Origin of the sequence: Providencia sp. PROV156 (genome assembly GCF_028480905.1) — a bacterium.
Classification (GTDB): domain Bacteria; phylum Pseudomonadota; class Gammaproteobacteria; order Enterobacterales; family Enterobacteriaceae; genus Providencia; species Providencia hangzhouensis.
Genome location: NZ_JAMPPE010000002.1, coordinates 57672 through 173014 on the forward strand (window position 1 = coordinate 57672; position 115343 = coordinate 173014).

General features: G+C 40.8%; 98 protein-coding genes (2 of these 98 cut by a window edge). 56 read left to right on the top strand and 42 right to left on the bottom strand.

Features of this window, described 5'->3' with window-relative positions:
* On the bottom strand, positions 1-469 hold the beginning of the coding sequence (locus PSF31_RS01510) for an IucA/IucC family protein (protein ID WP_232062927.1). The gene continues 1196 nt to the left of window position 1, outside the view; 469 of the gene's 1665 nt are visible here — the first part of the coding sequence; it begins with the start codon at positions 467-469; the stop codon falls past the left edge of the window.
* 790 nt (positions 470-1259) lie between these two features.
* Between PSF31_RS01510 and PSF31_RS01515 the strand changes: the two genes are divergently transcribed.
* A complete protein-coding gene (locus PSF31_RS01515; protein ID WP_164560857.1) occupies positions 1260-2426 on the top strand; it encodes a hypothetical protein in 1167 nt (388 codons plus the stop codon).
* 267 nt (positions 2427-2693) lie between these two features.
* On the opposite strand, the gene PSF31_RS01520 is transcribed toward PSF31_RS01515, so the two are convergent.
* Together PSF31_RS01520 and PSF31_RS01525 are read right to left on the bottom strand one after the other, a co-directional pair.
* Positions 2694-3245, bottom strand: a complete 552-nt coding sequence (locus PSF31_RS01520) for a hypothetical protein (RefSeq protein WP_096863662.1) — start codon at positions 3243-3245, stop codon at positions 2694-2696.
* A gap of 80 nt (positions 3246-3325) precedes the next feature.
* The gene (locus tag PSF31_RS01525; protein WP_096863661.1) at positions 3326-3865 is read right to left on the bottom strand and encodes a TetR/AcrR family transcriptional regulator; all 540 of its coding nucleotides are present in this window, start codon (positions 3863-3865) and stop codon (positions 3326-3328) included.
* A 95-nt stretch (positions 3866-3960) separates the two neighbouring features.
* Here PSF31_RS01525 and PSF31_RS01530 point away from each other — a divergent pair, with 95 nt between their 5' ends.
* Positions 3961-5457, top strand: a complete 1497-nt coding sequence (locus PSF31_RS01530; protein ID WP_096863660.1) for an MFS transporter — start codon at positions 3961-3963, stop codon at positions 5455-5457.
* Positions 5458-5505: 48 nt separating this feature from the next.
* Here PSF31_RS01530 and PSF31_RS01535 read toward each other — a convergent pair whose 3' ends face one another.
* Complete coding sequence (locus PSF31_RS01535; RefSeq protein WP_096863659.1) at positions 5506-6915, bottom strand: MFS transporter; 1410 nt, start codon at positions 6913-6915, stop codon at positions 5506-5508.
* 74 nt (positions 6916-6989) lie between these two features.
* Here PSF31_RS01535 and PSF31_RS01540 point away from each other — a divergent pair, with 74 nt between their 5' ends.
* Complete coding sequence (locus PSF31_RS01540; protein ID WP_096863658.1) at positions 6990-7652, top strand: helix-turn-helix transcriptional regulator; 663 nt, start codon at positions 6990-6992, stop codon at positions 7650-7652.
* 37 nt (positions 7653-7689) lie between these two features.
* Here PSF31_RS01540 and PSF31_RS01545 read toward each other — a convergent pair whose 3' ends face one another.
* The 6 genes from PSF31_RS01545 to nagK all read right to left on the bottom strand — a co-directional run bounded on the left by PSF31_RS01545 (position 7690) and on the right by nagK (position 20179).
* On the bottom strand, positions 7690-10203 hold the full coding sequence (locus PSF31_RS01545; RefSeq protein ID WP_272683174.1) for a penicillin G acylase: 2514 nt from the start codon (positions 10201-10203) through the stop codon (positions 7690-7692).
* A 166-nt stretch (positions 10204-10369) separates the two neighbouring features.
* Positions 10370-10945, bottom strand: coding sequence for a rhomboid family intramembrane serine protease (locus tag PSF31_RS01550; RefSeq protein WP_096863656.1), 576 nt, complete (start codon positions 10943-10945; stop codon positions 10370-10372).
* Entirely contained in the window at positions 10945-15882 is a 4938-nt protein-coding gene (locus tag PSF31_RS01555) for a DNA repair ATPase (RefSeq protein WP_096863655.1), read from the bottom strand. Before PSF31_RS01555 ends, PSF31_RS01550 begins: the two co-directional genes overlap by 1 nt.
* 80 nt (positions 15883-15962) lie before the next feature.
* Positions 15963-18164 carry a flotillin family protein gene (locus tag PSF31_RS01560; protein ID WP_004906264.1) on the bottom strand — a complete coding sequence of 734 codons (2202 nt, stop codon included), beginning with the start codon at positions 18162-18164 and terminating at the stop codon, positions 15963-15965.
* Positions 18165-18239: 75 nt separating this feature from the next.
* Complete coding sequence (locus PSF31_RS01565) at positions 18240-18878, bottom strand: OB-fold-containig protein (RefSeq protein WP_094961988.1); 639 nt, start codon at positions 18876-18878, stop codon at positions 18240-18242.
* A 389-nt stretch (positions 18879-19267) separates the two neighbouring features.
* On the bottom strand, positions 19268-20179 hold the full coding sequence (gene nagK, locus PSF31_RS01570) for an N-acetylglucosamine kinase (RefSeq protein WP_096863654.1): 912 nt from the start codon (positions 20177-20179) through the stop codon (positions 19268-19270).
* Between the two features lie 251 nt (positions 20180-20430).
* Here nagK and PSF31_RS01575 point away from each other — a divergent pair, with 251 nt between their 5' ends.
* The 3 genes from PSF31_RS01575 (at position 20431) to asd (ending at position 22276) form a co-directional block, all read left to right on the top strand.
* Positions 20431-20691, top strand: a complete 261-nt coding sequence (locus tag PSF31_RS01575; protein ID WP_004906261.1) for a type B 50S ribosomal protein L31 — start codon at positions 20431-20433, stop codon at positions 20689-20691.
* Between the two features lie 2 nt (positions 20692-20693).
* On the top strand, positions 20694-20834 hold the full coding sequence (gene ykgO, locus PSF31_RS01580; RefSeq protein WP_004906260.1) for a type B 50S ribosomal protein L36: 141 nt from the start codon (positions 20694-20696) through the stop codon (positions 20832-20834).
* A 335-nt stretch (positions 20835-21169) separates the two neighbouring features.
* Positions 21170-22276, top strand: a complete 1107-nt coding sequence (gene asd / locus PSF31_RS01585; RefSeq protein WP_004906258.1) for an aspartate-semialdehyde dehydrogenase — start codon at positions 21170-21172, stop codon at positions 22274-22276.
* A 70-nt stretch (positions 22277-22346) separates the two neighbouring features.
* Here asd and PSF31_RS01590 read toward each other — a convergent pair whose 3' ends face one another.
* From PSF31_RS01590 to dnaA, 7 genes are all read right to left on the bottom strand, one after another.
* Complete coding sequence (locus tag PSF31_RS01590) at positions 22347-22694, bottom strand: DUF1622 domain-containing protein (RefSeq protein ID WP_094961986.1); 348 nt, start codon at positions 22692-22694, stop codon at positions 22347-22349.
* A gap of 69 nt (positions 22695-22763) precedes the next feature.
* Entirely contained in the window at positions 22764-24347 is a 1584-nt protein-coding gene (locus PSF31_RS01595; protein WP_110592765.1) for a phosphoethanolamine transferase, read from the bottom strand.
* A gap of 210 nt (positions 24348-24557) precedes the next feature.
* Positions 24558-27455, bottom strand: coding sequence for an autotransporter domain-containing protein (locus PSF31_RS01600; protein ID WP_164560856.1), 2898 nt, complete (start codon positions 27453-27455; stop codon positions 24558-24560).
* Positions 27456-27753: 298 nt separating this feature from the next.
* Positions 27754-30168, bottom strand: a complete 2415-nt coding sequence (gyrB, locus tag PSF31_RS01605; protein WP_096863653.1) for a DNA topoisomerase (ATP-hydrolyzing) subunit B — start codon at positions 30166-30168, stop codon at positions 27754-27756.
* Between the two features lie 18 nt (positions 30169-30186).
* The gene (recF, locus tag PSF31_RS01610; protein ID WP_096863652.1) at positions 30187-31281 is read right to left on the bottom strand and encodes a DNA replication/repair protein RecF; all 1095 of its coding nucleotides are present in this window, start codon (positions 31279-31281) and stop codon (positions 30187-30189) included.
* Between the two features lie 9 nt (positions 31282-31290).
* Entirely contained in the window at positions 31291-32391 is a 1101-nt protein-coding gene (dnaN, locus tag PSF31_RS01615; protein WP_004906243.1) for a DNA polymerase III subunit beta, read from the bottom strand.
* 5 nt (positions 32392-32396) lie between these two features.
* Positions 32397-33788 (bottom strand): chromosomal replication initiator protein DnaA, encoded by a 1392-nt coding sequence (gene dnaA, locus PSF31_RS01620; RefSeq protein WP_004906241.1) that lies wholly within the window; start codon positions 33786-33788, stop codon positions 32397-32399.
* A gap of 785 nt (positions 33789-34573) precedes the next feature.
* On the opposite strand from dnaA, the gene rpmH reads away from it, so the two are divergent.
* The 7 genes from rpmH (at position 34574) to PSF31_RS01655 (ending at position 40339) form a co-directional block, all read left to right on the top strand.
* Positions 34574-34717 carry a 50S ribosomal protein L34 gene (rpmH, locus tag PSF31_RS01625; RefSeq protein WP_004906236.1) on the top strand — a complete coding sequence of 48 codons (144 nt, stop codon included), beginning with the start codon at positions 34574-34576 and terminating at the stop codon, positions 34715-34717.
* Between the two features lie 21 nt (positions 34718-34738).
* Positions 34739-35098 carry a ribonuclease P protein component gene (gene rnpA, locus PSF31_RS01630; protein WP_004906229.1) on the top strand — a complete coding sequence of 120 codons (360 nt, stop codon included), beginning with the start codon at positions 34739-34741 and terminating at the stop codon, positions 35096-35098.
* A complete protein-coding gene (gene yidD / locus PSF31_RS01635) occupies positions 35062-35322 on the top strand; it encodes a membrane protein insertion efficiency factor YidD (protein ID WP_036959180.1) in 261 nt (86 codons plus the stop codon). The genes rnpA and yidD overlap by 37 nt, the downstream gene beginning before the upstream one ends.
* 2 nt (positions 35323-35324) lie before the next feature.
* Complete coding sequence (yidC, locus tag PSF31_RS01640) at positions 35325-36974, top strand: membrane protein insertase YidC (protein ID WP_094961982.1); 1650 nt, start codon at positions 35325-35327, stop codon at positions 36972-36974.
* A gap of 101 nt (positions 36975-37075) precedes the next feature.
* Positions 37076-38440 carry a tRNA uridine-5-carboxymethylaminomethyl(34) synthesis GTPase MnmE gene (gene mnmE / locus PSF31_RS01645; RefSeq protein ID WP_096863651.1) on the top strand — a complete coding sequence of 455 codons (1365 nt, stop codon included), beginning with the start codon at positions 37076-37078 and terminating at the stop codon, positions 38438-38440.
* A gap of 322 nt (positions 38441-38762) precedes the next feature.
* Positions 38763-39020, top strand: a complete 258-nt coding sequence (locus PSF31_RS01650) for a helix-turn-helix domain-containing protein (protein WP_036959176.1) — start codon at positions 38763-38765, stop codon at positions 39018-39020.
* Positions 39020-40339 carry a type II toxin-antitoxin system HipA family toxin gene (locus tag PSF31_RS01655; RefSeq protein WP_164561278.1) on the top strand — a complete coding sequence of 440 codons (1320 nt, stop codon included), beginning with the start codon at positions 39020-39022 and terminating at the stop codon, positions 40337-40339. The genes PSF31_RS01650 and PSF31_RS01655 overlap by 1 nt, the downstream gene beginning before the upstream one ends.
* Before the next feature lie 10 nt (positions 40340-40349).
* Here PSF31_RS01655 and fdhD read toward each other — a convergent pair whose 3' ends face one another.
* Positions 40350-41180: a formate dehydrogenase accessory sulfurtransferase FdhD gene (gene fdhD / locus PSF31_RS01660; protein ID WP_036959175.1), complete on the bottom strand. Its 831-nt coding sequence runs from the start codon at positions 41178-41180 to the stop codon at positions 40350-40352.
* Positions 41181-41354: 174 nt separating this feature from the next.
* Between fdhD and fdnG the strand changes: the two genes are divergently transcribed.
* From fdnG to PSF31_RS01700, 8 genes are all read left to right on the top strand, one after another.
* On the top strand, positions 41355-44402 hold the full coding sequence (gene fdnG, locus PSF31_RS01665) for a formate dehydrogenase-N subunit alpha (protein WP_096863650.1): 3048 nt from the start codon (positions 41355-41357) through the stop codon (positions 44400-44402).
* Between the two features lie 11 nt (positions 44403-44413).
* Positions 44414-45358, top strand: coding sequence for a formate dehydrogenase subunit beta (fdxH, locus tag PSF31_RS01670; RefSeq protein ID WP_004906826.1), 945 nt, complete (start codon positions 44414-44416; stop codon positions 45356-45358).
* Positions 45355-46011: a formate dehydrogenase cytochrome b556 subunit gene (gene fdoI / locus PSF31_RS01675; RefSeq protein WP_094961977.1), complete on the top strand. Its 657-nt coding sequence runs from the start codon at positions 45355-45357 to the stop codon at positions 46009-46011. Before fdxH ends, fdoI begins: the two co-directional genes overlap by 4 nt.
* A 656-nt stretch (positions 46012-46667) precedes the next feature.
* On the top strand, positions 46668-47918 hold the full coding sequence (frc, locus tag PSF31_RS01680) for a formyl-CoA transferase (RefSeq protein WP_004906213.1): 1251 nt from the start codon (positions 46668-46670) through the stop codon (positions 47916-47918).
* A 64-nt stretch (positions 47919-47982) separates the two neighbouring features.
* Entirely contained in the window at positions 47983-49686 is a 1704-nt protein-coding gene (oxc, locus tag PSF31_RS01685) for an oxalyl-CoA decarboxylase (protein ID WP_096863649.1), read from the top strand.
* Positions 49687-49791: 105 nt separating this feature from the next.
* Positions 49792-50736 (top strand): transporter YfdV, encoded by a 945-nt coding sequence (yfdV, locus tag PSF31_RS01690; protein ID WP_004906833.1) that lies wholly within the window; start codon positions 49792-49794, stop codon positions 50734-50736.
* A 75-nt stretch (positions 50737-50811) separates the two neighbouring features.
* Positions 50812-52068, top strand: coding sequence for a formyl-CoA transferase (gene frc, locus PSF31_RS01695; protein ID WP_004906207.1), 1257 nt, complete (start codon positions 50812-50814; stop codon positions 52066-52068).
* Positions 52069-52270: 202 nt separating this feature from the next.
* Positions 52271-54004 (top strand): nitrilase-related carbon-nitrogen hydrolase, encoded by a 1734-nt coding sequence (locus tag PSF31_RS01700; RefSeq protein ID WP_096863647.1) that lies wholly within the window; start codon positions 52271-52273, stop codon positions 54002-54004.
* Between the two features lie 61 nt (positions 54005-54065).
* On the opposite strand, the gene PSF31_RS01705 is transcribed toward PSF31_RS01700, so the two are convergent.
* The 4 genes from PSF31_RS01705 to manD form a co-directional block, all read right to left on the bottom strand.
* Entirely contained in the window at positions 54066-55553 is a 1488-nt protein-coding gene (locus tag PSF31_RS01705; RefSeq protein ID WP_096863646.1) for a mannitol dehydrogenase family protein, read from the bottom strand.
* The gene (locus PSF31_RS01710; protein WP_004906200.1) at positions 55534-56943 is read right to left on the bottom strand and encodes an MFS transporter; all 1410 of its coding nucleotides are present in this window, start codon (positions 56941-56943) and stop codon (positions 55534-55536) included. The genes PSF31_RS01705 and PSF31_RS01710 overlap by 20 nt, the downstream gene beginning before the upstream one ends.
* A gap of 63 nt (positions 56944-57006) precedes the next feature.
* Positions 57007-58029, bottom strand: coding sequence for a Zn-dependent oxidoreductase (locus PSF31_RS01715; RefSeq protein WP_094961972.1), 1023 nt, complete (start codon positions 58027-58029; stop codon positions 57007-57009).
* A gap of 24 nt (positions 58030-58053) precedes the next feature.
* Positions 58054-59268, bottom strand: a complete 1215-nt coding sequence (gene manD / locus PSF31_RS01720; protein WP_004906197.1) for a D-mannonate dehydratase ManD — start codon at positions 59266-59268, stop codon at positions 58054-58056.
* A 282-nt stretch (positions 59269-59550) separates the two neighbouring features.
* Here manD and PSF31_RS01725 point away from each other — a divergent pair, with 282 nt between their 5' ends.
* The 9 genes from PSF31_RS01725 (at position 59551) to PSF31_RS01765 (ending at position 71384) form a co-directional block, all read left to right on the top strand.
* Entirely contained in the window at positions 59551-60297 is a 747-nt protein-coding gene (locus tag PSF31_RS01725; protein ID WP_004906196.1) for an FCD domain-containing protein, read from the top strand.
* 17 nt (positions 60298-60314) lie between these two features.
* Complete coding sequence (uxuA, locus tag PSF31_RS01730) at positions 60315-61508, top strand: mannonate dehydratase (protein ID WP_096863645.1); 1194 nt, start codon at positions 60315-60317, stop codon at positions 61506-61508.
* Between the two features lie 597 nt (positions 61509-62105).
* Positions 62106-63041, top strand: a complete 936-nt coding sequence (gene fdhE / locus PSF31_RS01735; RefSeq protein WP_096863644.1) for a formate dehydrogenase accessory protein FdhE — start codon at positions 62106-62108, stop codon at positions 63039-63041.
* 22 nt (positions 63042-63063) lie between these two features.
* On the top strand, positions 63064-64455 hold the full coding sequence (selA, locus tag PSF31_RS01740) for an L-seryl-tRNA(Sec) selenium transferase (protein ID WP_096863643.1): 1392 nt from the start codon (positions 63064-63066) through the stop codon (positions 64453-64455).
* On the top strand, positions 64452-66320 hold the full coding sequence (gene selB, locus PSF31_RS01745; RefSeq protein ID WP_004906184.1) for a selenocysteine-specific translation elongation factor: 1869 nt from the start codon (positions 64452-64454) through the stop codon (positions 66318-66320). Before selA ends, selB begins: the two co-directional genes overlap by 4 nt.
* Before the next feature lie 69 nt (positions 66321-66389).
* On the top strand, positions 66390-68051 hold the full coding sequence (locus PSF31_RS01750) for an LTA synthase family protein (RefSeq protein WP_096863642.1): 1662 nt from the start codon (positions 66390-66392) through the stop codon (positions 68049-68051).
* A 226-nt stretch (positions 68052-68277) separates the two neighbouring features.
* Complete coding sequence (locus PSF31_RS01755) at positions 68278-69279, top strand: NAD-dependent epimerase (protein ID WP_096863687.1); 1002 nt, start codon at positions 68278-68280, stop codon at positions 69277-69279.
* Between the two features lie 44 nt (positions 69280-69323).
* Positions 69324-70490 carry a nucleotide sugar dehydrogenase gene (locus PSF31_RS01760; protein WP_096863641.1) on the top strand — a complete coding sequence of 389 codons (1167 nt, stop codon included), beginning with the start codon at positions 69324-69326 and terminating at the stop codon, positions 70488-70490.
* A gap of 189 nt (positions 70491-70679) precedes the next feature.
* Positions 70680-71384, top strand: coding sequence for a lipopolysaccharide core heptose(II) kinase RfaY (locus PSF31_RS01765; RefSeq protein WP_004906179.1), 705 nt, complete (start codon positions 70680-70682; stop codon positions 71382-71384).
* A 67-nt stretch (positions 71385-71451) separates the two neighbouring features.
* On the opposite strand, the gene thiM is transcribed toward PSF31_RS01765, so the two are convergent.
* Positions 71452-72222 carry a hydroxyethylthiazole kinase gene (gene thiM, locus PSF31_RS01770; RefSeq protein WP_004906177.1) on the bottom strand — a complete coding sequence of 257 codons (771 nt, stop codon included), beginning with the start codon at positions 72220-72222 and terminating at the stop codon, positions 71452-71454.
* 77 nt (positions 72223-72299) lie between these two features.
* The gene (locus PSF31_RS01775; RefSeq protein ID WP_096863640.1) at positions 72300-73502 is read right to left on the bottom strand and encodes an ROK family protein; all 1203 of its coding nucleotides are present in this window, start codon (positions 73500-73502) and stop codon (positions 72300-72302) included.
* A 189-nt stretch (positions 73503-73691) separates the two neighbouring features.
* On the opposite strand from PSF31_RS01775, the gene PSF31_RS01780 reads away from it, so the two are divergent.
* From PSF31_RS01780 to PSF31_RS01790, 3 genes are all read left to right on the top strand, one after another.
* Complete coding sequence (locus tag PSF31_RS01780; RefSeq protein WP_094962905.1) at positions 73692-74510, top strand: purine-nucleoside phosphorylase; 819 nt, start codon at positions 73692-73694, stop codon at positions 74508-74510.
* 66 nt (positions 74511-74576) lie between these two features.
* Entirely contained in the window at positions 74577-75494 is a 918-nt protein-coding gene (locus PSF31_RS01785; protein WP_096863639.1) for a DMT family transporter, read from the top strand.
* A complete protein-coding gene (locus PSF31_RS01790; RefSeq protein WP_004906171.1) occupies positions 75491-76747 on the top strand; it encodes a nucleoside permease in 1257 nt (418 codons plus the stop codon). Before PSF31_RS01785 ends, PSF31_RS01790 begins: the two co-directional genes overlap by 4 nt.
* A 77-nt stretch (positions 76748-76824) precedes the next feature.
* On the opposite strand, the gene PSF31_RS01795 is transcribed toward PSF31_RS01790, so the two are convergent.
* From PSF31_RS01795 to PSF31_RS01815, 5 genes are all read right to left on the bottom strand, one after another.
* Positions 76825-77448: a GntR family transcriptional regulator gene (locus tag PSF31_RS01795; protein ID WP_004906170.1), complete on the bottom strand. Its 624-nt coding sequence runs from the start codon at positions 77446-77448 to the stop codon at positions 76825-76827.
* 161 nt (positions 77449-77609) lie between these two features.
* Entirely contained in the window at positions 77610-78401 is a 792-nt protein-coding gene (locus PSF31_RS01800; RefSeq protein ID WP_096863638.1) for a carbon-nitrogen hydrolase family protein, read from the bottom strand.
* Positions 78402-78410: 9 nt separating this feature from the next.
* Positions 78411-79058 carry an RraA family protein gene (locus tag PSF31_RS01805; protein WP_096863637.1) on the bottom strand — a complete coding sequence of 216 codons (648 nt, stop codon included), beginning with the start codon at positions 79056-79058 and terminating at the stop codon, positions 78411-78413.
* 48 nt (positions 79059-79106) lie between these two features.
* Positions 79107-80417, bottom strand: a complete 1311-nt coding sequence (locus tag PSF31_RS01810; RefSeq protein WP_004906166.1) for an MFS transporter — start codon at positions 80415-80417, stop codon at positions 79107-79109.
* Positions 80418-80914: 497 nt separating this feature from the next.
* Complete coding sequence (locus tag PSF31_RS01815; protein WP_036959080.1) at positions 80915-81778, bottom strand: YicC/YloC family endoribonuclease; 864 nt, start codon at positions 81776-81778, stop codon at positions 80915-80917.
* 123 nt (positions 81779-81901) lie between these two features.
* On the opposite strand from PSF31_RS01815, the gene rph reads away from it, so the two are divergent.
* Complete coding sequence (gene rph / locus PSF31_RS01820) at positions 81902-82615, top strand: ribonuclease PH (protein WP_004265108.1); 714 nt, start codon at positions 81902-81904, stop codon at positions 82613-82615.
* Between the two features lie 111 nt (positions 82616-82726).
* Positions 82727-83371 carry an orotate phosphoribosyltransferase gene (gene pyrE, locus PSF31_RS01825; RefSeq protein WP_096863636.1) on the top strand — a complete coding sequence of 215 codons (645 nt, stop codon included), beginning with the start codon at positions 82727-82729 and terminating at the stop codon, positions 83369-83371.
* Positions 83372-83420: 49 nt separating this feature from the next.
* Here the strand turns inward: pyrE and slmA are convergent, their stop codons facing one another.
* From slmA to coaBC, 3 genes are all read right to left on the bottom strand, one after another.
* Complete coding sequence (gene slmA / locus PSF31_RS01830) at positions 83421-84020, bottom strand: nucleoid occlusion factor SlmA (RefSeq protein WP_004265112.1); 600 nt, start codon at positions 84018-84020, stop codon at positions 83421-83423.
* Positions 84021-84237: 217 nt separating this feature from the next.
* Positions 84238-84693 carry a dUTP diphosphatase gene (gene dut, locus PSF31_RS01835; RefSeq protein WP_096863635.1) on the bottom strand — a complete coding sequence of 152 codons (456 nt, stop codon included), beginning with the start codon at positions 84691-84693 and terminating at the stop codon, positions 84238-84240.
* Entirely contained in the window at positions 84680-85891 is a 1212-nt protein-coding gene (gene coaBC / locus PSF31_RS01840; protein ID WP_004265117.1) for a bifunctional phosphopantothenoylcysteine decarboxylase/phosphopantothenate--cysteine ligase CoaBC, read from the bottom strand. The genes dut and coaBC overlap by 14 nt, the downstream gene beginning before the upstream one ends.
* Before the next feature lie 183 nt (positions 85892-86074).
* Here coaBC and radC point away from each other — a divergent pair, with 183 nt between their 5' ends.
* From radC to mutM, 11 genes are all read left to right on the top strand, one after another.
* Entirely contained in the window at positions 86075-86740 is a 666-nt protein-coding gene (gene radC, locus PSF31_RS01845; RefSeq protein WP_094962934.1) for a RadC family protein, read from the top strand.
* Positions 86741-87014: 274 nt separating this feature from the next.
* Positions 87015-87251, top strand: coding sequence for a 50S ribosomal protein L28 (rpmB, locus tag PSF31_RS01850; RefSeq protein WP_004265123.1), 237 nt, complete (start codon positions 87015-87017; stop codon positions 87249-87251).
* An 11-nt stretch (positions 87252-87262) separates the two neighbouring features.
* The gene (rpmG, locus tag PSF31_RS01855) at positions 87263-87430 is read left to right on the top strand and encodes a 50S ribosomal protein L33 (RefSeq protein WP_004265124.1); all 168 of its coding nucleotides are present in this window, start codon (positions 87263-87265) and stop codon (positions 87428-87430) included.
* Between the two features lie 198 nt (positions 87431-87628).
* Entirely contained in the window at positions 87629-88693 is a 1065-nt protein-coding gene (rfaQ, locus tag PSF31_RS01860; protein WP_096863634.1) for a lipopolysaccharide core heptosyltransferase RfaQ, read from the top strand.
* A gap of 1 nt (position 88694) precedes the next feature.
* A complete protein-coding gene (locus tag PSF31_RS01865) occupies positions 88695-89816 on the top strand; it encodes a glycosyltransferase family 4 protein (RefSeq protein WP_096863633.1) in 1122 nt (373 codons plus the stop codon).
* A complete protein-coding gene (rfaP, locus tag PSF31_RS01870) occupies positions 89813-90610 on the top strand; it encodes a lipopolysaccharide core heptose(I) kinase RfaP (RefSeq protein ID WP_004265130.1) in 798 nt (265 codons plus the stop codon). Before PSF31_RS01865 ends, rfaP begins: the two co-directional genes overlap by 4 nt.
* 24 nt (positions 90611-90634) lie before the next feature.
* Positions 90635-91645: a lipopolysaccharide 3-alpha-galactosyltransferase gene (gene waaO, locus PSF31_RS01875; RefSeq protein WP_096863632.1), complete on the top strand. Its 1011-nt coding sequence runs from the start codon at positions 90635-90637 to the stop codon at positions 91643-91645.
* Between the two features lie 18 nt (positions 91646-91663).
* Positions 91664-92902, top strand: coding sequence for an O-antigen ligase RfaL (gene rfaL, locus PSF31_RS01880; protein ID WP_096863631.1), 1239 nt, complete (start codon positions 91664-91666; stop codon positions 92900-92902).
* On the top strand, positions 92895-93911 hold the full coding sequence (locus PSF31_RS01885; protein WP_164561277.1) for a glycosyltransferase family 8 protein: 1017 nt from the start codon (positions 92895-92897) through the stop codon (positions 93909-93911). The genes rfaL and PSF31_RS01885 overlap by 8 nt, the downstream gene beginning before the upstream one ends.
* A gap of 1 nt (position 93912) precedes the next feature.
* Positions 93913-95058 (top strand): glycosyltransferase, encoded by a 1146-nt coding sequence (locus tag PSF31_RS01890; RefSeq protein WP_232062926.1) that lies wholly within the window; start codon positions 93913-93915, stop codon positions 95056-95058.
* A gap of 21 nt (positions 95059-95079) precedes the next feature.
* Positions 95080-95889: a bifunctional DNA-formamidopyrimidine glycosylase/DNA-(apurinic or apyrimidinic site) lyase gene (mutM, locus tag PSF31_RS01895; RefSeq protein WP_004265140.1), complete on the top strand. Its 810-nt coding sequence runs from the start codon at positions 95080-95082 to the stop codon at positions 95887-95889.
* A gap of 10 nt (positions 95890-95899) precedes the next feature.
* Here the strand turns inward: mutM and coaD are convergent, their stop codons facing one another.
* Entirely contained in the window at positions 95900-96385 is a 486-nt protein-coding gene (gene coaD / locus PSF31_RS01900; RefSeq protein WP_036959128.1) for a pantetheine-phosphate adenylyltransferase, read from the bottom strand.
* Positions 96386-96576: 191 nt separating this feature from the next.
* Here coaD and waaA point away from each other — a divergent pair, with 191 nt between their 5' ends.
* A complete protein-coding gene (waaA, locus tag PSF31_RS01905) occupies positions 96577-97857 on the top strand; it encodes a lipid IV(A) 3-deoxy-D-manno-octulosonic acid transferase (protein ID WP_096863630.1) in 1281 nt (426 codons plus the stop codon).
* Positions 97858-98056: 199 nt separating this feature from the next.
* Complete coding sequence (locus PSF31_RS01910) at positions 98057-99517, top strand: glycosyltransferase family 39 protein (protein ID WP_096863629.1); 1461 nt, start codon at positions 98057-98059, stop codon at positions 99515-99517.
* A 48-nt stretch (positions 99518-99565) separates the two neighbouring features.
* Here the strand turns inward: PSF31_RS01910 and yibB are convergent, their stop codons facing one another.
* From yibB to rfaD, 4 genes are all read right to left on the bottom strand, one after another.
* Complete coding sequence (yibB, locus tag PSF31_RS01915; protein WP_096863628.1) at positions 99566-100426, bottom strand: protein YibB; 861 nt, start codon at positions 100424-100426, stop codon at positions 99566-99568.
* Between the two features lie 85 nt (positions 100427-100511).
* Complete coding sequence (rfaC, locus tag PSF31_RS01920; protein ID WP_096863627.1) at positions 100512-101474, bottom strand: lipopolysaccharide heptosyltransferase RfaC; 963 nt, start codon at positions 101472-101474, stop codon at positions 100512-100514.
* Positions 101474-102520, bottom strand: coding sequence for an ADP-heptose--LPS heptosyltransferase RfaF (rfaF, locus tag PSF31_RS01925; RefSeq protein WP_096863626.1), 1047 nt, complete (start codon positions 102518-102520; stop codon positions 101474-101476). The genes rfaC and rfaF overlap by 1 nt, the downstream gene beginning before the upstream one ends.
* 23 nt (positions 102521-102543) lie before the next feature.
* Complete coding sequence (gene rfaD / locus PSF31_RS01930; protein WP_004265152.1) at positions 102544-103482, bottom strand: ADP-glyceromanno-heptose 6-epimerase; 939 nt, start codon at positions 103480-103482, stop codon at positions 102544-102546.
* Positions 103483-103711: 229 nt separating this feature from the next.
* Here rfaD and PSF31_RS01935 point away from each other — a divergent pair, with 229 nt between their 5' ends.
* A complete protein-coding gene (locus tag PSF31_RS01935; RefSeq protein WP_094962924.1) occupies positions 103712-104908 on the top strand; it encodes a glycine C-acetyltransferase in 1197 nt (398 codons plus the stop codon).
* Between the two features lie 10 nt (positions 104909-104918).
* Positions 104919-105944, top strand: a complete 1026-nt coding sequence (gene tdh, locus PSF31_RS01940) for an L-threonine 3-dehydrogenase (RefSeq protein WP_096863625.1) — start codon at positions 104919-104921, stop codon at positions 105942-105944.
* 61 nt (positions 105945-106005) lie between these two features.
* Here tdh and PSF31_RS01945 read toward each other — a convergent pair whose 3' ends face one another.
* Both PSF31_RS01945 and envC read right to left on the bottom strand, forming a co-directional pair.
* A complete protein-coding gene (locus PSF31_RS01945; protein ID WP_096863624.1) occupies positions 106006-107070 on the bottom strand; it encodes a divergent polysaccharide deacetylase family protein in 1065 nt (354 codons plus the stop codon).
* 66 nt (positions 107071-107136) lie between these two features.
* Positions 107137-108426, bottom strand: a complete 1290-nt coding sequence (gene envC, locus PSF31_RS01950; RefSeq protein ID WP_096863623.1) for a murein hydrolase activator EnvC — start codon at positions 108424-108426, stop codon at positions 107137-107139.
* Between the two features lie 433 nt (positions 108427-108859).
* Here envC and PSF31_RS01955 point away from each other — a divergent pair, with 433 nt between their 5' ends.
* From PSF31_RS01955 to PSF31_RS01980, 6 genes are all read left to right on the top strand, one after another.
* Positions 108860-109297 (top strand): rhodanese-like domain-containing protein, encoded by a 438-nt coding sequence (locus PSF31_RS01955; protein ID WP_004265159.1) that lies wholly within the window; start codon positions 108860-108862, stop codon positions 109295-109297.
* 240 nt (positions 109298-109537) lie between these two features.
* Complete coding sequence (gene secB, locus PSF31_RS01960) at positions 109538-110014, top strand: protein-export chaperone SecB (protein ID WP_004906947.1); 477 nt, start codon at positions 109538-109540, stop codon at positions 110012-110014.
* Positions 110014-111042 (top strand): NAD(P)H-dependent glycerol-3-phosphate dehydrogenase, encoded by a 1029-nt coding sequence (gpsA, locus tag PSF31_RS01965; protein ID WP_004265161.1) that lies wholly within the window; start codon positions 110014-110016, stop codon positions 111040-111042. The genes secB and gpsA overlap by 1 nt, the downstream gene beginning before the upstream one ends.
* Before the next feature lie 23 nt (positions 111043-111065).
* Positions 111066-111887 carry a serine O-acetyltransferase gene (cysE, locus tag PSF31_RS01970; protein WP_096863622.1) on the top strand — a complete coding sequence of 274 codons (822 nt, stop codon included), beginning with the start codon at positions 111066-111068 and terminating at the stop codon, positions 111885-111887.
* Between the two features lie 151 nt (positions 111888-112038).
* Positions 112039-112284, top strand: a complete 246-nt coding sequence (locus tag PSF31_RS01975) for an AbrB/MazE/SpoVT family DNA-binding domain-containing protein (RefSeq protein ID WP_004906951.1) — start codon at positions 112039-112041, stop codon at positions 112282-112284.
* Entirely contained in the window at positions 112281-112643 is a 363-nt protein-coding gene (locus PSF31_RS01980; RefSeq protein ID WP_096863621.1) for a type II toxin-antitoxin system PemK/MazF family toxin, read from the top strand. Before PSF31_RS01975 ends, PSF31_RS01980 begins: the two co-directional genes overlap by 4 nt.
* A 29-nt stretch (positions 112644-112672) precedes the next feature.
* Here the strand turns inward: PSF31_RS01980 and trmL are convergent, their stop codons facing one another.
* From trmL to PSF31_RS01995, 3 genes are all read right to left on the bottom strand, one after another.
* The gene (trmL, locus tag PSF31_RS01985) at positions 112673-113176 is read right to left on the bottom strand and encodes a tRNA (uridine(34)/cytosine(34)/5-carboxymethylaminomethyluridine(34)-2'-O)-methyltransferase TrmL (protein WP_096863620.1); all 504 of its coding nucleotides are present in this window, start codon (positions 113174-113176) and stop codon (positions 112673-112675) included.
* A 159-nt stretch (positions 113177-113335) separates the two neighbouring features.
* On the bottom strand, positions 113336-114361 hold the full coding sequence (gene galE, locus PSF31_RS01990) for a UDP-glucose 4-epimerase GalE (protein WP_096863619.1): 1026 nt from the start codon (positions 114359-114361) through the stop codon (positions 113336-113338).
* Positions 114362-114378: 17 nt separating this feature from the next.
* Positions 114379-115343, bottom strand: partial view of a polysaccharide biosynthesis tyrosine autokinase gene (locus PSF31_RS01995; RefSeq protein WP_096863618.1) — the 3' portion only. 1114 nt of this gene lie beyond the right edge of the window; 965 of the gene's 2079 nt are visible here — the last part of the coding sequence; the start codon falls outside the window, past its right edge; its stop codon occupies positions 114379-114381.

Below are 115343 nucleotides of genomic sequence, written 5' to 3' on the forward strand. Positions count from 1 at the left end.
AGGCCATATCTTGGCGTAGCGCCATAACTGTCAAATTTACCGTTGCATTAAACTCAGGAGATAAAGCTGCAACATCTTCTAAGCTCATGTTTGGCCTACTTTTCCATGTAGGATAATAGGGATGGCCTTCCAATGAGCCCCATTGATCAAGAAATAAAGCCGCATCACGTATACCATATTGTCCGGTAACCCAATCAGTCAGATAGTTGGTATTGTATTTTGCCATTTGAGTGTTAATCAGTACTGACCATTCGGTACGATAATTGCGAGCGTTAATATCATTATTAATACTGTTTTCAATATCTGATTTTAATTTATTAATATTGTTATTATTAAAGGTTATATTTAATTCACCCTCTAATTTTTCTAGAAGATAATATATTGTTTGAATAATTTCTTTTTTATTGTTGTTGTTAATTAAATAAATACCACCATAATTAAAGAATGTATCTACCGGATATATTTCCATGTTCTTAAAAAGAATCTTATAAGGGGTTTTCTTAAATTTATAAATATACCCACAATGGTCTATATCCCAATAAACTTGCTTTTTATCAATAAGATTCTCAGCAAATAAACAATGAATTAAACGTCTAAGTGCATTATTATTAGAGTGTTTTTCATTAATGTTAAAAGCTACTTTCTTTATAGGGTTACTTATCATGATCAGCCTCTTAAGCTACGAAAATGAATCAATTAACGGCATCTGTAATCTATATTCACTAAAGGGAGGATATAGATAAGAATATTTGAAAGATGATTTTAATAACGTTAGCATCACATAAAAGAATAGTAAATGATAATTATTCTTTTTTTTATTCTCAATTGTAAATGAGAGAAATAAATATGTTATTCAAATAATTAATAAGAAAGGTGAAATCTAGAAGATGTAACATGTCACGGAATGCTTCTTGCCATTTGTTATCATCAATATCTATTGACTTAAAGTAGCGGAGCATCCTTGTATACTGTAGTAGCCTTGGGCTTATTTATAGGTTTTTTTGCTTTTTTCAACTTGGTCAACAACCTGAAATTTAAAGGCAAGGGAATAATCGTGTTGACTGTGTTTTAGTGAGCAGTTTCTAACATTCTCCAATTGTGGATTGGGAAAGTGTTAACCTTATTTAGAATTGGTCAATTGATTAATAAAATGTTCATTATTTAATCATAATAAGCCTTTTTATTTTTTTTGTCATAATATAATTTCTATTTTTTGTTTTTTTTAATATAACATAATAAAAAAATAAGGAAATAAACATATGGAAAATATATTTATCGATGTTATTGATAAGGAATATGAATTTTTATGTCAATTATATTGGCAGGTTGAGGGAAATGGTCGATTTTCATATTCAATGATTAAGATAGAAGAAAAAACACAATTAAAATCTAAGGAAATAAAAACTATTGTTGCTAAAAGCTGTAAAGCCTATAGTTTAAAACTAAAATGTGTTTCATGTGGTGAAATAGAATGTCTACGAGATAGAAGCCACTTTTCACATTTAAACGGTCTTGAACATGTTTGTATTGATTGTATTCGTATAGAGAATGAAAAAGAAAGGCAGGAAAAAATTGAATACATTAATGACTTATTATTTTGTAAAAAAGAAAATGCATTAAGTATTAATGATCTTTCTTTTGAAAATAGTGTTTTTTTACTTTCACTTATACGGTATTGTGCGGATGAAAACTTAATGTATTTAGATAGCCTTAACAATCTGAAACATGAGAAATTAACACCGAGTTATAATTTTGATTTATTAATTATAGAACAGCTTTATGCTTCTGGTGTGATAGCAATAAGTACAGTTACTAATTTAAAATATTTAAGTGTTAGTGGTGATTATGTTTATTTTAATGATGAGTTTATGTGCTGGGAAGTTATTGTTAAAGAAACAGATAACTTATCATCGATTATTGATTTACTGGAGAGGAAATTATCTGATTTATATTACTTACAAGAAAATAAAAAATCACTAATTGAACTATGTAAAAAAAATAATCTATTTGAGTGTTTTTTTTATTTAAGCCATGAAATGAATGAATATAATTTCACATCTTTTCAAATTGGTGAAAAAACCACGAAAAACATCACCTGTTTATTAGAAAACTTATCTGTAGGGCAAGTTTTCTATATTATATCTAAAACAGTTACCGATGCTTTTATATATCACCAAAAAAAATCGACTAAAATCAACAAAGGGCAAGCTGCGAACTCTGTTGTTGATGCAATGAAGCGAATGCATGAAAGGTATATAGCTAATGGATGGTCAGTCTATTCAAAATATCGGCCTCGTCATTGCTCTCAATCAGTACTTTGTCAGGTTTTATTTGTATTTATCTTGCAAACAGATGATGGTGGTATTCATAAATCGTTAAAGCAAATTATAACTGACGATGATAAGGGGATTTTCTTGAATCATTAACACATAATTTTATGTCTTAATGATTCAATCACCTAATCTTGCTGCATAGGAACGTAAAACACATTTTTCATACTAGATAATTTTAAAATAATATCAGCACCAAGAATGATAAAATTAAGTATTATTATTTGTTTATAAATTCACCTTAATTATTATATTTAGTGTTTGTTATTTAAATTCAATATATAAATATATTGGGAAAATAAATTCGTAATATACTGATGATAAGAATAACCCGACAATCTGTTTTTGCCGGGTTATTCTTTATTAAAATGAAAATTTACTTTTTTCATTGTATCTTTCTATTAATATGTCTTTCCCATTTTTTAACGTGATTTTGTGAGTAAATCGATCATCATTTGTTGTTAGTTCTTTGTTTTTATTGGCTATTTTGATTGTGTGATTATTTATTTTATATATGGAACCATCAGGTTCATTTTTTAATAAACTAAACATATTGATAAAAATTGCATTGTCATTATTTATTCTGTTTTTATTATGATTGTGTATTAGCTCTATTTTTTTTGAGTCTGGTGAACTGTAAATAAAGTAAAGATTTTTTTTCGTTAAATCATTTCCAAATGCGTAATTATCGTATTCTGATAATTCTTTTTTTATGTAACTTTGTGGTTTATTCGTTTGTGTTTTTTTAAAACTGTCTGTTTTTCTATCTAACTCTTCAAATTTCTTCTTTAATGAAGCTACACAGTCAGTGTTAATGGGCTTTTCTTTTATATTATAGACAAATGGTTTCTTATTATTAATAAAATTATTGTTTTTATTTGTCTCTATAAGTAATTTTAATTCATTTACTTTCATTTTAAATTATCTCCATTTTATTTCTTATTTTTAGTTTATTGGAGTGGGGTTATTATCGATATCAAAAAAAGAGACTAAGTCTACCCTTTTAATAAATTTTCTAAATCACTAAATATAGATTGCCATTCATTATCATCAATTTCCATAAATCCCATATAGCGCAGCATAAAAGCGCCTTCAGTGGCTAGAAAAACAATTCTGGCCTGTTTACCTTTTTCTGTTGAGGTGTCTAACTTAGCAAGCCGTTCACGGTACCAAATACGCGTACTTTCCAGATATTCAGGGGTTTGTAATAAGGATGCCATTAAGGAAGCGCCTTTTGCCATCGAGACTTTGTCGTGCTGGTGGGTCGCTTGCATATGCGCAAAAATTTTCCCTTCAGGGGAGTTATCTTGTTCAATTGTTTGATTGAAAATTTCATCATAGGACTGGCCCCAACGCTCAAACATTGCATCGATTAAGGCATCTTTATTGCCAAAACAATATTGAACCCCACCTTTAGATATCCCCATCGCTTTGGCGACTGCGTCGATAGTGAGCGCTGTAGCGCCTTGCTGTAGAACAATGTCTTCAGCAGTATCAAGTAATTTTTCTCTATCGATTGTTCGTTGACGTCCCATTTAGAAAAACCTCTTTTCAATACGTACGTATGGATTTATATTGTAGCACGATCAGCACAGAAATCATGATCAAATAAACTCATTGAGAGAATTTTATGTTAACCGATTATAAGCGCTGGATAGTGCTTCTATTAGTTTCAAGTGTACTGTTTCTTATCGTTATTGATGTCACTGTACTGTATACCGCATTACCTAAATTAACCCATGATTTAGGCGCTACGTCATCTGAAAAACTGTGGATAATGAATGCGTACCCACTGGTTGTCGCTGGGTTATTACCTGCAGCGGGGATGCTAAGTGATAAAGTCGGTCACAAACAAATGTTTTTGTTGGGGCTGCCGTTATTTGGTTTAGCCTCGTTGTGTGCTGCATTTTCACCAACAGCAACAAGTTTGATTTTGTCTCGTGGCTTTTTGGCTGTAGGTGCCGCAGTAAGTATGCCTGCCACCCTTGCGATTGTAAGGCATGTTTTTTTAGACCCGAAAGAAAGGGCGTTAGCAATTGGAATATGGTCGGCAGTTGCTTCAGGTGGGGCGGCAATAGGCCCTTTGATCGGCGGTATCTTACTTAACCACTTTTGGTGGGGCTCTGTTTTTTTAATTAATGTACCCGTCGTTTTATTGGTTATTCCGTTCGCTTGTTATTTAATCCCCAAATGTGGTGGTAACAGCGATAAAAAAATCGATATTTTAGGTTCCATTCTAGTGCTAATTGGTTTAATTGGCGTTATTTATGCGTTGAAAGAGCTCGGTAAACCTTATACCGACTGGCCGGCGGTATTGGTTTCAGGTGTTATTGGGGTTTTCTTTTTGGTGGTATTTAGAAACCGACAAGTGAAATCAACATCACCAATGATTGATTTTACGCTATTAAAGCACCCTAAATTCAATGCAGGGTTGATGATGGCGATTTTATCCATTGTGGTTATTGTTGGTGTCGAATTATTACTAAGTCAACGTTTACAACTGGTATTGGGCTATACCCCATTTCAAGCTGCGTTGTACATCATCCCAATACCCTTAGCGTCAGTATTTGCAGCACCTTTAGCCGGTATGTTCTTACATAAGTTGGGTGAGATTAAACTTACCATTTTAGGGTTTAGTTGTACGCTAATTGGTGTTGTGGGATTGGCTGTCGTTTATCAAACATCAACGGGTATCTTACTGCTTTCATTTCTTTTTCTTATTGGTTTTGGTCTTGGTGCGATATTCACGACAGCATCAACGACAGTGATGTTAAACGCCCCTGATGAAAAAGCGGGTATGGCAGCATCAATTGAAGAAATTGCTTATGAAATTGGCAGTGTCTTAGGTGTCACCTTTATGGGGGGGCTAATGAGTGCTATCTATACGTTAAAACTCTCATTACCTGAAGACATGACTGTCAGCGATAAAGTTTATGATAGTATTGATGAGGCCTTATTAGTTTCTGAATCACTACCAGAAAATACTGCATCAGCATTGATAAATCAGGCAAATATTGCCTTTGACCATGCTTTCTTAGGGGTGATGGTAGCAACTATTTTTGTTCTGCTGATCAGTATTATTGTTCTGCCTTATTTGTTACGTTCCAAAAAGGCATTAGTAAATTAATTAGGTTGATTTTCCCGCAAAAAGGGAGCTTTTACTCCCTTTTGCTCTTTATTTTATTTTGCGGATTAATACCGTTGCTAGTAATGGGCTAATTGCAAATAGGGCGAATAACCAGATTGAAGCTTGCTGTGCCCCCGCGATCCCCCCAGGATTAATTAGTCCGCTATTATTGACGACGACTCCTACTAAGGCCGCAGATAGCGCAGTTGCATACAATTGAATGGTAATAATAGAAGATGACGCAAGGTTTTCCTCTCCCTCTGGCGCATTCTTAAAAACACGTAATACCAGATGTGGCCAACACACACCAATTCCTAGACCAACCCCTGCCATGGCGATGAGATAAATAACGAATAATGGCCATGATTCGATAACTTGTTGATTATGAGTTAGAACAGCAAGCGCAATTAAAGAAATAAATATGATGACCGGGCCTGTTCGAATAATTCGGATAACAATAGCACCTGTTTTATTGGCACTAAAGAGTGCCCCAAGAGTCCAACCCGCAGCCATTATTGCGGTTAAATAACCTGCTGTGAGCGGAGAAAACAGATGGATGGTTTGTAAGAAATAAGGGACATAAATTTCTGTTGTCATGCCTCCAACTAACAAACACATGGTTAAAAATATGACGCCAAGTGGACTTTTGAGTGAATAGGCTCCCGTCGGTAATAAACGTTTTTCATTTTTGCCATCGAGTAAGGCAATCGTCAGCAGTATGGCTAGGCCAATTAATAAACCAATAAGGTTCATGAATAAGCTGTCAGACAAACTTCCAATTGAAATAGCAAGAACGGATATCACTAACAAAGAAATCGCTAAGAATGGGATTTTGTTAGTTTTTGGTGCCTGGGATTGTTTTTTGGGGAGTTGATTGATGACAATGAGCGCTAGAAAAATAGCGACAGGTAGTAAAGCCCAAAATGCCCAACGCCAATGGCCACTTTCAGCAAAAATACCTCCAATTGCAGGGCCATAGAGTGTTGCTATTCCCCACATACCCGAAACGACACCCATGGCTCGGGACCATAAGTTTTCAGTAAAAACAATGCGAATTAATGCGTAGCTCAGAGCAAATAAAATACCGCCACCCAGTCCTTGTAATGCCCTGCCTCCCAGCAACACTAGCATTGATGGGGAAGCTGCACACCAAATAGACCCTAAAGAAAAGAGAATGAGTGCGAATAAATAAGAAAACTTAGGCCCAAAGCTGTCTAATACTTTACTGGAAAGGGCTGAACCGACAATTGATGTTGCCACAAATAAAGTGGTATTCCATGCATAATATTCAAGACCGCCAATGTCATTAACAACACTAGGCAATATGGTTGTTACGATATAAATATTGATAGCGTGTAGCGCAACACCACCAGTTAAGGCGATAGTGAGTAATGCATTGGTGCCACTAAGTAAATCAGCCCACTTGGCTTGAGATACGGTTGATGTTTCATTGCTCATAGAGAGACCCGCTAGACGGAATAGTAGAAAAAGATGTATTATACAAGTAATCGCTTGGATAATAGAGTCGCATAATGATTAATGCAAGTAATTACTTTGATAATTTAAATCTAACGCAGGCTGTGGATAAGGTTCTATTTTGTATCAAAACTAAAGGACCAATTTCTACCGCAGTGATCGCAAATGACTTAAATATGACTGGGGAAGCTGCAAGGCAACACATTCAAAAACTCACTTCGTTGGGGCTAGTTGAAGGTGCGCAGTGCTTATCACAAACAGGGGCAGGGCGCCCTCGGCAAAATTGGGTGTTAACGGAATTAGGGCATCAACGTTTTCCTGATACTCATGCGCAACTTGCTCTTCAATTAATTAATTCTGTTCAAACTATTTTTGGTGATGAAGGGCTAGAAAAGCTGATTAGCCAAAGGGAAATGGAAAGCCGAGAAAAATATTTTGCCCGTTGTAAAAATTTACCATTAGCTGAGCGGCTTGAAGAGCTGGCTGAAGTGCGTAGCGAAGAAGGGTATATGGCGAAGGTTGAACAAGATGATGACAGTTGGTTGTTTATCGAAAACCATTGTCCAATTTGTGCAGCAGCCACCGCTTGCCAAAACTTTTGTCGTTCGGAATTGGCGTTGTTCAGTGAGATTGTGGGTGATGATGGTAGCATTGAGCGCGAACAGTACTTATTAAATGGTGCTGGACGTTGTGTGTATCGTGTGAAGGTTAAAAGCTAAATACCGAGACACCTTGGTATTTAGCTTAATAATAGTATTATCTCTCAATTATTAGTGTTTCAGTTGACTCAACATGTGGTGCCAGCTCTTCGCTATCAAGCCATAGCGGCTTTTTACCAAACTGTTGGTATAATGAGAGTTGGTCTTGGTAGTGAGGTGACGGTTTTCCTTGCGGGGAAATAAAGCCACTTTGCCCTGGAGCAACAATATCCCATGCATTCACTCCTTTTTCGGTAAATACGATTAGGTCGTTCTCAGTTCCCCGGTTGTGATATTCATTTTGATGAAAATTTTCTTGAGGTAAGGCTTGTGGTATACCAAAAAAATTATTTTCACGGAAGGTTAATGCCGTGGCTGGTGTTTGCCAATTGGCTGGGGTATCACCATATTTTGCTATCATTTTTTGGTAAGTAGTATTCAATGCCTTTTTAATAACATCATTCCGCGGTTGTCCTGAAAATAAATCGATAGACTGAGGTATTGGAGATTTATCTTCTAAAAGTGATTCATACAGTAATTTTGCACCTGTACTGATATTTAATGACCCAGTAGGGCCTTCTTGTGTCGTTTCATAACCACTCGCTAGATACCATTTATCAAATGGTGCAGGGACGGTTTGGCCTAGGGTGGCTTTAAGCATTTCTTTTAGCCAGATATCGAGAATAGCAGACCCTGGGTGAATATAGTGTTTTCCATCACTTGATAACTGGTTTATACCATCCCATTGCTGGAGAATGGACACTAATTTGACCGCATTGTCAGTTGACGGCAAACCTTGTGTTGCTTGAGTTAAAAAAGGTGTAAACAAGCGATGATTGAGGTCGACACGGCTAGTTTGCTGCAAAATCGTCCACATATCATCAGCCGTTAACTTATCATAAGCCTCAATGCGGCTATCGATTTCTGTCACCCTGTCTGCACTTCCCCATAAGAAGGCAAACAAGTCGCTAGCGGGATAATTTTTAGCTGGGGAGTTATTCCAGTTGGCGATGTAGCCGGATTTGGGATTATAGACTTTCGGGTTATTTGTAAAGGGTTGCGTCCCTTTCCAGTCCCATTCTCCCGTACCTGATACGGGTAAACGAGGATCATGGTTTATTTGGCGCTCGGGGTAGTGCCCGGTATGGACATAGCCAATGTTTCCGCCTTTATCCGCATAATACCAATTGATTGTCAGTGCTTGGTTTTGTGCTTGGTCTAGCCATTGCTGCCAGTTTTGCGCTTGCCCTTGCTTCACCCAAGCCATTAAGGATGTAAGCTCTTTGCCGTCCCATGCGCGAGCTTTGCTGTATGCGGTGTGAGTTGTATTATCTCGCTTGACCACATTACCATGCACAGTGCGGTATACTTCAAAAAGTATGGGTTTTTCACCTTTTATATTCAATGTCTCTTGGCGCGATAGCATTTGTTTCCACTGTCCTTGGTGGAGGTAGCTATTTGGGTCTTCAGGTGAAATCTGTTCTGCAAAAATATCAACGCCGTCACCAAAACCAGCCGTAGAGCCCCAAGAAATTTGCCCGTTATGACCGAATAAAATAGCGGGATAAGCAAACGGTGTATTTCCAACAAGATTAAACCCTGCTCCATGTAAACCTATACCGTATGTATATGCTGGGTTAAACCAACAAAATTGTGGACCATTAAGTAAAATGGCTTTTGCGTCAGAAGCTTTTGCTTTTCCAACAAGCCAAACATTGCTGGTGGTTGGGTACCCAGCTAGCCCATTAGCACCACCTTGCTCATATTGCTGAGCGATTAGCACATTATTTTCCTGAGAAGAAAGCGCAATTAATTTTCCCGTTGCATCTTTTGCCGTGCGTTCAAACATTGGAGCAGTAAGTCGGTAATCACTAATTTGATTCAACTGCGTTATATTTTTTGTTTTTTGTGAGTCTGAATAGGTAAATTCTTCTGATGATATTGTTGTGGGTGCATTGGGATTATTAAGCCAATTAATTTGGTTAAAGAACTCTACTCCCATTTGTTCACCATACTTATCTTTAAGCGCAGTGAGTAATGCCAGATTATCAATTTCACTATTCATATCAGAAAAGCGGTTTGCCATTGTACCGACCATAATCATCGCAACATCAAAACTTGTCCATTGGGATGGTAAAAAATCATAATCAATAAACTGTTTAGGCATTAAGTCATCAGGTTTAGCATTGATTTGTTTAATCCATGCATTCATGCCATCTGCATAACCTCTTAAAATATCTTGTTCTTTAGAGGGTAGCTGCGTGATTTGTTTGTGGATGGAATCAGGCCAATAGTTATTTCTGATTTCTTTATCAAAAGAAATGTAATCTTTACCTAATACTTCGGAAACCGTACCTTGAGTACTGCGTTTAGCCATTTCCATTTGGAATAATCGGTCTTGTGCCACTGCATAGCCGTATCCATAGAAAAGGCTATAAGTATCACTGGCATAGATGTGAGGAACGCCGTAGTTATCTCGTTCAATTTTAATTTGAGTTGACTGAGAAAATGATGAGAGCGATAGCGAGCTTAAACTAAAAGCAATAGCGATTGAAATGAGATGTTTTTTCATTTATTGAGTCCCATGTTGTTATTATTTTTTGAGACTATCATTATTATATTGTTAATAAATGGTTAATTTATGGTTAATTGTTAATATATGAATCATGATCACAAAAAAGGATACATAAATTTAGATAAATTACAAAAAATGAGTCACAACTGTGTTGGGATACTATTTAAGGTGAGAGATTATGGGTTTTTTGATGGAAACGATGACTTAGCCATGCATAGATGACCCCAGCAATAGCCCCTGCTATATGGGATTCAGTTGAGATGTACAAGTGAGTCGGTAATAAGCCGCTAGCCATTGTGCCAAAATAGAATAGCACTAATAACGCGATAGCTATATCAACCCAGCTTCGGCGGAAAAAACCTTGGGCGATGAGTAAGCCCCATAAACCAAAAACCCAACCACTGGCACCGATATGAATAGCATTACGACCTAATAACCAAACAGCAAAACCCCCAACAACAATGATAAACAGTGATGCAAGCAAATATGCCTTAATAGTACGGTGCAGTAATAGGGCACTTAGTATGATAAATGGCGGTAAATTACTGAATAAGTGCCCCCAATTACCATGGATAAATGGGGCAAAGAATATACCGATGAGCCCGGTCATAGTGCGAGGTATAATCCCGAATGAAGTTAACCCCCCAGCCATTAAGCTATTAATAAGCTGTACCGCAATAAAAATTGCGACAATGCAGACTAATAGCTTAATGCGAGGATGCCCTTGTAAATATTTCATTAGTGGTTACCCAGCGCTTGTACACTTTCAACAAGCGACGCTAACTGACCAACAACCCGATCACCAATATCTGTATTATCACCACCTAAAGATTTATTACGCATAAAGTCTTTCTTAATTTGTTGCCAACGTGCTGCATCTTTTTCGGTAAGTGTTCCTCGTAACTCAGCGAGTTTGAGTAAGTTTTCTTCTGCGCCGGTTGTGAGCAGCTGTGCCTCACCCAAGTAGTGGTCATCTAGTAATCTTTCAAGTTCATCATTATTCATAACGGAAGAGACTTTTTCGCTGAGCTTATTCATATTACGGTAACTACCTTGCAAGCGAAATGCGGGTTCTGTCCGGTACTTATCGGATTGTGCTGCACTGGCGATATAGTGTTGATTCACTTTCAATACAACATCTCGTAACTTGATTAATTTACTGATTACCGATGTGATTTCATTAATTTCTGCATCAGAGTACGGGTAACTTAAAGTGTTGGTAGAGACAGATTTACCCATCGCTTTATCAACAAATAAGTACAGGTCGTTCAGGTCTCGTAATGCAAGAGGGGCTAATACTGGGTTTGATGTCAGGCTGTTTTCTATATAGCTCAGGGAAAATGCTTCATCCATACCACCTAATACCTCACCAAGGTTATAAATATCAGCGCGGTTTGCAAGCATATCAGGGATTCGGAAAACTTCCCCTGACTCGGTATAGGGGTTACCTGCCATAACGACACAGAATTTTTTACCCCGCATATCATAAGTTTTGGTTTTGCCTTTCCAAACGCCTTCAATACGCCTTGTTCCATCACATAAGGAAATAAATTTTTGCAAAAACTCAGGGTGAGTGTGCTGAATATCATCAACGTATAACATCACATTATTACCCATTTCTAAAGCTAAATTGAGTTTTTCTAGCTCTTGTCTTGCCGTTGCATTAGGCGCTTGTTCAGGGTCTAGAGAAAGCACATCATGGCCAAGAGCAGGGCCGTTGACCTTCATAAAAATTAGCCCTAAACGGTCTGCGGCATATTCCATTAAGGTAGTTTTACCGTACCCTGGTGGTGAGATCATTAAGAGTAGCCCCATGAGGTCAGTGCGTTTACCTTCCCCTAAAGCCCCAATTTGTTTTGCCATGTTATCGCCTATGATAGGCAAATAGACATCGTTTATCAGTTTATTACGTACAAAAGAACTTAATGGCTTTGCTTTATATTCATGCAGTTTTAAACGGCTACGCTCTTCAGTAACAATCTGTTGGCGCAGTGCTTGATACTGACGAAATTCGGGGATAAAACGTTTCCGTTGCCCTCGCATACGGCTGAAGTAGTCATCTAAACTCAGTGATAGAGTTTGGTTTTCAATGGTCGCATGTTCGCCAAGTAACCCGTTAACTTTAAAGTAAAGGTCAGCTTCACTAAAGCGAGCGGAAGCCGCTTTATCTAAGATAATAATGGCAATAGCACCGGGTATGTATGGAACAAGGTGAGAAAATTCAGGGGTTGAGCACAGCCCTTGTAACCAGTTTTGAACTAATGACCAGCGCTGGGCATAGCGAGCCCCTAAATTTTGTTGTGAGCGATTAAAATCTCCCCACATATGGGCTTCTTCTAAGCGGCTCTGGAGTGCTAAAACTAATTCTCTTGCATATTTGCTATAGACGAGTTCTATCGGGGTTCTTGCAAGTGCAAAGCTAAGATATTCGGCGGCTTGAGTCTGCTCATAAGCTTGGCATTGAATGGGGTTATCTTGTAAAAACAAGCTAATTCCCGCTTCGATTTCGGCTTGTAGGTCAAGTAATGCATTGTCATTATGGAATAATTGGTGAATATTCATGGCTGTTCTTGCACGTTCAGGCCATAGTGCAGGAAAATCGTCATTTTGAACTTGTTGCCAATAAATAGCTGCGATAGCACGGGCTGTTGGGCTATACCGTAATAGATCAGCACTTTCACCGATTGGCAGTAGTTTTTTCAGTAAAGCAACAGCATCGTGGTCATGAATACCTTTTTCATAACCTTCTTTATAACGTGGGCTCGCAAAATCACGGACAATTTTTTCAAGTTTTTCCGTTGATGTTAATGCGTTTTTTAGGATATCAAAATTTAGCCCTTCTTGGCGTTTTGTTGCTGCATAGATAATTGAATAAGCAAGATATTCCGCGCGGTAAACCGTATCAGATTCAGACTCTAATGAGGCGCTCCAATAAGGTTTTAGCTGTGATAGTTGTTCATTTTCTATTGGTTCTTGGAAATCTGTCCCGGTGAGATAAACCCATAGTTGTTCATTTTTCGGTAAAATGGTGAGGTCCAGCTCTTGGGTATTTACACTGAACCGGTGACGCCCGAGCTTAATGACATTTCCACCATTTTCAAAAATATCTGTTTTATCACGTAAAACTCGAATGGCTTGGTCCCGAGAAGATTTCAGACGTGCGTCAATATCATCAGCTTTAACGTTATCGTTAATTTCCCTTAATTTTTCAATAATTTCACGGGTTTTAAGCGCCAGAGGGTCTGAGGCAAAGAAAGCATTGAGTTCATCTTGAGACTGTAAACGAGTTGTTCGTCGTTGCAGGCTGTCTAGTAGACGGTCTGCAGCAGTGACTAAATTTTGTGCGCGGCGCTGGCGGTCATCAATAAGAACTTGTTTATGAGATTCAAAGGTTTCGAGTAATTCTTCACGCTTTTCCAATATATCATCAAGAAATTCATCATGGCTGCTAAATTGGCTTTCGAGCTCCTCTAACTGAACGAGTAATCTTGATAGCTGATCATCACAACGTTCAGGGTCAGTGGCAAGAGACAGTGCATTGGTAATGCCTTGGCTAAACAGCCGGAATTGTGCACCAAATTGAGCGACGGTTTCCACACTGCTTTGTGATTTTCGTTTTTGTTGTAAGCGAGCTCGGGATTGGTTTAACTGAGCATAGATTTGAGAAATAGCATCAATAATGTGGGTTTGTTGTGTAACATCGTTGAAGCTTAGTGATGCCATTAGGTTTGAAAGCATATCTAAGTCAGCAGACATTTTTTCCATATCTTTCATGGGAATGTCTAGCTGGGCACTGTTTTGGGCTTTTTCTATTTGTTCTTCGAAAACAGTTAATTGTGTTTTAAAGGGCTGTAACGCTTTATCACTAGCAAGAAAAACAGCGGTTTCTTGTGATACATATTGTTGATTTTTCTCTATTTCGCTTTCCATTTCGCTAAGTCTTTCTAAATCCATATAGCGAAATTCACGCAGTGAAATCAAGTGACCGCGTTGAGCACTCAGGGCATTTAAGCCATCAACAAATTGTTGAATATCAGCCCAACTTTCAGGCAATGTTAATGAAAGCAGTGATTTTTGGCGGCTGATGGCTTCATTCATTGATTTGGCAGATTGCTGCCGTATGCTTTCGACCTTTTCATATTCATCAAGGACGAGCTCACTTGTTTGACTGATTTCTTTAAGCAATTTACCAATACCAAGGCATTGCTCATCACCAAACCAGTAATAAATATCCAGTAAATTTTTTGCTTGTTGGCTAAGTTGTTCGTAGCGAGCGATAGAAATTTGGCTGCCTTCTATTTCTTTGGATACATGCAATATTTCAGAAATACCACGAACTAAGTCTGCATTACCTATACGGCCTAAAAAACCGCTACGAGTAGGCTGTTTGTCGGCAAACTCTTCTGAGTAAAATGGGGTCTGCCAAACTTGCATTGGGTGAACGCGAGTCGCTTCTTCCCCTTCGCCTTCAAATAACACCATTTTTCCATCTTCCAGCATGGCATAACCATGCCCAATGAGTGGAATTGAAAGTGTTCGTTCAATTAAATTGTAATTGAATAGGGCAATACGACCTTGATTTGGAGAATAGAAAACATATAGAACATCCTCTCCATTTGGGGAACGACGTAAACGGCGAAAACGCATTCCATCCATAGGCTGTTCAAACGTTTTATAATCACCATTTTGTAAGTAGTAACCGCCAGGGAAAATAATACCGTGGTCTTCTGGTAACTGGACGCACGCTTGCCCAATAGCATCAATACGTTGTACGGATTGGGATAACGTGTTGTAAACTAAATAACGCCAAGTTTCTTCCCGATAAGGTAAAACTTTTAAGATAATTAAACTGCCAGTTTGTGCGTATTCAATTTGGGCGTCGTCTAGTGATTGGTTTTTATCAAGAACCGCTTCTCGGTAAATCCCCAAACCATCTTCAGTGTTATTTTCACACTTGATGGTTAAATCACCGCCGATAGTTTCAATGAATACTGTGTCAAGAATATTGATGTGAGGGTATCGGCCGTTAACGGTGTCTTCTCGCGTGGTTTTTTGCCATTCAAAGTCATAGGCTGGTGGGAGGGCGATATCGCGTTCACCCCGGTTATCAATATACTCAATTTTGCGTTTGTCGCTGGAGATTGACCAGCGAAAAACTCGCACGTCCGTGATGCGATCGCCAATTTGAAAACTAGCAAGAAGTTTGCCGTCCCGTTCAACAAGTTGCAGTAACTGTGTGTTCTTATAATAGGTATAGAGTTCAGTAAAATCTTGAACAAAGCGATTATCACTCAAGAAGGTATCTTCATAAGGGACTGCTTCAACATCAAACTCATTGTCGTTTTCAATTAACCGATATAGTGAAAATACATCTTCGAGGTGCGTTTCTTTTTTTAGGCCGAGGAATACGTTATAGCCAAATAAAAGCCACTCGCCAACGCGGACAATGTCCCTTGCTTGGCAATTATTTTCAGTACGAATGCGAATGCGGCCAATGATATCCATTTGGCTCTGGCCGAATTCATCCAACCGCATTTCATTGAGTTGAGCGGCTTTTTGATGAAGTTGTTGCCCTTGGTCGGTCAGGCGTTTGCGTAATATTTCATAAGCACCACCTTCTGCAACAGCACTATCGAGTATTTCTTGTTCGCGATCCGTATCCTGAATATCTGACATTGCGCAGCGAATTCCCTTAACTAAGACAATAAAAATGAAAAACAATAGGGGTAGGTTCACTACCCCAATGTGCTAAAGGTTTACAGTTGGTCATCCGTTGGTGGAATCGGTTTTGATATGACCGTTTTTGCTGGCTGATTAACCCCTTTAGCTGCCATAAAACCGTTTATAAGATCTTGAACTTCCGGGTTTTTCAATAATGCGGCAATATCAACTTTTTTGTCTTCTTTGCTACGATTAATGAGTTTTTCAACATTTTCTTTTGCGAAACTGCTTTTATCCATAAAACCATCAACGGCTTTTCCGAGGCTTAGTGCTTTAGAGAAGGTGTTGAAGAAGCTGCCATCACCGCCCACAATTTCAATATTGGTTTTGCTAAGCGCTGCAGCCAATACATCAGCTTGCTCCCGGGCAATTTCTTTATTGGCGTCGATAGATGCCATGGCTTGTTCAAATTCTTTCTCAAGGCGCATACGAAACTCTTCATGAGAGCGAGCGGTATCGCTGAGATGATCCATAGATTTAAATTTGTCAGTTAAACCATCGGCTTCAGCTTTCAAGCGTTGGCGGATAACTTCTGCTTGTGCTGAACCTAATTGGCCTTCTCCTCGAGCTTGTGCTGCCAGTTTTTCTTCCAGTACTTTCGCATCAGCCAAGCCTAGTTTTTCTTTGGCATTGGCTTGTTGTTCTTCACCACGAGCTTGAGCAGCTAATTTCTCTTCAAGGATTTTCGCTTCAGCAAATCCTTGTTGTTGTTCTGCTTTGGCTTTGGCTTCCATTACCTGAGCTTCTGTTAAGCCTTTTTCTTTCAGCCCACGTGCTTCCGCTAACAATTTCTCAGCTGTAATGTTGGCAAGAACAAGACCTTCTTTTTCTTCTGCCTCTGCGGTTGCTTGGCGAACTCGAGCTTCTGCTAAACCTAATGCCGCATGTTCAGCTTCAACCCCTTCAGCTAAGCGTTTTTTGGCTTCAGCTTGTTTTGCTGATGCTTCTAATTCTGCTTGTGCCATGGTGCTTATTTCTTCTGCACGGTGCTTAGCACTGGCTTCATCGGCTTCGGCTTTTTTCACTTGGCGAACTAACGATTCTTCCGCTTCTGCTTGTGCATTAATCACTGTGACTTGGCGCATACGTTCAGCTTCAGAGACTTCACGAACTTCTTTGATTCGTTCCTCTTCCTGTGCCACGGTTTTTTCAACTGCTACACGTTCACGTATAACATTGGAGATATTTTTGCGTTCTTCTTCGAGTGCTTTTTCTTTTTCTATGCGCTGTAATTCAACTTCTCTTTCACGGGCAACAATTTCAAGCTCACGTGCTCGGCTCACTCGCTCTTCTTCGATAGCTACAGCACGAGTACGGTTTTGTTGAGCGACTTCAACTTCACGCATACGGTTTTCTTCACGGATTTCAATTTCTTGCTGGGTTTGAATACGCGCTTGCTCTGCTTTAAGGCGTTCTTCTTCTTGAACACGTAAAGTTTCAGCTTGTTCACGGGCACGAATATTATCAATTTCACGTTTTTGGCGAGCTTCGGCATCGGCTTGTTGGCGCTCTAAAGCTAAACTTGCTTCGCGGGTTTCAACGTTTTTCTTTTGAATTGCGAGCTCTTGGTCACGCTCTTTTTGGTTGGTCTCAATATTGTGAATTGCGGTGATTTCAGTAATTTTACGAATACCTTCGGAGTCAAAGATATTATTTGGGTCTAAGGCTGATTTAGGTGTTTGTTCTAGATAATCAATAGCCACATCTTCAAGGGCGTAGCCGTTAAGGTCCTTTCCTATCACATCAACAATGCGATCACGGAAGTCTTGTCTGTTTTCAAATAAAGTGGCTAAATCCAGTTGCTTACCTACTGTTTTTAAAGCTTCAGAGAATTTTGCACTGAATAACGTGCTGACCGCTTGATGGTCTGATGCACGGTCAACACCGATAGCTTTTGCAACTTTCAGCACGTCTTCCGTCGTTTCATTCACTCGCAAATAGAAAGCAACGGTGATATCAGCACGTAAGTTATCATGACAAATCAAGCCATCTTTACCGCGGCGATCAACTTCAAGTGTTAGCAAAGAAATACGCATGAATTCTTTTTTGTAGATGACAGGGTAAACTAATGCCCCTGTAAAATGCACTTTAGGCTGTGATGACATGTCATTGACAATCAAAGCAGTACCTTGTGGGACTTTGATATAGAAGGCTTTGAATAACCCAAAGAACCCTAAAATAACTAGGATGATCCCCCCGATAATTGTTAAAAAGGGCATTAGTGCAGCCAAGTCCATATTGATTCTCCATTGGTTCTGACGATGACGTCATTTCGATTATGCAAGCAAGATGTTTATTTTTAAAAAGAGAAGTTATCCGTGGCGAAATTCATTTTCACTGACAACTTGATAACTGTGCGATGCTGCGTCATAGCTAATGATGACTACACGATCACCGCGTTTTAACTGTTCTGAGGATGGGGCGCGTATTTGTAGAATTAACCCAGCTCCACCATCTTCTAATAGTGCCTCGCCATTTTGTTCAGTTACCGCTCCTGACCGCACGGTGGCGTATTTACCAATAAGCTGTTGTACTGTTTTTGGTTTATTGAGGCTTATTAGTTTTTTGCGCACAGGTTTTAAGCACAAAGCGGTTAAATGAAGAGAGATAAATAGGGTGATCGCAAAAACGGCGAAGCTGACGAGATAGCGTAATAAGTCAGTATCAATGAAGCGAATAAAGATATGTACGCTGAAATAACTGATTATCCAGCCAAAAAGAGTAAATAACGTGACAATAATAGTGACAGGGATCCCTGCTAAGCCAAGCTTAGTTAACCAGCCAGCAAAACCGGTTGCATCAATACCGGCATCAAATTCGGTATCAATATTAAATACGTCGATATCCAATAAACCAAAAGCGGCACATAACCAATAAAATAAAACAATGATTAGCAAACCACTAAAGATAATTGTTGGGAACATCAAACTGTTATGGAAAAACAAACTCATAGGGTTTTCTCTTTATTATTAATACATTATTGAGTTTACGTGAAAAGTAACGTTTGTTTAATTTATCACCATAAAATAATTTAACTTAATAATATATTTTTTAATTAATAGCAGTATCAGACTAGTCTATAAGCACTTTTATTTTTTGGGAGTTTCTTATAACACTGGTTGTTTATCCAGTTTTATTTGGTGAAGTTATTCCTAAAGTCTTATCGATAATAACAGGGCATTGATAGGAGAGAATTTTACCATTAATCGTTAAGTTGATGATAATCATTCTCAAACAAAGAATGGGGGTTTAAAGTACAAAATGGGGAGAATAGAGTTGATTAAGGTGATAAATTTGCGCTTCACTGTTTAAAGCATCTATGAAGCGCAAAAAAGTAAGATTAGTCTATCAAGTTCAGGAATGCCGCACCTCGTGCACCTCCAGAGTCACCATAACGTGCTTTTTCAATTGCAGGTAGTGTTGCGATGCCATAAAGGTATTGTGGAAGCACTTCTGGTAGTTGTTTATAGATCTCTTCAAACTGTGACAAACCTCCGCCAATAACCACTAAATCGGGGTCAAAAACAGTGACAATTTGCCCCATAAACATCGCAAGTAATGACATATAGCGGTTAACATGTTCTTTTGCTTGAATATCACCTTGTTTATATTGTTCGATAATTTCGATAGCGGAACGTTTTTCATTGGTGAATGAGGAATAAATACGCTCAAAGCCTGGGCCTGATAGGTAGGTTTCAAAACAAGCAGTTTGGCCACAGCCGCAAGTTATTTCAGGAACTTTTTCCCCTAATAGCTTGGCTCCACGAACGCTGAGGTTCATGTGGCCTATTTCTCCAGCGATTCCATTTTTACCAGATAAAACTTTGCCATTTATAATAAACCCACCGCCCACACCTGTCCCTAAAATTAAACCAAGGACGGTAGGGTAGCGTTTGAAGTCAGGGTCCCAAGCTTCTGATAATGCAAAGCAATTTGCATCATTTTCTACTTTTACTGGGCGTTGTAATATATTTGCAAGGTCATGAATTAAAGGTTTGTATTGTGCAGTAGGGACATTGGTTGTAAATACGGTTCCTTCAGCATGGTTTACGATACCGGGAACGCCAACACCTACTTTTCCTTGGCAGTTAAATTTTTCATCTGCTTCTTGTGTGAGCTCGAGAAATGTATTTAAGAGCGTTTGGTAGTCATCTTTGGGTGTAGGAACACGCTTTTGCCAGACCTGATTTAATTCGTTGTCAAAGACGGCAAGTTCAATTTTTGTCCCGCCCATGTCAAAGCCGTAATACATTTTCATCTTCCCCTAATGGTTTATTTATTAAAAAGATAACGTATCTATTTGATAAATAATAAATGATGGAATCTACTGATCTAATTATACAAAAGTTCATCAGAGGATAAATTACTGTTTTGGTTTTTATTTTGTATATGGCACCTTTTCTTAACTTTTAGCCTTTTTGAACCTTTTTGAATAAAAAATAATTGCACCACTATTTTAAATGCGTTATTGTTATATTATAACATTACATCTAGGTGGTTATTATGAAACAGGGGATCCATCCACAATACCGCACCGTGGTTTTCCATGACACAAGTGCAGACGCCTATTTTAAAGTAGGTTCAACAATAAAAACTGAAAAAACAATCGAGTATGAGGGTGAAATATTTCCATATGTCACGCTTGATGTCTCTTCTCAGTCACATCCGTTTTATACCGGTAAACAGAAAATGATTTCTCAGGAAGGTAAAACGGCACAGTTCCAGAAACGCTTTGGTCGTTTTTTACAGTCAGAGGGTAAATAAAGATGAAAGTACTGAGTTCATTAAAAACGGCAAAAACCCGTCATCCAGATTGCCAAATTGTTCGCCGTCGTGGGCGGGTGTATGTCATTTGTAAAACAAACCCGCGCTTTAAAGCAGTTCAAGGCTGCAAGAAAAAACGTTAGTTATTGAATTTAAATATAATTATAAAATTTCCTGTATCGTTTTATATTTTATCCGCTTAGCCATTGCAGATTATTGCTCTCTGCCGTGGCTTTTTTTATTTGTTTTTTTGTCCACTGATTCCCTCGATTATTAGCATGATTACTAATCTTCTTATTATTAGTGATGAAATTCACTTGCACATAGATGCATATTTTGTCAGGTTTAATATATCCGAAAAATTTCTAGCTTCAATTTTTGTGAATACTGAATGAATGATAACAATGACGGTATTTACTTTGTGGAGTCGAAACTAGAAATTTCTTGGTAAAAATTTAAACGAACAGGGTGAGTAAAAATGAAAAATGTAGGGTTTGTTGGCTGGCGAGGAATGGTCGGCTCAGTATTGATGCAGAGAATGGTAGAAGAACGTGATTTTGATGCGATTCATCCTGTTTTCTTTACCACATCACAACATGGTGCCGAAGCACCTGTTTACGGTGGTCACCGTGGTGTTTTACAGGATGCCTTTGATATTGATGCATTAAAAGCGCTGGATATTATTATTAGCTGCCAAGGTGGTGATTACACTAATGAAGTTTATCCTAAACTTCGTGAGTCTGGTTGGAATGGTTACTGGATTGATGCGGCGTCTTCATTACGTATGAAAGATGACGCGATCATTATTCTTGACCCAGTGAATAACCAACATATCCAAGATGGGTTAAATAAAGGCATTAAGACCTTTGTTGGTGGTAACTGTACGGTAAGCCTGATGTTGATGTCTTTAGGTGGGTTGTTCACTAATAATTTAGTGGAATGGGCATCTGTTGCAACTTATCAAGCAGCATCAGGGGCAGGGGCTCGTAATATGCGTGAGCTTCTGGCACAAATGGGGTCTTTACATACTCAGGTCGCTAAAGAACTCCAAGACCCAGCTTCTGCTATTTTAGATATTGAGAAAAAAGTCACAGATTTCACTCGTAGTGGCACAATGCCAACGGATGCGTTCGGTGTACCATTAGCGGGCAGCCTGATCCCATGGATTGATAAAGCATTAGAAAACGGTCAAAGTCGTGAAGAATGGAAAGGTCAAGCGGAAACGAACAAAATTCTTGCAACAGGCAATAACATTATTCCAGTTGATGGTTTATGTGTACGTATTGGTGCGCTGCGCTGTCATAGCCAAGCTTTCACATTGAAGTTGAAAAAAGATGTTCCGTTGAATGAAGTTGAGCAATTGCTTGCCTCACATAATGATTGGGTGAAAGTGGTTCCTAATGACCGCGAAATCACTATGCGTGAGTTAACTCCAGCGGCAGTTACTGGTACGCTTAGCACTCCTGTTGGTCGCTTGCGTAAACTGAATATGGGCCCTGAATACTTATCTGCCTTTACGGTTGGTGACCAATTATTGTGGGGAGCCGCCGAGCCTCTTCGCCGCATGCTAAGAATTTTATTATAAGCGCGGCATAGCGATAAGTCGTATTCGATAAACCTGCATAATTCAATATGCAGGTTTTTTTGTACCTAAATTACTGACGAGCAGGTTCATTCTGCGGTGGCTGGTGTTCTAACTCTTTTGCCAAGAAGTAGTTCAAGAATGTTCGGATCACGGCAATAATACCTAATTTGATGAGGCTATCTAAATCAGGGTCGACGGTCGTTGCTAAAATATCCGCAGCGAGTTGGAACTCCAATGCAGTCGCTAACCAATCACCAAAACAATAGCGAGCGGTACGTGCTTTTTGGGTTTTCATCCACACGATTAGGGTCTTGATTAACCCAATCACCACGCAGATGACTGAAATTGCTTCTAAAAGTAACTGGAGTACGTGAACACTAGACACCAGTAATTCACGTAAAAAAACTAAATCGAACATTAAAACCTCGATAGGTAAGCAGGATTCATATTTGTTAACTATGGGCAAATATTCGCAAAATATCGAGTTTTATTGTGGATCTATCGTCTCAGAAGGTAATTGGCTAATGGATAAAATATTTCGATTGCCATCGATTACCTGAATATTTTTATTGGGTTGATAACATTCACGTAAAGGTGATAAGCAAGCTTGCTGTGAACCTTGTTGTATATTAAGCCAATCACTGATTAGCCAATAATTATTCGCAGTAGAATAGGGAGACTGTAAATTTTCTGGGCTGATACTTGGTTTACTGGCGCTTTGACTGTACCAAATCAGCAAGGGGATTTCATAGGCTTCTTTTCTTGGGTTGTTAACGCCATGGTGGTAGTGAATATTGTTATCGCTGTCTAGGCGTTGTAATGCGTGGTCTGAATAGTACATCAAAGTCGCAGGTTTCCCTTCGAGTTGTTGCATTAGGCTTTCGATAAATTTATCGGTATAAGCAATTGAACTGTCATAGCAATCGTCATCGTCTTGGCCACTAAATGTTTTTAGCTCATCTTCAGGAAAGCGGTTACAGGCAGGTTCATGGCTGCCATAAGTATGTAACACAATGAGTTTTTTCTTATCAGTAGGGTCATTGATCGCGTTATTGAAGTCATCTTGCAGCTCTTCATCGTAGCCGACAAATTCGTTCCACGTTTTCTTTTGTGACATAGAAGCAATAGCAGAAATGATACTGGTACGTTTATTGGTTTTTCCCTGGTTGCTGACCCAATAGGTTTTAAAGCCCGCATGATTGGCTAATGAAATGATATTGTCCGAATAGTGTGATTTATCCTGCATTTGCTCAAAGCGAATATTAGACAGTGAAATAGGGACTGACAAGATAGTCACAGGTGCAGGGGAATAAGCTTGTTGAAACGCCAATATTTGTGATTTGCGCTTATTTAAGTTAGGCGTTGTATCATACTGATAGCCGTAAAAACCCATATGATCACGGCGCAATGACTCACCAATGACAAGCACATAGATTTCAGTTTCAGACGCTTTTTTCTGGTAGTTAAATGCGACCTTTTGTGATGATATTTTTTTTATGCCCCGGTTTTCATACAAATTTTTGACTAAAGCCGCCGCATTGTAGAAAGGGGTATTTAAGAAGTATTTTTCTGTGATCAATAACGCGCTATCAGGCTTGCTTAGTAATGAGGCGTAATAGGTTGGAATAGCTAATAGATAGCCACAAAGTAGAGCCATACTTGTCGTTGTTATACGACGATTCATGTATTTTGCACATTGATGAATACATGCTAAATAAGCAGAAAAAACAAATAAATAAAAAATAACATAACCAATGTTATAGGAAAGCATTCCTACGGTTTCACTGCTATTGGTATTGATAAAAGTTTCTGCAATCGAAGAAGAAAAGCGGATATCGTGTTTTTGATAAAAGAAGAATGAAACAGATAAATTGAGAGCCCACAGGAGTGAAACAAACACAGTGAAAATTTTGCCAAGCAAAAAGCGATAAATACCAGCACATAACAGTATTATCAGCGCCCCTGAAATGACGATGGCAATGTCAGCCATAATGCTGGCATCTCCACTGAAAAATACAGGGGTGATAGATATCAATAATGCATAAATTGAAATAATAAGTTGGCGTATCATAGTGTTATTTTACGTATTTTTGACCTTACCTGAGGTTATAGAGACAATTAAAAAATAGTTAATTAACATCTAATTAACTTAGGGCGTTGTTTGTTTATAACATAAAAAAAGATAAGATAATCAAAATAGTGGCGTAAAAAACTGTAAAATCTCGTGATGTTTAGTCATGACCTGCCCCCCACAAGTTGCGAGGGGAGGTAAAGTATTGAGTTAGAAAGTTACCGCAATTTTGGCATCAATATTGTTATCGTGATAATTTTTTGATAAAAATTTATTATAATTAATTGATAGCTTAGTATTTTCTTTTATATTGATATCGGTACCGACTTTTAATGCGACACCATGGCGTGATGCAGGAACACTATGTGTTGTAAATGAGCTCGCGGTATCGGTAAAATTCAATTTTATTCCTCTATTTAAATTCCCATATTGATATTGCCAGTTAAGCTCACCGTGTAAACCTATATTTGATGTTTTACTCAATTTCCATTGGTTATCAAGGCGTAGCCCAAGGGTTGATAACACCGTATTGATGCGCTGTTTACGTGCCTGTAGTGATGTGCTGTTGATGTTCTCATTAATAGCATGATTCATTGCGCTGATATAAGTGAGATTGGTAAATGGCTCAATATTTATCCCTTTTGAGTTAATTGGATAGGCCAGCTCCATAACTGCTTGATGTGTATTGGTATAATAGCTCGATGAGTGACTTGTACCATCACTGATTGAGCGTTCGGTATGAATGAGATGTGAAGTGTGACCGAGCCCTGCACGAACCGCGATAGGTTGCCATAAAGCGCTACCATAAATGGCGGCATGGTAGTTATTACTATTAGCGTGGTCAAAGTGGTTAGATAAGTCACTTTGGCTAAAACCTGCGGCGATACCTAATGTCATTTTTTCGTTAATAAAACGTCGATTTGCCCCAAGCAATAAACCATAATTTGATGATTTATACCCAGTGGCATTGTTATCGTCGGTCGTTTTATCCCAATCATAGAGCATTTTGACCCACACATTGCCTTTGTTTTCGCTACCCCATGATTCAGATAAGCGAGCTTGCTCAAGTAGTGTTTCTTTAATCTGACGGCTATTATTTATTTGATTGGATAATACGTCAGCGTATATTTGGCCTGTGACATTGCTAAATATCGTTTGAGCTTGTTGTTTTGTTTGGCTTTTCAACGTTTGTTCATAAAGCGCATGGTGCGTAGGAAGTGTTTCAATGGCTTCAGCCACTGCGATTTGGTTTTGTGTTGCTGCCGTGCTGGAAAATGCCGTGTTATTACGCCCTATTTTAAGTGTGACTTCTTTGGGGGAGTAATTTAGCGTCGTTCCAATAAACTGGTAATTAGGTACAACGGCATCAAATTGGCCATCAATCCCTTTTTGAGCAGTTAATATCGTATATTGTGTATCAAATAGTTGGTTGATATCTTGCTTAGAAAGCGGGCTATTTTGATTTTCAAGAGTGACACTGACGGTCCCGCCCTTTAATGAAGCTGAGCCTTGGCTGATGATCTTATCGTTTTTACCTGCTGGATTGATTTCAACCAAATAATGGCTATCTGGTGCAAAACTCACGGAATCAACAATATTAATTGTGCCAACTGAATGGCCTGGTGCAACAACAGCGCCTTGGTTGGCGGTTAATTGATGAATGCTTCCATTGCCCGTTAGTAAACCGTGGTGGTTAATATTAACGGAAGCTCCGATTTTGCCGTTATCTAGGACCAGCGCGCCTTTATTGATATCTAATGAAGAGTTTAAGGTTTTTTTCAGGGTGACGGTTCCGCCATTAATATAGGATTTTTGCGAGTATTTATTTTCACCCGTTAAGACTAAATGGCCTTGGTTTACTGTAAAGCCTCCGAAGGTATTGTTACCAGATAATACTAATGTTCCTTGGCCCTGTTTCGTTAACTTTCCTGTGCCTTGTATATTGTTTGTCCATTCATCTAACTTTCCAAAATTAGCAATATCAAAGTCATTAGTGTTTTGGTTGACGATAAAGTTTTCATATAAATAAGCGGGACCCTGATAAGCCGCAGGTAGGTTAATTAATCCCCAATAAGAGTTCGGATCATTTTCTTTGATATTCCAACCCGCAATTGACTGGCTTGGATATGCCGTGCTGGCTAAAATATTATTCCATTGTGCATTATTCAAGTAAGGGAAACGTAATCGAAGTAAATAACCCGCCGTTTTAGGGATATTTTTAGGGTCGATCATTGGTGTATCTTGTATTTCTTTTTTTCCATAATAACCAATGTGGTCATTGGTAATAGGGGAAGAAACGGTTAGGCAATTTTGTATGTTATTTGAACATGATGATGAAATGTCATTACGAATATTTTTTGCCGATTCAACAATGAATTTGGTGTTTTTTTCATCGGATAGTAGCTGTGATAATAAATAATAATTACCTACACGGGAAGCGATGGTATCGGTGGCGAAGTGTGCGCCAACAATCACGCGGCTTTCACCGTATTCAATCGCTCGGTTGAACGTTTCACTGCCTTTTTCAGGGAAAATCATCGCTAATACGGCAGCTTGTTTAAAACCATTCCACGTATGGCCACTAGGGTAAGATGAGCCCTGTATTTGTGAGTAGCCCGCAATATAATGGCCTTCATCATTCAACACTTGATAAGGGCGACCGCGTTTAAAATGGTCTTTAAGAATAAAATCGACTGACCGAGTACGCTGCTTTTTTTCATCATAAGCACGAGTGCTTGTGTCATGTAATAAATTGATTTCTTTGTATTGGCTATGGTTTCTTAGGTTAATATCATGTTCGCCAAACAGGATGGTTTGATAACTATTAAATAAATAACCTGAGTTTTGGGATTTATCCGCGAGTGCTAAATTTTTCCTTTCACCTGTAATATTGATGTATTCGTTACTAATCAGCCTATCTTGCTCAGCAACTTCGCTACCTTCTTTAGGTGTATCATTAATAATATTGTGCTTTATATCTTCAAGCCATGCATTTCTTGTATCGATAATATTTTTCTCTAATTCTAAAAGATTCGTTTTTGCTGTTAGAGTATTGGTGAATATGAATGGCAATAAGGTCATTGATGCTGAAATAAAAATTTTTCTCATTATAACTCCGCCGATGCTATTGGTAAAAATTTCATTTGGCGGAGTTTATTTATAATATATTTATCTTTTATGACAGTTTTAAAAATAAAAAAACGTTATTAATTAAAGTGATAAGTTTTATTTTTAATTGTTTTGTTTTTTACGAAGAGGCTTTTTATTGATTGGTTTTGTTTTTTTATTATTTTATTATTGGTTGGATTAAATGGTAAAAATAAAATAATAGCTATAAAAAAAATCATAAAAAATAACCCCAAACTTTCGTATGGGGTTATTGAATAACGTTTAATTAGCAGAATAGTTAAATATCAATATTTGCTGCTTTTAATGCATTCTCTTCGATAAATGCACGGCGCGGCTCAACAGCATCACCCATTAATGTGGTGAATAGTAAGTCGGTTGCAATTGCATCTTTCACCGTTACACGCATCATACGGCGCGTCTCAGGGTTCATGGTGGTTTCCCAAAGTTGCTCAGGGTTCATTTCACCAAGACCTTTATAACGCTGTACGTATAGGCCGCGACGTGACTCACGTGTTAACCAAGCCAAAGCTTCTTCGAAGTTACTGATATCTTGACGGCGTTCACCACGCTTGATGTAAGCACCTTCTTCAATTAAGCCACTGATTAAGTCACCTAAATGAGTGATACGGCGGTATTCACTGCCATGAACAAAATCAAAATCGAGATTATAGTCGGTATCAACACCATGGGTGCGAATACGAATAGTTGGTTCGAATAATTGACGTTCACGGTTTTCGTTAATGGTATAACTATATGTGCTACCGAATTGCTCGTTATCTTCTAAGCGCTTAACCAGAGTTTTAGCCCATTCTTCCACTTTTTCGCTGACTTTTAAATCATCTTCAGTCAAGGTTGACTGATAAACCAAGCTGTTAAGTAGGGTTTGAGGGTAAAGGCGCTCAAGACGACGAATAATACGGTGTGCGGCATTATATTCGACAACCAGTTTTTCCAGTTCTTCGCCTTTCATTGCTGGAGCTTCGGCACTTAAATGCAGTTCAGCACCATCAAGGGCGATAGAAATCAGGTAATCGTCCATCGCATCGTCATCTTTAATGTATTGCTCTTGTTTACCACGTTTCACTTTATACAGAGGTGGTTGAGCGATAAAGATATGACCACGTTCAACAATTTCAGGCATTTGGCGGTAGAAGAAGGTCAACAGTAACGTACGAATGTGCGAACCATCGACGTCCGCATCCGTCATGATAATGATGCTGTGATAACGCAGTTTGTCTGGGTTATATTCATCGCGACCAATACCACAACCTAATGCCGTAATCAGGGTTGCAACTTCTTGTGAAGAAAGCATTTTATCGAAACGCGCTTTCTCTACGTTTAGAATTTTACCTTTCAGTGGCAAAATGGCTTGGTTCTTACGGTTACGGCCTTGTTTTGCAGATCCGCCCGCGGAGTCCCCTTCCACAAGGTACAGTTCAGATAGCGCAGGGTCACGTTCTTGGCAGTCAGCCAGTTTACCTGGCAAGCCAGCTAAGTCTAACGCGCCTTTACGGCGAGTCATTTCGCGGGCTTTACGTGCTGCTTCACGTGCGCGTGCTGCATCGATGATTTTACCCACAACGATTTTCGCGTCGTTTGGGTTTTCCAGTAAATACTCAACTAATTTCTCATTCATCATCGTTTCAACCGCCGTTTTCACTTCGGAAGAGACCAATTTTTCTTTGGTCTGTGATGAGAATTTAGGGTCTGGAACTTTTACTGAAATAACTGCAATCAGGCCTTCACGTGCATCGTCACCGGTTGCGTTGACTTTGCTTTTCTTCTGATAGCCTTCTTTTTCCATGTAGTTATTCAATGTACGCGTCATTGCTGCACGGAAACCAGCGAGGTGAGTTCCCCCATCACGCTGAGGAATGTTATTGGTGAAGCAGTATACGTTTTCTTGGAAACCATCATTCCACTGCATTGAAACTTCGACGCCAATACCGTCTTTTTCAGTTGAAAAATAAAAGACAGAAGGGTGGATAGGGGTTTTGTTACGGCTTAAATACTCAACAAAGGCTTTAATACCGCCTTCATAATGGAAATGGTCTTCTTTGCCATCGCGTTTATCGACGAGCTTAATAGAAACACCTGAGTTTAGGAACGATAACTCACGTAAGCGTTTTGCTAAGACGTCGTATTCAAATTCAGTCACACCTTTGAAGGTGTCCATGCTTGGCCAAAAACGAACGCGTGTTCCTGTTTGGTCGGTTTCGCCGACTACAGTCAGAGGCCCTTGAGGCTCACCGTGTTTGTAGATTTGCTCATGAACTTTGCCATCACGGCGGATAACTAATTCTAATTTTTCAGATAAGGCGTTAACAACGGAAACCCCAACACCGTGTAAACCACCGGAGACTTTATAGGAGTTATCATCAAATTTTCCGCCAGCGTGCAGAACGGTCATGATAACCTCTGCGGCGGAGACGCCTTCTTCTTCGTGGATACCTGTAGGGATACCACGTCCATCATCCTGTACGGAGATAGAGTTATCGGCATGGATAGTGATCACGATATCATCACAAAAGCCTGCGAGGGCTTCGTCGATAGCGTTGTCGACAACCTCGAAAACCATGTGATGAAGACCTGTTCCATCGTCTGTATCACCGATATACATGCCCGGGCGCTTACGCACCGCATCCAGTCCTTTTAATACCTTGATACTTGAGGAGTCATATGTATTCGACATCAACGTTTCCTGCTCTTTCTATTCCTGAGGTTGAACTTCTATTTTGCCATGTTCTACACTAAACATCTTGCTATTTGCATCTATCATATCATTAACTTGCTCAGGTGTAATGGCACTGACAAACACTTGCGCTTGTGTAGCTTTGAGGCGGGCTGCCAGCAATTGGCGACGGCCTGCATCAAGTTCAGAAGCAAAATCATCCAGTAGATACAGGCATCGTTGCCCGCTCTGATGGGTGAAAAATTCACCCTGCGCTAACCTTAATGCACACATAAGTAGCTTCAATTGCCCCCGCGAAAGCATATCTTCAACAGGGGTTCCATTTGCTCGTATACGCAAATCCGCTTTATGTGGCCCTGAAGCGGTATAGGTTAGTGCTCTATCACGCTCAAATTGGCGCTCTAATTGTTCTGAATAATCAATTTCTTTATCCCAACCACGTTGGAAGGATACCGAGAGTGAAAATTCGGGTAAAAACTGTTGGCAAGTTTGCTCAATGTTTTCGGCAATACCTGCAATATAGTCATGACGCCATTGGCTTATTTGCTCAGAAAGCGGTGCCAGTTGTTTATCCCAATGACGAATTTGCTCATAACGGGTAACTTGTCGTAAAGCGGCATTACGTTGCTTTAATAACCGTTTTAAATCTGACCATACTGAAAAAAACAGTGGGTCATTGTGAAAACAACCCCAATCAATAAAAGCCCGTCGATATTTAGGGCCACCGTTTAGCAAGGTAAACCCTTCTGGGGTAATCAATTGCATTGGCAATAATTTTGCTAGTTCTGCAATTTTATGGCCATCAGTACCGTCTATTCGAACTTTACTGTCACCATCACGGTTTTTGCTTAAACCTAATGAAAGGTCTTTTCGCTGTTCATCTAAATGGCTAAGTTTACCATGAAGAATGAATTGTTCTTGCTCATGACGAATAACCCGGTTCGCTTGAATGCTGCGAAATGCACGACCATGACCGAGTGTATATATGGCTTCCAATATGCTAGTTTTTCCGCTCCCATTGGGGCCAATTAAAAAATTGAACCCATTAGCAAGGGAGAGATCCGCGTTTTCAATATTTCGAAAATCACGGATCAATAAACGCGAAAGGATCATAAATACCGATTACAAGCGCATTGGCATGACAACATACACGGCTGCTTTACTATCAGCGTCTTCAATCTGCACACTGGAAACGGCGTCGGTTAACAGAAGTTGCACATTTTCACTTTTTAGCGCATTTAAGACATCTAAGATGTAGCTGACGTTAAAGCCAATTTCCATCTCAGTACCTTGGTAGCTTACATCAACAATTTCTTCAGCTTCTTCTTGCTCTGGGTTATTGGCAGTGATGCGTAATTGGTTTTCACTGAAATACAGACGGACACCACGGAATTTTTCATTCGATAAAATAGCCGCGCGCGAAAATGCTTGTTTAAGTAAATCACAGCGTGCTTCTAAGGTTTTATCTGGGTTTTTTGGTAGTACTCGGCGGTAATCAGGAAAACGGCCATCAACCAATTTAGAGGTAAAGATAAAGTCCCCCACGTGAGCGCGAATATTATTACTGCCGATTTGCAGTTGTAGAGGGGTGTCACCACCATCTAACAAACGCATTAGCTCAATAACCCCTTTACGAGGTACTATCACTGAATGAGAGGGGAGCGATTGGCCAATATCCATCGCACACACGGCAAGCCTGTGCCCATCGGTTGAAACGGTTCTGAGCATTTGATCTTCGGTTTCAAATAGCATGCCGTTGAGGTAATAGCGGACATCTTGGTGCGCCATTGAAAACTGAGTGGCTTCAATTAAACGTTTCAGTATTGATTGCGGAAGAGAAAATTCCACTTCGCTTTGCCAGTCATCCAAGTTTGGAAAGTCAGCGGCCGGCAATGTGGATAATGAAAAGCGGCTACGCCCAGAACGGACGAGCAGTCTGTCATCATTCAGCTCTACATGAATTTCAGAACCTTCAGGTAACCCACGCCAGATATCAAAAAACTTGCGTGCGGGCACGGTCGTTGCGCCAATTTCATGTTCCCCAGTTAGGGCAACATTGGCCATCATCTCCATTTCAAGGTCGGTTCCAGTGAGTTGGAGGGTGCCTTCTTTTACCTGTAATAAAAGGTTACCTAAAATAGGCAGAGTTGGACGCCCACCTAAAGGACCACTAACCTGTTGTAACGGTTTTAATAACTGCTCGCGTTCTATTGTAAATTTCATAGCAATTAAGATGATAATGTTCTGATTAAATTAGAAAAATCTTCTTTGATGTCATGGCTTTCTTCCCGTAATTGTTCAATTTTACGACAAGCATGTAACACCGTGGTATGGTCACGGCCGCCAAAGGCATCCCCGATTTCAGGTAAACTATGGTTAGTCAGCTCTTTCGCCAGTGCCATTGCCATTTGACGCGGACGTGCGACAGAACGGGAACGGCGTTTAGACAGTAAATCTGCTACCTTAATTTTATAATATTCAGCAACTGTTTTTTGAATATTATCAATAGTTACCAGTTTTTCTTGTAGTGCTAATAGGTCACGCAGTGCTTCTCTGACAAAATCGATAGTAATCGCGCGGCCAGTAAAGTTTGCGTTGGCAATGACACGATTTAACGCCCCTTCTAACTCACGAACGTTCGAACGAAGGCGCTTGGCGATGAAAAAGGCCACTTCACCCGGAAGTTGAATCTCATTTTCATCTGCTTTTTTCATTAAAATCGCCACGCGAGTCTCTAACTCAGGAGGCTCGATTGCCACGGTTAAACCCCAGCCAAAACGCGATTTTAAGCGATCTTCCACACCGTTAATTTCTTTTGGGTAACGGTCGGAGGTCAAAATAATTTGTTGATTACCTTCAAGTAGCGCATTAAAAGTATGGAAAAACTCTTCTTGCGAGCGCTCTTTGTTAGCAAAAAACTGGATATCGTCAATAAGCAATGCATCTACAGAACGGTAATAACGTTTAAATTCTTCAATTGCGTTGTTCTGTAGAGCTTTGACCATATCTTGAACAAAACGTTCTGAATGCATATAAACCACGCGAGCGTTGGCTTTATGCTGCATAATACTATTGCCGACAGCATGTAATAAGTGGGTTTTACCTAAACCTGTCCCACCATAAAGAAATAATGGGTTGTAGGCCCCACCTGGATTTTCTGCCACTTGCCTCGCTGCGGCGCGAGCCAATTGGTTCGATTTACCTTCAACAAAGTTATCAAAAGTGTGCTTAGGGTTTACATTTGAACGATAAGCAACTTCTGGTTGTACTTTGGCTGAGTTGTCCCAACTCGGTTTAATTGGGGCTGACGGAACGGCAAACGCAGGTACTTGTTGAGCGGTACGAGCTTGCGTTGCTGCCGGTGCGACTGTAATCGGTTTGTTGCCTACCTCAAAGTGTAGTGCAGGCGCGTCAGTTCCACAAAAGTCATTCAATAATTCATTGATATTATTGATATACTTGTCTCTAACCCAGTCGAGAACGAAACGATTTGGGGCATAAAGTGCCAGTGTATTGTCGTTTAATTCAGCTTGAAGGGGGCGTATCCACATACTGAATTCTGTGGCAGGTAGTTCATCCTGCAATCGGGCAAGACATTGCTGCCAAAGCGAAAGTGACACGTTGGACTCCCCTAAACAAGGTCAATGGAACAAGAAGTACGGATGTAAACAAAGAAATTTCTCGGGCTTACTTTTAATCGCATGTAGTTTAATAGCATGTAGTAGCATGACCCAAAAATGTTTTAGATTAACTCTTACTTACTGCATATTGCCGATCGTTAGATCAGAAATAGACCTGCGATCATACCGCAAAATTAGTCAGAGATCTCCATTCTTTTACACAGTTTTTATGCTTTTTATCCACAGGTAAATGTGATAAGGCACCCGTTATAAAGAAGAAATAGACCGGGTTATCTTAATTTGCTGTCATTTTTCCACATGCTGGGGATAACTTTAGACGATTTACGGTAAATATTCTGTATGATCAAAAAATATTTTTAGATCTCTTGAAGATCCTTGCGCTTTGGGGCGGAGTCCGTATAATCTTCCTCCCTGTGTACAGTACTGATGTGATTTTTACACGAAACTGAGGTAAACTTGTTGGGCTATATCGCTCTATTTTAACGTTAATGTTAGGCAGGGCGGGGGCAAAAGCAGGTTTTCAGCCAGTATGCGGATGTAATCATTCGTCGGCTGTCACAACATATGTCGGCAAACCGGTCAGCCAGGCTATAAATAAAAGTGGTTTGATTGCGTCATTTCATTGACGTGACCCCCTATGTTTTATTACAATCCTGCCTCTTTCTATATTGTTGCGATAGAGGCACAGGTGTAAATCAGTTTCCACTGGTTGCCAACGCGTTTACTGAATCAGTAATAAATTTAAAAGTTAGGTAGAAATCGTTATGAAACGCACTTTTCAACCGTCCGTACTGAAGCGCAACCGTTCACACGGTTTCCGTGCTCGTATGGCCACTAAAAATGGTCGTCAGGTTCTGGCTCGCCGTCGTGCTAAAGGCCGCGCTCGTCTGACCGTTTCATCTAAGTAATAAAGCTAGCCCTCTATTCAAGTGGTTACGCTCGCTTTTACCCGGGAGTTACGTTTGTTAACTCCCAGGCATTTCGATAATGTCTTTAAGCAGCCGCAGAGGGCGAGTTCCCCAGAGATAACAATCCTTGGTCGCCTAAACGAGCTGGGGCATCCCCGCATCGGTCTTACCATCGCCAAAAAAAATGTTAAACGAGCTCATGAGCGAAATCGTATTAAACGGTTAGCGCGTGAATATTTTCGTCTGCATCAACATGAGTTGCCTTCAATGGATTTTGTGGTATTGGTAAGGAAAGGGGTCGCTAATCTGGACAATCAACAGATCACGGAAGCATTGGATAAGTTATGGCGTCGTCACCGTCGCTTGGCTCAAAAATCCTGATCATGCTGATCAGAGGCTACCAACTGGCAATTAGCCCGTTGTTAGGGCCTCGTTGTCGCTTCAATCCTACTTGTTCAAATTACGGAATTGAGGCATTGCGCAGGTTTGGTATGCTAAAAGGGAGTTGGTTAACGGCGAAACGCGTATTAAAATGCCACCCTTTACACGCTGGTGGAGATGATCCTGTCCCACCTAGAAAAACTGATGATAATAGAGAATTATAACGATGGATTCGCAACGCAATCTTCTACTCATCGCTTTGTTGTTCGTGTCGTTCTTAGTTTGGCAGGCCTGGGAGAGCGATAAAGTTGCTCAGGACGTTAAAACTGTTCAAACTTCGCAACAAGCGGATATGCCAAGCAGTGATGCTCAAGCCGTAACTGGCAGTGGGCAAGGTAAGCTCATCACAGTCAAGACTGATGTACTGGATATTCGCATCAATACTCGTGGTGGTGATATCGATGAGGCTGACCTGTTAGCCTATCCTGCGACCCTTCATTCGGAAAGCCCTTTCCGTTTACTGGAAACTAACCCAGGTTTTGTCTACCAGGCACAAAGTGGTTTGATTGGTCTTCATGGCCCAGACAACCCAGCAAATAATAATGGCGAACGTCCGCTGTATAGCGCAGATTCTACAACTTTCACATTAGAGAAAGGCCAAGACGTCTTGCGCGTACCAATGACATTTACTGATAACAACGGTGTTGTGTATCAGAAAACGTACATTGTAAAACGTGGCCAATATACTGTTGAAGTTGAATACAGTATTCAAAACCCAACAGCTCAACCACTGAGCCTCGCTTTCTTCGGTCAGTTAAAACAAACTATCGAGTTACCAAAAGAGCGTGATACCGGTAGCAGTAACTTTGCTCTGCATACTTATCGTGGTGCGGCGTATTCTTCTGATGAAAACAACTATAAAAAATATAGCTTTGGTGACATCGAAGATAAAAACCTCGACTTGACCACTAAAGGTGGCTGGGTGGCAATGTTGCAACAATATTTTGCAACGGCGTGGATCCCTGCAAGTGCAGAAAAGAGCACTTTCTATACCATCGACCTAGATAAAAAGTCTGCCATCATTGGTTATAAGAGTGAACCAATGACTATCGCAGCTAATGGTGCAGGTACTTATTCATCAACATTATGGGTTGGTCCTGAAATTCAGTCTGAAATGGCCGCAGTTGCACCACATTTAGACTTAACCGTTGATTATGGTTGGTTATGGTTTATCTCTCAGCCACTGTTTAAACTACTGAAATTCATTCACGGTTTTGTGGGTAACTGGGGTATTGCCATCATCGTTATTACCTTTATCGTTCGTGGTATTATGTACCCGCTGACTAAAGCACAGTACACCTCGATGGCGAAAATGCGTTTACTGCAACCAAAACTGGCTGCAATGCGTGAGCGTATTGGTGATGACAAACAACGTATGAGCCAAGAAATGATGGCGATGTATAAAGCAGAAAAAGTAAACCCACTGGGTGGCTGTTTACCTCTGCTGATTCAAATGCCTATCTTCCTTGCACTTTACTATATGTTGATGGGTTCTGTTGAACTGCGCCACGCACCGTTCTTTGGTTGGATTCAAGACTTGTCTGCACAAGACCCGTACTACATCCTGCCTGTATTGATGGGTGTGACAATGTTTGTGATTCAGAAAATGTCACCGACCGCTGTGACTGACCCTATGCAGCAGAAGATTATGACGTACATGCCAGTTGTGTTCACTGTCTTCTTCCTGTGGTTCCCATCAGGCCTGGTTCTGTATTATATCGTGAGTAACTTAGTAACCATCATCCAGCAACAAGTGATTTACCGTGGTCTGGAAAAACGTGGTCTGCATAGTCGCGATAAGAAAGAAAAGAAATAAATTGAATTTTAGGTGAGCCTTCTGCTCAGCTATCGATATAATATTAAGGCGGCCATTTAATGACCGCCTTAATTTTTTTATAGGAATGACAGAGAAACATCATGCAAATCAACGATACTATCGTCGCACAGGCAACACCTCCCGGTCGTGGTGGTGTCGGTATTTTACGTGTATCTGGCCCGAAAGCGGCACAAGTTGCTGAAATCGTGCTAGGAAAACTCCCTAAACCACGTTATGCGGATTATCTGCCATTTCGTGATGAGGAAGGCTCTGTTCTTGACCAAGGTATTGCGCTTTACTTCCCTGGACCAAATTCATTTACGGGAGAAGATGTCCTTGAGTTACAAGGACACGGTGGCCCTGTTATTCTTGATTTATTGTTAAGAAGAATATTAACGATTGATGGCATTCGTATCGCGAATCCAGGTGAGTTTTCTGAACGTGCATTTTTAAATGATAAGCTCGATTTAGCGCAAGCTGAGGCGATTGCTGACTTGATTGATGCGAGTTCAGAGCAAGCGGCACGTTCAGCGATGAATTCGTTACAAGGGGCTTTTTCTTCCCATATTCACCAATTGGTGGAAGCACTCACTCACTTGCGCATCTATGTGGAAGCCGCCATCGATTTCCCAGATGAAGAAATCGATTTTCTGTCTGACGGTAAAATTGAAGCTAAACTCAACGAAGTCGTGGCAGATTTAGAACAAGTTCGTTCCCAAGCACGCCAAGGCAGTTTATTGCGTGAAGGCATGAAGGTGGTTATTGCTGGGCGCCCAAATGCAGGAAAATCGAGCTTGCTAAATGCATTGGCGGGCCGTGAAGCTGCGATTGTGACGGATATTGCGGGAACGACGCGTGATGTGTTACGTGAACATATTCATATTGATGGCATGCCATTGCATATCATTGATACCGCAGGCTTACGTGAAGCCAGTGATGAAGTGGAACGAATTGGTATTGAGCGTGCTTGGAAAGAAATCGAACAAGCGGACCATGTGCTGTTTATGGTAGATAGTACCACAACCAATGCTACAGAGCCGCAAGAGATTTGGCCTGAATTTATGGCACGTTTACCTGATGAACTTCCGGTCACCGTCATTCGTAACAAAGCAGATATGACAGGCGAACCGATTGAGTTTATTGATAATACCCGTTATCCGTTAATTCGTTTGTCTGCGCGCGAAGAAAAAGGCATTGATTTGTTGCGCGATCACCTAAAAGAAGCCATTGGCTTTAACAGTAATACAGAAGGTGGTTTCCTTGCTCGTAGTCGTCATTTACAAGCACTGAATGCAGCAGCCGTTCACCTTGAACAGGGCTATGACCAGTTAGTGAATGCTCGCTCCGGTGAGTTACTGGCGGAGGAATTACGTTTAGCTCAGCAGGAACTTAGCGAAATCACGGGTGAATTTACTTCTGATGATTTATTAGGCCGTATTTTCTCAAGTTTTTGTATTGGGAAGTGATACGGTATCATCTATCGTCTATAACCTACACGGTATTGCGTGTAGGTTTGCTTTATCGGTACTCCCCTCCATTTTTCCTGTCTTAATTCTCTATTAAGTTCTAGCAACCAAGTAATATATAAGCTTTACCTTGCTAAGGTATGGCACTGGCTGTTTTGTGGGCCATACTTATTAATATATTTTTCACACGCTGTAGCGTGTAATTTATGGTTTACCTCCTATAGCGTGTAATCTTGATATTACCGGCTATAGCGTGTAATATAATGTTTACCGGTTATAGCGTGTAAATATTGTTAGGGTGAAAAATAAGGTAGGTTTTAAAATGAAAGTGACGAATACCCGACAACTTAGTGCTTATATGAAGGATGTCAGAGAGACGAAAAAGTTATCTCAAAGCAAAGTCGCTAGTAAAGTAGGTATTCGGCAAGATACTGTTTCTAGCTTTGAACTCTCTCCTGACTCTACCAAATTAGAAACCTTTTTTAAGATTTTATCTGCCCTCAATTTAGAACTCGATATTAAACCGCGAAATGAAAGTGGCTCATCAAATTCAGACTCCGGATGGAAGGAGGAGTGGTGATGGCGACTTTGCATGTATACATGAATGGTTACTTGGTTGGGGATTTGATTCGTTCAAGTACTGGTGCTCACCAATTTACATATAATAGTCACTGGTTGGAAACATCAGGTGCTCGACCTATTTCTTTATCAATGCCACTTAGGCACCAAGAATATCGAGGAGACGAAGTTTATAATTTTTTTGATAATCTCCTACCGGACAATATTGAGATACGGAATCGAATTGTTAGTCGTTATCAAGCGGATTCAAATCAACCTTTCGATTTATTATCTAAGATTGGCCAGGATAGTGTGGGGGCTTTACAACTCATTCTAGATGGGCAAAGAGTCAGTAATATCAGAAAAATTGAATATAAACCCTTATCTAATAAGCAACTAGAAAAAATATTAACAGGGTATAAAGCGAATGCTCCTTTAGGCATGATTGAAGATGAAGATGACTTTAGGATCTCACTTGCGGGCGCTCAAGAGAAAACCGCATTACTCTATTTAGATGGGCATTGGTGCTTACCTCAGAATGCGACTCCAACTACCCATATTATTAAACTTCCCATTGGTAAAATAGAAAGCCATTCTTATTCGATAGATATGTCGGATAGTGTAGAAAATGAGTATTTATGTTTATTGATAGCAAAAGAGTTTGGCCTAGATGTGCCTCGTAGCTTTATTTTAAATGTAGGTGAAATAAAGGCGTTAGCGGTTGAACGTTTTGACCGTAAATATTCTTCTGATTCCTCGTGGATTATGCGTTTACCACAAGAAGATTTTTGTCAAACATTGAATATTTCACCAGCAAGAAAATATCAAAATCATGGTGGACCGGGTATTTCTGAAATTATGAATTACTTATTGGGTTCAATAAATACAGAGAAAGATAGATATCAGTTTATGAAGAGCCAAGTTTTGTTCTGGCTACTTGCAGCGACGGATGGTCATGCTAAAAATTTTTCATTATTTATTGAACCTGAAGGCCGTTATCAGTTAACACCTTTTTACGATATTTTGTCCATGTATCCTAGTTATGGGGGGAGGGGAATTAACCCTAGAGATGCCAAATTGGCTATGGGGCTGAAGGGAACAAGGGGGATGAAATACAATATAGAGCAAATTTTCCCAAGACATTTTTTTTCAACGGCCAAAGCCGTTGGATTTGATCGTGCTGAGATGGAAAAAATCTTAATTGAATTTGGTGAGCAAATGGAAAGTGTTATTAAGAAAGTGAGAGAACAATTACCCACAGATTTCCCTGAGCATATCGCAGACTCAATTCTATCCGGATTACATCACAAAGCAGCGAGATTAAATAAAGGCTGGGACTAATTATGCCCCTTTAATCTTTAATTCGACTCCCGTGCGTAAACACTGTCGCTTTCCCCTGACGACAGAATCCAACTAACGTTAAGTTGGCTTTCTCTGCTACCTCAATAGCAAGCGCGGTGGCAGCAGAAACGGCAAATAAAATTTCAGCGCCACAACTGGCTGCCTTTTGCACCATTTCATAGCTGGCACGGCTAGAAACCAGTACTGCACCTTGTTGCCATTGGTTGCGATGTTTCATACCCAAAAGTTTATCGAGTGCAACATGGCGACCGACATCTTCGCATCCACCGACTAATTGCCCTTCTGGTGAAATCCATGCGGCCGCATGGGTACAACCTGTCAGCGCACCAATCTCTTGCACTTTTTTCAATTCATGTAATGCATTATCAAGGTGCGAGAGAGAAAAGGTTTGGGTGAAAGGTAGCGGGGCGATCGGTTTGAAAATTTCTTCAAGTTGTTCTGTTCCACAAATACCACAGCCTGTACGCCCCGCTAGATTACGACGACGTTCTTTTAACTCCATAAACCGGCGGCTAGATAATTCAACTTGTACTTCAATTCCGCGGTTGCAGCCTTCAACGATATCAATTCCACGAATTTCATCACCTGACTGTATTATTCCTTCCGAAAGGGCGAACCCGATAGCAAAATCCGCCAAATCTTTTGGCGTCGCCATCATCACTACGTGAGATATGCCATTGAAGACTAAAGCAACAGGATATTCCTCCGCAACATAATCATTAACGGGTAAATTAAGGTTGCCTTTTTGTTGCACGGTTGTTTGGTTTAAGCCAATCATTTTGATTAATTTGGAGTCATTTGTAGTATTTGTTTCATACATTAGATGAATTCCTAGCATTAATGATACATAATATTAATTATGGGTAAAAAGAATTTACACCATTTGCCAGGCAATGAACCTGGATACGTAAGGAAGACGTTGAATAAGAACAGTTTACCTGATTATCGCGATTGACGTTAGGTAAACATGAGCAATGTAAATGAGGAGATCCCCATGCAAGTCAGCAGAAGGCAGTTCTTTAAGATCTGCGCTGGCGGTATGGCAGGTACGACTGCAGCGGCTTTGGGTTTTGCACCCGCTACCGCGTTAGCGTCAACGCGCCAGTATAAATTACTGCGTGCGAAGGAAACCAGAAATACCTGTACCTACTGTTCTGTCGGCTGTGGGCTGTTAATGTACAGCCTCGGTGATGGCGCGAAAAATGCAAAAGAGAGCATTTTCCATATTGAAGGGGACCCGGATCATCCGGTAAACCGTGGTGCACTTTGTCCGAAAGGTGCTGGACTTATCGATTTCATCCACAGTGAAAGCCGCTTGAAATACCCAGAAGTGCGTGAGCCGGGTACCAATGAGTGGAAACGTATCACGTGGAACGACGCGTTTGACCGTATCGCTAAGTTAATGAAAGAAGACCGTGATGCGAACTTTATTGAGAAAAATAAAGAGGGTGTCACCGTTAACCGTTGGCTGACCACTGGTATGCTGTGCGCATCGGCGGGCAGTAACGAAAGTGGATTTGTAACACAAAAATTTACCCGCGCTCTCGGCATGCTTGCCGTCGATAACCAAGCGCGTGTCTGACACGGACCAACGGTAGCAAGTCTTGCTCCAACATTTGGTCGCGGTGCGATGACCAACCACTGGGTTGACATTAAAAATGCAAACCTAGTTGTCGTTATGGGTGGTAATGCGGCAGAAGCGCATCCAGTCGGTTTCCGCTGGGCGATGGAAGCTAAAATCCATAATAAAGCCAAATTAATTGTGATTGACCCACGCTTTACCCGTACTGCGGCAGTGGCGGATTTTTACACGCCTATCCGTTCTGGTACAGATATCGCGTTCTTATCAGGTGTTATCAAATACTTACTGGATAATGAAAAAATTCAGCGTGAATACGTGGAAGCGTATACCAACGCCAGTTTAGTTATTCGTGAAGATTATGGTTTTGATGACGGCTTGTTCACAGGTTATGACGAAGAAAAACGTCAATACGACAAAACCACGTGGAACTATGAGATGGATAAAAACGGCCTTGCGCTGCGCGATCCGACTCTGAAACACCCACGCTGTGTGTTAAACCTATTAAAAGAGCACGTCAGCCGTTATACACCTGAAGTGGTGAATAATATCTGTGGTACGCCGATCAAAGACTTCCTACAAGTTTGTGAGTATTTGGCTGAAACCAGTGCTAAAGATAAAACAGCCTCGTTCTTATACGCATTAGGTTGGACTCAACATACCGTGGGTGCGCAAAATATCCGTACCATGGCGATGATCCAATTACTGCTGGGTAATATGGGGATGTTAGGTGGTGGTGTAAATGCCCTGCGTGGACACTCCAATATCCAAGGCTTGACTGACTTAGGCTTATTGTCACAAAGCTTGCCGGGTTATTTGACCTTACCATCAGAAAAACAAACGACATTAGAAAGTTACTTAGCTGCAAACACGCCAAAAGCGACGGTTGAAGGCCAGGTAAACTATTGGGGTAACTACCCGAAATTCTTTGTTAGTTTGATGAAGACGTTCTATGGCGATAAAGCGCAGAAAGAAAATAATTGGGGCTTTGATTTATTACCGAAATGGGATCAAGGCTACGATGTACTGCGTTATTTCGAAATGATGGATAAAGGGGAAGTGAATGGCTATATCTGCCAAGGCTTTAACCCAGTAGCTTCATTCCCGAATAAAAACAAAGTTATTAAATCGCTTTCTAAGCTGAAGTATTTAATCACCGTTGACCCGCTGAACACCGAAACGTCGAATTTCTGGCAAAACCACGGCGAAATGAATGATGTGAACCCGGCAGAAATTCAAACTACCGTATTCCGTCTGCCATCTTGCTGTTTTGCTGAAGAAAATGGTTCGATTGTGAACTCGGCACGTTGGTTACAGTGGCACTGGAAAGGTGCGGATGCCCCAGGTGAAGCTATCAGTGATGGTGAAATCCTGTCTGGTATTTTCCACCGTTTACGCCAACTGTATGCCTCTGAAGGCGGTGCGGTACCTGAACAAGTTCTAAGTATGACTTGGAATTACTTCGACCGCGATAACCCAACGCCAGAAGAAGTTGCTCAAGAAAACAATGGCTATGCTTTAGTTGACTTGAAAGATGCTGATGGCAACGTTATTGCGAAAAAAGGTGAGCTGCTTAGCTCGTTTGCTCAGTTACGTGATGACGGTACCACGGCGAGTGGCTGCTGGATATTTACGGGAAGCTGGACGCCAAAAGGCAATCAAATGGCTAACCGTGATAACTCTGACCCAACAGGTCTGGGGAATACATTAGGTTGGGCATGGGCATGGCCTCTGAACCGCCGTGTGATTTATAACCGTGCATCAGCAGACCCAATGGGTAAACCATGGGATCCAAAACGCCAAATCCTCGAGTGGAATGGTAGCAAATGGATAGGAATGGATATTCCTGACTATAGCAATGCCGCGCCGGGAAGTGGTGTTGGTCCGTTTATCATGCAACCGGAAGGGATGGGACGTCTATTCGCACTGGATAAAATGGCCGAAGGCCCATTCCCAGAGCACTATGAACCAATTGAAACGCCATTGGATACCAATCCACTGCACCCGAAAGTTGTGTCAAACCCTGCGGCTCGTGTGTTTAAAGACGACTGGGCCCAAATGGGTAAAGCGACAGAATTCCCTTATGTGGGAACCACTTATCGCTTGACTGAACATTTCCACTATTGGACAAAACATGCCTTGCTAAATGCCATCATTCAGCCACAGCAGTTCATTGAAATTGGTGAGCGTCTGGCGAATGAAAAAGGTATTAAACAAGGCGATACGGTGAAAGTCAGCTCTAAACGCGGTTATATCAAAGCGAAAGCCGTGGTCACCAAACGTATTCATACGCTGAAAGTGGCAGGTAAAGATATCGATACAATCGGTATTCCTATTCACTGGGGCTTTGAAGGTTTGGCTGTGAAAGGCTTTATCGCGAACACGTTAACGCCGTTTGTCGGTGATGCGAATACTCAGACACCGGAATTTAAATCGTTCCTTGTCAATGTGGAAAAGGTGTAAGGAGATAAATTATGTCAATGCAATCTCAGGACATTATTCGTCGCTCTGCCACCAATTCCCTGACTCCCGCACCTCAGGTGCGGGATTATAAGGAAGAAGTTGCAAAGCTTATCGATGTGACGACCTGTATCGGCTGTAAAGCTTGTCAGGTTGCCTGTTCCGAGTGGAACGATATCCGTGACAAAATCGGGACTAACGTTGGGGTATATGATAACCCAACAGATTTAACCGCTAAGTCATGGACGGTAATGCGCTTCTCTGAAGTGGAAGAGAACGATAAATTTGAATGGCTGATCCGTAAAGATGGTTGTATGCACTGTGCTGACCCGGGCTGTCTGAAGGCGTGCCCTTCGGAAGGCGCGATAGTACAGTACAAAAACGGTATCGTTGACTTCCAATCGGAACACTGTATTGGTTGTGGTTATTGTATTGCGGGTTGCCCGTTTGATGTACCACGTATTAACCCAGAAGATAACCGTGCATACAAATGTACGCTGTGCGTTGACCGTGTTGAAGTCGGTCAAGAACCTGCATGTGTGAAAACATGTCCAACGGGTGCTATCCACTTCGGTAGCAAAGAAGACATGATTAACATGGCTGGTGAGCGTGTTGAAGAGCTGAAAACCCGTGGTTATGCGAATGCAGGTTTATATGACCCAGAGGGCGTTGGTGGTACGCATGTGATGTACGTTCTGCACCATGCAGATAAACCTCAGTTGTATCACGGATTACCAGAAAACCCGACAATCAGCCCAACAGTGACTTTCTGGAAAGGTATCTGGAAACCGTTAGCAGCGGTTGGTTTTGCTGCAACATTTGCGGCGGCCATCTTCCACTATGTGGGTATTGGTCCAAACCGCGTCTCCAAAAAAGATGAAGAAGAGGCTTTAGAAGATTTGCATAATGCAATGTCATCTGACACTTCGAAATCAAAAGAAGGGGAGGATCAGAAATGATGCCAGATGATAACGACAAAATTATTCGCCATAAACCGATTGAAAGGATCAATCACTGGGCGGTTGTGATTTGCTTTTTGTTCACGGCAATCAGTGGATTAGGGTTCTTTTTCCCTTCACTAAACTGGTTTATGAACATTTTAGGTACGCCACAACTGTCGCGAATTTTGCATCCATTTGTGGGTACGGCGATGTTCTTGCTGTTCGTATTTATGTTCTTCCGCTATTTCCATCATAACTTCATTAATAAAGAAGATATCAAGTGGGCAAAAAATATCGGCAAAGTACTGAAAAACGAAGAGGCGGGCGATGTCGGCCAATATAACCTCGGTCAGAAAGGGGTTTATTGGGTTGTCACTATCTGCTTATTAGCGCTGGTGGTCACGGGAGTGATTATGTGGCGCCCTTATTTTGCAGATTACTTCCCAATCCCTGTTTATCGTGCAGCGATTCTTATTCACTCGCTCTCTGCGATTGCGTTGATTATCATGATTGTGGTTCACGCTTATGCAGCGATTTGGGTGAAAGGTTCAGTACGTGCGATGGTTGAAGGTTGGGTGACTCGTGGTTGGGCTAGAAAACACCATCCATTGTGGTACCGCCAGCTTTTGGAAAAAGAAAAACAGCAAAAACAGCAACAAGAGAAAAACTAAGTTTTATTATTGTTGTTATCAAACCCACAAATGACTAATGTTATTTGTGGGTTTTTTATATCTAAAAAATATAAACATTCAATTTATTTGAAAGAAATAAAATTAGATATATTTATTTGATGACCTGTTTGCGATTTATTATCATTATAGTTAATCAAAATAAGATTAATAAAAAAATACACATCAAATAAAGATGCTCTTATTTCGCGTATGATTTACAATTTTTTTAAACCAATAATAAACAAATAAACATTTATTCGTTTTTATATTATGTAAAAAAAAGACATCAACCCTTTAATTTATTGATAATAAACTATTTTTGTGATTGTTATTTTTTTGTGAATAGCTATTGAATATTGATATTAGATCAATAAAGGTCTATCTTAAATGGTCACTGCTGATTAATTCGAGACTTTGTTTTTTATTTTAATTTAAAAGTAAACTAATGTTCTGATATTTGTTTTTTTTAAGAATGTTATAATGCATATATATTAAAAGAATTAATTGCTGGACATTGGTGATATTATTTAATAAAAATAGTAATGTAATTATTAATAAATATAAAAATAGTCATATATTCAAATATCTTTTTAACACAGCTAAATAATAGAACCCTAATTCATTCCATTTACGATAGCTAAATAAAGAGGTACCACATGGATCTTCCTTTACAAGGTATTAAAGTACTGGATTTCACCGGTGTACAATCAGGACCATCTTGTACTCAAATGTTAGCGTGGTTCGGCGCAGATGTTATTAAGATTGAGCGCCCTGGAGTTGGAGATGTCACGCGTAACCAATTAAGGGATATACCTGATGTGGATGCGCTGTATTTCACGATGCTTAATAGTAATAAGCGATCAGTGGAATTAAATACAAAAACTCCAGAAGGTAAAGAGGTTATGGAGCGGCTGATTAAGCAAGCCGACGTCCTCGTTGAGAACTTCCATCCAGGTGCAATTGACCATATGGGCTTCACTTGGGAACACATTCAAGAATTAAATCCTCGTTTGATTTTCGGTTCCATCAAAGGTTTTGATGAAGACTCTCCTTATGCAGATGTTAAAGCTTATGAAAACGTTGCCCAAGCCGCAGGTGGTGCCGCATCAACCACAGGGTTTTGGGACGGCCCGCCATTAGTGAGCGCCGCAGCATTAGGTGATAGTAATACAGGTATGCACTTGCTCATTGGCTTACTCGCAGCGTTATTACATCGCGAGAAAACAGGAAAAGGCCAGCGAGTGACTATGTCGATGCAAGATGCCGTACTCAACTTGTGCCGTGTCAAACTTCGTGACCAGCAACGTTTAGAGAAAATTGGCTACCTTGAAGAATATCCACAATACCCAAATGGCACATTTGGTGATGCAGTTCCTCGTGGCGGTAATGCTGGCGGTGGTGGCCAGCCTGGCTGGATCTTAAAATGTAAAGGCTGGGAAACTGACCCAAATGCTTATATTTATTTTACTATCCAAGAGCAGGACTGGGAGCAAACCTGTATTGCTATTGGTAAGCCTGAATGGGCAACTGACCCCGCTTACAATACACCAAAGGCTCGTCAACCTCATATCTTTGATATTTTTGCTGAAATTGAAAAATTCTTAGCGGATAAAGATAAACATGAAGCGGTCGAGTACTTAAGTAAATACGGTGTACCTTGTGCTCCTGTACTCAGTATGCGTGAAATAGCACGAGACCAATCTCTGCGTAAGAGCGGAAGTATTGTTGAAGTTGAGCAGCCAAAACGCGGGACTTACTTGACGGTGGGTTGCCCGATGAAATTCTCCTCATTTACACCCGATATCAAAAGCGCACCATTGTTGGGTGAGCATACAGAGCAAGTCCTAACTGAGTTAGGTTATAGCGCAGATGAAATTGCGACTATGCGAGCGAACAAAGCGATCTAATTTTAAATATTGGGGTGAGAAATCACTCCATTTAATCTTTTAATCAGTTATTTATGAGGTAGACATGTCTGCTGATCAAACCCAAAACCTGACTGATGGTATGCATATTATTGTCGATGCACTTAAAAAAAATGGCATTGATACAATCTACGGTGTTGTTGGAATTCCAGTGACTGACATGGCAAGGCATGCGCAAGCTGAAGGTATTCGCTATATTGGTTTCCGCCATGAGCAATCTGCGGGTAACGCAGCTGCAATCAGTGGTTTTATTACCCAAAAACCGGGTATCTGTTTAACGGTTTCGGCGCCGGGTTTCTTGAATGGTATGGTTGCTCTTGCTAATGCAACGACCAATGGTTTTCCAATGATTCAAATCAGTGGCTCAAGCGACAGAGCGATAATTGATTTGCAGCAGGGTGATTACGAAGAGTTAGACCAAATGAACACGGCAAAACCCTTTGTAAAAGCGTCTTATCGTGTGAATAAACCTGAGGATCTTGGTATCGCACTAGCCCGGGCAATCCGAGCTTCGGTATCAGGTCGTCCTGGTGGGGTTTATCTTGATTTAACAACGGAAGTGTTGTCTGCCGTGATGGACAAGGACGCAGCGGATAAAACCATTTTTACAGTTGAAGACCCTGCACCAAGACAAATTCCATCACCAGATTCAGTGAATAAAGCCCTTAAGTTGCTCGCCTCGGCTAAGCGACCATTAATTATTTTGGGTAAAGGTGCAGCTTATGCCCAAGCGGATGACAATATTCGTCAATTTATTGAAACAACCGGTATCCCTTATTTACCGATGTCAATGGCTAAGGGGCTGCTGCCAGATACACATCCCCTATCAGCCGCATCAGCTCGCTCATTTGCCTTATCCAGTGCAGATGTTGTGGTATTAATGGGAGCACGTCTTAACTGGTTACTTGACCATGGTAAAGGTAAGCATTGGTCACCAGAAACGCAATTTATTCAGTTAGATATTGAACCTTCCGAAATTGATAGTAACCGCCCAATAGCGGCCCCAGTTGTTGGTGATATTTACTCCAGTATTGAGTCATTATTGGCAGGACTTAAATCAACCCCTGTTAAATCACCAACAGAATGGATTGTCAGTATTGATGAGCACAAGAAAATCAATGTCGAGAAAATGGCAGTTAAGTTAAACACTGACACTTCCCCGATGAATTACTTCAACGCATTACGTGCGATCCGTGATGTGCTGGTCGATCACCAAGATGTTTATGTCGTCAATGAAGGCGCTAACACGCTTGATAATGGGCGAAATATTATTGATATGTACCAACCACGTAAACGCTTAGATTGTGGAACATGGGGCGTTATGGGGGTCGGAATGGGTTATGCAGTGGGAGCCGCTGTAACAAGTGGTAAGCCTGTTGTGGCGATTGAAGGCGATAGTGCTTTTGGCTTTAGTGGTATGGAAATCGAAACGATTTGTCGCTACAAATTGCCTGTCACTATTTTGATTTTCAATAATGGTGGGATTTACCGTGGTGATGGCGTAAACCTCCATGGTGATCAAGACCCTTCTCCTACCGTTTTAATGGGCGGAGCGCGTTATGACAAAATGATTGAGGCCTTTGGTGGCATCGGCTACCAAGCAACAACACCTGCTGAGGTACAAGAAGCCTTGAGGGCCGGTTTAGCATCGGGTCATCCAACTTTGATAAATGTTGTTATTGACCCTGCAGTTGGAACGGAAAGTGGCCATATTGGTAATTTAAATCCGAAGTCTGTCGTAAAAAATTAACGCAGCATAACGTTAACTAACAAAGATAACCCTACGCGGCTCATTTTTAATGAGTGGCGTACGGGGTCTTATTGCCAAAAATAGGTGGGTCTTATGGCTGATTTTATGTATAAGATTTTTATGAGCGACCTATTACCTATCATTATTATTATGGTATTAGGTTATGTGAGTGGTAAACGAAATGTGTTTACCAGTGACCAAGCGAAAGCATTTAATAAGTTGGTATTAAATTACGCATTACCTGCTGCATTATTTGTTTCTATCGCACGCGCTAATCGAGAAATGATATTTGCAGACGCTAAATTGACTATTATTTCATTTGTGGTCTTGCTCGTTTGTTTCTTTTTCTCTTTCTTTAGCTGTAAATATATTTTTAAACATAGTCGTGGCGAAGCTGCGGTATGTGCATTAATTGCAGGTTCTCCGACAATTGGTTTCTTAGGGTTTGCGGTTCTAGACCCTATTTATGGTGAAACTGTTTCAACTGGGTTAGTTGTCGCTATTATTTCCATCATCGTTAATGCCATTACAATCCCTATTGGCCTATTCCTACTGAACCCATCTGATGCGGAAGGGAAAAAGGGTGGTGGCGGTATGGATGCATTAATATCCGCCTTTAAAGAACCCGTCGTATGGGCTCCGGTACTTGCGACAGCACTGGTATTGGTTGGTGTGAAAATTCCTACCGTTTGGGACCCAACATTTGATTTAATTGCGAAAGCAAACTCTGGTGTTGCGGTATTTGCTGCCGGTCTGACATTAGCCGCTAATAAGTTCGAGTTCGATGGTGAGATTGTTTATAACACGTTATTAAAGCTAGTTTTAATGCCAGGGTTAATGTTACTGGCGGGTATGATGTTTAATATGGGAACAGAACAACTGCAAATGATGGTATTAGCTGGGGCATTGCCACCTGCTTTCTCTGGAATAATTATTGCAAGTCGCTTTAACCTGTATACCCGGACAGGAACTGCGTCGCTGGCGGTTAGTGTACTTGGTTTTATCATCGCAGCTCCAGCGTGGATCTACATCTCTCGACTCGTTTCATAGAAAGAGTCAATGGGGCAAAATGAGTTGCCATGGCGTGAGAAATGACGTCATGGCAGTTTTGTAAAAAGGTGAATTATGACTTCTTCAAAACCGCTTGATGGGATACGCGTTCTTGATTTTACTGGGGTTCAGTCAGGGCCATCATGTACACAAATGCTTGCTTGGTTCGGTGCTGATGTGATCAAAATTGAACGCCCAGGCGTTGGGGATGTGACACGTAATCAATTGCGAGATATCCCTGATGTGGATGCGCTGTATTTTACGATGTTAAACAGTAACAAACGCTCTTTAGAGCTCAACACCAAAACTCCAGAGGGAAAAGCCGTGATGGAGAAACTAATACGTCAATCTGATGTATTAGTTGAAAATTTTCATCCGGGGGCTATCGACCATATGGGGTTTACGTGGGAGCACATCCAAGAACTCAATCCTCGATTAATTTTTGGCTCGATTAAAGGGTTTAATGAGAATTCACCCTATGCGAATGTGAAAGCCTATGAAAATGTTGCTCAATCTGCTGGTGGTTCAGCATCAACGACGGGTTTTCCTGATGGCCCTCCGACCGTAAGTGCTGCGGCATTGGGGGACAGTAATACGGGTATGCATTTATTGATAGGCATACTGACGGCGTTATTACACCGTGAAAAAACAGGTAAAGGGCAACGCGTTACTATGTCAATGCAAGATGCGGTGCTTAATTTATGTCGTGTGAAATTACGTGACCAACAACGTTTAGAAAAACTCGGTTTCTTAGAGGAATACCCTCAATACCCAAATGGCACATTTGGTGATGCGGTTCCTCGTGGCGGGAATGCGAGTGGTGGTGGCCAGCCGGGAACGATGCTCAAATGTAAAGGCAGCGATGTTGACCCAAATGCCTATATTTATTTTATTAATCAAGACCATAATTGGGAAAATACCTGTGATGCTATTGGGCGCCCAGAATGGAAAACCGATCCTGCTTTTGCCACTACACAGGCACGTGCAAGTCATATCCAAGATGTATGGGATGCAATTGAAGAAATCGCTAAAGACAAAGATAAACATGCACTAACTGATTATTTTGATCAGTTTGATGTGCCATGTTCTGCAGTATTAAGTATGAAAGAAATTATGGATGACCCTTCTTTGCGTCGTAGTGGTTCGATTGTCGAAGTTCAACAACCAAAACGAGGCTCATATTTAACGGTGGGTTGCCCAATGAAATTTTCAGCGTTTATCCCTGAAATTAAAAGTGCTCCATTGCTTGGGGAACATAATAACGAAGTATTAAAAGAGCTTGGTTATAGTGATGAACAAATTATGGAAATGAAAAAAAATAATGTTATTTAATTAATAATATTAAAATCGCTCTTAATATGATTTTCTAAAAAAGCTAATTAATATTAGCGGCTATATTCAGATATTAGATATATTCAAATATAGCCGCTAAATTCAGGCGATTACTACCTCAATCAATTGGAATTATAGAAATATTTTTCCCTATTTAGTTTTTATTTTTTTATTAATAAATTCTTTGAATAAGGATTATTGTATGAGTATTGCTGAAATAAAAAAAAGCAGTAAAGTCGCAGCCGTTGATTTTATTCCTGCATGGGGAGACTTAAATGGGAATATTCAACGTTTAGTCGAAGCGACAGAAAAAGTGGCTGCTCAAGGGGTAAATTATGCCGTATTTCCAGAAACGGCAGTGAGTGGTTATTTATTTTCGGACTCTACGGAATTAGCACCTTATTTAGATACTATCCCTGGCAAAACGACTGCTGCAATACTGCCTGTATTGGCTCGAACAGGAATGTATATGAGTGTCGGTATCGCGGAGCGAGATAGCGAAACAGGGCTCGCCTATAATTCAGCCGTTTTGATGGGGCCGGAAGGTATTATTGGTAAATATCGTAAAATAGGCCTGAATTCTCAAGATCAAAAAGTATTTGCACCGGGCAATACTGGTGTCAAAACTTTTGAAACACCGATTGGCCGTATCGCATTATTGATTTGTTATGATGATACCTACTGGCAATACGTTCGATTAGCTGCATTAGAAGGGGCGCAAATCGTTGGTTGGCATTCAGTATCCGACCGAATGATGCCAAATGCCACCCCTGCTGAAATGTTGGGCGACCACTCAACGGTTGCGCATGTACAACATATGAGCGCATTCAATGGGTTGTGGGTTATTTGTGCTACCCGAAGTGGAATTGAAACTAACCCAATTACTAAAGGGCAGCTTTACTATAATGGGGGCTCAAGTGTGTGGTCGCCATCAGGGCATAAAGTGGCTCAATCTCCCGTGCTTAGCCCGCTAGAACTAGAACCCGGGCTAAATGGCATATACTGTGCGACGATTGATTTAGACGAAGCAGATAAGCAACGTGATGCATTACTCGCGAAGCGCCGCCCTGAATTATATTTCCCAACACTGGCTTTTCACCGCAGCCCAACAGATATCAATGCGACAGAAACAGTAATACAAACGACGCTTATTGCTGCTCAGTGGGAAAAATCTATTTCTAAGTTAGATGCAATTCAAGTGGGAGAAAATGAATTGCTGGTTTTACCCGAGCTCTCTGCGCTTCCTTATACGAATGACCCGAACCTTATTTTGTCCCATGCTGAAAAGCAAGGGGGAGCATTTGAACAAACACTGTGTCAGGCTGCTCATCAAGGAAAAGGCTATATTGTTGGAAGTTATCCTGAAATTGAGATTGATAAAGTGTTCCACACCGTCATTCTTGCGGGCCCATCAGGGGAAATATTAGCCCGCTATCGTGTTACACATCTTAATGAATGGGATAGCGGCTGGGCAACAGCGGGTAGCGCTGTGAGTGTGACAGCAACGCCAATTGGGCGTATTGCACTGGCGGCGGCACATGAATTAGACGTTCCTGAATTAGGGGGATTATACAGTATGTTACGTGCTGATATTCTTGCTGTACCAGCGGGCATCCCATGTGATTTAAAAGTGGAAATTGATAGCCATCTTTTTTCGGTTGAAGAGCCGCCAACAGGGCGTGTCGATTTTATCCCTTATGCAATTGCTACATTAAACCAGTTATGGGTGGTTTGTGGCGGGCGAAACGAGCGTGATTCTACGTCAGCGGCTATTTATGGGCCAGAGCCTGTTGTCCTTACTCCCACATTGACAGCACAAAGAGGGGCTGAAGATGTGCGTTTGCAAGCTCAGGTACCCGCACCTTTTACTTGGATTAACCAAGAACGGTTGGTGAGTGGTCAGCAAGCTATTTGGTTTCCGCCGCTAACACAGTAGATTATAGTTCAAGCGAAGTTTGAGTGAAAAAGGCGGGGGAAACCCGCCTACTAATATGTTATTACAGGGTGTACTGGTGGTTGAGTGCTTCAATGGTTTTCTTGGCACCGTTATCACGTAGTGAAAGGTAAAATGCAGTCACCTTTTCAGTAAATAGTGAATTATTAACCAGTTCTTCGGTAAACAAACTGTTGAGGGACAGCAATGCGCGAACACGGCTTTCATCATCAGTGCTGTTTGCAACCAGCTCAGCCAATTTTACAGCCTGTGGGTCGCTGACTTGAATTTCTGCGCCATGATCATCTTTTCCGCTGACATAACGCATCCATCCCGCAACGGCTAAGGCTAAATAATCAAATGATTGGCCATTTTTCAGGTGAATTTGGATAGAATCGAGTAAACGTTGGGATAATTTCAACGTTCCATCCATCGCGATTTGCCAAGTACGATGTTTCAACCCCGTATTTTTAAAACGCTCAATCAGGGCATTAGCATAGGCTGGTAAATCCACATTTTTGATGGATAACGTTGGTGCTTGCTCATTGACCATCAAGTGATAAGCGGCTTTTTCATAAGCGCTATCCTGCATGCATTCATTAATATATTGGTAACCAGCCAAATAACCTAAATAAGCAAGGAAAGAGTGGCTACCATTTAACATGCGCAGCTTCATTTCTTCAAATGGAACGACATCCGTGACTAACTGAGCGCCCGCTTTTTCCCACTCAGGGCGACCTGCGACGAAATTGTCTTCAATCACCCATTGGCGAAATGGCTCACAGGCAATGGCGACTTTGTCAACGACAGGGCCTAGCTGGGATTGAATTTTCTCCGCTGTGTCTGGTGTCATGGCAGGCACAATTCTATCCACCATGGTAGATGGAAAGGTGACATTGGCTTCAATCCAATTGGCCAATTCAATATCCTGTTTTGCAGCCATCGCTAAAATGACATTTTTCGTGATATGGCCATTTTCAGGCATATTGTCACAGGACATGACCGTAAATGGTGTAATACCCAGTACCTTACGGCGTTTTAAGGCTTCAACAATCAGACCCGGTAGTGATTTCGGGGTATTTGGTGAGGCTAAATCATGCGCAATAGCGGGGTTCGCAAAATCAATCGAACCTGTCGCGGGCACATAGCAATAACCTTTTTCAGTAACCGTCATGGAAACGATGGCAATATTAGGGTCTAACATGCGATTGATAACGGCATCAATTCCGTGAATGGTTGGGTGTAATGCTTCTTTTACCACACCGACAGTACGGGTTTGCCAATTATCGCCTTGCATTTCAACTACGTTATAAAGGCAGTCTTGAGCGAGTAAATCTTCAATTTGTTGCTCGCCACCGACTAAATTGACCTCACAAAAGCCCCAATCACTCTGCTGTTCCGTAGCTAAAATATCCGCAAAGATGGCTTGGTGGGCGCGGTGGAACGCGCCGAAACCTAAGTGAAGCATTTTTACCTTTACCTGCTCCCTATCATAGCTTGGTACTTTGATTGTGGCGGGTAATTGGTTTAGGTTATTGGTTGACAGTTGCATATTTCACTTTACCTTTTTGTTGTTCAGCCTCTTCAACCGCATCCAACGTGCTGGTTAAATCACGATCTTTCACTTCAGGCATGATAATGGCACTGATTAATGAAATGGCAGAGTAAATGATGATCATGATTGCAATTGGCCACCAGCTTCCGGTGATGCTACAGAAAATACCCGCTAGAACTGGGCCTAAACCAGAGGCAATTAAGCCACCAATTTCTTTGGCCACAGCCATACCAGTAAAACGGTTACGTGAGTTGAACATTTCAGCCATCGTAATATTTTCTAAGGCAAATAATCCGAGTACTGAACAGTTATGAACGATAATAATACAGATGGTAATTAAGCTAACGCTGTTCGCACCATCGACGATGACAGATAACATCGGATAGGCGAGCAACATGGCAGATAAGCTAAGAATAATATAAGGAATACGGCGCCCGAATTTATCAGATAGCAGACCAATCACAGGAATGGTCAGGAAACCGACAACGGAGCTGATCATGATCGCATCAGTTGGAATACTTTTATCAAATAATAAGCTTTGAACTAAATATCCCGCTAAGAAAGTTTGAATTAACCCAGAGTTACCCGCTTGACCGAAACGAATACCAGTTGCTAACCAAAATGCTTTAGATTTAAACATGGCAAAGAAACTTTCTTTCGGTGGCGTTTGTACCGCAACTTTGGCTTCTTGCTCTTCCGTATTTTGTACTTTCTCAAATACTGGGCTTTCTTTCAGATTCAGTCGTAACCACACGGCAAACAACATCACAACGAAGCTTGCCAAGAAAGGTACACGCCAGCCCCACGCCAGCAAGTCTGATTTGTCTAACCAGAAGAACATAACCGCCCAAATCGCAGTGGCACTTAATGTGCCGCAGTTTGTCCCCAGACCCACGAGTGAAGCCACAATACCGCGACGGCCTTTTGGTGCATATTCTGCCAGCATGGTACCTGCGCCTGAAATTTCAGCGCCTGCCCCTAGGCCTTGAATAATTCGCAAAAGAACTAATAATAGCGGTGCGAGGATACCTACCTGTGCGTAGGTTGGTAATACCCCGATTAATGTAGTACACACCCCCATCATGGTGATGGTGATAAAGAGTACTTTTTTACGACCGATTCGGTCGCCCATTTGACCAAAGAAAATCGCACCAACAATACGTGCGACATATCCGGCACCGTAAGTTCCCATAGCAAGAATTAATGCCATTGAAGCGGATTGTTCAGGGAAAAATATTTCATGGAAAACAAGTGCTGCGCCTAACGAGTAAAGCTGGAAATCCATAAACTCCAGAGCGGTTCCTAGCCAGCCTGAAACTGCAGCTTTGGTCAGATCGCCAGAGCTGCGTTCCACTTTCCCTGATGGATCAATTGACTGAGTATTCATATTATTATCCTATTAATCACGTAGAGTAGTATCCAAAATCGGATTTAGTTTTTTTTAATTAAATTAAAAGGTTAAAAGAATTTTACAGCAGGTCTTCTGGTCTTTTTCAAAGGTTAATATTGCCTCTTGCGCTTCAGTGAATGGGAACTGATGGGTTAAGATTTTTGTTGGGTCAATTTTTTTAGATTCTATCCAGCTAATCACTTCTGGGAATTTTTTGGCATTCAGGCGCGAAGAAAACAATGAAATCTCTTTGCTGGTAATACTTTGCTGTGTAACGGCACTTGCTTCACTTGAAAAGCCCATAATAGAAACTCTTGCCGCAGGGGAAGCAATCAAGATGGCTTCTTGTAAGATAGCGGGATGGCAAGCTGCATCAAGTACTAACGTTGGGCGGAGCCCCAGTGCTTTGAGTTGCTCTGGTAGTGGGGTTTGTGAATTATCAATGACAATATCAGCGCCACAATCTTTTGCTCTTGCTAAGCGTTCAGTCACGCGGTCAACTACAATTAAGGTTTTGACCTGATAAACGCCTTTAAGAACCTGTGCGCAGGTTAACCCAATCGTACCCGCACCATAGACTAATGCGACATCATCTTGAGTTGGATGAACATGCGAAGTCACGTTGGCGGCAATAGAGTATGGTTCAACGGTAACGGCACATTCATCGCTGATTGAATCAGGAATGGTATAAGCGTTTGCCGCAGGGACATTAACATATTCAGTGAACCCGCCATCAGTATGAACGCCTAATACTTCTAGTGTCTCGCAAACATTTGGTTTACCAATTGAACATGGGTAGCAATGACCACAACTGAGAACAGGGTCGATAGAGACACGTTCACCAATGCGTTTACTGTCTACGCTGGAACCGACTTTTTCAATGACACCGAAAAATTCATGACCAATCACTCGTGGATATTTTGCAAATGGGTTATGGCCACGGTAGATATGGCTGTCAGAACCACAAATACCGGCTAATCGGACTTTTATTTGTACTTGATTTTCAGTTGGTTCAGGAACTGAACGCTCTTCAATCAATAATGTATTAGGTTCTTTAATTACTACCGATTTTACAGCTTTCATATTTGACTCCGAATAAAATAAAAATTACCAGTTCCACAACGTGCCGTCTTCGAGACGAGCAACTGGAAGATAAGCTGGGTTGTACGGGTATTTCGCTGCCAGTTTTTCATCAAAATCGATACCTAAACCGGGCTTATCACTTGGGTGCATATAACCATCGTTGAACGTCCAGTTGGTCGTAAATACGGACAACATTTCTTCGGAGTAGCCCATAAACTCTTGAACGCCGAAATTTGGTACCCATAGATCAAAGTGTAAGGCGGCAGCATGGCAAATAGGGGATAGGTCAGATGGACCATGAGAACCGGTTCTGACTTGGTAAAGTGAAGCGAAATCAGCAATCCGGCGCATACCCGTGATCCCTCCAGCATGCGTGATTGTGGTGCGGATATAATCGATAAGTTGCTCTTCAATCAATTGTTTACAATCCCAAATGCTATTAAAAACTTCACCTACAGCGATTGGGGTGACGGTATGTTGACGAATTAATCTAAAACAAGCTTGGTTTTCCGCTGGTGTTGGGTCTTCCATCCAAAATAATCGATAATCTTCAATACTTTTACCGAAGCGAGCTGCTTCAATAGGGGTCAAGCGATGGTGCATATCGTGTAGTAGGTGTTCATTGAAGCCATATTTGTCCCGTACGGCTTCAAATAGTTTGGGCATAAAATCGAGGTATTTTTCGGTTGACCAAAATTGCTCTTCAGGGTGATGGCCTTTTGTGGCAGGTTCATAAGCAAGGTTTTTTCCTTTACTCTGCCCATAGGTGGTTGCCATCCCTGGGATGCCGCACTGCACTCGGATCGCTTTAAAACCTTTTTCTTTATATTTTGCGTAGTTATCTAGTGTTTCGGCAATATCAGTACCTGTGGTATGGCAATAAACCATCACTCCTTCACGAGAAGCGCCACCGAGTAATTGATAAACCGGAAGGTTGGCAATTTTGCCTTTAATATCCCACAGTGCCATATCAATAGCTGAGATGGCGGACATCGTAACTGGGCCTCTGCGCCAGTAGGCTCCCTTATAGAAGAACTGGTAAATATCTTCGATTTTATGTGGGTCACGGCCTATCAACTGAGGACAGAGGTGATCTTGAAGATAGGATGCCACTGAGAGTTCTCTCCCGTTAAGGGTGGCATCACCTAGTCCATATATGCCTTCATCGGTGGTAATTTTTAATGTGACAAAATTACGACCGGGGCTACATACAAAGACTTCTGCTTTTATGATTTTCATTTTGGCCTAAATCCCTATTACTTGTTAACCAACTGATCAACCAAATCACCCCTTATTACTCAAACTGGTTTATTTATTGGTTAACCAAATTTTCTTTTTTTCACTCTATCAATCGGTAAATTAAAAAACAATGACTAAAAAGACGACAATAAGTGAATCTGATCACAAATTGGTTAACTAATTTTGTGGAAATAGTGGATAAATTGGTTGACCATTGTTGTGAGGGACGATAATCTACAATGGAAGAACTAAATTTAATTCGACAACGCGTTGTACATATATATGAAAACTCAATACCGCTCGTACCAATACCTAGGTCAGCAGTTAAAAGAGCTCATTGCATCTGGTGAATATCCGATAGGAAGTCGTTTAATGCCAGAGCGTGAGATCGCTAAAAAATATGATGTTAGTCGCTCATTGGTACGTGAAGCACTCATCATGTTAGAAATTGAAAAATTGGTTTCTATCAAGAAAGGTTCTGGTGTTTATGTTATCAACCACCCAGATCTATTAATTGATGAAGTCAAAAGCTTAGATCATGGCCCTTTTGAAATACTGCAAGCTCGCCAAGTGATTGAAAGTGCGATAGCTGCATGTGCTGCTTTGTCAGCAACAAAAGCCGATATCCAAGAGATCCGCGCATTATTAGAAGATGAGCGAATCAAAGTTGCGAATAATGAAAGTGACGATGCGAATGATCATAAGTTTCATGTGTTAATTGCTCGCGCAAGCAAGAACGACATGATGGCGAAGATTATTGATGATATCTGGGCTGTGCGGTTACAAAGCCCTATGTGGGATAAGCTACATGAGCATATCGACAATACGACTTACCGGAAGAAGTGGTTGATTGATCATGAAAATATTTTAAATGCACTACAAAAACGTGATCCTGAATTGGCTAAAAAAGAGATGTGGCAGCATTTAGAGAATGTCAAAAATACGCTAATGCAGCTTTCTGATTTTGATGACCCCAATTTTGATGGTTACTTATTTGAAACAATTCCTTATCAGACTATTTTTGAATAATCGCAGGAGAAGTACTCATGGAGCATACGTGGCGTTGGTACGGTCCTAATGACCCTGTTTCTTTAAGTGATGCTAGGCAAGCAGAGGCGACGGGAATCGTCTCTGCGCTCCACCATATTCCTAACGGTGAAGTTTGGAGTGTTGAGGAGATTTTAAAGCGTAAAGCTATCATTGAAGATGCTGGGTTAGTTTGGTCTGTCGTGGAAAGTATTCCTGTTCACGAAGATATTAAAACTCAACAAGGTAATTTTGATCTCTATATTCAAAATTACCAACAAAGTATTCGTAATTTAGCATCCTGTGGTATTAAGACCATTTGCTATAATTTTATGCCAATTCTAGATTGGACGCGTACTGACCTTGCTTATACGCTACCAGATGGCTCCAAAGCGTTACGGTTCGACAATATTGCCTTTGCCGCGTTTGAAATTCATATTTTAAAACGTGAAAATGCGGCGGCGAGTTATTCAGAACAAGAAGTCAAAGAAGCGGCTGAGTATTATGCCAATATGTCATCTGATGATATCGAAAACCTGATTAAAACCATCATTGCAGGGTTACCGGGCGCAGAAGAAGGTTATACATTAGACCAATTCCGTGAGCGCTTGGCGCTGTATAATAATATTGATGAAAATCAGTTACGTGAGAACTTACGTTATTTCTTGCAGAAAATCGTTCCTGTATGTGAAGAAGAAAATGTGGTTTTAGCTATTCACCCCGATGACCCTCCGCGCCCAATTTTAGGCCTGCCACGTATTGTTTCTACCATTGAAGATATGCGGTTTATTAAGCAAAGCTGCGATAGCATTCATAATGGGTTTACTATGTGCACAGGTTCTTATGGTGTGCGAGCCGATAACGACCTAGTAAAAATGATTAATGAATTTGGTGATCGTATTCATTTCACACATTTACGTTCAACGGTGAGAGAAAACAACCCAAATACTTTCCATGAAGGAAATCATATTGCAGGTGATGTCGATATGTTTGAAGTGGTCAAAGCCATTTTAGCGGTTGAACAAAAACGCCATGCTGCGGGGCTTGCACCAATTCCAATGAGACCAGATCATGGTCACCAAATTTTGGATGATTTGAAGAAAGTGACTAACCCTGGTTATTCCGCTATTGGCCGCTTAAAAGGCTTAGCAGAGGTGAGAGGGTTAGAGCTCGCAATTAAACGTATGTATTACCCTGAATTACTGAAAATCTAAAAATTAGCTCGTTATTAACGATATTTGCTTTTCATTTGGTATTATACCAAAGGTACTGTTATACCCCTAAAGAAGCAAAACTGTTATTTTATTATTACGCGACTAAATAGTATTTGGTCGCGTATTTTATTGACCATAAATGCTTTTTATATTTATCGTTATCTAAATGGTACAGTAGGTATAGTATTAAATATATTTATGTTTTTATTTCTTTCTTATCGAACAACAGCAATAAAAAGCACATCAAGATACGAACAATAGCTACTTCTGTTGTAAATTAGGAAGTGGTCGGCATCATAATCTTACAGTCATAACCACTTCAAACCACAATGTCACTATTTTTATCCTAGTGATAACAATTTATTTATATCAAATAAAACAATCATCATCCTGATTTACATTTACCTTGATCTACTTCGGGTTAATAGAATGGATAATTCGGGGGCTAGAGTAGCCTCAAGGTGACTTTTGTTTTATCCTGAACATTAGAGAACCGCATTCGCGGATATAAATATGATGAGCAAAAACGCTTTCGAGAAAATAAATAACCCTTTCTCGGGAATTGTCGTTATAAAAAAATAGAAAAGTGAGAACGCAATGGGTATTCGTATCGTTCCTAAAGAAGAGTTAGGACAAGAAAGATTGAAAGAAAAGGGAATTGGTTTTATTCCACCAGTTCTGTTTCCTAACTTAAAAAGTTTATATCAACGCCGTGCTGAGCGACTCAAAGAACTTGGTGCAGGAGAACATCCTTTTGCAGATTATCTGAATTTTGCTGCTGAAGTGGCAACCGCACAACATAATGCACAGCATGATAATCTATTAGAAATGGATATGGCATCTATCCTTGAGCGCTCAACAAATACCAATAATTCGCCATTGGATGCAAAAACATTTCCACGGACAATGCATTGGCACAAATTATTAACGGCAATTATTGCCGAATTAATGCCAGTCGTGCCTGAGTCTGTACGTCCGGCGTTAGAAAATCTGAATAAAGCGTCTGAAACAGAACTCGAAGTCATGGCAACTGCGTTGCTAAATGAAGAGTTTGAAAAAGTTCCTGCGGACAAATCGATGTTCATTTGGGCTGCATTATCGGTGTATTGGGCACAAATGGCAGCAAATATCCCAGGTAAAGCACGTGCAGAACATGGTGACCATCGCCATTTCTGTCCTGTATGTAATAGCATGCCAGTGTCGAGTATTGTGCAAATTGGTACATCACAAGGTTTACGTTATTTACACTGTAATTTATGTGAAACTGAATGGCATATGGTGCGCGTTAAATGCAGTAACTGTGAGCAAACAGGTAAATTGAATTATTGGTCATTAGATGACGAAAATGCGGCAGTTAAAGCCGAAAGCTGTGGTGATTGCGGTAGCTACTTGAAAATCCTTTATCAAGAAAAAGAAGCTAAAGTTGAAGCTGTCGCGGATGATTTAGCCTCAATTATTTTAGATGCACGCATGGAAGAAGAAGGCTTTGCGCGTAGTAGTATTAATCCGTTCTTGTTCCCTGGTGAAAAATAAGTGGTAAAAGAGAATCGTGACTATGGCTGAATCAGACTTGGTTTTATATCGCCAACTTCCTGCTATTGATAAATTATTGCAGCTCGATGAAGTGCAAATTTTGGTTGAACAATCAGGGGCTCATTGGGTCACTGCATGTTTACGTAAGATGCAAGAACAAGCTCGAGCCAGTATTGCTCAGGCAGGGAAATTACCTGCTTGGCAGGAAGATTGGGTAAAAGAGTTAGCACAACGCCATCAAGCTTTAGGGCAAAGCGCCCTAAAAAATGTGTTTAACTTGACGGGTACGGTGCTACATACCAATTTAGGCCGTGCGGTCATGTCAACCACGGCGGTGAATGCAGTTAGCCAAGTGATGAGTTCGCCTGTCACATTAGAATATTCTCTAGATGGTGCGATGCGAGGGCATCGTGACCGTGCGATTGCTGACTTGCTGTGTGAGCTCACTGGCGCCGAAGATGCCTGTATTGTTAATAATAATGCTGCCGCAGTTTTATTATTGCTAGCAACGGTTGCAAATGGCCAGCAAGTTATTGTTTCTCGTGGTGAATTGGTTGAGATTGGTGGGGCTTTCCGTGTGCCAGATGTGATGGCGCAGGCTGGCTGCCAATTAGTTGAAGTGGGTACAACGAATCGGACTCACTTACGTGACTATGAGAACGCGATTAATGATCAAACTGCACTATTAATGAAAGTGCATACCAGCAATTACAGTATTGAAGGATTTACTGCTGAAGTTGAAGGCGAAGAGCTTGCAGAGCTAGGTAGAAAGTATCAATTACCAACGGCAATTGATTTAGGCAGTGGTTCGATGATTGATATGACGGCTTATGGGCTACCTGCAGAGCCTATGCCACAAAGTTACCTTTCTCAAGGCATTGATTTAGTTTCAATTTCTGGAGATAAACTTCTTGGTGGCCCACAAGCAGGGATTATCTTAGGGAAGAAAAAATGGATTGATGCAATTCAAAAGCATCCATTAAAACGTGCTTTACGTGTTGATAAAATGGTTTTAGCTGCACTTGAAGCAACGCTAAAACTGTATTTAACTCCCGAAAAACTCACAACAGAATTACCCACATTACGTTGGCTAACACGAGATCCTGAAACTATTCGTGATAGCGCAGAAAGCATAGTTGTTGCTCTACAAGCCTTTTATGGGGACAAATTTATTGTTGAAGTTGAGCCTTGTCTCTCACAAATAGGGAGCGGTTCACTTCCTGTCGACCGTCTTCCTAGCTTTGCGGTAACATTCACACCGCTAAATGGAAAAGGTAGTACATTAGAGCAACTCGCTACGCAGTGGCGCCAGCTACCTCAACCAGTGATTGGGCGTATGAAAGACGGTAAATTGTGGCTTGACTTGCGCTGTCTTGATGATGAACACGCGTTATTACAGGTTTTACTTTCATGATTTTTGCGACAGCAGGCCATGTTGACCATGGTAAAACTTCTTTAATTCAAGCCATTACTGGCATAAATACCGCACACCTCCCTGAGGAGAAAAAGCGCGGAATGACCATTGACCTAGGGTATGCCTACTGGCCACAGCCAGATGGGAGCTCTATTGGTTTTATCGACGTTCCAGGACATGAAAAATTCTTAGCCAATATGTTGGCTGGGATTGGTGGTATAAACCATGCGCTTTTGGTAGTAGCTTGTGATGATGGCGTGATGGCGCAAACCCTTGAACACCTTTCGATTTTAAGGCTAGCGGGTTGTGAAAATATCAGTGTTATACTGACGAAGGCTGACCGAGTCGATCATTCGCGAATTGAACAGGTTACGGAGCAAGTCACCTCCGAGCTGGCTAAACAAGGTTGGCCAGATGCAAAACTATTCATTACGTCTATTGAAGATGGGCGTGGCATTGATGCGCTGCGTTTATATCTGCAACAACTTCATCAGCAAAGTGGTTCACATCCCAATATCCAACGTCGTTTTCGTTTAGCCATTGACCGCGTTTTTTTGGTTAAAGGTGCAGGGGTAGTGGTGACTGGCACTGCATTAGCGGGAAAAATTCAAGTTGGTGAGTCACTATGGGTGACAGGAGCGGATAAGCAGGTTCGCGTCAGAGGTATTCATCGGCAAAACCAAATATCTGAATTCGCTGTTGCAGGTGATCGAGTGGCCTTAAACTTGGTGGGCGATATTGATAAAGAAAATATTACCCGAGGGGATTGGTTACTTGCAGAGCAACCTGCGTTTATTGCAACACGGGTTATTGTTGAATTGGAATGCGATGCATTAATTAAGCACTGGCAACCTGTGCATCTTTACCATGGTGCAAGCCACATCACAGGACGAGTGTCATTATTAGTGGAGCAAGGGGAAACCCCCGTGCTTGCTGAGTTAATTTTAGATACCCCATTATGGTTAGTCGAGAATGACCGGTTAATTATCCGTGATATTAGCGCTCGCCAAACGTTAGGTGGGGCTCGAGTGATACGTTTGGTTTCCCCACGGCGAGGTAAAAGGCTTCCGGAGTTTTTGGATTGGTTATCTAAGCTTTGCCGAGAACAAGATGAACTGGCTCACTTTAAGCTACAGCTTCCTCAAGGTGAACTTAATTTACGGGATTACAGTTGGGCGCGGCAACTCACCCATGATGTGTTAGATAATTTATTGGCTCAAATGGATGTGGAGCGTGTTGGCAACCATGTTTTATCCACATTTAAAGCGCAGATAGCGAAAGAACGTATCGTTCAAACCCTTGAAGAATTCAATGAAATACACAGTGACCAAATCGGTGTAGGCAAAGCACGTTTAAAACGTATGGCTCTGCCTTCAATGAGCGAGGCATTAGCATTTAAATTCATTGATGATCTCATTGGTGAAAATGTTATTAAGCAAACTCGCGGTTGGTTGCATATGCCCCAACATGGGCTGGTGTTTGATGCCCAACAGCAATTGATTTGGCAGCAAATACACCCATTATTTTCACGTAATGAAGCGTGGTGGGTACGTGATTTAGCATTAGAAAGTGGCTATGAAGAAGATACGATGCGTCGCGTTCTAAAAAAGGCGGCGCAAATGGGATTAATTACGGCGATAGTTCGTGACCGCTATTATAGCCATGAGCAAATTAATTATTTTGCGTCACTTATTCACCGTTATTGCATGGAAAATGAAGTCATTTTTGCGGCTGATTTCCGTAACGAATTAGGGATTGGTCGGAAACTTGCGATTCAAATTCTTGAGTTTTTTGATAAAAGCGGTTTTACTCGTCGTAAAGGCGATGGTCACCATTTACGAGATAAAGGCATTTTCGTTGAATAAATTGAGTGTTTTAATCCGTTATAGTAGTGCCTCATAGCAACCTCCAATATTAAACTTGTGGTAAAACTGATGAAGAAAAAGTTATTTGCAGGCTTTTATCTGGCATTGATCTTTATTGGCTCCCTTTTCTTAGTCTTTGAAAAAGGTAGCGTAATTTATCCTGCTCTCATATCGGTCAGTGTATATGCCGTTTTATTCGGTATTTTAATGGTGCTAACAGCTCGCTGGTTATTTTCCGCTATTATTACCAGTACATTATTTATCATCATAAAATTCCTGAATCAGTTAAAAGTTCATTATTACAAAGAACAACTCTTCTTTAGTGATATCAATATTATGACAGACACTTCCAATATGGGGACCTTGGGCCATTATTGGTTAGCAGGTGTCGCACTGGTTGGGTTGCTTATATTATTAGTCATTAATGGGGTTATTAGCTGGCGATTGCTCAAGCCGAGTAAATCAAAAATGACTCGCGTTATTGGTGTTGTTCTTATTGTTGCGGGTTACTTTGGTATTAACTTCACAAGCTCACATTATTATGACAGATGGTCTCAGACGTTGCCAAAAGGCCGAGGGACAGTGACCAATATTATTATGTCGGCACAAAATGCGAGTTATCAATCCCCTGAATTTGCAGGCTCAGCTGATTATTTTATGGAAAAAGCAGCAGCAATATCCCTAGAAAATAATGCAGCCTCAGAAAAACCAGACATCGTTTTATTACTGCAAGAGTCTACTGTTGACCCACATATTTATGACTTACCTGAAGGAACTAAGCTTCCTGATTTATTTATGTTCCAGCAAGATAGTGGCGTAAGTGCGCATAGTCAGATGCGGGTACAAACTTTTGGGGGAGGAACTTGGTTATCTGAATTCTCAGCGCTAACTGGCTTAAATAGTGATGATTTTGGTGCGCAAAAAAGCGGTGTCTTTTATTTTATCGTTGACCACCTTAAAAATAGCTTATTCAAAGAAATGAAGGCCAACGGTTATTATACTGTGGTACTTACCCCCTTTAATAAAGGTGCATACCATTCAGGGCATGCCTATGAAACGCTTGGGGTTGATAGAATTATTCAACCACAAGAGCTCGGCTATCCAGGTAAACTGCAAGATAACTTATGGACAATCAGCACCGATGATATGCTGAAATATGTAAAAGAAATCTTAGCGAAAGAAACAGATAAACCCGTATTTATTTTCTCTCTTACAATGTATGAGCATGGTCCTTACAAAGAGAGCCATAGTGATGACTACGGTATAAAAGACAAAATTAAAAACTCAGATGCTGCAGGTGAATTTAGCCATTATATGGACAAAATCGTAACCTCAGATGCATCAATACGTGATTTCGCAGAATTCATTGAAAAACGTGAGCGTCCGTTGATGTTTTTATATTTTGGTGACCATCAACCAGGAATTAGCTTAAATCAGTATAATTCTTCATTTTCATCACCCGCTTACCTAACACAATTTACTTTGCGGGATAACTTGAAATCAGGAACTGCAATAACAACGGGCCAGTTAACAGATATTTCCTTCTTAGGCGGAATCTTATTAGAAAGGGCAAATTTAAACATTTCCCCATTTTATGAAGCCAACATCAAAATGCGTCACTTATGTGATGGCAAACTCAATGATTGTGAAGACCAAAAGTTACTTGATAGCTATCGCAACTATGTTTATGGAACTTTAGAAGCAGCTAATGCCAATAAAGGTGATATGTAATAGTATGTTATTATCAGCCGTAGATATTTACGGCTGATACCCTCTTTTTTGTTATTTCCTGCCTAAAATATTAATATTTTCTTAAAATTTATTATTTTTTTACGCTTTTTTGTTTTAATAACAAAACCATTCGTTATTTTTTTTGTCTTAATTTTAGTTAATTTTTCTGTGAAATTAGGTGCTCATTTCGAGCTTTAGAATGGTTTAACGCTAGAAGACAATGAATATGAAATATTTGGTCACGGGAAGTGCGGGTTTTATTGGTTTCACGCTTTGCCAACGTTTATTAGAGAGTGGGCATGAAGTTGTCGGGATTGATAACTTAAATGCGTATTACGATCAAGGGCTTAAACAATCCCGTTTACATTTATTGGAGCAGTTTCCGTTATTTCGTTTTATTCATCTTGATATCACAGACCGTGAGACTGTCCGTGTATTGTGTACACAAGAACAATTTGACCGAGTCATTCACTTAGCGGCACAAGCGGGTGTTCGTTACTCGTTGGAAAACCCATTTGCTTACGCAGATAGTAATTTAACTGGCCACCTCGCCATTTTAGAAGGTTGTCGCCAAGCAAAAGTGAAGCATTTAGTCTATGCCTCTTCAAGTTCGGTGTACGGCGTAACCGATAAGACGCCATTTACTACTGACATGGCAACCGATCACCCGATTTCACTCTATGCGGCAACAAAGAAAGCCAATGAATTAATGGCGCACTCCTATTCACATTTATACCAGCTACCGACCACAGGGCTGCGGTTCTTTACGGTTTATGGCCCTTGGGGGCGCCCAGATATGGCTTTATTTAAGTTTACGAAAGCTATTTTGGCGGGCGAGCCTATCGATGTCTATAATAACGGCAATCTCAGTCGTGATTTCACTTTTGTTGATGATATTGTCGAAGGTGTGATCCGTATTTCAGATATAATTCCACAAACGAACCCGAATAATCATTCGGCATCACCTGCAGAAAGCAGCGCGCCATATCGAATCTATAATATTGGTAATGGGCAGCCTGTTAAGTTGATTGAATTTATTTCTGCACTGGAAAAGGCACTGGGTAAAGAAGCGATTAAAAACTTTTTACCTATGCAAGCGGGTGATGTGTACACCACTTGGGCGGATACGGAAGACTTGTTTAATGTGACAGGTTATCGCCCACAAGTTTCTATTGAGCAGGGTGTTCAGTCATTTGTGGATTGGTACCGTTCTTATTACCACCAATAATATCAATAAGCTGTAACATCTTTAGCAGGATTTGGGAGGCAAGTTTGAAAATAGCAATCGCAGGAACCGGCTACGTCGGCCTATCTAACGCCATGTTGCTGTCACAAAACCACGAAGTGGTTGCGGTGGACATCATCCCTGAAAAAGTGGCGATGTTAAACAACCATCAATCACCGATTGTTGATGCAGAAATTGAACAGTTTTTAACGGAAAAGACCCTCAATTTCCGTGCCACAGAAGATAAAACTGAAGCTTACACCGGTGCACAATACGTCATTGTCGCAACGCCAACCGACTATGACCCAAAAACCAATTACTTCAATACAAGATCGGTTGAGTCTGTTATTCATGATGTGAATGAAATTAACCCAGAAGCGACGATTATCGTGAAATCCACTATCCCTGTGGGCTTTACCGCGCGCTTACGTGAAGAGTTTGGTTATACCAACGTGATTTTCTCTCCTGAATTTTTACGTGAGGGGCGTGCTTTGTGGGATAACTTACATCCTTCCCGTATCGTGGTGGGAGAGCGTTCAGAGCGCGCGAAAATTTTTGCGGATTTGTTGCTGGAAGGCGCAATTAAGAAAGATGTGCCCGTGTTATTTACCGATGGAACCGAAGCCGAAGCCATTAAACTGTTTGCCAACACTTATTTAGCGATGCGTGTGGCGTACTTTAATGAGCTCGATACCTACGCAGAAAGTCGCGGTTTAAATGCACGCCAAATTATTGAGGGAGTCTCTTTAGACCCACGTATTGGTAGCCATTATAACAACCCATCATTCGGTTACGGTGGTTATTGTTTACCGAAAGATACTAAGCAACTGCTAGCTAACTACGATGACGTGCCAAATAACCTGATTAACGCCATTGTGGAATCAAACCGCACCCGTAAAGACTTTATTTCCGATGCGATTATCGCTAAAGCACCATGCAAAGTCGGTGTTTATCGCTTAGTCATGAAAGCGGGCTCTGATAATTTCCGTGCCTCTGCGGTACAAGGTGTGATGAAACGCATCAAAGCCAAGGGCATTGAAGTGGTGGTGTATGAGCCGGTTTTAAAAGAAGAAGAATTTTTCCGTTCGAAGGTTATCCGTGATCTCGATACTTTCAAAGCAGAAAGCGACATTATTCTAGCCAACCGTATGGTGCCTGAGCTGGAAGATGTGGCAGAGAAAGTCTATACCCGAGATTTATTTGGTAATGATTAAAACTCGTTTATGGGGTAGGTTGGTATCGTGCTAACCTATCTCTGTATATTAAGACCTAATAACCCTATCTATTTTGTGCCATAGTGCACAAGTTACCTATTTTTAAACGCTACTCTGCAACAATCGCTAAGAAATGTTGTTTGCCATTTGCTAGCATCCGTCAATTGATTAAAAATTGGCTATTTTGTTATGCAGAAAATAATAAAAAAACAAAGAGACGGTTTTATCACCTTTCAAAAAGAAGGTGAGATAGATTTTTGGCAAATTGTTAATGATTATATTGATGGGAAGATCGCGGGTAAGAATTTAAGTAGCGGAAATATTGAGAGAAGTGTTGCTCGTATTCATGTAAATGGACAAAGTTATATTATTAAATGCGAAAAAGAACGCGATAAGCGTATTGAAAAACGGCTGATGCATATTATTTCTGGCCCTTTTTATTCACGTTTATTGAAACGTTTAGTGACTGCACAAAATAACGGTTGTACCGTAACGAATGATATTTACTTTGTTGCAGAAAAAATGGTCGGTCGTGAGTCAGTAGAAACATGGATTATTGCGGAGTATGTGGAAGGAACTGTTTTATCTGAAGTTGATGATATCAAGCCTTATTATGCAGAGATGAAAGTCATTATCAACCAATTGCATTGGTATGGTTTATCTTCTAATGATATCCATGCAGGGAACTTTGTTATAACCAATGAAGGACTTAAGGTTATTGATTTATCAGATTATGGTAATTTTGCTATTTGCAAAGCGAATGATTTAATTGCATTACAGCGTTTTTACGGTATCGAACCCGATAGCAAAAATTTTGTTTATCGTTTTATTCGTTTTAGAGATCACTTTCGTCATTGGTCAAGAAAGATAAGAGGGAAGAAAACTCGGCTCTAGTTCGCTATGCCAAGTTTTCATTACCACAAAATTACCGAAAAAAACAAAGTTATCGATCACAACAAAACTATTGATAAAGCGCATCTAAAAATTCAGGGATAAAACTGCCTGTCCCATGGCAACGCTGGGTTGCGGTTTCTCCAGCTTGTTTCATGATAGCGCAAGCAGCGGCAACATTTTGTAGCCTATCACCAGGTAGAGCGCAACATGCAGCAACCACCGCGGAAAGAGCGCATCCTGTACCGACGACTCGAGTCATTAAAATATGGCCGCCAGTAACTGCAAAGGTGCGTATTCCATCGGTGATGTAATCCACTTCCCCGCTTATCGCAACAATTGTCTTAGCTTGTCTCGCTAATAATTGTGCTGCGGGAAGAGCGTCATCAGTGGTGTTAAGGGAATCAACGCCTCTGCCGCCAGCACTGCTTCCTACCAATGCCATAATTTCAGAGGCATTACCGCGAATAGCGGCAGGCTTGAGAGTCAGCAATTCATGGCAAAAATGGGTGCGAAAGCTAAGTGCACCTGCGGCAACAGGGTCAAGTACCCAAGGTTTTTTCGCTTGATTCGCACTGTTAACCGCACATTTCATTGCATGTCGGCGCTCAGTGGTTAATGTGCCTACATTAATCAGCAAGCCATGTGCGATAGCGGCAAACTGCTCTGCTTCTTCGGGTTCAATGACCATGGCGGGAGAGCAGCCGAGCGCTAACAGGACATTGGCAGTGAAGGTCTGAACAACATCGTTTGTCATGCAATGAACAAGAGGGGATTGAGAAGTAAGCTGTTGTAGTACCAATGATTTTGTCGTGTTGCTGATGTGTTCAAATTCTAACATGATCCCCTCATTAATAGTGATAGAGCATAGGCTCGTTGATTTATTCTACACTCTATCTGTTTTAATGAAAGAACCACTTAATCAGCAAGATATTTCTCCATGACCATTCCACCAGCGCCTTGAGCAACAATTTCGTATGAATCATTGGCGGGGTAAATACGTGTCTTAATATGAGGAAAAATAGAGAGTTTTTCTTCAATAGACTTTTGGGTCATCTCAAAAAAGTGATTTTTAGGTGTTAGGGTTCCGCCGCACACCACCACATCTGCTTGAGTCGTTAAAATCGCATTAGCGATGGCAATACCATAATAATAGGCTGCCTCGCCAAGTGCTTCGAGACACAGGGCATCGTCCAATGTGAGAGCTTGGAAAATAGTATGGTAGCTAATTTCAGACTCATTATTAACTAATTCATTGATTATTGAGCTTTTACCCAACCTGAGTTGCTGGATCACCCGTGACTTAATCGCAGACAGTGAACTATATTGCTTTAAACAGCCAAATGACCCGCATTCGCAGCGTTGACCATTAATATCAATTGTCGTATGACCAAAGGCTTGAGCGGTGCTAATGGGTGCTGGAGCGTATTGATTGTTGATGATGGTACAGCTGCGAATATCGGTATCACAGGTTGTAAATAAAAACCTTTGGCTATCAGAGGTATAGCGTAAACGATACTCAGCAAAAGCCGCAAAACTAATCCCACTTCCGAGTAATACGAAGCAAGGGACTTTACTGGATATATAGTCGTGAAGTTCTTTTATTCGTGAGTTATATTGATGATATGGCAGTTTATCGCGTTCTAATATATGGTCGATGGCGATGCCTATACCTAACAAACTTTTTACGTTAAGTCCATGTTCAGCTAATAAAATATCTAATTTATTGAGCAGATGATCCACCATATTTTCTGCGGTTTCTAGGTGCTCATATTTGACCTTTACCATCCCTAAAATATCCAACTTTAGGTTCTGTAAAACTATCGTCGAATATATATCACTCATTTCAATGCCAACTAGGTAGCCATCAGCAGCATTGATATTATAGAGGATAGGTTTGCGGCCACCGGTCGACTCTCCGAGCTCAGAAGTCGAAATTAAGTGATTTCTCCCCAGTTCGTCAAGTAACCGAGCACAAGTTGCTGGTTTCATGCTAGCCAGTGATGTCAACGTCTCTGCCCTAATGGGACCATGGTTTAAAATTAACCGGTAAAGCGTTTTGAGTTTTTGTGTTTTTGAATTTTTTGAGGTGCGAAATTCATTTAATAGTGTATGTAACAAGCGCCTCACTCCTTTTCATTCCGACTCTTGCGCTAAAGATTAGCAAATATACGCATAAGATTCTGCTTCATGTGACACATCATATCTAAATTCTTTTTCTTAAAATGAGATTAAGATCGCTGTTCTGTTTCTAAATTGCTTTATGATCGATTTTAACAATTTTTAGTCGATGTCAATTTGGAGACAACCATGCATCATACAAAAGATATTCTAGAAAGCTTAAGCTTTATTCAGTCTCGAACAGATATTAAACCAACAGTGGGCATTATTCTGGGTTCAGGATTAGGCCCGTTTGCGGACACATTAGAAAATGCAGTACATATTCCTTATAGCGAAATTCCACATTTTGCCAAATCTGAAGCCGTAGGGCATGCCAATGAATTGGTGATTGGCACCATCGCAGGTAAAAATGTGGTTGCGATGAAAGGCCGTTTCCACTACTACGAAGGCTTTACCCTCGACCAAGTCACTTTCCCTGTGCGTTTGATGAAAGCATTGGGCGTCGAAAAATTGATTATTACCAACGCCTGCGGTGCAGTAAATACCGATTTCAACCCAGGTGACCTGATGATTATTACCGATCATATTAATTTAACTGCAAATAACCCATTGATGGGGCCAAATAACCCTGAATTAGGGGTGCGTTTCTTGGATGTTAGTGAGGTGTATAACAAAGAATTACGCCAAACAATCAAGGATGTAGCGGCCGAACAAGGTGTTTCTGTTCGTGAAGGTGTTTATGCATGGTGGACTGGTCCAACTTATGAAACACCTGCCGAAATTCGCATGATCAGAACCTTAGGCGCTGATGCTGTTGGTATGTCTACCGTACCAGAAGCTCTGGTCGCTCATCATTCACAAATTAAGACAGTGGGCATCTCCTGTTTAACTAATATGGCTTGCGGTATTTTAGAACAACCTCTTAGCCATGACGAAGTTATTGAAACTGCAGAGAAAGTTAAAGCCACCTTCTTGAAATTGGTAACGGGTGTGATCGCTCGCTTCTAGTTTTTAGGTTCTTTTTCTCAAAACAACATAAAGATGTTCATAACGCTAAATAAGGTGAATATTGAAATGAAATTTAAAGGTCTAATTTTAGTTTCTTTAGGCGCTTGCAGTTATGGCATTCTTTCAACACTCGTCGTGTTGGCCTACCGCGCAGGATATTCCTTGAATGATGTCATCGGTAGCCAAACGGTATTAGGTGCGATTTTACTGTGGCTTTTTGTTGCCGCAGGCGCATTAATTAAAAAAGCACGTCTAGTATGGCCAACACGACAACAAAGCCTATTAATGTTACTCACTGGGACGACAACAGGGCTAACCGGACTCTTATATTATGCATCATTGCAATATTTGTCTCCGGCGCTTGGTGTCGTCTTATTTTTGCAATTTACATGGATGGGGGTTGCCATTAATGCGGTTGTCAGCCGCCAAGCTCCTCCCATAATGACCCTGGTATCGGTTGTGGTGATATTAATTGGGACAGTATTAGCGACAGGTTTATTAAATAGTTCAGGGATCGTATTTCACTGGTTTGGTGTGCTATTAGGACTATGTGCAGCATTATCGAATGCTATTCGTGTTTATGTCAGTGGTGCATTAGCGGTTAAGACAGACCCTATGATGCGTTCTGCAATTATGGTAACAGGGGGCGCAATTTTGACATCGATTATCGTTCCGCCAACATTCTTATTGAGCGCATCAACGTTTCATTCTCTATTTTTCTCTTATGGTTTACCCCTAGCTTTCTTTGGTTCTTTCTTTGGTATGTGGATGTTCGCCAAAGGTACTCCACTGATAGGTACCAGTTTAGCGACCATTGTTAGCTCAATGCAGTTGCCCGTCACGATTTTATTATCTGTGACTGTATTGCAGTTACCTCTTGAGTTCATTCAGTTTATTGGCGTTGCTGTCATCCTTATGGGTGTCGCCATTGCTGAGTTGAAAATAAAAACAAATAAATATAACTCCAAACGGAGCCTTGTATGAATATTAAATCCCGCTTGAAAATCATGCTTTTCCTGCAATATTTTGTTTGGGGAAGTTGGTTAGTTACACTCGGCTCCTACATGATGAAAACATTGAGTTTCTCAGGTGCAGAAGTCGGTATGGTGTATAGCTCAAAGGGTATTGCTGCCATTCTAATGCCCGGGCTTATCGGAATCATTGCAGATAAATATATTCCAGCAAATCGTTTATATATGATTTGTCATTTGATTGGGGCTGCCGCATTGTTTTATGCTGCAACAGTCACGAGTTCAACAGTGATGTTCTGGGTGATGTTAATTAATGCAATGGCCTTTATGCCAACTATTGCACTTTCAAATAGCATCAGTTATTCATCATTAAGCCAATATCAGCTCGATTCAGTGAGTAACTTCCCACCTATTCGTGTATTTGGTACGGTAGGTTTTATTGTTGCTATGTGGAGTATTAGCTTAATGAAATTTGAGCTAAGTAGTATGCAGCTTTATATTGCAGGTGGCTGTTCATTACTTTTAGCGCTTTATTCATTAACTTTGCCAAAAATTGATGTTAATAAAAAAGCGATTTCAAGTAGCTGGATCAGTAAGCTAGGTTTAGATGCTCTGGTGTTATTTAAAAAACCCATTATGGCGGTATTTTTCTTATTCGCTATGTTACTTGGTGCGGTTTTACAAATTACCAATACGTTTGGTAACCCATTCTTGCATGACTTCGGTCTGAATCCGTTATACCAAGATAGTTTGGTGGTTCAGTATCCATCGATATTATTATCGATCTCTCAGATGGCAGAAGTGTGCTTTATTTTAGCAATTCCATTTTTCTTGAAACGCTATGGCATTAAAACTGTCATGCTATTAAGCATGTTTGCGTGGACATTACGCTTTGGATTCTTTGCCTTTGGTGACCCATCAGCAATTGGCTTGATGTTCTTAATAATGTCGATGATCGTATATGGCTGTGCATTCGACTTCTTCAATATTTCAGGCTCTATTTTTATTGAAAGAGAAGTGGATACGCGTATGCGCGCGAGTGCTCAGGGCTTATTTATGACGATGGTTAATGGTGTTGGTGCCTATTTTGGTGCGATATTAAGTGGATTGGTTGTCGACTATTACACGGTGGATGGTATTAAAGATTGGCAAATGATCTGGTTAGTTTTTGCTTCTTATACTGTTGTATTAGCAATAATCTTCCAATTTACCTTCCATTATCATCACGATAAAGACGCCGCACTGAAAGAGGCTAAGTCTAGCTAAGATAAGTTGTTAGAAATAACATTTAACCTAAGGGAAAACCATCAATTTGGTTTTCTCTTTTTTTGTTGGTTTTAACACTAAACATAATTACGCTTGCCGCGCAATATATGCTCAGTTAGCGTTTCTTCCGCAAGGGTAAATTCTTTTGCTTTGAGTTGTTCAACTAATTGCTGATGTTGGCGTGTAGACTCATGATAATATTCATTGCGATAAATAGGGTCAGGCTGGAAATAGACTCGCTGGCGAATATTATCCGCTAAATCTAAGAAAACCGAGTTATCCAGTAATTCCAAGAAGAAACGGTGGAAGCGTTCATCTTCTTTTATCCAACCTTGATAGTCATTTTTCTTCAATAATTCATCTTGCCGCTCAATAATCGTCTTTAAGATAGAAAAATGTTCATCAGTTAAATATTCACGAACTAATTTAATTGCATGGGACTCAATTGCTAAGCGTAAATCATAATTATCTCTGGTTTCTTTTAACGATAGTTTCTGAATAAAAACACCTTTACGAGGGATAATTTTGACTAAGCCTTCATTTTGTAATTGATATAAGGCTTCACGAATTGGAGTACGACTCATACCGAGTTCCTCAACTAAGCTATTTTCAGAGGTGTAACTTTCCTCTCCAAATTGCTTGCTGAGAATTTTATGCTTAATTGCAGTATAGGCCTGTTGGCTTAGTGGTTTATCTTTCATCAGGATCTTGTGTTAACAATAGAAATTTTAGTGAGTATAGAAAGGAATAGATTGGTATACAAGTAATACACTAGTTTTATATTATTTAGGATGCTGTTAAATTTGGGTGGATAATTGAACTTAGCTTGTTGAATAAACTGGCATCCTTGCCAGTTTTTAGACTAATACAGCTCAGGGCGTCGGTTTTGCATACAAGGTAATTTTTCTCGTGTCTCTGCGGTATGCTGTGTTGATATTTCAGCAAAAAATAGCGTTTCATCGTAGCCAGCAGATGCGATGGTTACTCCAAGCGCATCACAAACAAGGCTGCGACCAATAAAAATATTACCTGTTTGGTCACATGCGCAGACAGGGATTGTGTTCTCTAAAGCGCGTGCTTTAACTAATGTTTGGTAATGCTCCTCTTTTAGTGGCCCGCTAACCCATGCTGTGGGAACGAGTATAAGGTCAGCGCCAGCTAAGGTTAGTTTTCGAGCAACTTCTGGGAAACGCAGTTCATAACAGACTAAAACGCCAATTTTGCCAAATTCCGTTTCCACAGGTTTTAATTCATTATTACTTTGAATGATATTAAGGGATTCCTGATATGAAAAGGCATCGTACAGGTGTGTTTTTTGGTAGTGATAGATAAGCTCACCTTGGCGGTTCAACATAATTGTCGTGTTGAAAGCTCTTTTCGGCTCATTCGGGGCACTTTCATAAATGCCACAGGTCACATAAATACCGTATTGTTGAGCGGCTTTTGCCAACTGAGAGACAAAAGGGCCATCAACAGGCTCTGCGACATCGGCATAGTTAATGCCACTATCCGCTGGAACAAAAGCCATAAACATTTCCGGCAATAGGACGAGGTCGGCACCACCTTGAGCAGCTTTTTGTATAGCTTCACAGGCTTTTTTTAAATTTAGAGCTTTATCTGGGCTACTGGCTAGCTGAGCAATTGCAATCTTCATAGAGCCTCCTTATTCAAAAAATTTCGCAGCACCTGAAATTGCCGCTAATGTTTCACCGGCATCAATGCGCTTTTTAACATCAATTTCAGCATGTTGAGCATTAAGGGCTCGTTGGCGATACTCTTGCAGAGTAACTTCATCAGCGACTAAAATGCCATCGCCATCTGCGATGATTAAGTTACCAGGATGGATCGTTACGCCATCTATGCTAACCGGCACATTAATTGCGCCTTCAATACCTAAAATTCGAGTTGTTAACGGACTCACTTTACGTGCATAAATAGGAACGCCAATCTCACGTAATGCTTTGATATCAGTGACACAACCATCAATGACAGCACCGGCAATTTTCTTTGCCCGTGCCATATAAGAAACCATTTCCCCCCAACAAGCACGAGCATAATCCCCTGACATATCGATACAGACAACATCGCCTTCTTGCACAATGTCGAAAACCTTGTGTACGGCAGATGAGTCCATATGTGGAATACGAACAGTTACAGCATTACCAATAAATTGGCATTGTTCAATTTGTGGGCGTAATGTTTTGAGAAAACCGAAGTCAGTCATGTGTCCAATAGTTGACGGGCAAACATCACGGCAACTTTCGATAATTTCCGAGCTAAAACAGGCAACACGAGGATTTAATGTAAACATAGGGACACCTTTATTTATTGTATTGAACATAATGTATATGGGTGAAAATTAGTCAGGATTAACTGCCGCAGCTAATGGTTTATCTGGCTGAATGAAAAACCAGCAAACAATCGCTAAACTGATAGGTATCACATTGAAAAGTAAAGCGACGGTCCAGCCGAAATGCTGTGCAAGCCAGCCACATAGAATGGGGGAAATAACACCACCGAGATTGCCCCATAAATTCATCCATCCACTGACAGAGCCTGCATATTGGCGGCCCTTATCTGCTGCAATTGCCCAAGAGGTCACAACTGGTAATCCTAGAGAACCGAGTGCAAGAGTTAGCCATGCAACACTCGCAATGGCACTTTCAGTTTGAGCAGCGCCGCAAATACCCACAATAAAGAGAATAAAACCGGTAATGGCGATATATCCCCTAGCGACTAACTGTGAGTACCCTTTGTTGAGTAACCAATCAGAAATTGAACCTGCAGTGAGTACCGCGATACAAATTGCTAGCCAAGGAAAACTGGCGGCAACGCCCATTTGGGTTAATGAGAAACCACGAGCCTCTTGTAAATAGGTGGGGAGCCAAATCATAAACAAGGTGGTCATATAGGCGACAAAAAAATATTGGAAACCAACAGCCCAGAACGGACGTTCTTTCATAAATTTTCGCCAAGGAGCTTTAACGTCAGCACCTCCTTGCTCACTAATTGTTCGGCCTCCTTGAATAAATACAATTTCACTTTGAGAAATTTTTGGATGTTGTTCAGGTTTATTTCTGGCAAAGAAATACCAGACCATACCGATAAGAATACCAATCACACCGAAGATATAGAAAACGGCATGCCACCCGAACGAAATCATAATAAATACGGTAAGGGTGGGGGCAATCACAGGCCCGAAATAGGAACCGGCAAGTAAGAAGCTAGCGGCTCGTGCCTTTTCATTTTGGCGAAACCACCATGTATTAAAGACGGCATTCGCAGGGTAGAGCGGCGCTTCTCCAACACCAAATAGGAAGCGTACGATACATAGCCAAATATAGGTAGGGGCAACGACCGTTAATATTGTGAATGCGGACCAAACGTAAAGGCTAATGGTTGCGATAAGCCTGCTACCAAACCGTTCTGCAAGTATTCCGCTTGGAATTTGGGCAAGTGCATAGCCAAGCGAAAATAACGCACCCAAAAAGCCAAATTGAACTTTGCTCATTCCTAAATCGGTCATCATATGTTCGGCAACAATGGAAATATTGGCGCGATCCATATATGCAATCAAACCGATAATAAAAAATATTGCTGCTAATCCCCAACGTAAACGCCCTGGTGAGTCTTTTGTTGCTGGTGTTACAACAGAATCATTATGTGACATAGAGTTACCTTTTTATTGGTTTGTCGAGGTAATCAACCTTATTGTATTTATATTGAATTCAACTTGTATACAAGATGGATGTTAATAAGCAGTTATTGTGGTGTCAAAGATCTGTTTTGTTATCTGTGATTGAACTCAAAACATTTGATTGATTTATGAGCGAGATCTTATTTTTTGAAAAAACAGGAAGAAAATAATATTTATGATTAAAAATCAAATGATTATGTATTTCTATGGAAATTGATTTAATCGTTTCTATTCATTATTTGGAAAGAAATAATGAATATCGTGGTAATAGTCTATTTTTCCCGAATACTTCTTGGGTAAAAATTTTTTAATATCTTCGAAGGGTTGTTGTGGAATATAGGTTCAAAAATCGTGACAATTAACACCTATTTTGAGTTAATTTGAGAATCTTTTCAAAGAAAAAAGCCAAACGATAAATAAGGTCACTTCATCGGTTGGCTTTTTTATAGATTAAAATCGTAACAGAGTGATTATTCGATGTTCTGAATCTGTTCTCTCATTTGTTCGATTAATACTTTGAGCTCAACTGCTGAAGTTGTGACTTCGCTATTAATTGATTTTGACGCTAACGTATTCGCTTCACGGTTAAATTCTTGCATCATAAAGTCAAGACGGCGGCCAGTTGCCTCTTTTTTCTTCAAGATATTACGTGTTTCTTTAACGTGTGCTTCTAATCTATCCAATTCTTCTGCAACATCAACACGTTGAGCCAATAGAATAAGTTCCTGTTCCAAGCGGTTGTTATCCACTTGAATGTCAGCTTCTTCTAACTTGTTTTGTAAGCGTTCACGTTGCCATTGTAGAATTTCTGGCATGTGTTGACGTACTTTGGCGACCTCTGCTAGCACACCGTCAAGTCGCTGCTCAATAAGTGTATGTAAGGATGCCCCTTCAGCTTCACGGCTTTGGATAAAGGCATCAATCGCTTCATCTAACCCTGCCATTAGTTGTTCGCTAATTATGTCTAAATCTTGCTCGCCAGCTGACATCACTCCAGGCCAACGCAAAATTTCTAATGGGTTGATTTCACCTTCATGGCTGTAATTTTTAACCCAATTCGCAGCACTGATTAATTGGCGGGCTAATTGCTCATTTAGGATTAACTCGCCACGATTTGCGCCATCTAACTCAAAGCGTAGACTACATTCCACCTTTCCACGAGTTAAGCGAGAACGCAGGCGCTCGCGAATGACGGGCTCAAGGCTTCTGAATTGCTCAGGTAAGCGAATATACGTTTCTAAATAACGTTGGTTCACGGAACGCAGCTCCCAGGCCGCATTCCCCCATTCACCCTTGATGTCCCGACGGGCAAAAGCGGTCATACTACGGATCATAATTCGTTCCCATTATCGTAAAGATTTAGGAGATTATAACGCTATGCAGGATGACAGGATAGGCATTATCGCTTGAACAACGTATAATGCGTCCCAATTTGAGTTGATAATGGAGATAACACCATGCGCCCAGCAGATAGACAAGCAGACCAAATGCGCCCGATTACCATCACGCGCAACTATACTAAGCATGCAGAAGGCTCTGTTCTTATTGAGTTTGGCGACACGAAGGTGTTATGTAATGCAACTGTTGAAGAAGGTGTTCCTCGTTTTTTAAAAGGGCAGGGGCAAGGTTGGGTTACAGCGGAGTATGGTATGTTACCGCGCGCAACAAATTCACGTAATCAACGTGAAGCTGCACGAGGAAAACAAACGGGTCGTACGATGGAAATCCAACGGTTAATTGCACGTTCTTTACGTGCTGCTGTTGACCTTAAAAAGTTAGGCGAGTACACCATTACTTTAGACTGTGATGTTATCCAAGCGGATGGCGGTACACGTACAGCGGCGATTTCTGGTGCCTGTGTGGCTCTAGTTGATGCACTGAATAACATGGTTGAGCAAGGTAAAATTGCAAAAAGCCCACTCAAATCAATGGTTGCAGCTGTTTCCGTCGGAATTGTAAATCAAGAAGCCCTATGTGACCTTGAATATGTTGAAGATTCTGCCGCTGAAACAGATATGAATGTTGTCATGATGGATGATGGCCGAATGATTGAAGTGCAGGGCACCGCAGAAGGCGAACCATTTAGTCATGAAGAGCTACTTGCTCTATTGGCATTAGCTAAAACAGGTTTAAATACCATTTTTGAAGCTCAGCGAGAAGCGCTGAAGTAAGTTAATCATTAATTAGGCGGCTAAATAGTCGCCTTTTTTATGTCTGCTGGTTCATCAACCAATTAGCAGCTTTGAATATAGATAAATAATCATCAACGAGGAGAATGACCAATGAAAGCCTATCAGCGCGATTTTATTGAACTTGCCATGAAAAAACAGGTACTTAAATTTGGTGAGTTTACGCTGAAATCAGGTCGTAAAAGCCCGTATTTTTTCAATGCGGGGTTATTTAATACAGGGCGTGATCTGGCACTTGTCGGTCGTTTTTATGCACAAGCATTACAAGATAGCGCAATTGAGTGTGATGTCATCTTTGGCCCTGCGTATAAAGGGATCCCTATCGCAGCGACGACGGCGGTAGCACTTTCTGAACACCATGACATCGATATGCCATATTGCTTCAATCGCAAAGAAGCTAAAGACCATGGGGAAGGTGGCGTGTTAGTTGGGAGTCCTTTGAAAGGGCGTGTTGTGGTAGTTGATGATGTCATTACTGCAGGAACGGCAATTCGTGAGTCAATGGAAATTATTAAACAACAACAAGCGACGTTGAATGGTGTTTTGCTATGCCTTGATCGCCAAGAAAAAGGTAAAGGTGACATTTCAGCAGTGCAAGAGGTTGAGCGTGATTATGGCTGTAAAGTTTACTCAATTATTACCATGAGCGATTTAATCACTTACCTCTCTGAACAGGAAGGTATGCAGGAACATTTAGCGGCTATGAAGGCTTACCGCGAACAATACGGAATCGAGTAAAAAAAGCCCTCGCCCAATGATGGGCGGGGTGAGTAGTATAAACAATCGGTTATTGTAACTGAGCTAGAATTAAAGGCCAGCGCGATTCAAACTCGACGGTTGGCCGATAACGAAACTCAGAACGTACAAAACGTGAGAGCATTCCTTCACAAAAGGCTAATAGCTGAGAAGCAAGCAGTGACTCATCATGAATAAACCCATGACCATCACGTATTTTTTTCTCTTTCAACACCTGCCGCAATTGCGATTCTATACGTTCAAATAATTGATTAATACGATCTTGAAGCCTATCTTGCTCAAACATCAGAGCGTGGCCTGTCATTATACGCGTTAGCCCAGGGTTTTTCTCTGAAAAACCAAGTATTAGCGCTAGTATTAGTTTAATTCTAATTATCGTATCTTTTTCATCACTTAAAATCAGATTAATGCGCGAAACCAATGAGTCTTCAATAAACCCAATGAGGCTATCGAACATTTTCATTTTACTCGGAAAATGACGATACAGCGCAGCCTCTGATACACCAACCGTAGCAGCAAGTTTTGCTGTTGTAATGCGTTGGCTACCATCACTACTTTCTAACATTAACGCAAGAGCCTGTAAAATCTCATCACGTCTGTTACGTTTTTGTGTTGTCGCTTTTTCTGCCATGTCTAATAAGACCCCTGCTAAAACAGCAAAACAAACTATCCAAAATTTTGCTCTTAGTAAAGAGACTTACAAAGCAAAATGGATTTAAAAAATGTTTAAAATATAAGTAATGTTGAGCAAGCTTCCTGAAAGAAAATATGCGGCTGATTGTTTTTATTCATAAAGATAGAACCTAATTCAGGTTCTATCTAGCATATTTGTTATCAGGATATTCTATTTATTGACGGCCGGAATGGCCGAAACCGCCAGCCCCACGCTCTGTTGCGTCAAAATCATCAACAATATTAAATTCCGCCTGAAAAACCGGGACAAATACCATTTGAGCCATACGTTCACCGGGTTCAATAGTAAAAGTTTTATCACTACGGTTCCAGACAGACACCATAAGTTGCCCTTGATAATCAGAGTCAATGAGCCCAACAAGGTTACCAAGTACGACGCCATGTTTATGTCCTAAACCTGAACGAGGTAAGATCACAGCAGCAAGGCTTTCATCAGCAATGTGAATGGCTAAACCCGTTGGAATAAGTTCTGTTTGACCTGGCGCCAGATCGATAGGTGCATCAAGGCATGCACGTAAATCTAAACCAGCAGAACCTGTAGTGGCGTAGGCTGGTAGAGGAAATTCATTACCGATACGGCTATCAAGGATTTTTAGGTCAATTTTTTTCATAACGTTGAAGTATCTCGTCAAGTAAATAGTGGCTTAATTCGTTTTTATTGCAGTGAGGCAAACGTGTATCACCGTTAGCATCAAAAATATGTAACGCGTTGTTATCGCTATTAAATCCATTGTCTGCTAGTGAGACGTCATTGGCACAAATGAGATCGAGTTGTTTTTGCTGTCGTTTTTGGCGTGCGTATTCTTCCACATTTTGGGTCTCAGCTGCAAACCCAACAACATATGGCCTATTGTGTTTTAGGTTGCCGACACTAGCCACGATATCTGGATTTTTGATAAGTGTAATCGAAACTTCATCACCTTGTTTTTTTATTTTGTTTTCAGCAATGTTTTTTGCTCGGTAATCTGCAACTGCGGCGCAACCAATAAAAATATTTTGCTCTGTAATGGTTTGATGAACTTGCTCATACATTTCTAGGCCGCTCGTGACATCAATCCTCTTAACCCCTTCTGGTGTTTCAATATTTACAGGGCCCGCAATCAAAGTGACGTCAGCACCACGTTGACTGGCTGCCTTAGCAATGGCAAAACCCATTTTCCCCGAACTATGGTTGCTGATGAAACGAACGGGGTCGAGTGCTTCCCGTGTTGGGCCAGCAGTGATCATTAATTTGATACCTTGTAAGTCGAGTTTAGGGGTAAAAAACTCACTGGTTAGACGAACAATTTCTAGTGGGTCAATCATGCGACCAGGACCAATATCACCGCAAGCTTGGCTACCTGCGTCCGGCCCCCAAATCATACATTGGCGTTGTTGCAGTTTGATTAAATTTTCTTGCGTTGCTTTTGCTTTGTACATTTGTTGGTTCATTGCTGGCACAAGTGCAATCGGTGCAGCGGAAGCAAGACAAACCGTTGTGAGTAAATCATTTGCCATTCCTGCACTGAGGCGAGCAATTAAATCCGCAGTAGCAGGCGCTAGAATAATGATATCTGCCCACTTAGCGAGTTCAATATGTCCCATAGCCGCCTCAGCGGCTGGGTCGAGTAAGTCATCGGAAACAGGATGCCCTGAAACGGCTTGCAAGGTTAAAGGTGTAATAAAGGCTTTTGCACCTTGAGTCATCACAACACGCACAATCGCACCTTTATCGCGCAAACGGCGGGTAAGTTCAGGGATTTTATAAGCGGCAATGCCCCCACTAATACCAATAACTATCTGCTTACCTAATAGTGATAGTTGATTCATTATTTTTATCCAATTCGGTCAACATGGGAGGCATATTACCACAGAGAAGCTAGAGGTGGCGCGCTCGATTTTTCGTCACAGTACTATTTTTGCGAAGCGCTACGCAAACCCATATGTGAGGGGTTGTGAATGTTTTTTAGGCTAGATAAAAAGGATGCAAGGGATTTAGGGACAAAGAATATGATGAGTGAACATCTAGATTTACCACCAAGAGAAAAGCTACTCGCATACGGGGCGGCTGCGTTATCTGATGCTGAGCTACTCGCTATTTTTTTGCGTACAGGGAGCCAAGGTGAACCTGTTTTGCAGCTTGCGAAGCGTTTAATACAGGAGTTTGGTTCAGTGTATTTGCTTCTACAAGCAGACTACGAAAAACTAAAACACTGTAAAGGAATGGGGAGTTGTAAATTTACCCAACTACAGGCCGTCAGTGAACTAGCTCGACGCTTTTTCTCTGAACAATTTTTATATGAAGATGTGATGACTGGGCCTGAACAGTTGAAAGCAAAGTTGTTAGATTTATTCGCAGGGCAAGAGCGTGAAGTTTTTGTCGTGATATTTTTAAATAATAAAAATCAAATTATTTGCCATGAAGAGTTGTTTAAAGGTACTTTGAACAAAGTTGAAGTCCACCCCAGAGAAATTATTCGCTTTGCCATAAAAATGAATGCGAACGGCATTATATTAGCCCATAATCATCCATCTGGTAACCCAGAACCCAGCACTGCGGATAGGCAAGTGACAGAGCGAATCCAACGTGCTTGCGCCATTATGGGGATTAAACTACTCGACCATTTTGTCGTCGGGCATAAGCAATGTGTGTCATTTGTAGAACGAGGGTGGTTATAAAATTATTTTTTTGCCTAAAAAATGACAACTTTCTTTGTGTTGGGCTTGAGTGAAAACGATTGAAAGCGTATACTACGCCACCTTTAAGGATCTTGGGTTTGGCGAGAAGGGCCTATCTCAGTAAATTTTTACGTCTTAGTAAAGTAAATCTTTATTCAGGTATTAACGGTTTTTTCAGTCAATGAAAGTTTGCTGAGATGGGCTCCTAAGCCTGACGAGGCGGCCATACCCAGAACAAAAAAGCTCGAGCTGATTAGATTTTTGGAGAATAGACATGTCACGAGTCTGCCAAGTTACTGGCAAGCGTCCAATGAGCGGTAACAACCGTTCACACGCATTAAACGCGACCAAACGTCGTTTTTTGCCAAACCTGCACTCTCACCGTTTCTGGGTTGAGTCTGAGAAACGTTTCGTAACACTGCGTGTATCTGCTAAAGGTATGCGTGTTATCGATAAAAAGGGTATTGATGCTGTTCTTGCTGAACTGCGTACCCGTGGTGAGAAGTACTAAGGAGCTAAAAAATGGCTAAAGGTATTCGCGAGAAAATCAAGCTAGTCTCTTCTGAAGGTACAGGTCATTTCTATACCACTACGAAGAACAAGCGCACAATGCCAGAAAAACTGGAACTGAAAAAATTCGATCCAGTTGTTCGTAAGCATGTGATCTACAAAGAAGCAAAAATTAAATAATTTTGCTTTCTGCGTTAAAAACTCAGCTTCGGCTGAGTTTTTTTTTACCTAAAATTTGGGTTATCGATGATATGCGCATTCGAAGCTATGACCATTATAATGAAAGTAGTAACATAGAGAGTATTCATTGAATTAATAATGATATTTGTTGTCGAATGACTATTGTCTTTTACATATAGACTTGATTAAGAGTGCCTGGTGAAAAAACAGTTTAAAAAAATTCTTGTGATCAAGATGAGGTTTCATGGGGACATGCTGCTGACAACACCGGTTATCAGCTCATTAAAACACCAATATCCTGATGCTGAAATTGATGTTTTGCTTTATCAGGATACTATCCCTATCCTCTCTGAAAATGCTGAAATTAATGCTTTGTACGGCATGGCGGGGAAAAAAAGTGGTGGGCTGAGTAAAGCATGTAATTTTATTAAATTACTGCTAAAGCTGCGTAAAAATAAATATGATTTAGTTGTTAATCTAGCAGACCAATGGATGGTGAGTGTATTGGTTCGAGCAATTCCTGCTAGTACAAAAATTTCCCATCAGTTTGCCCATCGAGACTCTAAATATTGGTGTAATAGTTTTACGCATCTGGCAGAGCCTGAGGGTGAACATGTTGTTCTAAATAACTTATCTGTGCTCAAGCCGTTAGAAATAAAAGAACTAAAAACACATCTAACTATGTCTTATTCAGAGCAGGATTGGAAAAATATTGATGAAAGGTTATTAAGCCTTGGTGTCCATAGCAGCTATGTCGTCATCCAACCAACAGCGCGCCAAGCTTTTAAGTGTTGGGATAATGAAAAATTCTCAGCCGTCATTGATGCATTGCAGTCTCGTGGTTATCAAGTGGTTTTAACTTCGGGGCCGAGTAAAGAAGATTTGGAATGTATCAGTGATATTGCAAATGGCTGCCAAACAAAGCCCGTTACTGAACTAGCAGGTAAAACTTCATTTCCTGAGCTAGGCGCATTAATTGCTCATGCCGCTTTATTTATTGGTGTTGATTCGGCACCCATGCACATTGCTGCTGCAGTTAAAACGCCAATAGTGTGCCTTTTCGGTGCGACAAATCATATTTTTTGGCGGCCTTGGAGCGATAATGTCGTTCAGTTTTGGGCGGGTGATTATGAAACTATGCCACCGAGAGAAGAGCTAGATCGTGATAAAAAGTATTTATCCATTATTCCAGCTTCTGATGTAATTAAAGCAACAGAGAAAATGTTGCCGATGAATATTCGCTCTATGATGACAAGGTATTAACATGAATCTGGCATTTTGCTTATATAAATACTTTCCGTTTGGTGGGTTACAGCGGGATTTCCTACGTATTGCAACTGAATGCCAGTCACGTGGTCATCACGTCCGTGTTTATACCCAATCATGGGAAGGTGATAAGCCTAGTGGTTTTGAAATTATTATCGTGCCGGTAACTTCAAAGACGAATCATGGGCGAAATGCACAATATTGTGACTGGGTGTTAGCTCATTTAAAGCAGCATCCTGCTGAGCGGATAATTGGTTTCAATAAAATGCCAGGGTTGGATGTTTATTATGCAGCTGATGTCTGTTATGCACAAAAAGTCGCTGAAGAAAAAGGGTTTTTGTATAAGCTGACACCTCGCTATAAACACTATGCCGCATTTGAAAAAGCGGTTTTTGCAGTGGGGAAACCGACACAGCTATTAATGTTAACGCCACATCAAATTAGTCATTTTAAAAAGCATTATGGAACTGAAAATGAGCGTTTTCATATGCTACCTCCCGGTATTGCCCAAGATAGAAAATATGATAAACAAATTGCTGACGCCAAAAGAGTTTATCGTGAAAAAAATCAAATACCTGAATCTGCATTTTTAGTATTGCAGGTAGGCTCTGACTTCAAACGTAAAGGTGTTGACCGGACCATAAAAGCCATTGCGGCATTGTCCGAAGACATTAAGAAAAACACGTTATTGATGGTAGTTGGCCAAGATAAACCGGTGAAATACCAGCAGTTAGCGAAAACACTGGGAATCGGCTCACAAGTCTCTTTCTTTAGCGGACGTAATGATATTGCCGAATTAATGGCAGCAGCCGATATATTAATGCATCCGGCTTATCAAGAAGCTGCAGGTATCGTGTTATTAGAAGCGATTACTGCAGGTTTACCGATTATTGTCACAGAAGTGTGTGGATATGCTTCATTTATTAGCCAAGCTCAATGCGGTATTGTGGTAAATGAACCTTTTGAACAAACCGTTTTAAACTTGGCTTTAGAAAATAGTTTAAAAAATCCGGCTCAATTAGCACAATGGGCAAGTAATGCGTGCTATTTTGCGGATACAGAAGATTTGTATAGTTTACCAGAAAAAGCCGCAGATATTATTTTAGGGGGAAGCAAATGATTGAGTTAAAAACCCCTTTTAGCGAGTTGTGGAAAAATAAAGATCCCTTTATCGAAGCTGATAAGTTACAAGGTGAAGTTTTTCGTGCATTAGAGACGCGTAAAACGCTGCGTTTTGAACTTGAAGGGCGCAGCTATTTTATAAAAATTCATTATGGGACTACGCTGAAAGAGGTCCTTAAAAACTTATTATCTTTTCGGTTACCGGTATTAGGGGCTGATAGAGAGTGGAATGCTATTCATCAACTTACCCAAGTTGGAGTGGATACTATGAATGGCCGGGCGTTCGGGCAAAAAGGGGTTAATCCTCTTCGTCGCCACTCCTTTATTATTACTGAAGATTTGACCCCGACGGTAAGTTTGGAAGATTATTGTGCAAATTGGTTAGATAACCCGCCAACTTTCAGTACCAAGCAAATGATTATTCGTCGGGTCGCGAAAATGGTGCGTAAAATGCACGCAACGGGTATTAACCATCGTGATTGTTATATTTGCCATTTTTTACTGCATTTGCCATTTACGGGAAATGAAGAACAGCTAAAAATATCGGTTATTGATTTGCACAGAGCACAACTCAGAAATTCTGTTCCAATTCGTTGGCGAAATAAAGACTTAATTGGTTTATATTATTCATCATTAAATATTGGGCTCACTCAGCGTGATGTTCTTCGTTTTATGAAAGTCTACTTTGGTTTATCGCTGCGAGATATTTTGCAACAGGAAGCGTCATTGATCGCTAAAGCGGAAAGCAAAGCTGCACAAATTAAAGAACGTACAATTAGAAAGTCATTGTAAGTCAAAGAAAGAAGAGAGATATAAATGTTCTTCAATAAAGAAAATGCGGTTACACAACAAATTGATTTATCGTCATCTGATGCGATTGTTAATAATGATAGCTTACATATTTCCTATGGGATTGACCGTAATTTTCTATATGGTTGTGGGATCTCGATTGCTTCTTTATTGAAAACCAATCCTGATATCTCTTTTTCATTTCATGTATTTACTGACTATTTTGATGATGAGCAAAATAAATTATTTAAACAGCTCGCTGAGCAATATAAGACGAGTATTAAAGTTTATTTAGTTGACTGTGAGCAGCTTAAATCGCTTCCAAGTACCAAAAATTGGTCATATGCAACTTATTTTAGGTTTATTATTGCGGACTACTTTTCAAACCAGTTAAATAGAATGATCTATATGGATGCAGATATTATGTGCCAAGGAACGCTGCAGCCATTGCTAAATATTCAATTTAAAGATGATGAAATCGCTGCTGTTGTGCCTGAAAGGGATCGCAATTGGTGGCAAAAAAGAGCGGATGCTTTAGGAGTCCCAAGTATTGCTTCGGGGTATTTTAATGCAGGGTTTTTAGTTTTAAATTTAGTGAATTGGTCAAAATTAGATATCTCAACTAAAGCAATGGATTTACTTTCCCAAGATGCTGTGAAAGCAAAATTATCCTATTTAGACCAAGACATTTTAAATATGCTATTAACAGGGAAAGTCATTTACCTTGATGGCAAATATAACACTCAATACAGCATCAATTATGAGTTGCAAAAAGGCAAAAAAGAAAACCCAATCACGCCTGAAACGGTATTGATTCATTATATTGGCCCAACTAAGCCTTGGCATCAGTGGGCGAATTATCCAACAGCTCACCCCTTTATTAGTGCAAAGGACGCATCGCCTTGGAAAGATATTCCGTTACTGAAGGCTAAAAGCAGTAATCATTTGCGTTATTGTGCGAAGCATATGTTTAACCAAGGAAAGGTTTTCTCTGGGATAAAAAATAATCTTCAGTATTTCTGGGTTAAACTAAATTAAATAATAATTGGGTAAGTTATGTCTTTTTTAGAAAGAAATGAAAGTATTCTCTCAAAGTATAACAAGACTTTGGTACTAATTTTTGTTGTTCTTTTTTTTGTGGAAAATGTAACGAGATATAAGCATATTCTGTTCTATTTGATGATAGCGACATCTTTGGTTTATCTATCTTTAGATACAAAAAAAGTGTTGGAAAAATTAAATGATAAGCTATTATACTTGGTTGGTGCTTTTTCTATCTTTCTTTATATATCAGTAGTTTATTCGGACATACCAAGTGTGTCGATTAAGACCCTCAACAATAATTTATTAAATTATGGAATACTAAGTCTATCTCTTTTATTGCCGATTATTTTATATAGAGAAAGCCTAAAAGATATTTCAAAACTATTATTAACGAGTTTTACTGCATCGTTAGCCTTAGTTTTACTTGTTGAGTTATACCGCTACTATATAGCTTATCAGCAGGGTATCTTGCCGTTTACTACTTATGATTTTAGGCATGTTTCGGATGCGTTAGTTTTCTTCTTTCCAATACTTCCTATTCTTTGGTATTTATTACCTAAATCTAAACTTATTTATTTCTATATTTTAAGTATTGTATTTCTGTTTGTTTTACTTGGAACGCTAGCTCGTGGGGCATGGGTTGCAGTTGCAGCCGCGGGGTTATTATTTTTGTGTTTTAAACGTCCTTGGAAGCTAATTGGGGTTGTATTATGCCTTTCGATAATTTCACTTATTTCAATTAAACTAATTTATCCCGATACAAGTAAAAAACTGTTTTATAAGCTAGAGCAGACAGATAGCACTCACCGTTATACGAATGGAACCCAAGGAACCGCTTTTGAGCTTATACTGGAAAATCCAGTTATCGGATATGGTTTTGGCGATAAAATCTATCATGAAAAGTACAATAGTGTTGTAAAAAATCATCCGAAATGGACATTTAAGCAGTCTATTGGGCCCCATAATATTTGGCTTTATATTTGGTTTGGTGCGGGTATTGTAGGGTTGGCGATATTTAGTGCGGTATTTTTGTCAATGTGCTATTCCTCAATGCAAGGGATTAAAAATAGGTCTGATGAACCGGAAATTTACTTTGCCTTCATTGCATTGATGTTAAGTCTTATTGGCTTTTATCTGGTTCGTGGGATGTTTGAACAAGTCGACCTTAAACCCTTAGGTATTCTTTTGGGGTTTTTAATCGCCATGATGGGGCATAGTTCAACCAAGCAGAAGAGAGTGTGCCATGAATAACCTGATAATAAATAAATATCTGTTAAATGAGGGGGCTAATGCTAGTAATACCTCATTACCATGTCTTGATGTTATTTATGGTTCGGATGAAAACTATCAGTTTGGTGCGGGTGTTTCAGCGGTCTCTTTACTTATTAATAACCCAAATACGTTCTTCAGATTTCATTATTTTTTAGATAAAGTCAGCCCTAGCTTTTTAGAGAAATTGAAGGCTATTTCTCATCAGTTTTCAGCTGAATTTCATGTTTATGAGTTGGATAATCAATTATTAAAAACATTACCGGCTTCTGATGTTTGGTCCTCAGCGATGTACTTTCGGTTAGTTGCTTTAGATTATCTTTCGAAAGATTATGATGTTGCCTTATATTTAGATGCGGATGTTATCTGTAATGGCCAATTAGATTTGGCAGCTAATTTAATTGAAGACAAAGTTTGTGGTGTTATTGCTGATGACATCGGTGTAAGAACAAAAAGTGAAGCGCGACTACACACACCACAGTTAGCAGAAACCTATTTTAACTCGGGTGTTATGTTTGTGAATTTAAAGAAATGGCACGAGAAACGAGTTACTCAGCAATGTTTTGAGTTATTATCTGCAGAAAATGCGAAACAACGGTTTAAATACCCTGATCAAGATGTACTAAACCTTATTTTAAGAAATGACCTGATACTGCTTAATAAAAAGTTTAATACAGTTTATACCTTAAAAAATGAACTGTATGACCGAACACATCAAAAATACCAAACCATTATTACACCCGAAACGGTTTTAATTCATTACACAGGGGTGAGTAAACCTTGGCACACATGGGCGAATTATCCTTCTTCTCAGCCTTTTTATAAAGCATTAGCACAATCACCTTGGACAAAGGATGATTTAAAACATGCCACTAAATTTGTTGAAAGGAAAAAAGAATATAAGCACCTATTAAAGCGAGGTGCTTATTTATCAGGTATTTTGTCAGGGATTTACTACTTGCTTGAAAAATACACAAAAAAAAGAAAGTAATATGATGATTAATAAAATTGTCTTAACAGTTTCTCCTATATTTTCTATACCGCCTAAAAGTGCAGCAGCAATCGAATCGTGGATGTACAATGTCGCTAAACGATTAGACATTGAAAACCGAATCGTTTGTATACGAAATGATGGATATAGTGCCCATTCTGTTGTTAATGAGCATTGTGAAATTGAGCGTATTAAGTTTGGAAAAGTGTATACAAGGCTATTTAAGAAATGGACAAGATTAGACCCATATTCTTATGCAGATAGAATTGTCAAAATTAAACATCAATTTTCGCCAAACCCGAATGAAAGTGTTATTTTTGTTCACAATCATATTAAATCCTTCAAAAAAATAATTAAGAAAGAAGGACATAATAATGTTGTGTTACACATGCATAATTTGTACGAGCCTAAAGATGTCCCTGAAGACATAAAAATCATTGTGCCAAGCCATTTTATGAAAAATTGGTACAGAGAACGTTTACCAAATGCGCTTATTGAAGTGGTCCGTAATGGGTTTGATGGTGAAATTTATGCTCAGCCACCTGAGGTCAAGCGTGAGGATTTTGGGCTAACAGCAGAAGATAAAATAGTTTTATTCGCTGGCCGGATCGCTAGAGATAAAGGATTACTTGAATTAATGCAGGCGTGCGAGACTTTCTTTAAAGAAGACCCTCGTTATAAGCTCGTTATTGTGGGTGATCCTAATGCCGCGTTAAAAGGTGAACTAGCGCAATATCAAGACGAAGTAAAAGATTATGCAAAAAATTTGGCTGAACAATGTATTTTCTTAGGTGGTGTTCACCCTGAAAAAATCCGACACTATTATTCTCTTGCAGATGTGATTGCTGTACCTTCCATCGCCCCAGAGCCATTTTGCATGGTCGCATTAGAGGCGATGGCTTCGGGTCGCCCAGTGATAGCGAGCCAGCGAGGAGCAATGGTAGAGTTTATTTCCCATAATGAAACTGGGTTTATTTTCAGGGAGCCGCTTTCGACTTTAAGTATGGCGGAGGATATTACTAGCGCGTTAAATCACCCAAATAGTCAAGAAATAGCCTATCATGCCAAAAAACATGCTTATGATAATTTCACTTGGGAAATTGTTAAAGATGAGCTCATGAGGGTGATTGCAAAATGGTATCCCTAAGCAAGAAATGTGAGTTTATATATGCCAGAACTACCAGAAGTTGAAACCAGTCGCCGTGGAATAGAGCCACATTTAGTCGGTAATACAATCTCTTACGCAGTTGTACGCAACAGTCGATTACGTTGGCCGGTCAGTGAACAAATTAAAAGCTTATCAGATGAAGCGGTTCTGAGTGTCCAACGTCGGGCCAAATATCTACTGATTGAATTGCAAACAGGTTGGATTATTGTTCATTTGGGGATGTCTGGTAGTGTGCGTATTTTGACCGAAGAATTACCTGAAGAAAAACATGACCATGTAGATTTAGTTATGCGAGATGGCAAAGTGCTGCGCTATACGGATCCTCGTCGTTTTGGCGCATGGCTCTGGTGTGATGATTTAGAAAACAGTTCGGTACTTGCACACTTAGGACCTGAGCCATTATCAGATGCCTTTAATCCCCAATATCTTTATGAATTAGCGCAAAAGAAAAAAGTGGCCGTTAAGCCGTGGTTAATGGATAACAAAGTGGTTGTTGGTGTGGGTAATATTTATGCCAATGAAGCATTATTTGCGACGAAAATATCACCTGAAAAAATCACTAATACATTAACATTGGCTGAAATTACTGAACTCGTGCAACAGATCAAAAAGGTGTTACAACGCTCCATTGAGCAAGGCGGCACGACACTAAAAGATTTTTTACAGTCGGATGGTAAGCCGGGTTACTTTGCCCAAGAATTGTTTGTCTATGGGAAAAAGGGGGAACCCTGCTCAATGTGTGGTACGCCAATAGAAAGCATTAAACAGGGGCAACGCAGTACTTTCTTTTGTCCGCAGTGTCAAAAATAGTGCGCTTTTGCTATTTTTTATTGAGTTTCTTTAACATTGCCTCAGCAACCACTGGGGGTAGGAAAGACGAAATATCACCATCGTGAAGGGCAACATCTTTGATTAAAGAAGAAGAAACAAAGGACAAACTTTGCGATGGTAATAAAAATACGGTTTCCAAGTCAGGAACAAAATGGCGGTTCATATTCGCTAATTGCCACTCGTATTCGAAATCAGCCACAGAACGAACGCCACGAATAAGAATATTAGCGCCATTTTTTTGTGCAAAATTAGCCATCAATTCAGAAAACCCAACAACTTCAACATTATCAAGGTGAGAAGTCACCTCTTTAGCAAGGGCAACGCGCTCATCAAGGGAAAACATCGGGTTTTTTCGTTGGCTATTTGCAATAGCCAACAAGACATGGTCAAACATTGCTGCTGCTCGGGTAACAATATCAACATGTCCTGATGTCACAGGGTCAAACGTACCAGGGTAAATAGCCTTATGTTTCATGGCGATAGTATCTCGTTGTTTGTATTTTCTATTCGAAAAAATAGCATGAATAAGCGCTAACATTATCGGCTATCTAGCATGGTTGCAACTGTAGATAAGATTTTACTGCTATTTTTAGGTGCATATTCTGCACACTTTTATCTGAGCTTTATGGTAAGATAGCGCCAATTTTGGTAAGTGAATCAGATCGAATGTTATTGCTGCGTTTATATCAGGTACTTCTTTATCTTATCCAGCCATTTATATGGGTTCGCCTATTGCTGCGCAGCCGTAAAGCGCCTGCGTATCGTAAACGTTGGGGCGAACGTTACGGCTTTTGTGCAGGAAAAGTAAAACCTCAAGGCATTTTATTACATTCAGTTTCTGTCGGGGAAACTCTTGCAGCCGTTCCACTAGTTCGTGCACTTCGTCATCACTATCCATCTCTACCAATTACAGTAACAACGATGACGCCAACTGGCTCAGAGCGTGTTCTTTCTGCATTTGGCGATGATGTCGACCATGTCTATTTACCTTATGACCTCCCTGGTTCTATGCGCCGTTTCCTAAAACAAGTCGACCCAAAACTTGTGATCATTATGGAAACTGAGTTATGGCCAAATATGATTAACCAATTGCATAAACGTAAAATTCCATTGGTTATTGCAAATGCGAGACTTTCTGAGCGCTCTGCTGCGGGGTATCAAAAACTCGGTAGCTTTGTGAAACGTATGCTACGTAATGTCACTATGGTCGCAGCACAACATCAGGAAGATGGTGAACGTTTCGTTCAATTAGGGTTGCGGCGGATGCAATTGAGTGTAACAGGGAGCCTGAAGTTTGATATCTCTGTAACGCCTGAATTAGCTGTCAGGGCAATAACATTACGCCGCCAATGGGCAGCACATCGCCCAGTTTGGATAGCGACCAGCACTCATGAGGGTGAAGAAGCCATTGTTTTAGAAACACATCAACAGTTATTAAAACGATTTCCTGATTTATTATTAATTTTAGTACCACGCCACCCTGAACGTTTTGCCAAAGCAGAAGAACTAACACAAAAAGCCGGTTTAACGTTTATTCGTCGTAGTGCCAATACGATCCCTACTGCAGATGTCCAAGTGGTGATTGGCGATACCATGGGCGAATTGATGTTGCTATATGGAATTGCGGATATTGCCTTTGTTGGGGGAAGCTTGGTCGAAACTGGGGGGCATAACCCACTCGAAGCAGCAGCCCATGCGCTACCCGTGTTAATGGGGCCTCACACATTTAATTTTAAAGATATTTGCGGAAAACTGACTCAAGCAGATGGCTTAATTACGGTGACAGATAGTGAATCGATGGCTCAAGCCGTGACGAGTTTGCTTTCTGATGAAGATTACCGGTTATATTATGGACGTCATGCCGCCGAAGTTCTTCATGAGAACCAAGGTGCCCTTCAAAGATTATTAAAACTATTGCAACCCTATTTGCCTCCGCGAGAGCAATAATGCCAAGTAATGTCTTTTTTTGAATATTAACTTGAACATTACAACAATAGATTGTGAATATTTTCTGGCACATCCTAGTATTGCATTTAAACTATAGTACACTGCCTCGTTTATTATAGAGTCATTCGATTTGGTTTATTACTATTAGAGTAGTATCCAAATGGAATGTTGGAACTTTTGCTTATCTTTCTAAGACTATATGCCAGCCATTAATCAATCAATTTCAAATAAATATGTTTATGTATGGGTCATAAGCTATGCCATAGCTTGGATCTTAGCGAGTTTTTATTTCGACCCTACCGTACCTTATGACACAGTAGAAGCAGTGAATTGGGGAATGAATGGGGAGTGGGGATCACCTAAAAACCCATGGTTTGTTGGCGTAATGATGTGGCCTGCAATTTACCTCGATATCCCCTATAGCTTTTATTGGTATTTTAGCCACTTTGTGGGTATTGCATTTGGTTTACTTGGGGTATGGAAACTAGCCTTCCGTTTAACTGGGCGTCGCGATTTCGCTTGGTTTGCAATGCTAATGTTGAATTTATCAGGTGTCATTAATTTCGATATCATTCCTTATAATGATAACTATATTTTAGTGACATTATGGCCTTGGGTTATTTATTTCTTTTTACGTGCGGTTGATGATAACCCTGCATGGTGGTTACCGTTTGCCTTATTTGCAGGCCTTGCAACAATGGGAAAATATTCAACATTGGCGCTAGTTGGGTCTGTTTTCTTGTTAACTATATTTGTGAAACAGGTTCGCCAAAGTTACCGTCATCCTGTTTTTTACCTTGCGATTGCATTGTGGTTTGCTTTGGTATTGCCAAATTTCTTTTGGTTGATGGCAACGGACTTTTCGGCTTTCAAATGGGTGGATTCACAAATCGACCCTGGGTTTAATCTTCACACCACACAAGCGGCACTAAGCGTGTTTTACCCATTAGTGATTGCGGCGATTGTCGTTTATAGCTGTGGTGGAAAGCTAGGGTGGCCTAAAGCGTTGACTAACCGCATGGCTAACTTCATTATTTTATTTCCATTAGTGGTGATATATGGCTGGTTCTCTTTCCACGATGGTGGTCGAATAACTGAATGGCTGCAGCCATTTATGGCTATCAGCGCACCGCTATTTGTTGGCTCAATAATAGAAATGCCAAGAAAACCGTTTAAGAAGTCATTAGTGGGTTTTGCAATTTTTGGTGTTTTAGTGGTAGTTGGTTATATTACCGTTCAGGCTGCGAATATTCGTGGAGCGGGGCAAAAATTTATTGGTGTTAAAACGTTAATTGCAGATGGGGAACAGCGTTGGTATGAACGTTATAACACACCTGTAAAATATGTCGGTGGTGAAGATAATCAGTACCAATGGTTTATTATTTATGGCAAGGATAGGCCACACGTCATTCAGCCTTGGTCTATGGAAAAGCATATGCCACCAAATGTGTATAACCGTGAGATTACGGAAGCTGAAATTCGCCAACATGGTGCTTTATTACTGGGTAAAAAATACGATGATTGCGCCCATGAAAACTTCGCTAAGGTTCGTAAGTTCTGGCCACAGTTTACGATAGAAAAAGAAGATGTGATTTATCGTTCTGAGCCAGATGCAGAACCTGAAACCATGTGCTTTGGGTTTATTGCGCCAGAGAAATAAGAAAAAACGCCTTGTATTCAAGGCGTTTTTTAATTAAATAACATTTTATTATTTAATTCTTCTCAGTAAAATCCCTAGGCGTGTTAAGTAATTAACTTTTGAGCCTTTATTGAATAATCTAAATACTTTAAACCATTCCATATAGCCGAGATAGTTTAATTTAAATAAACTAGGTTTTTGACTAGCACAAATTAAAAATACGCCTTGGTCATCATCAATGACACCAGATTGTATTAATTTTTTCTGAATTTGAAAAACAAGCTGATAAAATTCAGTCCACTTTTCTTTAGTCGCAACAATAACGCCACCAATAATATAGGTTTCATTATTGATAACCTTCTCCATCACAGCTTGTTCATTTTGTAAATCCAAGTCTTTTTTAATAGAAAAAAGATGAACTTTATTACGATCAAATGGATGAGCCCATCTAACCAGCCCATATCGTGTTTTTTCTCTACGGATATAGCCAAAATCGACCCATGCAATGAGTTCCTGACCTGCGAGTCCGGACTTAATTGCTTTATGGATAAAATAAGGTTTCAAGTTGTTAATCAATACATATTCGGCAGACCAATATTCAGGATTTTGTAATTGCTCTACCTTTATAAGGCTTTTAAATGAATCACTATGCTGAATAGAAGATATTTTTTTTATTATAAATTTAAATTTTTGATGTAGATTAATGGTAATTATATGGGTAGGTTTACCCTCTCGAAGTTTAAGGACTTTATCTTCTAAATCTGGGGAAGTAAAAACAATAATTTTATTATCAAGTTTAGCTAATCGTTGAAAGTGCTCAAAATAAGTATCTGCTGTTCTTTCTAGTCTATCGGAGCGACCACTTTTGGCATTCCAATTTCCTCTACCGATGTCAAAAAATGCCGTTATGATTGTAATTGAATTATTCATTATAATTAATGTCTGGTATTGAGTAGACTAGAAGCTTACCTACGTAAATAATGCGGTAAAAGATTTGAGTAGCTAAGATACCTTTCTATAGAAAATGTTTCAACTGTTCATAAGTGTATGTAGCACTTATATCCTCGATATGGTTGCTCGGAGATTTAATCGTATGCTGCCCTTGCCCATATCCCCCAATCAAGCCGGGGTCAGTGGGGCCAAACAGGGTAAAATTGGGTTTATCAAGCGCGGCGGTTAAATGGCTAAGCCCAGTATCGACAGAAACCACGGCTTTAGCATTAGCAATTTGCTGTGCAACTTCGGCTAAAGTAAGTTTAGGTAAAACCTCTACAAAATCAAAGTCTTTTGCTAATCGCTCTGCGCGCTGTTGCTCATGAGGTGCTCCCCACGGTAATTTGATTTTGATACCAGCCCCCGCCATTAGCCCGATGAGCTCTCGCCAATTTTCTTCAGGCCAGTGCTTATCATCACGGGTGGTTGAGTGCAGGAAAATGACATAAGGGCTTTGATGCTCTTCTGTTGACTGCAAAAAGTGGCGAGCAATTGCGTAATCCCCTTGCTGTGTTGGGCAGGCGTAACCAAGACTTTTGGCAAATAACTGGCGAATACGTTCCACGGCATGTTGTTGCTTACTAATTGCGTAACGATGGTCATAAAAGAAGCTGGCTAATGGTTCGCGAATACTATGGCGGTCATAGCCATGTTTATCGCCATGAGCTAAGCGGGTGACAAGAAAGGCACTCTTCAATAACCCTTGCGCATCAATGATTGCGTCATAATGTGTTGCTTGTAATTTCTTGCGAAATTCTGCACGTTCGGCTCTGATCGGTGCAGAAAACCAATTTTTACGCCAGCGACGAATGGCCACAGGGATCACTTGGTTAACGGCACTATGCCATGTTGGAATTTGTGCAAAGCCTTCTTCAACGACCCAATCGAACTGGATATCGGGTATGGCTTGTTGTGCATCGGTCAGCGCAGGTAATGAGTGTAAAACATCTCCCATTGAAGATGTCTTGACTAATAATACTCTCATCATTCAATACCTATATTTAACCGAGCTAACGCATCGATAACTAATTGGGGTTGGATATCAATCAAACTTTGGTGATAACCACTTTCACCGTCACCTTTACGCACTTTGTGGTACCCCGTAATTAGGCGGATCACTTCTGCTTTATCTGATAATGGCGGTGTAAAGTCAGGGCTACTTGGGCCATATAAGGCGACAAGAGGTTTACCTAGCGCTGCCGCGACATGCATCAAACCAGAGTCATTACTGACAACTGCAGTACAGGCATCGATTAGATTAACAGCTTGTTCTAAAGATGTTTTCCCTGAAAAATTATGGCAATGCAATTTAGCATCATCGGTCAGCTCTAAACGAATGGCTTCACCCGCTTCGTGGTCTTTTTGTGAACCAAATAGCAACACTTGATAGCCTTTTTGGCTAATGAGTGTTTGAGCAAGAGAAGCGTAGTGGTAGTGGGGCCAACGTTTGGCGGGCCCAAATTCTGCGCCTGGGCAAAAACCAATAACAGGGAGAGAACCATCAACCTCAAAGATTTGCAGAGTCTCAGCGACTTCTTGCGGTATAGTCACCAGTTTAGGCGGTAAAATGGGTGTCGGAATATCAGCAGCTGATCGAATAGTTTGCTTATCATAAGCAAGCGCAACATACCGCTGCACCATTAAAGGAAAAGCGTCTTTATTGAGTGGGCGAATATCATTGAGTAGACCATAGCGCATTTCACCACGCCATCCCGTTCTTTTGGGGATTTTTGCGAAGAAAGGCACAAGTGCAGACTTTAAGGAATTGGGTAACACAATCGCTTGGTCATAGCCATTTGCCTGTAAACTTTGGCCTAATCGACGACGTTCACCAATTTCCAGTGTACCATGCCCAAAAGGCATAGGAATGGCTTCGCTAACTTCAGGCATTTTGGCGAGTAAAGGACGGCACCATTGTGGCGCCATCACGTCAATCTGTGCATGGGGATGTAAAGCCTTGATCGTGCGATAAAGGCTTTGTGACATCATCATATCCCCTACCCATGAAGGGCCGATCACCAATATTTTCATAAATGATTTTTCAGAAATAAGCGTTACGCGTCTTTATTGAGCAAGTGCATATATTCGGTGACACCTTCTGCAACCGTTTTAAATGGTGCAGTATAGCCAGCGGCACGTAGCTTAGTGAGGTCAGCTTGTGTGAAGCTTTGGTAACGACCTTTTAATTTTTCAGGGAACTCAATGTATTCGATGGCCACATTTTTATCTTTGTGGAATTCAGTGACAGCATCAGCAACAGCTTGGAAAGATTCTGCACGTCCTGTACCACAGTTAAAAATACCGGAAACATTATTTTCCCAGAACCATAAATTGACCGCAGCCACATCACCTACATAAATAAAGTCACGACGGAAAGTATCGCTACCTTCGAACAGTTTTGGGTTTTGCCCTTCATTAATTTGTTTATTTAAGTGATAAGCAACGCTTGCCATGCTGCCTTTATGGTCTTCATTTGGCCCATAGACATTGAAATAGCGGAAACCACAGACTTGTGAGTCCGCTTCTGGCAAAATTTCACGCACATATTGGTCAAATTGGAATTTTGAGTAACCATAGACATTCAATGGTTTTTCGAATTGGCGTTCTTCAATAAAGTTATCACTGCGGCCGCCATAAGTTGCTGCGGAAGAAGCGTATAAGAACGGGATTTCACGGTCTAGACAATAGTGCAGTAACTCTTTGGAATACTGGTAGTTATTGTCCATCATATATTTACCATCCCATTCAGTGGTTGACGAGCAAGCGCCTTCATGGAATACCGCATCGACATCACCGAAATCATCACCCGCAATGATGCTGCCAATAAAATCTTCTTTATCTGCATAATCCGCAATATCAAGGTCAACAAGGTTAGCGAATTTAGTGCCGTCTTTCAGATTATCAACGACTAAGATATCTGTACGGCCGATTGCGTTTAGGGCTTTAATAATATTGCTGCCAATAAAACCAGCTCCACCAGTGACTATGATCATTGGGTATACCTCAAATGGGTTAAGAAAATAGAATCGTAATTGGTGACTATAATAACATCTCTTGGCGCAGACGGTAGCATTGATAGAAGAGAATTGAGCTGACACTTAAATGAGAACAAGGTAAATATCGTGATCTTGGCTACAAACTTGACTTATTTGTGCTGTGAATATCGCCATGTATAGAGACTATTATTAAACTCTATTAATAGTCTCTATACAGGAAAAAATCATGTCAGAAAGATTTTATCAGCAGATTCAAGAACAATTGGTACAAATTGAAGCCGATGGGTTATTTAAAAATGAACGCATTATTACGACTTCACAAGATGCTGACATTGAAATTGTAGGTGGCCAGCGGGTTATTAATTTCTGTGCAAATAATTACCTTGGTCTTGCTAACCATCCCGCGCTCATCGAAGCCGCTAAACAGGGAATGGATAGCCATGGTTTTGGTATGGCGTCTGTACGCTTTATTTGTGGAACGCAAGACAGCCACAAAGTTTTAGAGCGCAAATTGGCAGATTTTCTGGGCATGGAAGATGCGATTCTCTATTCATCCTGTTTTGATGCAAATGGTGGGCTATTTGAAACCTTGTTAGGGCCGGAAGATGCGATTATTTCAGATGCATTAAATCATGCATCCATTATTGATGGGGTTAGGTTAAGCAAGGCTAAACGCTACCGCTACAGCAATAATAATATGGTGGAATTAAAAGTACGCTTAGAGGAAGCCAAAACAGCAGGAGCTCGCCATATTTTAATTGCCACAGATGGCGTGTTCTCAATGGATGGCGTTATCGCTGATTTAAAATCCATTTGTGACCTTGCGGATGAATACCAAGCATTGGTGATGGTGGATGACTCACATGCTGTTGGTTTTGTTGGGGAAAATGGTCGTGGTAGCCATGAGTATTGCGATGTGATGGGGCGTATCGATATTATCACGGGGACATTAGGTAAAGCCCTTGGCGGCGCATCTGGTGGTTATACGGCAGCGAAAAAAGAGGTAGTTGAATGGCTGCGTCAGCGTTCTCGCCCTTATTTGTTTTCGAATTCCCTCGCTCCTGCGATTGTTGCCGCATCTATCAAAGTGATTGATATGATGAAAGAAGGCCATTCATTACGTGAAAAATTATGGCGTAATGCCGTGTTATTTAGAGAAAAAATGACCACAGCGGGTTTTACCCTTGCTGGCGCTGACCACGCCATCATCCCTGTTATGTTAGGTGATGCCAAACTCGCCCAAATTTTTGCGAAAGAGCTACTCGATGAAGGTATTTATGTCACGGGCTTTTTCTACCCTGTTGTACCGCAAGGCCAGGCACGTATTCGTACTCAGATGTCTGCAGCACATAGTGAGGAGGATATTTTACACGCTGTTGAAGCATTCACCCGCATTGGTAGAAAACTAAAAATAATCAAATAAAAGGTCTTTTATGAAAGCACTGTCCAAACTGAAAGCTGAACCAGGTATATGGATGACAGATGTTCCGAAACCGGAACTCGGGCACAATGATGTGATGATCAAAATTCGTAAAACTGCGATTTGCGGTACGGATGTACATATCTATAACTGGGATGAATGGTCGCAGAAAACCATTCCTGTCCCAATGGTTGTCGGTCATGAATATATAGGGGAAATTGTTGCGATTGGGCAGGAAGTCAAAGGCTTTAAAATTGGTGACCGAGTGTCAGGGGAAGGGCATATTACTTGCGGCCACTGCCGAAACTGCCGTGGTGGCCGTACTCATCTTTGCCGCAATACGATTGGGGTGGGGGTTAACCGAGAAGGGTGTTTTGCTGAATATCTGGTGATCCCTGCATTTAATGCTTTTAAAATTCCCGATAATATCCCTGATGAAATAGCGGCTATTTTTGACCCATTTGGCAACGCAGTTCATACGGCTCTTTCCTTTGATTTAGTGGGGGAAGATGTGCTGGTTTCAGGTGCTGGCCCTATAGGTATCATGGCGGCTGCAGTGTGCCGACATGTGGGGGCCCGCCATGTTGTTATCACGGATGTGAATGACTATCGACTTGAATTGGCGAAAAAAATGGGTGTTTCCCGTGCAGTGAACGTCAGTCGTGAAAATTTAAAAGACGTGATGAATGAGTTGGGGATGAAAGAAGGTTTTGATGTTGCACTGGAAGTTTCTGGTTCACCAGCAGCTTTTCAGACCATGTTAGACACCATGAACCACGGTGGCAGAATTGCACTATTAGGAATTCCTCCTGCTTCGATGGCAACAGATTGGAGTCAAGTAATATTCAAGGGACTGTTTATTAAGGGAATTTACGGTCGAGAGATGTTTGAAACATGGTATAAAATGGCTACCTTGGTGCAATCAGGACTAGATTTATCGCCGATTATTACCCATCAGTTCCCTATCGATGAGTTCCAAAAAGGCTTTGATATCATGCGTTCAGGCCAATCTGGTAAAGTGATTTTAAACTGGGATTAAATTAATTATCTCGATTCCCCTTTTTGGCTTTTTTGAACCAAGAAGGGGAACCGAAAATGATCTACTGCTGTTGCTTGAAAAGTGGGCGCTTTTGGGCTCTATCGCCCTGTACCAACAAAGGTTGTAAAGCCTTATCGTTATAAATACTCTCAACCACAAACATAATAAAATCAATCCCCTGTGGCTTAGAAGGCGGTAATGTAAACTCACATATACCGAGTTCTTGCGGAATAATCACATTTTCTGGTTGGCTAGCCGCTTCGGGTTGCACAACAGTAGCATCTTTGGTTGGTGGTGTTTTTATTTCATCTTGTACTGCTTGCTTAGTTTGAGGTTGTGTCGGTGTCTTTTTCGCTTCTTCAGATAGCATTCTTAATGATGTTGGTTGTTTAGTTGAAGATTGAGGGCTCAGCAGAGCACTAACGGCGACTAATTCAACATCAGCAGGGAGTTGGGCAAGGTATTTTTGTAAGGCGCGTACGGTAGATGGGTGTGGATGGCCAATTGCTACCGCACTACCGTGTTTGCGCGCATAGGCAACGGCTTTATTCAATTGAGTGCGCGTTTCTTCTTCCGATTGGTGGTTATCAATAAAAATATGGCGACGTAACGTGGGAACGCCGTATTCTTTGGCGGCATTACCTGCTTGGGTATTCCCAATCGTTACGCTATCGAGGAAAAACAAGTTTGACTTTGACAGGCTGCGCATCACGTTCTGCATACCGGGTAAGCTTGATGTCATCTCGCTCCCCATATGGTTATTCATGCCTTTTGCATAAGGAACTCGGGTTATCGCATTTTTAATAATACGGTCAATTTCCTCTGCACTCATTGATGGAGCTAATGTGTCTTTCTCTAGCGGTTGTTTGCTCAATGGTTTCATTGGCATATGGATGAGAATATCGCGCCCTTGCTGATGGGCTTTTTCTGCGACTTCACGGCCATGGGGAGAGCTCGGTAAAATTGCAATAGTTACCGCAGGGGATAACGCTAGAATTTGGTTGTCTTCTTTAACGCGATAACCAAAATCATCAATCACAATCGCCAATTTTGCCGCACTCACCGGTAGACACATCATTAATAATGACAAAACAATGAGTGGTCGAACGGGTAAGTGCTTCAGCATAACGTTATCCTAATTAATTGAATTTAAAATTTATCGCCCTAACTATATTTATCGCCCTAACTATATTTATCGGCCTAACCATGGACGTGGGTTTACGGTTTTACCTTGTCTGCGGATTTCAAAATAGAGTGCTGGCCGCTCTTGGCCGCCACTGCTACCCACTAAGGCGACCGGCTGCCCTGCTCTAACCTCTTGGCCGACATTCACTAAGGCGCTCTGGTTATAGCCATAGAGGCTCATATCGCCTTTACCGTGTTCAACGACGACAACTAGCCCATAGCCTTGTAACCAGTCAGCCAGTAGCACGCGCCCATCGGCGATAGCTTTGACTTGGGTTCCTTCATTAGCCGCGATAACCATGCCTTTCCAACGTAACTCGCTGGAAATGACATCCCCATAGTTATGGAGTAATGAGCCGCGAACAGGCCAAATAGCTTGCCCAGCAGGGCGTCCTAAACCACCTGTACGTGACATCAGTGAGCGTTCACTTTCAGATGGTTTATAGGTTGAGCCTTTCTGTTTGGCTTGCCGTTCTTTTTCAGCCACTTGCACGCGAATACGTGCCGCTTCTTTGGCTTCTCGCTCTGCTCGGGCTTTGGCTTCACGTTCAGCGCGGGCAATCTTATCGCGTAATCTCGCTTCGTTTTGTTTTAGAACAGCAAGATTTTTTTGGTCTTCTTTTAATGTACTTTCAAGGGCATTTAGGGTTTTTTGCCGCGAAGCGCGTGCGTTATCCAGCTTACGCTTTTCTTGTTGTTGGCGTGCCAGCGTTGTTTTTTGTTCGGCTTGTTTTTTTTGTTCGAGTTCTTTTTGTTCTTGTAATTCTTTAGTGGTTTCTTCTAAAGCAACAATATTTTTTTCACGCGCCTGATTTAAATAGCTGTAATAGGCCAAAATACGTTCTTCTCGTTGGCCTTCTTCACCTTTGAACATTAGGGTTAACCCTTGGTGTTTACCTAACCGAAAGGCCGCGTCTAGTTGGTCAGCTAATAATTTCTCTTGTTGTTGTTTTTTGATTTGTAGCTGCTTGATATTGCTATTTAAGGAAACAATTTCTTTATCTAATTGTTTTAGCTGGTTTTGAGTCTCATGCAGGCTACGACCGGCCGCAGAAATACTTTGTTCTTGTTGTTTGAGTTGCTCAAGTAGTGCTGAGCGCTTGGCTTGTTGTTCTTTTACGCTTTTCTCTTTTTCAGCAATACTTTTGAGTAAATCATGTAGCTGGCCTTTATTTTCAGTGATCTGGTTGGCAAACACAGTTTGTGTTGGGGCGAGAACAAGCAGCCCTAACCCAAAGAGAGCGCTAATAGCCTGACGAATAAATGAAATTTTCATTCGATAATGTGTATTGGCCATCGTGATAAATCACCTCAATTAAATGCAATAGCTGATTATTTCATCTGCAAGTGATGGTTTCCAGCACTGTCTAACAAATAGTATTGAAAACATTTATAAATTCGGATTTTTGCCCTGAACTAGAACTATATTAAGTTAAATAATACAGTTTTATTATCACTGATTTATTTTGTATAGCCAGTATTCAATACTTTTTTCTTATTCAATGCCTATTTGAAGCACGACTTAGACCTGTTTAGCACGTTTATGTTAAAATATTTGCGTACCGCCTCGAAACAGAAACGCGGTTTTTCAGTGAACAGTGTTAATTTTGCGTGCCTTAGCGCAAAAAAAACAAGCGAGTTTGCGGGAATTGGCTGTAATTAGCTCAACACAAAGGTATACTCAGAACCCTTTGATATTTGTTTTTAACTAACGGGAGTGATTGCCCCCCATGATCCAAGAAATCATGCAATTTGTAAGCCGGAACATGTTATTGAGTCTGGTTTGGATAGCGCTATTAGTGGCTGTGGTTGTTATGACCTTTAAAGGCCTTTTCTCTAAAACGAAAGTGATTGCTCGTTCACAAGCGATTACACTGATTAATAAAGAAGAGGCGGTTGTTGTCGATTTACGTTCTCGTGACGATTTCCGTAAAGGGCACATTATTGATTCTATTAACTTAACACCGTCTGAAATTAAAGAGAATAATTTAGGTGAATTAGAAAAACACAAACAGAAACCAGTGATTATCGTTTCTGCAAGTGGTATGGAATCAGGTAAACCTGCTGAACAGCTGGCACAACACGGTTTTGAAAAAGTCTTTGTCTTGAAAGAAGGGATCTCTGGCTGGGCAGGTGAAAACCTTCCTTTAGCTCGTGGTAAGAAGTAAGTAAAGATATCCAAGGAGCATACATCAGTATGTGACTTGGGTAGCGTAATGCAGCGAACACCCCTGTAGCTCAGAATAACAGGGTTTCCCTTAAATTATTTGGGCTACAGGTAGGCAGCAAGTGAAGATATCCAAGGAGCATACATCAGTATGTGACTTGGGTAGCGCAATGCAGCGAACACCCCTGTAGCTCAAAGAATAACAGGGAAAATTCATATGGAAGTTAAAGGTACATACACTATGTCAGAACAAAACAACTCAGAAATGGTCTTTCAAATTCAACGCATTTATGCAAAAGACGTTTCATTTGAAGCACCTAACGCACCACACATCTTTCAACACGAGTGGCAACCAGAAATCAAATTAGATTTAGATACTTCTTCAACTCAGCTGTCTGAAGGTGTTTATGAGGTTGTTTTACGTGTCACGACTACGGCAACTTTAGGTGAAGAAACAGCTTTCTTGTGTGAAGTGCAGCAGGCGGGTGTTTTCTCTATCGAAGGCATTGAAGGTACTCAAATGGCACATTGCTTAGGTGCATACTGCCCGAACATCCTGTTCCCATATGCACGTGAAGCGATCACTAGCTTAGTGGGCCGTGGTACATTCCCACAATTGAACTTAGCGCCAGTTAACTTTGATGCACTGTTCATGAACTATTTACAGCAGCAACAAGGTGAACAAGCGCAGAACTCAGAAGCTCAACAGGACGCTTAATGAATACTGCTTCAATGACAGTGATCGGTGCCGGCTCGTACGGCACCGCTTTAGCCATTACGCTTGCACGTAATGCACATCAGGTTGTGCTATGGGGCCATGACCCAAAACACATTCATCAATTAGAACAAGACCGCAGTAATCAGGCGTTTTTGCCTGGCGTTTCTTTCCCTGATAGTTTATCTCTCGAAACGGACTTAAAACGCGCCGTTGAGGCGAGCCCCAATATCTTGATTGTCGTACCGAGCCATGTTTTTGGTGATGTACTAAAACAAATCCAGCCATACTTACGCGCAGACTCCCGTATTATTTGGGCGACTAAGGGCTTAGAAAGGGATACTGGCCGTTTGTTGCAAGAAGTGGCACGTGAGGTATTAGGCAATGAAATTCCGCTGGCAGTACTTTCTGGCCCGACATTTGCGAAAGAATTAGCCGCAGGTTTACCAACGGCAATTTCCGTGGCGGCAAGCGATAGCCAATTTGGTGATGATTTACAAAAATTATTCCATTGTGGCAAGAGTTTTCGCGTCTATAAGAACCCTGACATGGTTGGAGTGCAACTGGGTGGTGCTGTAAAAAATGTCATCGCAATTGGCGCGGGTATTTCCGATGGTATGGGGTTTGGTGCCAATGCACGTACCGCATTGATTACCCGTGGCTTAGCGGAAATGAGCCGTTTAGGTGCAGCTTTGGGAGCAGACCCTGCAACTTTTATGGGGATGGCAGGCTTAGGTGACCTTGTGTTAACCTGTACCGATAACCAATCCCGTAACCGCCGTTTTGGCATGATGCTAGGCGATGGCGTTAGCGTTGAAGATGCAGAAAAAGAGATTGGCCAAGTGGTTGAAGGCTATCGTAATACCAAGGAAGTTCGCGCACTGGCTGAGCGGGCAGGTGTTGAAATGCCAATTACTGAGCAAATTTATCAAATCCTTTATCGTCATAAAAATGTGTTAGAGGCAGCGCAAGCCCTATTAGGGCGTGCGACGAAAGATGAAATTGCCGATATGCCAAAGCTGCATGATTAATAAAAATAGATAGGTGAGTGATTATGTCGCGTGAAGAACTGGATAGAATTTGGGGTTTCATTAAAGATGAAGCGAAGTCTCTTGCGGACTGCGAACCACTCCTCGCCAGTTTTTTTAACGCGACATTATTAAAGCACGACAATTTAGGCAGTGCGCTCAGTTATATGCTAGCTAACAAACTGAGCTCACCGATTATGCCTGCTCTTGAAGTGCGCGAAATTGTGGAAGCCGCTTATCGCAATGACGAAAGTATGATTTTCTCTGCGGCAATGGACTTAGCGGCGGTTCGCTTACGTGACCCTGCCGTTGATAAATACTCCACACCATTATTGTATTTAAAAGGTTTCCACGCCTTGCAAGCCTATCGCATCGGTAATTGGCTGTGGAAAGAAGGCCGCCAAGCGCTGGCGGTTTATTTGCAAAATCAAATCTCTGTTTCCTTTGGTGTCGATATCCACCCAGCGGCCCGTATTGGTTGTGGCATTATGCTTGACCACGCAACGGGTATTGTGATTGGGGAAACGGCCATTGTCGAAAATGATGTATCAATCCTACAATCTGTCACACTCGGTGGTACTGGGAAAACCTGTGGCGACCGCCATCCTAAAGTAAGAGAAGGGGTGATGATTGGTGCAGGGGCAAAAATCTTAGGTAATATTGAAATTGGCCGTGGCGCAAAAATTGGCGCAGGTTCTGTTGTACTTCACCCCGTTCCACCACACACCACGGTAGCTGGGGTTCCAGCACGCATTGTCGGTAAACCAACCAGCGATAAACCGTCCTTAGAAATGGATCAAAACTTTAATGGCACTATTTGGGGTTTTGAAGATGGGGATGGGATTTGAGTTGTGAGGGTTCTAGTTCGATCGTTTTCATTTTTGATGTCCCTCATCTGTATATAAATTGACCGAAAATTTGCTTTAACCTCAATGAAGTTATACAATGTTTATACATTGAGAAACTAATATACTCAAAAATAAGTATGGGGTAAGAGAAATGAGCGTTGCTATAAAAAAATGGGGAAATAGCCAAGGCATTGTTATCCCATCAGCTATCTTAAAACAATTAGGTATTGAGGTTGGTCAACGTCTTGATATTTCTGTTAATAACGGTAATTTGGTTCTTTCTCCCAAAAAGAAGATAAGGATGTTTTCTGAAGCTTATTTGCTTGACAATATGAATGAATATAATAGTCATTCAGATGAACTTGCTCAAATTAATGATATGGAAATTGGTGAATGAGTAAAAGTTACATACCAAGGCGAAATGATATTATTTGGTTAGATTTTGACCCAACGAAAGGAAAAGAAATAGGAAAATATCGGCCTGCACTCGTTTTATCCAGTGTGGAATATAATAAAAAATCAGGCTTGGTAATTTGTTGTCCTATTAGCACAAGCATTAGAGGGCACATAACAGAAGTAGGGATAAATAATCTTGATACTCCGTGTGTTGCTGCGGCAAACCTTATTCAAACACTATCTTGGAAAGATAGAAGTATGAAGTTTGGGGTAGTTGCTGATGAGGGGGTTCTTGATGGTGTGCTCGCAAGGTTGATCCCATTAATTGGTGGAGAGCATTTTTTTATTGATTCAAACTAAAGGAACTCAAACTGAGCTCCTTTTATAATCTAGTCCTTTAGCAGCGCCCCTGCATACCCCAACTGCCTCCATGCCTCAAACACCACCACAGCCACTGAATTGGATAAATTCATACTGCGGCTATCTGCCAGCATAGGAATACGAATTTTTTGCTCCATTGGCATGTTATCTAGCACATAAGGCGGTAGCCCCCGAGTTTCAGGGCCAAACATCAAATAATCATTTTCTTGATAACTAACATTACTATGACTTGGCTTACCTTTAGTGGTTAAGGCAAACACGCGTGCACCGCTTTCAGATTGGTTATTATCCGGGTTTAGTCCTTCACTTTTTAAAAAAGCAAAATAATCATGATGGTGCTTGATATCGGCAAACTCGCTATAGTCCAACCCTGCACGGCGTAAGCGTTTATCATCCCATGTAAACCCAAGAGGGTGAATAAGATGTAAATCAAAGCCAGTATTGGCACAAAGGCGAATGATATTGCCAGTATTTGGCGGTATTTCTGGTTCGAATAAAACAATGTGTGGCATAACGTTAAGCTGATATTTGTGATAATAAATGATGGGAAGAGTTTACGCGCAAATGGGTTTGTTTTCATGTGGAACTTTTATTTGTGCCGTAAAAATTATTTGTACCCTGAAAACAAAAAACGAGCCATAAAGGCTCGTCTCTGAAATAACTCGTTGAGGTTAGCTGTTATAACCATTGGGGTTCATGGACTGCCAACGCCAGCTATCATTCACCATATCTTGAATAGAATACTGCGCCTTCCAGTTTAAATCTTTCAACGCTTTTTCTGGGCTAGACCAACATTCCGCAATATCACCAGGGCGCCTTGCTACAATCTCATATTTAATGGGCTTACCTGCCGCTTTTTCAAAAGCAGTAATAATTTCCAGCACACTTGTGCCAGTCCCTGTACCAAGATTGTAAACATGTAAGCCTGCTTGTTGGCTAACTTTATTCAGCGCGGCAATATGGCCATCAGCCAAATCCATCACGTGAATATAGTCACGCACACCAGTACCATCCGGTGTTGGGTAATCATTACCAAATACCATCACTTGTGGGCGGCGGCCTACAGCGACTTGGGAAACAAACGGTGCCAAGTTATTCGGAATCCCTTGCGGGTCTTCACCCATGGTTCCAGATGGGTGTGCGCCAACAGGGTTAAAATAACGCAGTAAGGTCAGTGACCAATCATCTTCCGCAATATATAAATCCGAAAGGATACGCTCAACCATATACTTACTGGTTCCGTATGGGTTGGTGGTTCCACCAACTTTGGAATTTTCTGTTAATGGCACTTCTTCAGGGTCACCATAAACGGTAGCGGAGGAACTAAAAATCAGGCTTTTAACACCCGCTTTTTTCATACTTTCTACTAATACCAATGTGCCATTGACGTTAACATCATAGTATTCAATCGGTTTTTGTACCGACTCACCAACAGCTTTCAACCCAGCAAAGTGGATGACAGAATGAATTTGATGATTAGCAAAAATGGACGCTAAAATTTGGCCATCACGCACATCACCTTGGTAAAAGGTTGGCTTAACACCTGTGATAGCTTCAATACGGTTAAGCACTTCAAGGTTGGCATTATGCAAGTTATCTAAAATAACTGGCTGAATCCCTTGCTGGATCATCTGTACACAGGTATGGCTACCAATGTAGCCAAGGCCGCCCGTGACGAGAACTTGTTGATTCATCATCTCAATATTCCTGAGTCTTAATATTCATAATGGTAGTTATAGTCGTCAGACCTTGCATCAATACCATTCAAGATCACACCTGTAATTTCGATATCATTTTGCTTAAAGCGTTTCAGTGATAAATCGACATCTTTCACGGTATTCACACCGTAGAAAGCAATTAGTAATGAGGTACCGACATATTTACCAATAATCGCAGAGTCCGTTATTGCTAAGATTGGTGCGGTATCGATCACCACAATATCGTATTGGTTTTTGACTCTATCTAATAACTGCTTAAAGCGCTCGCCCATTAATAACTCAGAAGAGTGAGTAACATTTTTACCACGACAAATTACATCAAGATTTTCAATCACGTTAGCATGAATGGTCGGTGATTCTAAACTTTGCTGTGATAAGTAGTCAGATAAGCCTGCTTTATTGTTTAACCCAAAGGCTTTGTGCAAACGGCCTTTACGTAAGTCGGTATCGATTAATAATACTTTTTTACCTGCGTTAGCCAGTACCACCGCCATATTGGAGGTAACAAAGCTTTTCCCAACCCCTGGTGACGCACTGGTGACCATAACTAGGTTGTTACCTTGGTTCATCACCGAGAAGTACACACTGGTACGTAATGAACGGATAGCTTCGACAGCAGTATCTGCTGGGTTTTCTATCGCTAGTGGGCTCTTATTACCAGCTTCAATGAGTTTTTTCTCATGAGCAGAGAATGGGATAGTGGCATAGACGTTGACACCTAATGCATCAATATCTTCTGTGCTCTTAATTTTATTATTAAAGAACTCGCGGGCAATCACATACGCACAGCCGATAATAAAACCAAGGATAGTGGCGAGAGCAACAATCAATGATTTTTTCGGTGCTACAGGTTTTGGCTGGGATTCAGCGGAGTCAATAATACGCACATCCGCTGTAATACCGGAGTTCAACACACTGAGTTCCTGCTGTTTCGCCACTAATTGAGTATAAATGGCTTGTT

Bases quoted from the DNA above. Each gene is read 5' to 3' on its own strand.
- PSF31_RS01515 (WP_164560857.1), top strand. From the start codon at position 1,260: ATGGAAAATATATTTATCGATGTTATTGATAAGGAATATGAATTTTTA.
- PSF31_RS01520 (WP_096863662.1), bottom strand. From the start codon at position 3,245: ATGAAAGTAAATGAATTAAAATTACTTATAGAGACAAATAAAAACAAT.
- PSF31_RS01525 (WP_096863661.1), bottom strand. From the start codon at position 3,865: ATGGGACGTCAACGAACAATCGATAGAGAAAAATTACTTGATACTGCT.
- PSF31_RS01530 (WP_096863660.1), top strand. From the start codon at position 3,961: ATGTTAACCGATTATAAGCGCTGGATAGTGCTTCTATTAGTTTCAAGT.
- PSF31_RS01535 (WP_096863659.1), bottom strand. From the start codon at position 6,915: ATGAGCAATGAAACATCAACCGTATCTCAAGCCAAGTGGGCTGATTTA.
- PSF31_RS01540 (WP_096863658.1), top strand. From the start codon at position 6,990: ATGATTAATGCAAGTAATTACTTTGATAATTTAAATCTAACGCAGGCT.
- PSF31_RS01545 (WP_272683174.1), bottom strand. From the start codon at position 10,203: ATGAAAAAACATCTCATTTCAATCGCTATTGCTTTTAGTTTAAGCTCG.
- PSF31_RS01550 (WP_096863656.1), bottom strand. From the start codon at position 10,945: ATGAAATATTTACAAGGGCATCCTCGCATTAAGCTATTAGTCTGCATT.
- PSF31_RS01555 (WP_096863655.1), bottom strand. From the start codon at position 15,882: ATGTCAGATATTCAGGATACGGATCGCGAACAAGAAATACTCGATAGT.
- PSF31_RS01560 (WP_004906264.1), bottom strand. From the start codon at position 18,164: ATGGACTTGGCTGCACTAATGCCCTTTTTAACAATTATCGGGGGGATC.
- PSF31_RS01565 (WP_094961988.1), bottom strand. From the start codon at position 18,878: ATGAGTTTGTTTTTCCATAACAGTTTGATGTTCCCAACAATTATCTTT.
- nagK (WP_096863654.1), bottom strand. From the start codon at position 20,179: ATGTATTACGGCTTTGACATGGGCGGGACAAAAATTGAACTTGCCGTC.
- PSF31_RS01575 (WP_004906261.1), top strand. From the start codon at position 20,431: ATGAAACAGGGGATCCATCCACAATACCGCACCGTGGTTTTCCATGAC.
- ykgO (WP_004906260.1), top strand. From the start codon at position 20,694: ATGAAAGTACTGAGTTCATTAAAAACGGCAAAAACCCGTCATCCAGAT.
- asd (WP_004906258.1), top strand. From the start codon at position 21,170: ATGAAAAATGTAGGGTTTGTTGGCTGGCGAGGAATGGTCGGCTCAGTA.
- PSF31_RS01590 (WP_094961986.1), bottom strand. From the start codon at position 22,694: ATGTTCGATTTAGTTTTTTTACGTGAATTACTGGTGTCTAGTGTTCAC.
- PSF31_RS01595 (WP_110592765.1), bottom strand. From the start codon at position 24,347: ATGATACGCCAACTTATTATTTCAATTTATGCATTATTGATATCTATC.
- PSF31_RS01600 (WP_164560856.1), bottom strand. From the start codon at position 27,455: ATGAGAAAAATTTTTATTTCAGCATCAATGACCTTATTGCCATTCATA.
- gyrB (WP_096863653.1), bottom strand. From the start codon at position 30,168: ATGTCGAATACATATGACTCCTCAAGTATCAAGGTATTAAAAGGACTG.
- recF (WP_096863652.1), bottom strand. From the start codon at position 31,281: ATGATCCTTTCGCGTTTATTGATCCGTGATTTTCGAAATATTGAAAAC.
- dnaN (WP_004906243.1), bottom strand. From the start codon at position 32,391: ATGAAATTTACAATAGAACGCGAGCAGTTATTAAAACCGTTACAACAG.
- rpmH (WP_004906236.1), top strand. From the start codon at position 34,574: ATGAAACGCACTTTTCAACCGTCCGTACTGAAGCGCAACCGTTCACAC.
- yidD (WP_036959180.1), top strand. From the start codon at position 35,062: ATGGCGTCGTCACCGTCGCTTGGCTCAAAAATCCTGATCATGCTGATC.
- yidC (WP_094961982.1), top strand. From the start codon at position 35,325: ATGGATTCGCAACGCAATCTTCTACTCATCGCTTTGTTGTTCGTGTCG.
- mnmE (WP_096863651.1), top strand. From the start codon at position 37,076: ATGCAAATCAACGATACTATCGTCGCACAGGCAACACCTCCCGGTCGT.
- PSF31_RS01650 (WP_036959176.1), top strand. From the start codon at position 38,763: ATGAAAGTGACGAATACCCGACAACTTAGTGCTTATATGAAGGATGTC.
- PSF31_RS01655 (WP_164561278.1), top strand. From the start codon at position 39,020: ATGGCGACTTTGCATGTATACATGAATGGTTACTTGGTTGGGGATTTG.
- fdhD (WP_036959175.1), bottom strand. From the start codon at position 41,180: ATGTATGAAACAAATACTACAAATGACTCCAAATTAATCAAAATGATT.
- fdxH (WP_004906826.1), top strand. From the start codon at position 44,414: ATGTCAATGCAATCTCAGGACATTATTCGTCGCTCTGCCACCAATTCC.
- fdoI (WP_094961977.1), top strand. From the start codon at position 45,355: ATGATGCCAGATGATAACGACAAAATTATTCGCCATAAACCGATTGAA.
- frc (WP_004906213.1), top strand. From the start codon at position 46,668: ATGGATCTTCCTTTACAAGGTATTAAAGTACTGGATTTCACCGGTGTA.
- oxc (WP_096863649.1), top strand. From the start codon at position 47,983: ATGTCTGCTGATCAAACCCAAAACCTGACTGATGGTATGCATATTATT.
- yfdV (WP_004906833.1), top strand. From the start codon at position 49,792: ATGTATAAGATTTTTATGAGCGACCTATTACCTATCATTATTATTATG.
- frc (WP_004906207.1), top strand. From the start codon at position 50,812: ATGACTTCTTCAAAACCGCTTGATGGGATACGCGTTCTTGATTTTACT.
- PSF31_RS01700 (WP_096863647.1), top strand. From the start codon at position 52,271: ATGAGTATTGCTGAAATAAAAAAAAGCAGTAAAGTCGCAGCCGTTGAT.
- PSF31_RS01705 (WP_096863646.1), bottom strand. From the start codon at position 55,553: ATGCAACTGTCAACCAATAACCTAAACCAATTACCCGCCACAATCAAA.
- PSF31_RS01710 (WP_004906200.1), bottom strand. From the start codon at position 56,943: ATGAATACTCAGTCAATTGATCCATCAGGGAAAGTGGAACGCAGCTCT.
- PSF31_RS01715 (WP_094961972.1), bottom strand. From the start codon at position 58,029: ATGAAAGCTGTAAAATCGGTAGTAATTAAAGAACCTAATACATTATTG.
- manD (WP_004906197.1), bottom strand. From the start codon at position 59,268: ATGAAAATCATAAAAGCAGAAGTCTTTGTATGTAGCCCCGGTCGTAAT.
- PSF31_RS01725 (WP_004906196.1), top strand. From the start codon at position 59,551: ATGAAAACTCAATACCGCTCGTACCAATACCTAGGTCAGCAGTTAAAA.
- uxuA (WP_096863645.1), top strand. From the start codon at position 60,315: ATGGAGCATACGTGGCGTTGGTACGGTCCTAATGACCCTGTTTCTTTA.
- fdhE (WP_096863644.1), top strand. From the start codon at position 62,106: ATGGGTATTCGTATCGTTCCTAAAGAAGAGTTAGGACAAGAAAGATTG.
- selA (WP_096863643.1), top strand. From the start codon at position 63,064: ATGGCTGAATCAGACTTGGTTTTATATCGCCAACTTCCTGCTATTGAT.
- selB (WP_004906184.1), top strand. From the start codon at position 64,452: ATGATTTTTGCGACAGCAGGCCATGTTGACCATGGTAAAACTTCTTTA.
- PSF31_RS01750 (WP_096863642.1), top strand. From the start codon at position 66,390: ATGAAGAAAAAGTTATTTGCAGGCTTTTATCTGGCATTGATCTTTATT.
- PSF31_RS01755 (WP_096863687.1), top strand. From the start codon at position 68,278: ATGAAATATTTGGTCACGGGAAGTGCGGGTTTTATTGGTTTCACGCTT.
- PSF31_RS01765 (WP_004906179.1), top strand. From the start codon at position 70,680: ATGCAGAAAATAATAAAAAAACAAAGAGACGGTTTTATCACCTTTCAA.
- thiM (WP_004906177.1), bottom strand. From the start codon at position 72,222: ATGTTAGAATTTGAACACATCAGCAACACGACAAAATCATTGGTACTA.
- PSF31_RS01780 (WP_094962905.1), top strand. From the start codon at position 73,692: ATGCATCATACAAAAGATATTCTAGAAAGCTTAAGCTTTATTCAGTCT.
- PSF31_RS01785 (WP_096863639.1), top strand. From the start codon at position 74,577: ATGAAATTTAAAGGTCTAATTTTAGTTTCTTTAGGCGCTTGCAGTTAT.
- PSF31_RS01790 (WP_004906171.1), top strand. From the start codon at position 75,491: ATGAATATTAAATCCCGCTTGAAAATCATGCTTTTCCTGCAATATTTT.
- PSF31_RS01795 (WP_004906170.1), bottom strand. From the start codon at position 77,448: ATGAAAGATAAACCACTAAGCCAACAGGCCTATACTGCAATTAAGCAT.
- PSF31_RS01800 (WP_096863638.1), bottom strand. From the start codon at position 78,401: ATGAAGATTGCAATTGCTCAGCTAGCCAGTAGCCCAGATAAAGCTCTA.
- PSF31_RS01805 (WP_096863637.1), bottom strand. From the start codon at position 79,058: ATGTTTACATTAAATCCTCGTGTTGCCTGTTTTAGCTCGGAAATTATC.
- PSF31_RS01810 (WP_004906166.1), bottom strand. From the start codon at position 80,417: ATGTCACATAATGATTCTGTTGTAACACCAGCAACAAAAGACTCACCA.
- PSF31_RS01815 (WP_036959080.1), bottom strand. From the start codon at position 81,778: ATGATCCGTAGTATGACCGCTTTTGCCCGTCGGGACATCAAGGGTGAA.
- rph (WP_004265108.1), top strand. From the start codon at position 81,902: ATGCGCCCAGCAGATAGACAAGCAGACCAAATGCGCCCGATTACCATC.
- pyrE (WP_096863636.1), top strand. From the start codon at position 82,727: ATGAAAGCCTATCAGCGCGATTTTATTGAACTTGCCATGAAAAAACAG.
- slmA (WP_004265112.1), bottom strand. From the start codon at position 84,020: ATGGCAGAAAAAGCGACAACACAAAAACGTAACAGACGTGATGAGATT.
- dut (WP_096863635.1), bottom strand. From the start codon at position 84,693: ATGAAAAAAATTGACCTAAAAATCCTTGATAGCCGTATCGGTAATGAA.
- coaBC (WP_004265117.1), bottom strand. From the start codon at position 85,891: ATGAATCAACTATCACTATTAGGTAAGCAGATAGTTATTGGTATTAGT.
- radC (WP_094962934.1), top strand. From the start codon at position 86,075: ATGAGTGAACATCTAGATTTACCACCAAGAGAAAAGCTACTCGCATAC.
- rpmB (WP_004265123.1), top strand. From the start codon at position 87,015: ATGTCACGAGTCTGCCAAGTTACTGGCAAGCGTCCAATGAGCGGTAAC.
- rpmG (WP_004265124.1), top strand. From the start codon at position 87,263: ATGGCTAAAGGTATTCGCGAGAAAATCAAGCTAGTCTCTTCTGAAGGT.
- PSF31_RS01865 (WP_096863633.1), top strand. From the start codon at position 88,695: ATGAATCTGGCATTTTGCTTATATAAATACTTTCCGTTTGGTGGGTTA.
- rfaP (WP_004265130.1), top strand. From the start codon at position 89,813: ATGATTGAGTTAAAAACCCCTTTTAGCGAGTTGTGGAAAAATAAAGAT.
- waaO (WP_096863632.1), top strand. From the start codon at position 90,635: ATGTTCTTCAATAAAGAAAATGCGGTTACACAACAAATTGATTTATCG.
- rfaL (WP_096863631.1), top strand. From the start codon at position 91,664: ATGTCTTTTTTAGAAAGAAATGAAAGTATTCTCTCAAAGTATAACAAG.
- PSF31_RS01885 (WP_164561277.1), top strand. From the start codon at position 92,895: ATGAATAACCTGATAATAAATAAATATCTGTTAAATGAGGGGGCTAAT.
- PSF31_RS01890 (WP_232062926.1), top strand. From the start codon at position 93,913: ATGATGATTAATAAAATTGTCTTAACAGTTTCTCCTATATTTTCTATA.
- mutM (WP_004265140.1), top strand. From the start codon at position 95,080: ATGCCAGAACTACCAGAAGTTGAAACCAGTCGCCGTGGAATAGAGCCA.
- coaD (WP_036959128.1), bottom strand. From the start codon at position 96,385: ATGAAACATAAGGCTATTTACCCTGGTACGTTTGACCCTGTGACATCA.
- waaA (WP_096863630.1), top strand. From the start codon at position 96,577: ATGTTATTGCTGCGTTTATATCAGGTACTTCTTTATCTTATCCAGCCA.
- PSF31_RS01910 (WP_096863629.1), top strand. From the start codon at position 98,057: ATGCCAGCCATTAATCAATCAATTTCAAATAAATATGTTTATGTATGG.
- yibB (WP_096863628.1), bottom strand. From the start codon at position 100,426: ATGAATAATTCAATTACAATCATAACGGCATTTTTTGACATCGGTAGA.
- rfaC (WP_096863627.1), bottom strand. From the start codon at position 101,474: ATGAGAGTATTATTAGTCAAGACATCTTCAATGGGAGATGTTTTACAC.
- rfaF (WP_096863626.1), bottom strand. From the start codon at position 102,520: ATGAAAATATTGGTGATCGGCCCTTCATGGGTAGGGGATATGATGATG.
- rfaD (WP_004265152.1), bottom strand. From the start codon at position 103,482: ATGATCATAGTCACTGGTGGAGCTGGTTTTATTGGCAGCAATATTATT.
- PSF31_RS01935 (WP_094962924.1), top strand. From the start codon at position 103,712: ATGTCAGAAAGATTTTATCAGCAGATTCAAGAACAATTGGTACAAATT.
- tdh (WP_096863625.1), top strand. From the start codon at position 104,919: ATGAAAGCACTGTCCAAACTGAAAGCTGAACCAGGTATATGGATGACA.
- PSF31_RS01945 (WP_096863624.1), bottom strand. From the start codon at position 107,070: ATGCTGAAGCACTTACCCGTTCGACCACTCATTGTTTTGTCATTATTA.
- envC (WP_096863623.1), bottom strand. From the start codon at position 108,426: ATGGCCAATACACATTATCGAATGAAAATTTCATTTATTCGTCAGGCT.
- PSF31_RS01955 (WP_004265159.1), top strand. From the start codon at position 108,860: ATGATCCAAGAAATCATGCAATTTGTAAGCCGGAACATGTTATTGAGT.
- secB (WP_004906947.1), top strand. From the start codon at position 109,538: ATGTCAGAACAAAACAACTCAGAAATGGTCTTTCAAATTCAACGCATT.
- gpsA (WP_004265161.1), top strand. From the start codon at position 110,014: ATGAATACTGCTTCAATGACAGTGATCGGTGCCGGCTCGTACGGCACC.
- cysE (WP_096863622.1), top strand. From the start codon at position 111,066: ATGTCGCGTGAAGAACTGGATAGAATTTGGGGTTTCATTAAAGATGAA.
- PSF31_RS01975 (WP_004906951.1), top strand. From the start codon at position 112,039: ATGAGCGTTGCTATAAAAAAATGGGGAAATAGCCAAGGCATTGTTATC.
- PSF31_RS01980 (WP_096863621.1), top strand. From the start codon at position 112,281: ATGAGTAAAAGTTACATACCAAGGCGAAATGATATTATTTGGTTAGAT.
- trmL (WP_096863620.1), bottom strand. From the start codon at position 113,176: ATGCCACACATTGTTTTATTCGAACCAGAAATACCGCCAAATACTGGC.
- galE (WP_096863619.1), bottom strand. From the start codon at position 114,361: ATGATGAATCAACAAGTTCTCGTCACGGGCGGCCTTGGCTACATTGGT.